This is a genomic window from Flavobacterium sp. 83 (assembly GCF_000744835.1).
Lineage (GTDB): Bacteria > Bacteroidota > Bacteroidia > Flavobacteriales > Flavobacteriaceae > Flavobacterium.
This window is the reverse complement of record NZ_JQMS01000001.1, coordinates 2,018,173-2,133,515: the sequence shown is the minus strand read 5'-3', so window position 1 is coordinate 2,133,515 and position 115,343 is coordinate 2,018,173. Positions and strand designations below refer to the sequence as shown.

General features: G+C 34.1%; 102 protein-coding genes and 1 pseudogene (2 of these 103 only partly in view). 49 read left to right on the top strand and 54 right to left on the bottom strand.

Annotated elements, in window-relative coordinates:
• The 4 genes in view from T410_RS09400 to T410_RS09385 are tightly spaced (at most 49 nt apart) and all read right to left on the bottom strand, a layout consistent with a single transcriptional unit that may run on beyond the window.
• A protein-coding gene (locus T410_RS09400; RefSeq protein ID WP_035670911.1) for a lipopolysaccharide biosynthesis protein crosses the window boundary here: on the bottom strand, positions 1-103 show its start. 1,367 nt of this gene lie to the left of the window's left edge; only the first 103 of its 1,470 coding nucleotides appear in the window; its start codon is at positions 101-103; its stop codon lies off the left edge, out of view.
• A gap of 41 nt (positions 104-144) precedes the next feature.
• The gene (locus tag T410_RS09395; RefSeq protein ID WP_035670908.1) at positions 145-1,428 is read right to left on the bottom strand and encodes a glycosyltransferase family 4 protein; all 1,284 of its coding nucleotides are present in this window, start codon (positions 1,426-1,428) and stop codon (positions 145-147) included.
• Between the two features lie 49 nt (positions 1,429-1,477).
• A complete protein-coding gene (locus T410_RS09390; RefSeq protein ID WP_035670906.1) occupies positions 1,478-3,904 on the bottom strand; it encodes a YfhO family protein in 2,427 nt (808 codons plus the stop codon).
• Between the two features lie 49 nt (positions 3,905-3,953).
• Positions 3,954-4,235 carry a DUF4834 family protein gene (locus tag T410_RS09385; protein WP_035670903.1) on the bottom strand — a complete coding sequence of 94 codons (282 nt, stop codon included), beginning with the start codon at positions 4,233-4,235 and terminating at the stop codon, positions 3,954-3,956.
• 123 nt (positions 4,236-4,358) lie between these two features.
• On the opposite strand from T410_RS09385, the gene T410_RS09380 reads away from it, so the two are divergent.
• Positions 4,359-5,324: a transporter gene (locus tag T410_RS09380; protein ID WP_035670900.1), complete on the top strand. Its 966-nt coding sequence runs from the start codon at positions 4,359-4,361 to the stop codon at positions 5,322-5,324.
• A gap of 8 nt (positions 5,325-5,332) precedes the next feature.
• On the top strand, positions 5,333-6,451 hold the full coding sequence (locus tag T410_RS09375; protein ID WP_035670896.1) for a hypothetical protein: 1,119 nt from the start codon (positions 5,333-5,335) through the stop codon (positions 6,449-6,451).
• Between the two features lie 91 nt (positions 6,452-6,542).
• Here the strand turns inward: T410_RS09375 and T410_RS09370 are convergent, their stop codons facing one another.
• Both T410_RS09370 and T410_RS09365 read right to left on the bottom strand, forming a co-directional pair.
• Positions 6,543-7,010: a hypothetical protein gene (locus tag T410_RS09370; protein WP_035670894.1), complete on the bottom strand. Its 468-nt coding sequence runs from the start codon at positions 7,008-7,010 to the stop codon at positions 6,543-6,545.
• A 121-nt stretch (positions 7,011-7,131) separates the two neighbouring features.
• The gene (locus T410_RS09365) at positions 7,132-8,394 is read right to left on the bottom strand and encodes a pyridoxal phosphate-dependent aminotransferase family protein (protein ID WP_035670891.1); all 1,263 of its coding nucleotides are present in this window, start codon (positions 8,392-8,394) and stop codon (positions 7,132-7,134) included.
• Between the two features lie 251 nt (positions 8,395-8,645).
• On the opposite strand from T410_RS09365, the gene T410_RS09360 reads away from it, so the two are divergent.
• The 6 genes from T410_RS09360 to T410_RS09335 all read left to right on the top strand — a co-directional run bounded on the left by T410_RS09360 (position 8,646) and on the right by T410_RS09335 (position 16,031).
• Positions 8,646-9,431, top strand: coding sequence for an NYN domain-containing protein (locus tag T410_RS09360; protein WP_035670888.1), 786 nt, complete (start codon positions 8,646-8,648; stop codon positions 9,429-9,431).
• 40 nt (positions 9,432-9,471) lie between these two features.
• Positions 9,472-10,980, top strand: a complete 1,509-nt coding sequence (locus T410_RS09355; RefSeq protein WP_035670886.1) for an FMN-binding glutamate synthase family protein — start codon at positions 9,472-9,474, stop codon at positions 10,978-10,980.
• A 1,008-nt stretch (positions 10,981-11,988) separates the two neighbouring features.
• Positions 11,989-12,567 carry a non-canonical purine NTP diphosphatase gene (locus tag T410_RS09350; protein ID WP_035670885.1) on the top strand — a complete coding sequence of 193 codons (579 nt, stop codon included), beginning with the start codon at positions 11,989-11,991 and terminating at the stop codon, positions 12,565-12,567.
• Between the two features lie 204 nt (positions 12,568-12,771).
• Positions 12,772-14,715, top strand: coding sequence for a DEAD/DEAH box helicase (locus tag T410_RS09345; protein ID WP_035670882.1), 1,944 nt, complete (start codon positions 12,772-12,774; stop codon positions 14,713-14,715).
• Between the two features lie 88 nt (positions 14,716-14,803).
• Complete coding sequence (locus tag T410_RS09340; protein ID WP_035670881.1) at positions 14,804-15,571, top strand: carboxypeptidase-like regulatory domain-containing protein; 768 nt, start codon at positions 14,804-14,806, stop codon at positions 15,569-15,571.
• A gap of 121 nt (positions 15,572-15,692) precedes the next feature.
• Positions 15,693-16,031, top strand: a complete 339-nt coding sequence (locus T410_RS09335) for a DHCW motif cupin fold protein (protein WP_035670876.1) — start codon at positions 15,693-15,695, stop codon at positions 16,029-16,031.
• A gap of 278 nt (positions 16,032-16,309) precedes the next feature.
• Here T410_RS09335 and T410_RS09330 read toward each other — a convergent pair whose 3' ends face one another.
• Positions 16,310-17,773, bottom strand: coding sequence for an aminoacyl-histidine dipeptidase (locus T410_RS09330; RefSeq protein WP_035670874.1), 1,464 nt, complete (start codon positions 17,771-17,773; stop codon positions 16,310-16,312).
• A 110-nt stretch (positions 17,774-17,883) separates the two neighbouring features.
• On the opposite strand from T410_RS09330, the gene T410_RS09325 reads away from it, so the two are divergent.
• Positions 17,884-18,948: a DUF3810 domain-containing protein gene (locus T410_RS09325; RefSeq protein WP_035670872.1), complete on the top strand. Its 1,065-nt coding sequence runs from the start codon at positions 17,884-17,886 to the stop codon at positions 18,946-18,948.
• A 37-nt stretch (positions 18,949-18,985) separates the two neighbouring features.
• On the opposite strand, the gene T410_RS09320 is transcribed toward T410_RS09325, so the two are convergent.
• Both T410_RS09320 and T410_RS09315 read right to left on the bottom strand, forming a co-directional pair.
• On the bottom strand, positions 18,986-20,200 hold the full coding sequence (locus T410_RS09320) for a 3-oxoacyl-[acyl-carrier-protein] synthase III C-terminal domain-containing protein (RefSeq protein ID WP_051929382.1): 1,215 nt from the start codon (positions 20,198-20,200) through the stop codon (positions 18,986-18,988).
• 245 nt (positions 20,201-20,445) lie between these two features.
• Positions 20,446-21,750 carry an NAD(P)/FAD-dependent oxidoreductase gene (locus tag T410_RS09315; protein WP_035670869.1) on the bottom strand — a complete coding sequence of 435 codons (1,305 nt, stop codon included), beginning with the start codon at positions 21,748-21,750 and terminating at the stop codon, positions 20,446-20,448.
• Between the two features lie 187 nt (positions 21,751-21,937).
• Between T410_RS09315 and T410_RS09310 the strand changes: the two genes are divergently transcribed.
• The 3 genes from T410_RS09310 (at position 21,938) to T410_RS09300 (ending at position 23,786) form a co-directional block, all read left to right on the top strand.
• Positions 21,938-22,366 carry a hypothetical protein gene (locus T410_RS09310; protein WP_035670866.1) on the top strand — a complete coding sequence of 143 codons (429 nt, stop codon included), beginning with the start codon at positions 21,938-21,940 and terminating at the stop codon, positions 22,364-22,366.
• Between the two features lie 287 nt (positions 22,367-22,653).
• A complete protein-coding gene (locus T410_RS09305; RefSeq protein ID WP_035670864.1) occupies positions 22,654-23,157 on the top strand; it encodes an RNA polymerase sigma factor in 504 nt (167 codons plus the stop codon).
• Positions 23,154-23,786: a hypothetical protein gene (locus T410_RS09300; RefSeq protein ID WP_035670862.1), complete on the top strand. Its 633-nt coding sequence runs from the start codon at positions 23,154-23,156 to the stop codon at positions 23,784-23,786. The genes T410_RS09305 and T410_RS09300 overlap by 4 nt, the downstream gene beginning before the upstream one ends.
• Before the next feature lie 7 nt (positions 23,787-23,793).
• On the opposite strand, the gene T410_RS09295 is transcribed toward T410_RS09300, so the two are convergent.
• A complete protein-coding gene (locus T410_RS09295) occupies positions 23,794-24,603 on the bottom strand; it encodes a 1-acyl-sn-glycerol-3-phosphate acyltransferase (RefSeq protein WP_035670860.1) in 810 nt (269 codons plus the stop codon).
• Positions 24,604-24,720: 117 nt separating this feature from the next.
• Positions 24,721-25,362, bottom strand: a complete 642-nt coding sequence (locus T410_RS09290; RefSeq protein WP_035670858.1) for a CoA pyrophosphatase — start codon at positions 25,360-25,362, stop codon at positions 24,721-24,723.
• Between the two features lie 96 nt (positions 25,363-25,458).
• On the opposite strand from T410_RS09290, the gene T410_RS09285 reads away from it, so the two are divergent.
• The gene (locus tag T410_RS09285) at positions 25,459-25,899 is read left to right on the top strand and encodes a DUF4268 domain-containing protein (protein WP_035670857.1); all 441 of its coding nucleotides are present in this window, start codon (positions 25,459-25,461) and stop codon (positions 25,897-25,899) included.
• A gap of 174 nt (positions 25,900-26,073) precedes the next feature.
• Here the strand turns inward: T410_RS09285 and T410_RS09280 are convergent, their stop codons facing one another.
• The 11 genes from T410_RS09280 to guaA form a co-directional block, all read right to left on the bottom strand.
• Positions 26,074-26,484: a hypothetical protein gene (locus T410_RS09280; RefSeq protein WP_035670856.1), complete on the bottom strand. Its 411-nt coding sequence runs from the start codon at positions 26,482-26,484 to the stop codon at positions 26,074-26,076.
• Positions 26,485-26,493: 9 nt separating this feature from the next.
• The gene (locus tag T410_RS09275; RefSeq protein WP_035670853.1) at positions 26,494-27,438 is read right to left on the bottom strand and encodes a nitronate monooxygenase family protein; all 945 of its coding nucleotides are present in this window, start codon (positions 27,436-27,438) and stop codon (positions 26,494-26,496) included.
• A gap of 15 nt (positions 27,439-27,453) precedes the next feature.
• Positions 27,454-29,067, bottom strand: a complete 1,614-nt coding sequence (locus T410_RS09270; protein WP_035670851.1) for a S8 family serine peptidase — start codon at positions 29,065-29,067, stop codon at positions 27,454-27,456.
• A gap of 131 nt (positions 29,068-29,198) precedes the next feature.
• A complete protein-coding gene (mnmA, locus tag T410_RS09265; protein ID WP_035670849.1) occupies positions 29,199-30,386 on the bottom strand; it encodes a tRNA 2-thiouridine(34) synthase MnmA in 1,188 nt (395 codons plus the stop codon).
• A 77-nt stretch (positions 30,387-30,463) separates the two neighbouring features.
• Positions 30,464-31,174 (bottom strand): toxin-antitoxin system YwqK family antitoxin, encoded by a 711-nt coding sequence (locus T410_RS09260; protein ID WP_035670846.1) that lies wholly within the window; start codon positions 31,172-31,174, stop codon positions 30,464-30,466.
• A gap of 91 nt (positions 31,175-31,265) precedes the next feature.
• Positions 31,266-33,170 (bottom strand): membrane protein insertase YidC, encoded by a 1,905-nt coding sequence (yidC, locus tag T410_RS09255; RefSeq protein ID WP_035670843.1) that lies wholly within the window; start codon positions 33,168-33,170, stop codon positions 31,266-31,268.
• Positions 33,171-33,237: 67 nt separating this feature from the next.
• Positions 33,238-34,851: a CTP synthase gene (locus T410_RS09250; RefSeq protein WP_035670840.1), complete on the bottom strand. Its 1,614-nt coding sequence runs from the start codon at positions 34,849-34,851 to the stop codon at positions 33,238-33,240.
• A gap of 72 nt (positions 34,852-34,923) precedes the next feature.
• Positions 34,924-35,157 carry a DUF3820 family protein gene (locus T410_RS09245; RefSeq protein WP_035670838.1) on the bottom strand — a complete coding sequence of 78 codons (234 nt, stop codon included), beginning with the start codon at positions 35,155-35,157 and terminating at the stop codon, positions 34,924-34,926.
• Positions 35,158-35,244: 87 nt separating this feature from the next.
• Entirely contained in the window at positions 35,245-35,646 is a 402-nt protein-coding gene (locus T410_RS09240; RefSeq protein ID WP_035670836.1) for an OsmC family protein, read from the bottom strand.
• Between the two features lie 54 nt (positions 35,647-35,700).
• A complete protein-coding gene (locus T410_RS09235; RefSeq protein WP_369793023.1) occupies positions 35,701-37,659 on the bottom strand; it encodes a LysM peptidoglycan-binding domain-containing protein in 1,959 nt (652 codons plus the stop codon).
• A gap of 128 nt (positions 37,660-37,787) precedes the next feature.
• Entirely contained in the window at positions 37,788-39,317 is a 1,530-nt protein-coding gene (guaA, locus tag T410_RS09230; protein WP_035670833.1) for a glutamine-hydrolyzing GMP synthase, read from the bottom strand.
• Between the two features lie 229 nt (positions 39,318-39,546).
• Here guaA and T410_RS09225 point away from each other — a divergent pair, with 229 nt between their 5' ends.
• Entirely contained in the window at positions 39,547-40,074 is a 528-nt protein-coding gene (locus T410_RS09225; protein WP_035670831.1) for a hypothetical protein, read from the top strand.
• A gap of 22 nt (positions 40,075-40,096) precedes the next feature.
• On the opposite strand, the gene T410_RS09220 is transcribed toward T410_RS09225, so the two are convergent.
• Together T410_RS09220 and T410_RS09215 are read right to left on the bottom strand one after the other, a co-directional pair.
• Positions 40,097-40,792, bottom strand: a complete 696-nt coding sequence (locus T410_RS09220) for a hypothetical protein (protein ID WP_035670829.1) — start codon at positions 40,790-40,792, stop codon at positions 40,097-40,099.
• A 118-nt stretch (positions 40,793-40,910) separates the two neighbouring features.
• Positions 40,911-41,516, bottom strand: coding sequence for a hypothetical protein (locus tag T410_RS09215; protein WP_035670826.1), 606 nt, complete (start codon positions 41,514-41,516; stop codon positions 40,911-40,913).
• Between the two features lie 282 nt (positions 41,517-41,798).
• Here T410_RS09215 and T410_RS09210 point away from each other — a divergent pair, with 282 nt between their 5' ends.
• The 6 genes from T410_RS09210 (at position 41,799) to T410_RS09185 (ending at position 47,711) form a co-directional block, all read left to right on the top strand.
• Complete coding sequence (locus T410_RS09210) at positions 41,799-42,209, top strand: RidA family protein (RefSeq protein WP_035670823.1); 411 nt, start codon at positions 41,799-41,801, stop codon at positions 42,207-42,209.
• A 31-nt stretch (positions 42,210-42,240) separates the two neighbouring features.
• Positions 42,241-43,539: a voltage-gated chloride channel family protein gene (locus T410_RS09205; RefSeq protein ID WP_035670821.1), complete on the top strand. Its 1,299-nt coding sequence runs from the start codon at positions 42,241-42,243 to the stop codon at positions 43,537-43,539.
• A 69-nt stretch (positions 43,540-43,608) separates the two neighbouring features.
• Positions 43,609-44,613: a bifunctional oligoribonuclease/PAP phosphatase NrnA gene (locus T410_RS09200; RefSeq protein WP_035670818.1), complete on the top strand. Its 1,005-nt coding sequence runs from the start codon at positions 43,609-43,611 to the stop codon at positions 44,611-44,613.
• A gap of 3 nt (positions 44,614-44,616) precedes the next feature.
• Positions 44,617-45,267, top strand: coding sequence for a gliding motility-associated peptidyl-prolyl isomerase GldI (gene gldI / locus T410_RS09195; RefSeq protein ID WP_035670815.1), 651 nt, complete (start codon positions 44,617-44,619; stop codon positions 45,265-45,267).
• Positions 45,268-45,349: 82 nt separating this feature from the next.
• Positions 45,350-46,465: a peptidylprolyl isomerase gene (locus T410_RS09190; protein ID WP_035670812.1), complete on the top strand. Its 1,116-nt coding sequence runs from the start codon at positions 45,350-45,352 to the stop codon at positions 46,463-46,465.
• Between the two features lie 31 nt (positions 46,466-46,496).
• Positions 46,497-47,711: a peptidylprolyl isomerase gene (locus T410_RS09185; RefSeq protein ID WP_035670809.1), complete on the top strand. Its 1,215-nt coding sequence runs from the start codon at positions 46,497-46,499 to the stop codon at positions 47,709-47,711.
• Positions 47,712-48,060: 349 nt separating this feature from the next.
• On the opposite strand, the gene T410_RS09180 is transcribed toward T410_RS09185, so the two are convergent.
• Positions 48,061-48,501 (bottom strand): hypothetical protein, encoded by a 441-nt coding sequence (locus T410_RS09180; RefSeq protein ID WP_035670807.1) that lies wholly within the window; start codon positions 48,499-48,501, stop codon positions 48,061-48,063.
• 462 nt (positions 48,502-48,963) lie between these two features.
• On the opposite strand from T410_RS09180, the gene T410_RS09175 reads away from it, so the two are divergent.
• Positions 48,964-50,007 (top strand): site-specific integrase, encoded by a 1,044-nt coding sequence (locus T410_RS09175; RefSeq protein WP_035670805.1) that lies wholly within the window; start codon positions 48,964-48,966, stop codon positions 50,005-50,007.
• 139 nt (positions 50,008-50,146) lie between these two features.
• Here the strand turns inward: T410_RS09175 and T410_RS09170 are convergent, their stop codons facing one another.
• The 11 genes from T410_RS09170 to T410_RS09120 form a co-directional block, all read right to left on the bottom strand.
• The gene (locus T410_RS09170) at positions 50,147-50,413 is read right to left on the bottom strand and encodes a hypothetical protein (RefSeq protein WP_035670803.1); all 267 of its coding nucleotides are present in this window, start codon (positions 50,411-50,413) and stop codon (positions 50,147-50,149) included.
• Between the two features lie 174 nt (positions 50,414-50,587).
• On the bottom strand, positions 50,588-50,962 hold the full coding sequence (locus T410_RS09165) for a hypothetical protein (RefSeq protein WP_035670801.1): 375 nt from the start codon (positions 50,960-50,962) through the stop codon (positions 50,588-50,590).
• 253 nt (positions 50,963-51,215) lie between these two features.
• On the bottom strand, positions 51,216-52,754 hold the full coding sequence (locus T410_RS09160) for an IS1182 family transposase (protein WP_238567358.1): 1,539 nt from the start codon (positions 52,752-52,754) through the stop codon (positions 51,216-51,218).
• A gap of 339 nt (positions 52,755-53,093) precedes the next feature.
• Positions 53,094-53,276, bottom strand: a complete 183-nt coding sequence (locus T410_RS09155) for a hypothetical protein (protein ID WP_035670798.1) — start codon at positions 53,274-53,276, stop codon at positions 53,094-53,096.
• A 2-nt stretch (positions 53,277-53,278) separates the two neighbouring features.
• Entirely contained in the window at positions 53,279-53,479 is a 201-nt protein-coding gene (locus T410_RS09150) for a hypothetical protein (RefSeq protein ID WP_035670795.1), read from the bottom strand.
• A gap of 209 nt (positions 53,480-53,688) precedes the next feature.
• The gene (locus tag T410_RS09145) at positions 53,689-53,979 is read right to left on the bottom strand and encodes a hypothetical protein (RefSeq protein ID WP_035670792.1); all 291 of its coding nucleotides are present in this window, start codon (positions 53,977-53,979) and stop codon (positions 53,689-53,691) included.
• 187 nt (positions 53,980-54,166) lie between these two features.
• Positions 54,167-54,511, bottom strand: a complete 345-nt coding sequence (locus tag T410_RS09140) for a hypothetical protein (protein WP_035670789.1) — start codon at positions 54,509-54,511, stop codon at positions 54,167-54,169.
• A gap of 311 nt (positions 54,512-54,822) precedes the next feature.
• Positions 54,823-55,017 carry a hypothetical protein gene (locus T410_RS09135; protein ID WP_035670786.1) on the bottom strand — a complete coding sequence of 65 codons (195 nt, stop codon included), beginning with the start codon at positions 55,015-55,017 and terminating at the stop codon, positions 54,823-54,825.
• Between the two features lie 6 nt (positions 55,018-55,023).
• Positions 55,024-55,269 (bottom strand): hypothetical protein, encoded by a 246-nt coding sequence (locus tag T410_RS09130; protein ID WP_035670784.1) that lies wholly within the window; start codon positions 55,267-55,269, stop codon positions 55,024-55,026.
• 162 nt (positions 55,270-55,431) lie between these two features.
• On the bottom strand, positions 55,432-55,791 hold the full coding sequence (locus tag T410_RS09125) for a hypothetical protein (RefSeq protein ID WP_152556947.1): 360 nt from the start codon (positions 55,789-55,791) through the stop codon (positions 55,432-55,434).
• 241 nt (positions 55,792-56,032) lie between these two features.
• Positions 56,033-57,571: an IS1182 family transposase gene (locus T410_RS09120; protein ID WP_238567358.1), complete on the bottom strand. Its 1,539-nt coding sequence runs from the start codon at positions 57,569-57,571 to the stop codon at positions 56,033-56,035.
• A gap of 141 nt (positions 57,572-57,712) precedes the next feature.
• On the opposite strand from T410_RS09120, the gene T410_RS09115 reads away from it, so the two are divergent.
• On the top strand, positions 57,713-58,834 hold the full coding sequence (locus tag T410_RS09115) for a hypothetical protein (RefSeq protein WP_035670779.1): 1,122 nt from the start codon (positions 57,713-57,715) through the stop codon (positions 58,832-58,834).
• A 231-nt stretch (positions 58,835-59,065) separates the two neighbouring features.
• Here the strand turns inward: T410_RS09115 and T410_RS09110 are convergent, their stop codons facing one another.
• The gene (locus T410_RS09110) at positions 59,066-60,604 is read right to left on the bottom strand and encodes an IS1182 family transposase (RefSeq protein WP_238567358.1); all 1,539 of its coding nucleotides are present in this window, start codon (positions 60,602-60,604) and stop codon (positions 59,066-59,068) included.
• 172 nt (positions 60,605-60,776) lie between these two features.
• Here T410_RS09110 and T410_RS09105 point away from each other — a divergent pair, with 172 nt between their 5' ends.
• On the top strand, positions 60,777-61,457 hold the full coding sequence (locus T410_RS09105; protein WP_193743737.1) for a DUF4304 domain-containing protein: 681 nt from the start codon (positions 60,777-60,779) through the stop codon (positions 61,455-61,457).
• Positions 61,458-61,459: 2 nt separating this feature from the next.
• Positions 61,460-61,702, top strand: a complete 243-nt coding sequence (locus T410_RS09100; RefSeq protein ID WP_035670774.1) for a hypothetical protein — start codon at positions 61,460-61,462, stop codon at positions 61,700-61,702.
• A gap of 22 nt (positions 61,703-61,724) precedes the next feature.
• On the opposite strand, the gene T410_RS09095 is transcribed toward T410_RS09100, so the two are convergent.
• Positions 61,725-63,263 carry an IS1182 family transposase gene (locus T410_RS09095; RefSeq protein ID WP_238567344.1) on the bottom strand — a complete coding sequence of 513 codons (1,539 nt, stop codon included), beginning with the start codon at positions 63,261-63,263 and terminating at the stop codon, positions 61,725-61,727.
• Positions 63,264-64,099: 836 nt separating this feature from the next.
• On the opposite strand from T410_RS09095, the pseudogene T410_RS17335 reads away from it, so the two are divergent.
• From T410_RS17335 to T410_RS09060, 7 genes and pseudogenes are all read left to right on the top strand, one after another.
• Positions 64,100-64,192, top strand: a pseudogene (locus T410_RS17335) (AraC family transcriptional regulator); the annotation flags it as partial.
• Between the two features lie 204 nt (positions 64,193-64,396).
• Entirely contained in the window at positions 64,397-64,834 is a 438-nt protein-coding gene (locus tag T410_RS09085) for a VOC family protein (RefSeq protein WP_035670768.1), read from the top strand.
• Positions 64,835-65,057: 223 nt separating this feature from the next.
• Entirely contained in the window at positions 65,058-65,420 is a 363-nt protein-coding gene (locus T410_RS09080) for an iron chaperone (RefSeq protein WP_035670765.1), read from the top strand.
• Between the two features lie 148 nt (positions 65,421-65,568).
• Positions 65,569-66,081, top strand: a complete 513-nt coding sequence (locus T410_RS09075) for a MepB family protein (protein ID WP_202963243.1) — start codon at positions 65,569-65,571, stop codon at positions 66,079-66,081.
• A gap of 428 nt (positions 66,082-66,509) precedes the next feature.
• A complete protein-coding gene (locus tag T410_RS09070) occupies positions 66,510-67,964 on the top strand; it encodes a hypothetical protein (protein ID WP_035670762.1) in 1,455 nt (484 codons plus the stop codon).
• Positions 67,906-68,571 carry a CPBP family intramembrane glutamic endopeptidase gene (locus tag T410_RS09065; protein WP_035670760.1) on the top strand — a complete coding sequence of 222 codons (666 nt, stop codon included), beginning with the start codon at positions 67,906-67,908 and terminating at the stop codon, positions 68,569-68,571. Before T410_RS09070 ends, T410_RS09065 begins: the two co-directional genes overlap by 59 nt.
• 103 nt (positions 68,572-68,674) lie before the next feature.
• Positions 68,675-69,373: a DUF6629 family protein gene (locus T410_RS09060; protein ID WP_035670757.1), complete on the top strand. Its 699-nt coding sequence runs from the start codon at positions 68,675-68,677 to the stop codon at positions 69,371-69,373.
• Between the two features lie 18 nt (positions 69,374-69,391).
• Here T410_RS09060 and T410_RS09055 read toward each other — a convergent pair whose 3' ends face one another.
• From T410_RS09055 to T410_RS09045, 3 genes are all read right to left on the bottom strand, one after another.
• Positions 69,392-69,991 (bottom strand): GNAT family N-acetyltransferase, encoded by a 600-nt coding sequence (locus T410_RS09055; protein WP_035670755.1) that lies wholly within the window; start codon positions 69,989-69,991, stop codon positions 69,392-69,394.
• Positions 69,992-69,994: 3 nt separating this feature from the next.
• Positions 69,995-70,351, bottom strand: coding sequence for a hypothetical protein (locus T410_RS09050; protein ID WP_035670752.1), 357 nt, complete (start codon positions 70,349-70,351; stop codon positions 69,995-69,997).
• 62 nt (positions 70,352-70,413) lie between these two features.
• Positions 70,414-71,592 (bottom strand): AIR synthase related protein, encoded by a 1,179-nt coding sequence (locus T410_RS09045; protein ID WP_035670749.1) that lies wholly within the window; start codon positions 71,590-71,592, stop codon positions 70,414-70,416.
• A gap of 398 nt (positions 71,593-71,990) precedes the next feature.
• Between T410_RS09045 and T410_RS09040 the strand changes: the two genes are divergently transcribed.
• Complete coding sequence (locus T410_RS09040) at positions 71,991-72,272, top strand: DUF4242 domain-containing protein (RefSeq protein WP_035670747.1); 282 nt, start codon at positions 71,991-71,993, stop codon at positions 72,270-72,272.
• A 115-nt stretch (positions 72,273-72,387) separates the two neighbouring features.
• Here the strand turns inward: T410_RS09040 and T410_RS09035 are convergent, their stop codons facing one another.
• The gene (locus tag T410_RS09035; RefSeq protein ID WP_035670744.1) at positions 72,388-74,577 is read right to left on the bottom strand and encodes a glutamine synthetase III; all 2,190 of its coding nucleotides are present in this window, start codon (positions 74,575-74,577) and stop codon (positions 72,388-72,390) included.
• A 366-nt stretch (positions 74,578-74,943) separates the two neighbouring features.
• On the opposite strand from T410_RS09035, the gene T410_RS09030 reads away from it, so the two are divergent.
• Positions 74,944-75,957, top strand: coding sequence for a glutamine synthetase beta-grasp domain-containing protein (locus T410_RS09030; RefSeq protein ID WP_035670741.1), 1,014 nt, complete (start codon positions 74,944-74,946; stop codon positions 75,955-75,957).
• Positions 75,958-76,112: 155 nt separating this feature from the next.
• Positions 76,113-77,072: a TerC family protein gene (locus T410_RS09025; RefSeq protein WP_035670739.1), complete on the top strand. Its 960-nt coding sequence runs from the start codon at positions 76,113-76,115 to the stop codon at positions 77,070-77,072.
• Positions 77,073-77,143: 71 nt separating this feature from the next.
• Here T410_RS09025 and T410_RS09020 read toward each other — a convergent pair whose 3' ends face one another.
• The 3 genes from T410_RS09020 to T410_RS09010 all read right to left on the bottom strand — a co-directional run bounded on the left by T410_RS09020 (position 77,144) and on the right by T410_RS09010 (position 88,535).
• A complete protein-coding gene (locus tag T410_RS09020) occupies positions 77,144-77,644 on the bottom strand; it encodes a hypothetical protein (RefSeq protein WP_035674320.1) in 501 nt (166 codons plus the stop codon).
• Between the two features lie 586 nt (positions 77,645-78,230).
• On the bottom strand, positions 78,231-84,215 hold the full coding sequence (locus tag T410_RS09015; protein ID WP_035670737.1) for a T9SS type A sorting domain-containing protein: 5,985 nt from the start codon (positions 84,213-84,215) through the stop codon (positions 78,231-78,233).
• A gap of 867 nt (positions 84,216-85,082) precedes the next feature.
• Complete coding sequence (locus T410_RS09010; protein WP_035670735.1) at positions 85,083-88,535, bottom strand: methylmalonyl-CoA mutase family protein; 3,453 nt, start codon at positions 88,533-88,535, stop codon at positions 85,083-85,085.
• A 277-nt stretch (positions 88,536-88,812) separates the two neighbouring features.
• Between T410_RS09010 and T410_RS09005 the strand changes: the two genes are divergently transcribed.
• Both T410_RS09005 and purU read left to right on the top strand, forming a co-directional pair.
• Positions 88,813-89,520 carry a DUF4197 domain-containing protein gene (locus T410_RS09005; RefSeq protein ID WP_035674317.1) on the top strand — a complete coding sequence of 236 codons (708 nt, stop codon included), beginning with the start codon at positions 88,813-88,815 and terminating at the stop codon, positions 89,518-89,520.
• A 123-nt stretch (positions 89,521-89,643) separates the two neighbouring features.
• Positions 89,644-90,498, top strand: coding sequence for a formyltetrahydrofolate deformylase (purU, locus tag T410_RS09000; protein WP_035670732.1), 855 nt, complete (start codon positions 89,644-89,646; stop codon positions 90,496-90,498).
• 114 nt (positions 90,499-90,612) lie between these two features.
• Here purU and T410_RS08995 read toward each other — a convergent pair whose 3' ends face one another.
• The gene (locus tag T410_RS08995; protein ID WP_035670730.1) at positions 90,613-92,097 is read right to left on the bottom strand and encodes a catalase; all 1,485 of its coding nucleotides are present in this window, start codon (positions 92,095-92,097) and stop codon (positions 90,613-90,615) included.
• Between the two features lie 354 nt (positions 92,098-92,451).
• Positions 92,452-93,237, bottom strand: coding sequence for an alpha/beta fold hydrolase (locus T410_RS08990; RefSeq protein ID WP_035670728.1), 786 nt, complete (start codon positions 93,235-93,237; stop codon positions 92,452-92,454).
• A gap of 108 nt (positions 93,238-93,345) precedes the next feature.
• Between T410_RS08990 and T410_RS17065 the strand changes: the two genes are divergently transcribed.
• Entirely contained in the window at positions 93,346-93,495 is a 150-nt protein-coding gene (locus T410_RS17065) for a hypothetical protein (protein WP_193743736.1), read from the top strand.
• Here T410_RS17065 and T410_RS08985 read toward each other — a convergent pair.
• The 4 genes from T410_RS08985 to prfA all read right to left on the bottom strand — a co-directional run bounded on the left by T410_RS08985 (position 93,490) and on the right by prfA (position 98,064).
• Positions 93,490-94,296 (bottom strand): ABC transporter substrate-binding protein, encoded by an 807-nt coding sequence (locus T410_RS08985; protein WP_035670726.1) that lies wholly within the window; start codon positions 94,294-94,296, stop codon positions 93,490-93,492. The two genes, T410_RS17065 and T410_RS08985, sit on opposite strands and share 6 nt — an antisense overlap.
• Positions 94,297-94,344: 48 nt before the next feature.
• Positions 94,345-95,172, bottom strand: a complete 828-nt coding sequence (pyrF, locus tag T410_RS08980; RefSeq protein ID WP_035670724.1) for an orotidine-5'-phosphate decarboxylase — start codon at positions 95,170-95,172, stop codon at positions 94,345-94,347.
• 286 nt (positions 95,173-95,458) lie between these two features.
• Complete coding sequence (locus tag T410_RS08975) at positions 95,459-96,793, bottom strand: DUF5723 family protein (RefSeq protein WP_035670721.1); 1,335 nt, start codon at positions 96,791-96,793, stop codon at positions 95,459-95,461.
• Positions 96,794-96,987: 194 nt separating this feature from the next.
• Entirely contained in the window at positions 96,988-98,064 is a 1,077-nt protein-coding gene (gene prfA / locus T410_RS08970; protein WP_035670719.1) for a peptide chain release factor 1, read from the bottom strand.
• A 458-nt stretch (positions 98,065-98,522) separates the two neighbouring features.
• On the opposite strand from prfA, the gene T410_RS08965 reads away from it, so the two are divergent.
• The 5 genes from T410_RS08965 (at position 98,523) to T410_RS08945 (ending at position 102,062) form a co-directional block, all read left to right on the top strand.
• Complete coding sequence (locus T410_RS08965) at positions 98,523-99,422, top strand: Abi family protein (RefSeq protein WP_035670717.1); 900 nt, start codon at positions 98,523-98,525, stop codon at positions 99,420-99,422.
• A gap of 400 nt (positions 99,423-99,822) precedes the next feature.
• Positions 99,823-100,146, top strand: coding sequence for a hypothetical protein (locus T410_RS08960; RefSeq protein ID WP_035670714.1), 324 nt, complete (start codon positions 99,823-99,825; stop codon positions 100,144-100,146).
• A 163-nt stretch (positions 100,147-100,309) separates the two neighbouring features.
• On the top strand, positions 100,310-100,699 hold the full coding sequence (locus T410_RS08955; protein WP_051929381.1) for a toll/interleukin-1 receptor domain-containing protein: 390 nt from the start codon (positions 100,310-100,312) through the stop codon (positions 100,697-100,699).
• A complete protein-coding gene (locus T410_RS08950; protein WP_035670712.1) occupies positions 100,696-101,334 on the top strand; it encodes a hypothetical protein in 639 nt (212 codons plus the stop codon). The genes T410_RS08955 and T410_RS08950 overlap by 4 nt, the downstream gene beginning before the upstream one ends.
• A gap of 380 nt (positions 101,335-101,714) precedes the next feature.
• Positions 101,715-102,062 carry a hypothetical protein gene (locus tag T410_RS08945; RefSeq protein ID WP_152556946.1) on the top strand — a complete coding sequence of 116 codons (348 nt, stop codon included), beginning with the start codon at positions 101,715-101,717 and terminating at the stop codon, positions 102,060-102,062.
• Between the two features lie 349 nt (positions 102,063-102,411).
• On the opposite strand, the gene T410_RS08940 is transcribed toward T410_RS08945, so the two are convergent.
• The gene (locus tag T410_RS08940; RefSeq protein ID WP_152556945.1) at positions 102,412-102,648 is read right to left on the bottom strand and encodes a hypothetical protein; all 237 of its coding nucleotides are present in this window, start codon (positions 102,646-102,648) and stop codon (positions 102,412-102,414) included.
• Positions 102,649-102,912: 264 nt separating this feature from the next.
• Between T410_RS08940 and T410_RS08935 the strand changes: the two genes are divergently transcribed.
• The 7 genes from T410_RS08935 (at position 102,913) to T410_RS08905 (ending at position 112,045) form a co-directional block, all read left to right on the top strand.
• Entirely contained in the window at positions 102,913-103,236 is a 324-nt protein-coding gene (locus T410_RS08935; protein WP_051929380.1) for a hypothetical protein, read from the top strand.
• 86 nt (positions 103,237-103,322) lie between these two features.
• A complete protein-coding gene (locus tag T410_RS08930) occupies positions 103,323-103,973 on the top strand; it encodes a YdeI/OmpD-associated family protein (protein WP_081897823.1) in 651 nt (216 codons plus the stop codon).
• Positions 103,974-104,212: 239 nt separating this feature from the next.
• Positions 104,213-106,519: a DNA topoisomerase 3 gene (locus T410_RS08925; protein WP_035674309.1), complete on the top strand. Its 2,307-nt coding sequence runs from the start codon at positions 104,213-104,215 to the stop codon at positions 106,517-106,519.
• A 497-nt stretch (positions 106,520-107,016) separates the two neighbouring features.
• On the top strand, positions 107,017-107,496 hold the full coding sequence (locus T410_RS08920) for a DUF6265 family protein (RefSeq protein ID WP_035670704.1): 480 nt from the start codon (positions 107,017-107,019) through the stop codon (positions 107,494-107,496).
• Between the two features lie 197 nt (positions 107,497-107,693).
• A complete protein-coding gene (locus tag T410_RS08915) occupies positions 107,694-109,904 on the top strand; it encodes a TonB-dependent siderophore receptor (protein ID WP_035670702.1) in 2,211 nt (736 codons plus the stop codon).
• Between the two features lie 61 nt (positions 109,905-109,965).
• The gene (locus tag T410_RS08910) at positions 109,966-110,514 is read left to right on the top strand and encodes a PepSY-associated TM helix domain-containing protein (protein ID WP_035670701.1); all 549 of its coding nucleotides are present in this window, start codon (positions 109,966-109,968) and stop codon (positions 110,512-110,514) included.
• A 208-nt stretch (positions 110,515-110,722) separates the two neighbouring features.
• On the top strand, positions 110,723-112,045 hold the full coding sequence (locus tag T410_RS08905; RefSeq protein ID WP_035670699.1) for an APC family permease: 1,323 nt from the start codon (positions 110,723-110,725) through the stop codon (positions 112,043-112,045).
• Positions 112,046-112,108: 63 nt separating this feature from the next.
• On the opposite strand, the gene T410_RS08900 is transcribed toward T410_RS08905, so the two are convergent.
• Together T410_RS08900 and T410_RS08895 are read right to left on the bottom strand one after the other, a co-directional pair.
• Entirely contained in the window at positions 112,109-112,486 is a 378-nt protein-coding gene (locus T410_RS08900; RefSeq protein ID WP_035670697.1) for a hypothetical protein, read from the bottom strand.
• Positions 112,487-112,760: 274 nt separating this feature from the next.
• Positions 112,761-115,343, bottom strand: partial view of a valine--tRNA ligase gene (locus tag T410_RS08895; protein WP_035670694.1) — the 3' portion only. 51 nt of this gene lie beyond the right edge of the window; the window shows 2,583 of its 2,634 coding nt (coding positions 52-2,634); its start codon lies off the right edge, out of view; its stop codon occupies positions 112,761-112,763.

The following is a 115,343-nucleotide window of genomic DNA, read 5'->3' as shown; positions in this document are numbered from 1 at the left end:
CAAGAAAAACAGGATATAAATAAAGTGTATTTATCGCCCCAATTCCAAAACCGATATATGTTATTATTGTATTCTTTAAAGACTGATTTAATACGATTCCCATTTTAGGAGTTTAAAGTTTAAAGGTGTAAAAAGACCGCTCTTTTAATTAATCAATTGTGCTAATTCTTTGGTAAGATTCTTTCTGGAATATTTTTGCAAACCCACTCCATTAGATTGTAATTTCCCCATCAAAAATTGATTATAAAAGTCCAAAATTACACTTTTTAGCTTCACTTTATCAGAATAATCAAAAAACACACCTGTATTGGTTTCAGTTATAATTTCGGCAAAATCAGAACCGTTTGGTCCAATCGCTATAATAGGTCTGTTAGAAACCATATATTCGAATAATTTTCCTGGAATAATACTTTTTGTATCTTGAGAATCTATTTCAATAAGCAATAAAACCTGTGATTTTCTTTGATGTGCAATTGCATCGGTATGGGAAACGTAGCCTAAATTATTCAAATATGCATTCAAACCAAATTGGTTGATAGTTTCCAATACTTCCTGACTAACAGCACCAATTAACTTTATTTCTAAATTGGATTTAAAATCTGGAATTTCTTCAAGCAATTCAACCAAACTCTCCCATAGAATCAAAGGATTCCTTTCGGAAAGAAATGAACCTATATGTGCCAGACTAAATTTAGAATCCAAAGTTTGTTTTTCAACATTCTCTGTATCATAACCATTCGTTATAACAGCAATTGGTTTATTTGTAATAGCTTCAAATTCGGTTTTGGTAGTTTTACTGGTTACTATAATTGTATCGGCAGTATTCAAAACCTGATGTTCTAATTTCTTGTGCTTTTTGGCAGCATAATTAGATAATCGTAACGATTTATGATACCCAATTGTGGTCCATGGATCTCTGAAATCAGCAAACCATTTTAAATTTAATTTTTGCTTTAATTCTAATCCTATAAGATGCAAACTATGCGGCGGTCCAGAAGTAATAATGATATCAATATTATTTTCTTGAATATATTTTTCTAAATAAGCAACCGATGGTTTTACCCAAAAAACACGGGCATCCGGAATAAAAAGATTCCCGCGAATCCAAAGGAAAGTTTTATCAAGAAAACTTTGTTTCTTCTTATTAGGAATAATTCCCGAACTGATTTTTTTTGTTTTATTTTTCGAAAAAAACGAAGCCAATTGATAGGGCTCAAAAATGGGTAGTTTTAGAACTATCGCTTTATCCGAAACTTCTTTTACTAAATTTTCATCGACAATTGGATACGTTGGATTCTCTGGAATATACACAATAGGCTGAATTCCAAAATCAGGTAAATATTTAACAAACTTAAGCCAACGTTGCACGCCTGGCCCTCCAGCTGGTGGCCAATAGTAGCTGATTATTAAGATTTTCTTTGGTTCCAAGTGTAAGGCTTAAGGTTATTGTACTAATTAAAATTCTAATCTTAAATTGTTAATCAATACTTTTAAATCCTTTTTTCCTTTCGAAATAAATTCCACCAATTAAAAGGAACAGCATTCCTATTGCGCTAAATAATGCAATTGTACTTCCTGTTTTTATAACTTGTGGTTCGAACTTGAATTCAACAGTATGTTTTCCTGCAGGAATGACAAGTGCACGTAGCGTATAATCAGCTCTTATGTGTGGAGTTACTTTACCATCGATATATGCATTCCAACCTTTTCCATAATAAATTTCAGAGAAAACGGCTAAACCTTCATTACTATTGTTCGAAGTATATTTTAAATCATTGGGTTTGTATGAATCCAAAGTTATTGTTGCCGAACTGTCTTTGGCGAAAGCCTTATTTTTAATTTCAAATTCCTTTTCATTAACAACCGCTACATTTTTAGAATCAAATTTGTCCAATGCTTTCATTTCTTCATCAGTGGAAGGAACTGATTTTACCTGATTCACAAACCAAGCGTTTCCATTAACATTAGGATTTTGAGTTGGGATAGAATTGCCTGTGGTATCTTTTTGAATTACATACTTAACGTTAAGCATATTAAGAATTTCCATGTTGTTTTTGGCAATTTGGTAATCAATTAATTGCTGCATTCTTTGAGGTCTTACAGCACTATAACCACCTATCGATTTATGAAAATAAGAAGTTCTGGCACCTAATAAATCTCCTACTTCAAAAACTCTGTAATTAGTAGTGTCTTTTAGGATTTGGGTATCTGCAGGAGTTTCCTGAAAAGGCACTTCCACCTCTCTTCCGTTGACAAAATCTTTCCCTGAAACATATTTTTTATCGACAAAAAACAAATCGAAAATCATTAAAATCCCCACCAAAATGATAGCCGTATTCTGAGCAAATTTATTTTTTATAAACAACCACAAAACTCCGGCTGAAAGCAAAATAAAGAAAGCAGAACGCAATAAATCTGCTGAATATAAACTTTTCCTGTCTTCTTTGAGTGCGTTTATGAAATCCAGTCCATAATTTTGCAAATAATACTCGTCACTACCACCTGAAAAACTAAACAGACTTTTACACAAGAACAAAATCAAAATCACTCCCAAACTAAAAACACCAGTTTCTAATAATGCTTTTTCCTGCTGTTTTGGAATCGTTTTATCTAATTTGAAAAAAGATTGTAATCCCATAATAGCAAGAACCGGAAAGCATAACTCTAAAACTACTTGTATCGAGGAAACTGCTCTAAACTTATCATACATGGGAACATAATCAATAAAAAAGTCCGTCAAAGCAGGGAAATTTTTACCCCAAGAAAGCACTAATGCCACAAGTGCTCCCGAAAGAAATACATATTTAATTTTTCGTTTGTCTATAAACAAAGCCAAGATTCCTAAAAAGAAAACTACAGCTCCAATATAAGCAGGTGCAGCTACAATAGGTTGATCTCCCCAATACGTAGGCATCCCCGAAACAAAATCGTTAGCCTGAGCTTCCGGTACACCTTTACCAATCATAAAGTTATACATTTCGCTATCTTGACCTAACGCTTCATGATTTGAACCTCCAAAAAGTCTTGGTGCAATAAGATTGAAACTTTCAGCTATTCCATAACTGTATTCTGTGATATAATCGTGCGTCATCGCACTATTGCTGGTCGTTTTAGACCCGTCTGAATTAAAGGTTAATTCGCTTTTACCTCGAATACTAAAATTAGTATACTCGGCTGTAGCCAATAAATTAGTCGCATTGGCACCCAAAGCAAAAATACCGGCAACCGCCAAAACACCAAAAGAATACAGCAGTGATTTATATTCCTTCTCTTTTATTGCCTGATAAATAAAATAACTAGAAAGGATTAATAAGAAAATCAACAAATAATATGTCATTTGAAAGTGGTTGGCATTAATTTCTAATGCCACGGCAAACATCGTCAATAAACCGCCTGAAATGTATTTTTTTCGAAAAACTAAAATAAAACCGGCAACAACGAGCGGCATATAAGCAATTGCATGCGCTTTCGCATTATGTCCAACACCAAGTATAATAATCAAATAAGTAGAAAAACCAAAAGCCAATGCACCGAAAAAGGCTTTCAAAGGATCTATTTTCAATACTAACATTAACCCATAAAAACCAAGAAAGTATAGAAATAAATAATCGGCAGGACGCGGTAAAAACCGTAAGGCATCATCAATTTTTCCAATGTAATCATGAGGATAATTAGCACCAAGCTGATAGGTTGGCATCCCTCCAAAAGCGGAGTTTGTCCAATAAGGTTCCACATGATCTGAGGCTCTAAAATCATTTTGCTCCTTTGCCATTCCGGTGTATTGAGCAATATCCGATTGGGAAATTTGTTTTCCTTGCAATACAGGATAAAAATAGATTAAAGATGTAAGCACAAAACCAAGTATGGCCAGTGCATGCGGATAGAACTTATTTATTATTTTCAATTTTTGAAAGTTTGGTTTAAAGTAATGAGATCTTAGTTTTACGGCAAATTTAATCTATTTCTTCGTAATCGACATAATCTCCTACTTTTTTGGTTTCACGAGGATTTTTGGCATTCGCAGCATTGTAAATCACTTCGTCTTTACTTTGCGTAGTTTTCCAAGAATTATCTTGTGAATATTGTTGTTGTTGCTGAAAATTTTGTCCCGCTTTCTCTACTACTTTCTTAACTAATAAAGGCAAGAATAACTTTGCCAAAAATTTAAAAATGTAATAGAAAGCCAGAATATAAAATATCGTTTCTATAAAACCTGTAAAAGAAGCTGTTTGCATAATCAAATATTTTTTACAAAATTAACAAATCCAACATTCAAAATTAAAATATCATTCTTAAATAAATAATAAAATATAGTACATTTGAAAAGCGTTATTACTTTTTAACCCAAAAAAAATAATATGTTCAAAATCAAAATCTTATTTTTAGGAGTTCTTTTTATGATTCCGATTATTCATTATGGACAGCATACGGATCAAATAAACTCTAACAGACCCGGTGAAACCATGTCGGCTTTTGCAGTTGGAAAATCAGTAATTCAAATAGAAACAGGTATTTACGGCATTAAAGAAAAACATAATTTATTGAATTATGATGCCAATGGTTTTGGGATTGATGCTACATTAAGATGGGGATTGTTCATGGAAAAATTAGAATTGATTGCCGATTTACAATACCAAAACGAAAAATTCACAACACTATTCAATAATACGAATCGATCTGCTTTGAAACAAACGGTTTTGGGAGCTAAATATCTAATTTACGATCCTTTTAAAAATTACGAAAAAAAAATAAATGTGTATAGTTGGAAAGCCAACCATGCTTTCAATTGGCACCAGTTAATACCAGCAGTTTCCGTATTTGCAGGAGCTAATTTTACAATGGCAGATAATCCGTATTCATTTACTCCAAAATCCAGTATATCCCCAAAAATCATGTTGATTACACAAAACCATTTAGGCGACGGAACTTGGGTTTTTGTAACGAATATCATAGCTGATTATATATCGACTGATTATCCTAGTTATGGCTACGTATTAACCTTAACAAAAGGACTCAATGATAAATGGTCTGGTTTTGTAGAAAATCAAGGCTTCAAAAGTGATTTTTACAGTGATGCAATTGTTCGTGGAGGCGCTGCATATTTATTAAACAAAGACATGCAAATTGATGCTTCAATAAGTACTAATTTCAAAGATACGCCGTCAGTCCTTTATGGTGGAGTTGGTTTTTCATGGCGTTATGATGCCAATTATCAGGAAGTGCGAATGAGTATTGATAGCGGAGGCGATAAAAAATCGAAATCAGTAAAAAAAGTAGAAAAGAAAAATAAAAAACGCAAAGACGAAATAGAAAACACGCAATAAAAAGAATAATGATTACAATAAAAGAAGCTACAACAAAAAAGGAGTTAACGGATTATATTAAATTTCCTTTTTCCTTATACAAAAACAATAAATACTGGGTTCCGCCAATCATTGCGGATGAATTAGAAACCTTTGACAAAACTAAAAATCCTGCTTTCGAAAATGCCGAAGCCTACTTTTATATTGCTTACAAAGGCAACGAAATTGTAGGTCGAATAGCTGCCATAATCAATTGGAGCGAAGTAAACGATCAGCAAAAAAAGAAAGTTCGTTTTGGTTGGTTTGATGTAATTGATGATATCGAAGTAACCAAAGCGCTTTTAGAAAAAGTATATGAATTAGGTCGAAAAAACAATTTAGAACACGTTGAAGGCCCGATGGGATTTTCTAATTTAGATAAAGTAGGCGTTTTGACGGAAGGTTTTGACGAAATAGGAACCATGATTACTTGGTATAATCATCCGTATTACGCCAGTCATTTTGAGCAATTGGGATATAGCGTAGAAAAAAAATACCTAGAAAGTAAATTCCCTTTCGAAAACGTAAAACTGGAATTTTTTGAAAAGGCAAATGATTTGGTAAAAAGAAGATACCAGTTAAGTCCGCTTAATTTCAAAACTACTAAAGAAGTTATGCCACATGTAGATAAAATGTTTGATTTATTCAACGAATCTTATGCTTCTTTATCATCTTTTGTAGCTATTTCTGATATTCAAAAAGAGTATTTCAAGAAAAAATACATCAGTTTTATCAATCCAGAATTCATCAAATTTGTAGAAGACAAAGACCATAATATTGTTGCTTTTAGCATTGTGATGCCTTCATTTTCGGAAGCATTGCAAAAATCAAAAGGAAAATTATTCCCATTTGGATTCCTTCATTTGCTGAAAGCCAAAAACCAAAGTAAGGATATGATTTTCTATCTGATTGGTGTACATCCTAATTACCAAAACAAAGCGGTTACAGCAATAATTTTTAACGAATATTACCATACTTTCAAAGAAAAAGGGGTAGTGAATTGCTTCAGAACTCCTGAATTAGCAGATAACCTTGCCATTCATAACTTGTGGAAACATTTTAACCCTGTAGTGCATAAACGTAGATGTACTTTTATAAAGAATTTGTAGTATTTTAGATATTGTACTAAAAACTAAAAAATCCATTAACTTAGGCTAATGGATTTTTTTAGTTTTAAATAGTTTCACTTTAAAAGTGACGCTACATTTTACAATCTACTTTGGACAAAACGATGTTCCCGTCAAATTTTAATTGTTTCGTGTCTTTAAAAGTTACTTTTCCCTTATTATCATCTACAACATCACCAAAGCCTTCCACATACGCATTTCCTTTTTTCAAAAAGACGACTTGACGAACTGTGGCAAGACCTTCGGACATAAAAGCATAATCTGCAAAAAGCGTATCTCCTTTTATTTTTCCAATTAATGTTCCAAAGCTTTTATCTTTTTCATAGAAATTATAACTCAATTTCCCCGAAGTCAATTGTTCTCCCTTTATATTCAAAGTCATTGCAATCGTATCCTTTTTTATAATTGCGCTATAACATTCTTCGGATACAGGTTCTTCAACAGTTATTTTTTCTGATGCAGCCGGAGCCCCTTCTTTTTCTTTTTTACAAGAAATTAGGACACTCATAAAAACGACACCTAATACAATTACTTTTTTCATACACTTTAAATTTTAAGTTGTATAAATATAGTCTTTATTGGTCCGATAGATTTCAAAAAAAAATCCATCAACAAAAGCTAATGGATTTTTTATAAACTGAAAATTATAATAATTTTAATAACTAAGCATCTAAATCTACTGTAGTTTGTGCTGCAATTTCTTTGTAAGTACCGTTTACTAATTTTTCACGAATAGCTTCAAAAGCTGTTAGTGTTTCGTCAATATCTGACAAAGTGTGAGGTGCAGTAGGAATAACACGCAATAAAATCATTCCTTTTGGAATAACTGGATAAATTACTATTGACAAGAAAATACCATAATTCTCTCTTAAGTCATTTACCATTACCATCGCTTCTGGCACGCTTCCTTCCAAATAAACTGGTGTAACGCAAGTATTGGTATCACCAATATTAAATCCTTTGCTTCTCAAACCATTTTGCAAAGCATTTACATTCTCCCAAAGTTTGTCTTTCAATCCTGGGTTATCACGCAACAATTGCAAACGTTTCAAAGAACCAATAGTTTGAATCATTGGCAATGCTTTCGCAAACATTTGAGAACGCAAATTGTATTTTAAATAATCGATAATGTCTTTATCGGCAGCCACAAAAGCACCAATATTCGCCATTGATTTGGCAAAAGTTGAGAAATAAACATCAATTCCATCTTGGCAACCTTGCTCCTCACCTGCTCCAGCTCCTGTTTTACCAAGAGTACCAAAACCGTGAGCATCATCAACCAAAAGACGGAAATTGTATTTCTTTTTCATTTCTACAATCTCCTTCAACTTTCCTTGCTGTCCACGCATCCCAAAAACACCTTCAGTAATAAAAAGGATTCCTCCTCCTTGTTCAGCAGCTAATTTTGTGGCACGTTGCAGGTTTTTCTCCATACTTTCAATGTCGTTGTGCTTATAAGTAAAACGTTTTCCGCTATGCAAACGAACACCGTCAATAATACAAGCATGTCCATCTACATCATACACAATAACGTCATTTCTAGTCACCAAAGCATCAATGATAGAAACCATTCCTTGGTAACCAAAATTCAATAAATAAGCCGATTCTTTCATAACAAAAGCAGCTAATTCATTCTCTAATTGTTCGTGGTATTTAGTGTGACCTGACATCATACGAGCACCCATTGGAGCAGCTGCACCAAATTCTAAAGCTGCATCCGCATCTGCTTTACGCACTTCAGGGTGATTTGCAAGACCTAAATAGTCATTTAAACTCCAGTTCAAAACCTCTTTTCCTTGAAATTTCATTCTTGGGCCTAAATCTCCTTCTAATTTTGGAAATACAAAATATCCTTCTGCTTGTGAAGCCCATTTTCCTAATGGTCCTTTATTGTTTTGAATCCTTTCGAATAAATCTTTTACCATAATATATTAAGTAATAATTTTAATTTTAAGAAGTTGCAAAAATAATTATTTAAATTTTATAATGGTATTGAAAGTAAATTTATTTTTCAGGAGCTATTTCCTGCTCTACACTATATCTTTTGTGCCGCCAAAGAAGATTGCTTAGTTCCTAGCAATGACGGCACAAAAGGATGCCGTTTCGATCAGGGCTAAAAAGCGTATTCATCAATAAACTTTGTATATTTGAATAAATATTTCAACATTAGAAATTTATGTCCCAAGATACAAAAGAATTAAAACTAGCCGTTCTCATTGATGCTGACAACGTCCCATACAGCAATGTAAAAGGAATGATGGAAGAAATAGCCAAATTTGGAACACCAACCACCAAACGTATTTATGCCGATTGGACCAAACCGAATGCCGGAGGATGGAAAAGTGTTTTACTGGAACATGCTATCACGCCTATTCAACAATACAGTTACACCGTAGGTAAAAACTCATCGGATTCAGCGATGATTATTGACGCTATGGATTTATTGTATTCAGATAAAGTGGATGGTTTTTGTATTGTTTCCAGTGATTCTGACTTTACACGTTTAGCAATTCGACTGAGAGAATCCGGAATGAAAGTCATTGGAATTGGCGAACAAAAAACACCCAATTCATTTATTGTCGCCTGTGACCGTTTTATTTATATTGAAGTATTAGATGGAGCCATAAAGAAAAAAGCAAAAAAACGTTCCGCTGACACTAAAAAACCTGTGGAGAAACCCATAGAAAAACCTGTTGAAAAATCATTAAACAAAATAGATGTAGACACCATAGAGCTTATCGAAACCACAATAGAAGACATTTGTGATGATGACGGCTGGGCATTTCTTGGAGATGTAGGTAATCTTATCGTAAAAAGAAAACCTGAATTTGACCCACGAAATTACGGCTTTGCAAAACTAACACCTATGCTAAAATCCCTTACCGATATTCTTGAAATCGACGAAAGAGAATCCGACAAAAAAGGAATCAAACACGTTTATGTGCGATTGCGTTTCAGCTAGTAAATAACTCAAATCATTTACCCTATTTATTATTAAAAAAATGAGACAAAAATTTTTCGTTTTAGGAATTACGGCCCTTATCATTACTTCGATTATCTATTTCTATTTTAATACAGGTCTAATCTTCATAATCCTTATAACAATACTGTTAATTATAGGTATAGCCAATAGCTCTCAACATAAACACGCCATTTTAAGAAATTTTCCTGTTTTAGGTTATTTTAGGTATTTATTTGAAACGATTGCACCCGAAATTCAGCAATATTTTATCGAGCGTTCCACAGACGGAAAACCATTTTCAAGAAATCAGCGAACTCTAGCTTATCAAAGAGCCAAAAACATTGATGCTACAACCCCTTTTGGAACACAATTAAATTTAAATCAATCGAGTTATGAAGGAATTAAACATTCTATTTTTCCTGCAAAAGTCAATGAAGAATTACCGCGAGTTTTAGTTGGAGGACCTGATTGTACGCAGCCCTATTCGGCTTCGTTATTAAACATTTCGGCTATGAGTTTTGGTTCCTTGAGTCAAAATGCTATTATGGCTCTAAATAAGGGAGCTCTCCAAGGTAAATTCTATCACAATACAGGCGAAGGTGGTTTGACTGAGTTTCATCAACAAGGTGGCGACATCACTTGGCAAATAGGAACAGGATATTTTGGTTGTCGCGATGACAGAGGTGGTTTTGACGGAGGCAAATTTGCTGAAAAAGCAAATTTACCAGAAGTAAAAATGATTGAAATTAAATTATCACAAGGAGCCAAACCAGGACATGGCGGCGTTTTGCCAGCTGCAAAAAACACAGTAGAAATAGCTAAAATTAGAGGCGTACAACCACATACAACGATACTTTCTCCACCTGGCCATGCTGCATTTTCAGATACAAAAGGATTAATAGAATTTATTGCAAAATTACGTTTGCTCTCTAATGGAAAACCAATTGGTTTTAAATTGTGTATTGGTGAAACCAGTGAATTTGAAATGATTTGCCAAGAAATGATTACTCAAAATTGTTTTCCTGATTTCATCACCGTTGATGGTGCCGAAGGTGGAACTGGCGCCGCACCACTTGAATTTGCAGATGGTGTAGGAATGCCATTTGAGCCAGCGCTTATTTTTGTAAATAAAACATTAGTGCGTTTTGGTATTAGAGACAAGATACGCATCATTTGCAGTGGTAAAATAATTTCCGGCTATTCCATTCTAAAAGCAGTTGCGCTTGGTGCTGATATGTGCAATAGTGCTCGTGGATTCATGTTCTCTCTGGGATGCATTCAAGCTTTACGATGCAACAACAACACCTGTCCTACCGGAGTTGCTGCACAAGACAAAATGTTAATCAAAGGATTAGTTGTGACTGATAAATCGGAACGGGTTTTTCATTTTCATAAAAACACACTACACGCCGCTAATGAACTCCTAGCTGCTGCCGGCAAAAAAAGTTTTGCCGATGTTGATATCAATATTTTTATGCGCGGCGATGAATTTACTCATCTATCTGATTTGTTTTTCCCAGATAATTTAAAGAATGTAACAAGACACTAAAAATAACAAACAAAAAAGGAGGGCGTTTATAGCCCTCCAATTGTTGATTCTGATTTACCATTATCTAACTTATACTTTAACTCGTATAGCTGACTATTGAATTATCATATCTTATTGCAAAATTGATATATTCAAGTAATTAATCAAAATCATACTCAAAGATACCATTTTATTCCATTATAAAACCTATAAATCAGACTTTTAACTAATCGTTAACGTATTAATTTCAATACTAAAATCATAATTCTTAACCAATTATTGCAGTTAAAATTAGTTTAGTAACTTTTAATAAAAATTGTTTCTAATAAAATTATATTAGAAAAATAGAAAATTACTGTTTTTAATATTTAGCAATAAAAAAGGAGGTCTTATACAGACCTCCTAGTTTAGATTTTGGTTTGTTGTTATCTACTGATACCTTTCGGTAATCGTGACTATCAAATACGCTTCTCTTTGCAGATAGACATATTCAAAAACAAATCAAAATCATACTCAAAGATAAGGTGAATTTTGGCTTAAACAATTCTAAAAAAGGAATTTAACCAATATTTAACGTATTGATTTTTAAAAACTTAAAAACAAATCCTATTCTTCCGCTATAAAAAAAATAGATAAATCAATAAAAAAATCAATCACTATACTTCATTGAAAACCACAAAAAAGGAGGCCTTTTAAAGGGCCTCCGATTGTAGATTTTGATTTACCATTTATCAACTCATACCGTTCAGCATGAAATGACTATTTGAATAAGCTTCTCTTTGCAGATGGTTTTACCCAAGTGATTAATCAAAACCACACTCAAAGATACATCTTATATTACTTAAAAATAATGCTTTAACTATTATTTAACCTATTCTTTTTCAGATAATTAAACTTAATAATAACTTATGATTCTCACATAAAAAATAAATCATTAGTATTAATAAATCAATTGGAACGCCATTGCTACAGACGTTCACAAATATCTAAAAAAATGTATCTTTACAGGATTATTATAAATTCTATAAAATGCAAATCGTTTTCGCTTCCAATAACAAAAATAAAATTCTGGAAATACAAAGTATGCTTCCTGAAACGATAAAAATTCTTAGTTTAGAAAGCATCGGTTGTCATGAAGAAATTCCTGAAACAGCAGAAACTATTGAAGGAAATGCCATTTTAAAAGCTAATTATGTTACCCAGAAATACGGTTTTAATTGTTTTGCAGATGATACTGGATTAGAAGTTACTGCTTTAAACGGTGAACCTGGCGTTTATTCTGCACGGTATGCCGGAGAACAACGTAATGCAGAGGATAATATGAATAAATTGCTGGAAGCCTTATCGGATAAGGATAATAGAAAGGCACAATTTAAAACCGTCATTGCTTTAAATTTAGATGGCAAACAGCATCTATTTACAGGAATTGCCAGAGGTGAAATTACATTAGAAAAATCAGGTAATCAAGGATTTGGTTACGATCCTATTTTCAAACCAGAAGAATATCAGGAAACTTTTGCCCAATTATCATTAGAAATAAAAAATAAAATTAGTCACAGAGGAAAAGCGACACTTCAACTTTTAGACTTCCTGAAAGCAAATAAATAAACTTCCACAATACAACATTTTTATAACAATATTTTCGGTTTTGAGCCATAATTTCACATTGATTTTATATAGAAAAAACTATAATTCGCAAATCAAAAACATAACTTTCTGATAATCAAATTACAATAAATCATTAAATCTTAAAATAGCATTAGTTTATATGAATTATAAACAGTAATTTTGCACCCTATTTTAAAAATACATATGAATAAATTTGAACAATTAGGATTGAGTGAATCGTTACTGAAGGCGATTTTAGATCTAGGATTTGAAAATCCGACCGAAGTACAGGAGAAAGCGATTCCCCTATTATTGGAAAAAGACACAGATATGGTTGCGTTGGCTCAGACAGGGACAGGGAAAACGGCAGCATTTGGTTTTCCAGTTATTCAGAAAATTGATGCCAACAACAGAAACACACAAGCATTAATTTTATCTCCAACACGCGAACTTTGTTTGCAGATTACCAACGAAATTAAAAACTACTCTAAATACGAAAAAGGTATTAATGTAGTAGCAGTTTACGGTGGAGCTAGCATAACAGAACAAGCGAGAGACATAAAGAGAGGCGCGCAAATTATTGTGGCAACTCCAGGAAGAATGCAAGACATGATTAACAGAGGATTGGTTAATATCTCTCAAATTAGTTTTTGTATTCTTGACGAAGCTGACGAAATGTTGAACATGGGTTTCTACGAAGATATCGTAAACATCCTTTCTACTACGCCAGACGAAAAAAACACATGGTTATTCTCTGCAACAATGCCTGCTGAAGTAGCACGTATTGGAAAACAATTCATGAAAGATCCAATTGAAATTACAGTTGGAGCTAAAAACTCAGGTTCTGCAACAGTATCTCACGAATTTTACCTTGTAAATGCTCGTGACCGTTATGAAGCTTTGAAACGTTTAGCGGATGCCAATCCAGACATTTTCTCAGTAGTTTTCTGTCGTACCAAAAGAGATACGCAAGCTGTTGCTGAAAAATTAGTTGAAGATGGATACAGCGCTGCTGCATTGCACGGAGATTTATCTCAAGCGCAACGTGATGGTGTAATGAAATCTTTTAGAGGGAGACAAATTCAAATGCTTGTGGCTACTGACGTTGCTGCTCGTGGAATTGACGTTGATAACATTACTCACGTAGTGAATTATCAATTACCTGACGAAATCGAAACGTACAACCACCGTTCAGGTCGTACAGGTCGTGCTGGTAAATTAGGAACTTCTATTGTAATCGTTACTAAAAGCGAATTGCGCAAGATTTCTTCAATTGAAAGAATCATCAAACAAAAATTTGAAGAGAAAACAATCCCTTCTGGAATTGAAATCTGCGAAATCCAATTATTACACTTAGCTAATAAAATTAAAGATACAGAAGTTGATCACGAAATTGACAACTATCTTCCTGCAATTAACAGTGTACTTGAAGGTTTATCGAAAGAAGAACTAATCAAGAAAATGGTATCGGTTGAATTTAATCGTTTTATCAATTATTACAAGAAAACTAGAGATATTTCTAATCAAGCTTCAGGTTCTGAAAGACGTGAGCGTGATGATAGAGATGGTGCTCCAAGAGAAAATAACAATGGTGGTGCAACAAGATATTTCGTGAACATAGGTTCTAGAGATAACTTCGATTGGATGTCATTGAAAGATTACTTGAAAGAAACATTAGACTTAGGTCGTGATGACGTTTTTAAAGTAGATGTAAAAGAAGGTTTCTCTTTCTTTAATACGGATCCGGAACATACTGACAAAGTAATGGAAGTATTGAACAACGTACAATTAGAAGGACGTAGAATCAATGTTGAAATTTCTAAAAATGATGGCGGCGGAAGACGTGACCATAACGGAAGAAGTTCTGGCGGAAGTTTTGGCGGAGGTCGCTCAGGCGAAAGAAGTTCAGCTCCAAGAAGAGAAGGTAGTTTTGCTCCAAGAAGAGAAGGTTCAGGTGGTGGATTCAGAAGCGATAGAAATTCAGCTCCTAGAGAAGGTGGATTCGGACCAAGAAGCTCATCAGCTCCAAGAAGAGAAGGTGGTTTTTCATCTGACAGACCAAGAACTGAAGGTTCATCTGACAGAGCACCTAGACGTTCAGAAAGCTTTGGTGATTCACCAAGACCAAGAAGACCAAGAAGAGACTAACATCTATTGTTAATTTTCTTATAATTATATACTGGAACTACAAAATATTTAATCCTCTTTTACTACTTTTAAAGTTTTAAATGAGTTTATGAAATATTTTGTAGTTTTCTTTTTTTTAGTACTATCTGCAACTGCATTTGCACAAGTCACAGAACCCTCCCAAAAAGTCAATGGTATCATTATCAACAACAGCACGAAACAGCCTTTGTCTAATGTAAACATTATCAATATCAATAAAGTAAGAGGAGCAACTACTGATTCGAGAGGATATTTCGAAATTGACGTACAACCAAATGACACTTTACACTTTACCAGTTTAGGATTTCAATCTTTAAGAGTCCGTGTTACTAATGACTGGATAAAAAACAAAAGTACCAAAATTCAACTTACCGAAAAAGCAATAGCACTAGAAGAAGTAATCATAAGACCTTTTAATCTAACTGGATATCTTGAAGTTGATTCTAAATTAATTCCAACAAAAGAAAACTACCGTTATAGTATTTCAGGACTGACACAAGGGTACGAGGCAGGTGAATATTCTCCAAATGCTTTTGGAAGAGTACTGGGTTCAATCTTTAACCCTGCAGATATGCTTTATAATTTCTTTGGTAAAAACCCAAAGGAACTCAAGAAGCTAAAAGAAATGAAAAAGGATGATACAGTTCGAAATTTACTTGAGTCTAAATTTGACAGAGAAACGATATCTGTACTTCTTGGCGTGGATAAAAATGAATTATCCGAAATTTTACAGCGTTGCAATTATTCAGAAGCTTTCATACAAACAGCAAATGATTTACAAATTATGGACGCCATAAGTGGTTGTTATGAAGAATATAAGATTCTAAAAAAGAAATAAAACATTCCGTTTTTATATAAATAAATTCAATCCTCAATTACAAAAGTAGTTGGGGATTTTTACTTTAAAATACTTAGATTTGAGTTTTAGCTTAAATTAACTAATCCAATAAACAAAATCCATGTCTAATATACCTTTTCAAGCCATTAATTGGGACAAAATAGAAAGAACAGAACATAAAGGAGAAACGGGAATAGCCTATTGGCAAACGATACAATTAGGAGGATTACGAATTCGAAAAGTTATTTATTCCGACGGTTATTTAGCAGATCATTGGTGCCAAAAAGGACATATTGTACACTGCCTCGAAGGTGATTTTATCAGTGAAATGGAAAACGGAGAACAAAAAAATTTATCTAAAGGAATGACTTATATAGTTTCTGATAATTTAAGTTCCCATCGCTCGATTGCCACTAATGGAGTTGAATTATTAATCATAGATGGTGATTTTTTGAAATAATATTAAAAAATAAATCAAAATATTATCTACATTTACTCACATCTAATTTAAAAAATTAAATAACTATATCATGGCAAAAAGTCAAGACGCTAAGAAAACCGTAAAAAAAGAACCTTTAAAAACGGCTAAAGAAAAGAAAGAAGAAAAAAGAGAAAAGAAAAATAGCCCTAAAAGAGACTAAAAAATTAGTGGTCAGTTATCCGTCGTTTAGTAGTTAGTTTTTACAACTGAACTCTTTTTTAAACTGAATACTGACCACTTTTTTCAATAACTGAATACTATTTTACAGGAATAGTAGCTAAAATTTCCAATACAAACTTCCAAAATTTCTGAGAAGAGGAAATACTTGCTCTTTCATCTGGAGAATGCGCTCCATGAATAGTTGGTCCAAAAGAAATCATGTCCATATCCGGATAATTAGTTCCCAGAATCCCACATTCTAGTCCGGCATGACAAGCCACAACTTTTGGTTTTTCACCGTTTTGTTTTTCGTAGATTGGAACTAAAACATCCAAAATTTCCGATTTAGAATTTGGTGTCCAGCCTGGATATGAACCTGAAAATTCTACTTCACACCCCATTAATTCAAAAGCAGAACGCAAAGCATTAGCCAAATCAAATTTAGATGTTTCCACCGAGGAACGTGTTAAACATTGTACCGAAAGTTGCCCTTCACCAAGTACTACCTTCGCTATATTATTCGAAGTTTCTACTAAGTTATCAAAATCAGCACTCATTCTGTAGACTCCGTTATGTGCAGTATACATCGCTCTCACAAAGTAAAACTGTGCAATTGACGGCATTACTTTAGCGGGAGTTACATCCATTTTTTCAAAAACAACTTCAAGATTTGGTTCTGTTGTTTTTAACTCTGCTTTGATTTCGTTTACAATTTGCTGCATGTCAAAAACAAAAGCTTCATCATAAACTTCAGCAATAATTACTTTCGCCTGACTTTCACGCGGAATCGCATTGCGTAAACTTCCTCCTTTTATTTCAGCAATTTGCAAACCAAAATTATCAAAACCATCAAACAACAATCGGTTCATAATTTTATTGGCATTACCCAATCCTTTATGAATATCCATTCCTGAATGTCCACCATTCAAGCCTTTCACAGTAATCGAGTATCCTACAGAACCTTCAGGAGTTTCCTCTTCATCATACTCAGCTGTAGCAGTCACGTCAATTCCACCTGCACAACCAATATCAACCTCATCGTCTTCCTCTGTATCTAAATTCAAAAGAATTTGCCCTTGCAAAATGCCTCCTTTTAAATTCAAAGCTCCTGTCATTCCAGTTTCTTCATCAATAGTAAACAAAGCTTCAATAGCAGGATGAGGAATATCAGTACTTTCCAAAATTGCCATTATTGCTGCAACACCCAGACCGTTATCAGCGCCAAGAGTTGTTCCTCGAGCACGAACCCAGTCTCCATCCACATACATATCGATTCCTTGCGTATCAAAATCAAAAACAGTATCTGCATTTTTTTGATGTACCATATCCAAATGTCCCTGAAGTACAATCGCTTTGCGATTTTCCATTCCTGGAGTAGCCGGTTTACGGATAATTACATTCCGAATTTCATCTTCAAAAGTTTCTAATCCAAGATTTGTACCGAAGTTCTTCATAAACTCAATGACTCTCTCTTCTTTTTTAGAAGGACGAGGCACGGCATTCAAATCAGCAAACTTATTCCAAAGTACTTTTGGTTCCAGATTTCTTATTTCTTGGCTCATTTATTTTTGTTTGAGGTTTAACATTTACAAGCACCAAAGTTACAAAGTTTAAATTCTTTTTCGATACTAATTGATATTGTAATTACCTTTGCATATTCAAAATTCATACTGTGAAACCAAAATATTTTCTTCCTTCGTTCCTTTTAATCCAAATGTTTTTTTTGCAGATTATTCCTTTTTTCCCAGAACAAGTGGAGCATTTTTACAGTAATGGTTTGTATCCAATTATCGCTAAGTCTTCGAGAATAATTTTTGGTGCGATTCCATTTTCTGTAGGTGATTGCATTTATTTTATTGTCATTTTCCTTATTTTGAAATGGTTTTGGAACAAAAGAAAATCTTGGAAACAAGAATGGAAAAACAACACCTTGGCAGTTCTCAGTTTTATTTCTGTTTTTTATTTTTTATTCCATATTCTATGGGCGCTCAATTACCACCGTGAACCACTTTTTGAAAAAATGGCCATTAAAAAAGACTATTCAGATACTGACTTATTGGTTTTTACCAAAAAACTAATAATCAAAACTAATGCTGTACAAGGTCAAATTACAAAAAACGACACTTTAAAAGTGGTGTTTCCTTACTCGCAAGAACAAGTTTTTAAAATGAATTTGAATGGGTATAAAAACTTATCGAACCAGTACTCCTATTTCACTTACAATCATCTAAGCACAAAGAAATCGATTCTCAGTTTACCATTAACTTATATGGGTTTTGGAGGTTATTTAAATCCGTTTACCAATGAAGCTCAGGTAAATGATCTTGGACCAATGTATAGTTTCCCTATGACTACTAATCATGAAATGGCGCATCAAATGGGATATGCCAGTGAAAGCGAATGTAATTTTATTGGTTTTTTAGCTTCCGTTAAAAATGAAAATTTATACTTTCAATATTCCGGTTACAGTATGGCTTTGCGTTATTGTTTAGCCAATTGGCAAGTTCGAAATGAAAAAATATTTAAACAACTACTAAAAACCGTTCATCCGGGAATTTTGAAAAACTACAAAGAAAGTGATGCCTTTTGGAAGCAATATGAAACCCCAATTGAAACCGGTTTTCATGCTTTTTACGATAATTTCCTGAAATTAAACCAACAAAAAGACGGTATGGAAGGATACAGTAAATTTGTGAATTTGATGGTGAATTATTATAAAAACAACAATAGGCTATAAACGTAAACCGATATAGCCTATTCCTATTTTTTTCTAATTATACTTTTTCAAGCAACAATCCTGTAGCGGTTAATCCAGGACCAAAAGCCATTGCAACAACTTTTGTTCCTGATTTTACATTTGGGTCATTTACAATTTCGTTAAAAATATGTGGGATAGTAGCCGAAGACATGTTTCCTTGGCGGCGTAATATCTCATAAGACCAACTGGCTTGTTCTTTAGACAATCCTATAGCATCGATAACATAGTCAATGATTTTTGGTCCTCCAGGATGTATTGCAAAATGCATGTTGGATTTTTGTTCGTCAAGATCAATATCCACTTTTTTGCAAAGTGCAGTCAAAAAAGGCTTTATATTTTTACGGATAAAAACGGGAACTCGTTTAGAGAGCGTCATCAAAAAATTATATTCCCCTAAATCCCAAGACATATCCTCTAATGAATCTGGTATAATAACCTCATGGGATGCCAAAATCCGAAGTCCTTTTTTCACAGGAAATAAATCATCTTCCATAAACGATTCCTCATCAAATAAGGAATATCCAATAAAACCATCCGCAAAAAGGGAACAAATCATGGTATTAGAATTAGAAAACTCAACTAGATTTAAATGGGCCGACAATAATTCAGTATGAACTATATCTACCCTGCCTTTAGTTTCACTAGCGCATAGTAAACTTCTACCCGTACGAATTGCAGGAAAAGCACCATAACACCCCATGTGATAAGAATGAGTAACCTGAACTGTATTCCAATCTCGCTCGATTACAGCTTCCTGAGCCACACTGGGAGAAGAATAACCGGAACAAGTAACATGAATTAAATTTTCAGGACTTGCAATTGTCTTGGAATAAAACTCGTCAAAAACATATCCCATTTTTCTTTTAAACCATTCCATTCGAACCTCTATTTTTGGTCCGTAAAGATTCCCAGGCTGTATTTCAAAACCTACAGGAAAATGATATTCAGAAGGTAAAGTAACATCCATTTCATTTTCGATAAAATGCTCTACCTCTTCAAAAATTAAGATCTGCCTGCTATTGATACTTTCTGAAGAAACGGAATATTTATCTACATGCTCAGATATAGACTCAAAACTTACCTGCTCAACACCATCACTTCCTGAAACATCCGTTTTTGGCAGGTTTTGAAAATGATAATAGAGAAATTTCGTGTACTGATTGAGCTTTGTTTGGTCTATTAATTTCCCCACTAAAATGGGATGAAAATTGGAAATAATTACATTTTTCATTAACTGTTTAACTTTGTTTAAAACAAAATTAATTCAAAACTCTTTTCAAAAACAATGAATAAAACAATGCTACCGGAATAAAACATTAAAACACTAGTAATCAATGATTTACAAATATTATAATTTTGTTAAAATATTGAAAATCAACACATTGTAAGAATGACTCTACATCAAAAAATAACTAATTATCAGGCCTGTAAGAATGGTATCACAACTTTTAATTATGGATTAATTAATGCATTTTTTTACACTTCATCACTCGTGAATGTTGTAAAACTTTTCTTTTTGTAAGGGCGTATAATCAATCGTCCTTCACGGTCAAAACGAATGTAGTTGTATACCCAATTCAAGAAAACAACAGCTTTGTTTTTGAATCCTATTAAGGAGAATAAATGCACAAACATCCATACAAACCAAGCAAAAACCCCACTAAAATGGTATTTTGGCAAATCGACTACAGCTTTATTCCGTCCTATGGTGGCCATTGCGCCTTTGTCATTGTATTCAAAAGCTTCCATGGGCTGTTTTCTAATTAATTTAATGATGTTTTCACCCAACAATTTTCCCTGTTGCATGGCGGGTTGTGCCATCATGGGATGTCCTTGCGGATAGGCTTCGGTTTCCATTGATGCTATATCACCAATGGCAAAAATATTGTCATAACCTACGACTTGATTGAATTCATTTACTCGAATGCGCTCTACTTTTTCAACAAGCGAATTACCATCTAATCCTGCAACTATAGCTCCTTGTACTCCAGCTGTCCAGATTACTGTAGCAGTTTCAAAAGTCAAATCAGAATTAGTACTTATGGTACGGCCATCATAATTTGTCACCCGAACATTTTTCCAAATTTTAACGCCTAAACTAATTAGAAATTTTTCAGCAGCTTGTGAGGACTCCTCACTCATTGTGTTTAGAATTCTATCACCACTTTGAATAAGATTTATCTCCATTTTGGCAATATCAAGATCGGGGTAATCTTTCTGTAAAATGGCTTTTTTCATTTCGGCCAAAGCACCTGCCAATTCTACTCCCGTGGGTCCACCTCCCACAAGTACAAAATTAATAAGACTATTTTGTTCGGCAATATCAGTGGTTAAAACCGCTTGTTCGAAATTTTCAAGAATAAGACTGCGAATATTGAGCGATTGCGGTATGGTTTTCATGGACATACTATTGCGCTCAATTTCTTTATTACCAAAATAATTGGTTTTGGAACCTGTTGCAATGACTAGATAATCATAAGAAAGCTCCCCAATTTCAGCTTTGATTTTTTGATTTTCGGTGTCAATTTCTTCTACATTAGTCAGTCTAAAATAGACATCATCGTATTCCTGGATTACTTTGCGGATTGGATACGCAATTGAACCTGCTTCAAGCCCACCTGTGGCCACTTGATATAATAAGGGTTGAAAAGTATGGTAGTTGTGTTTGTCTAAAAGAACAACTTGCACTTCCTTATCTTTTAGTTTTCTGGCCAATGCAAGTCCTGCAAAGCCTCCTCCTATAATGACTATTCTGGGTAAAGTTGAATGTGGGATGTTCATATTTATATCATATAATGAAAAACGAAGTTACTAAAGATATAAGAAAAAAGACTTAACTATCTTTAAATAAAAACGAAGTTCAAATAGATTAATACATAGCAAAAATATTAGATTTAATTCTCATTGTATTTTTTTATTACTACTTTAGCTACTTATTTAATCTTAAAAGACAATAAAAATTTACTTTATGAAAAAAAGAATTACAATTGCAGCAGTCACTTTATCAATGTTAATGTTATTAAACAGTTGTGGCGTTATGTTTGGCGGAAGCAGATATGAGGGTACAATCATTGCTAATGGACATCCAAATGCTCAAATTTACGTTGACGGACAAAAGATGGGTAACGGACAAGTAACTGCATTATTCCCAAGAAACAAATCTTTAAATGTAGAATTGAAAGAAGACGGTTGCGATGCTAAAAAGCAAACATTTAATAATGCTTTTAGAACAGGAAATTTTATACTTAGCGTTTTCTCATTTGGAATATTAGGTATTGGAGTAGATTTAGGAACTGGAGCAGCATACAAACCAGATCACAGAAACAATCCTGCAGTTCAAAAAGTTACTGATAAAAAATATACTTTTAATGTAGATTATTCTGATTGCAAAAAATAATCCTTAATTCCTTTAAAAAAGTCCTTTATGAAATTTTCACAAAGGACTTTTTTTTAAAATAAAACAGAATATATTACATTCCATTTTATGAAAAAGTTCTTAAAAAAACTAAACGTGTAAATTAGCCCCGATGGAAATGGAAATCCTTTCTAGTACTGACTTTTTCAGGATTAGAAAGATTGCAATGTACAGCGGGACGAGTAGCTATTGTAAATTGAAAAGTTTGTGCTACCAGAAAAAAAGTGCTACTTTGTAACAAAATCTATTTTTGGATTACTAACGTATGTATGAGTGATAATCTAGAGCATTCTTTTGTAAAGCAATTGCAGGCAAATCAGAATATAATCCACAAAATTTGTAGGTTGTATACTAATGGCGATGATGCACACAAGGATTTGTTTCAGGAAATCACGATACAGTTATGGAAAGCATTTCCAAAATTCAGGGGCGACAGTAAATTTTCTACATGGGCCTATCGAGTCGCCTTGAATACAGCCATTACTTTATACCGAAAAACTAAACGCTCCATAAATACTATTGAATTCGAGGCAAGACAGCATTTTACTCATGATATTGAATATAATTATGAGGAAGAAGAACAGATAAAGCTTATGTATAAGGCGGTTTATCAGCTGAATGATATTGAAAAAGCGTTGGTTTTTATGTACTTGGAAGATAAAGATTATACCGAAATAGCTGAAACATTAGGAATTAGTGAAGTAAATGCAAGGGTGAAAATGAACAGAATAAAAGGGAAATTAAAAAAAATATTAAATCCATTAGGAATATGAAAGAGCTGGATTTATTAAAAAAAGATTGGCAGAAGAATAACGATTCTTTTACGCCTGTTTCAGAAATTGAGATTTACAAAATGATTCATAAAAAGTCCTCTTCAATTGTAAGATGGATATTGATTATCAGCATTTTGGAAATTTTATTATGGACATCGATTAGCTTATTTTTTAATTCGGATGATTATTTAAAAAAGATCAAACACGATGAGCTAATCAAATATTTTGAAGCATTAACCCTTTTTAATTATGGTGTGATATTGGTTTTTATTTACTTATTTTATAAAAACTACATACAGATTTCTACAACTGTTTCTACTAAACAGTTGATGAAAGACATCCTGAAAACAAGAAAAACAGTCCAATGTTATGTAGGGTATAATCTTGGAATGATCGTTTTTAGCTTGATTATAGGTTTTTTAATTGCTTTTAATTACAATCCTGATGTTACTATTTTAAGAGACAAGATTGCCAATGATGGAAAAATTATGGCTATAACTATAGGCATACTACTTTTGACTATTGCTCTATTTTTTGGTATATTCTGGTTGTTTTACAGGTTATTGTATGGAATCCTATTGAGAAGATTGTATGCTAATTATAAGGAATTGAAAAAGATAGATCTTTAAGACAAAGTTAATATTCCCATTGTCTTAAACGGTTCAATTCTTCCTGAGCTTTTAATTCTTCGGCTGGAATTACTTTTAGAAACGAAGGATGTTGTTCAATAGCATATTCAATTTTTTCAACAATTGTATCAATTGTATCATTTTCGTAATCAATATCTAACGGTTCTTTAATAATAAAAGATTGAAGAATTCCTTTCTTCTTCATACGCAGTCCCTTTTTATCAAAAGAACGACGGAAACCATCAATTACTATTGGCACAACTATAGGTCTGTGTTGCTTTATAATATGTGCTGTACCTTTACGAACTGGCTTGAAAGACTTGGTTGTTCCTTGCGGAAAAGTAATTACCCAGCCATCTTTTAGAGCTATTTTAATATTTTCAGTATCATCAGGATTCACATCTTTTTTTCCTTGAACATCAACACCTTTTTCTCTCCAAGTTCGTTCTACAGAAATTGCCCCGGCATAAGCCATAATCCTGGGCAACAATCCGGCTTGCATAGTTTCTTTTGCAGCTACGTAATAAATATTCATCTTTGGCTGCCATAAATAACAAACATTCTTAATGGTGTCGTCACGACCGCTAAGGCTGGCGTTAAAAACATGAAACATCGCCACCACATCGGCAAAATAGGTTTGGTGATTTGAAATAAAAAGCACATTAGTATCCGGTAAATTCCTGATAATCTCAGAACCTTCAATTTGTAATTCATTAAATCCTCTATAGCGTCTATGCGTAATACCTCCGAAAATTCGGATTAACCATTTTTTTATAAATAATATATGTCCAAAAGGATTTCTCTTAAACAATCGCATAAAATTGTGTGTTTTTTTGTGAATTTGGATTACAAACTTACGAAATTTATATTTGAAGTTAGCAGTAGTTTTTTTAGAGGAATTAAATTGAAAAAAATTGGAATGAGAACTGCTTTTTTAACCTATAACCTGATTTAAAACATCTTTTAATTCACTCAACATCATTGCTGTAGCCCCCCAAACAATATATTCTTCAATTTTGAAAGCCGGAACCTTTATTTTACCCGCATAAGAAGTAACCATTTCGGCAGTGGTAATAATTTCATCACTCAAAAAAACAGATAACGGCAACTCGATAATACCTGCTACTTCATTAGGATCTGGAACAAACCGAATCTCATCCCTGCTAATTCCTAAAAAAGGATATACCATAAAATTACTTGGTGGAATATACATTTGAGTAAATGGCTTGATAATTTCTATGTCCCTAGGAAGAATTCCTATTTCCTCATGGGTTTCCCGTAAAGCCGTATTTGCAAAAACTTCATCTTCAGTTTCAAACTTACCACCAGGAAATGCGATTTGGGAAGAATGGGTTCCGTCATACGAACTTCTTACAATCAGCACTAAATGTGTCTGTCCCTTTTTTGGATAAAACAACATCATGACAGCGGCTTTCCTTGATTTTTTAGTATCAAAAGCTCCATTTTTCAAAGCATCAATTCTTTCAAATGGCGCCATTTTAATATGCGCTTCAAATGCAGGAAGTCTTGCTTGAGCAAAATCAGGAACATATTTTAAAAAATCTTGAAAATCCATAATCAAAGTCTATTTTTGCATCTCAAAAAAGATCTTATAAATATAGTTTAGAAAATAATGCTTCGCAAATTTTCTAAATCAAATTCAAATAAATAAATGTACAGTAAAGAAGAAACTCAAAAATTAAAACGAGAATTCTGGGTGACTTTCGCAGAAAAACACCCTCGAAAATGGATGCTATACGACACCAAAATAAAGGATTTCTCATTCAAATTTTACGTAGACAATAAAAAGGCTCAAGTTTTAATCGACATTGAACATCGAAATGATGAAAAACGAATTGCCTATTTTGAAAAAATAGAAGCACTGAAAAACATTCTGGAAGACGAATTCATCAAAGATTTGGTTTACGAAAAAGACTATACCCTTGAAAACGGTAAAACTATCAGTCGCATTTGGGTTGAAAAACTAGGAGTCGGCGTTAGCAATCGCAACTATTGGGATGAAATATTTGACTTCTACTATGAGAAAATGAATGCTCTGGAATTATTCTACATGGAATACGATGAATTCATTAAAGATATTGAGAGAATTTAGGGCGTGACCCGTTGAAAAAACGGGTCGGGCTGTACGTTACAAGTCCTCGCTCTTCCTTTGTCAGGCTGTGGGCTTTTCACTTCCATCCCTCACGCAAAAGAGCAAAATTAGAATTCTATTTTTTTACCAAATTCAAATTGACATAAAAAAATCCGCTTTAAGCGGATTTTTTATTTACATATTAAAGATATTATAAACTACAATTCTGTCATCATAATTGATGTACAATTGCTTCCTATTGTCTTGTTTCTTTCGGGTAATGATTGATAGTGTACAATTATCACCATTATTGTCTTTACACGTAAACGAATAAACAATATCAGTATCGTTTTCTTCAGTGGCTTGATAATCGACAATTTCAAACAATTGAATAATTTGGGAATAAATTACAATTCTGTTTTTATTAGTGTCTAATGTGACTAAAATATTAACCAAATCTAAATCAGACCATTTCCCCCACTTTCCATTTTCCTTTTTTTCTAAAACGCTAAAACCTGAAGTCTTAAACTTATAATTTTGGCTATAGGAATAGTGTAGTCCAAAAACCATAAAAAGCAATATTGTAACTATTTTTGTTTTAGGCATCTTCATAAATTAAAAATCAAAATTCTTTACTTCTTTAATTGCCATTTCAAAATCGGACATCATTTCTTCTACAATAACTGAAACTGGTTTTATCTCGTGAATCAAACCCGCAACTTGACCTATTTCTAATTCTCCTTCGATTAAATCTCCTTCAAACATTCCACGTTTTGCTCTGGCTCTACCTAATAAACCAATTAAATCATCTTTTGTTGCGCATTGTTCATACAAATGCTGAACATCTTGATAAAATTTATTTTTAATTAATCGAACAGGAGCCAGTTCTTTCAATGTCAATTGGGTATCGCCTTCTTTTACATTTACAATTGTTTCTTTGAAGTTTTCATGTGCAGATGATTCCACCGAAGCGGCAAATCTACTACCCACCTGAACTCCATCGGCACCTAAAACCATTACTGCAAGCATCCCACGACCAGTAGCAATACCTCCCGCAGCTATTAACGGAATCTTGATTTTTTCTTTCACCATTGGAACTAATGTAAGTGTTGTCGTTTCCTCTCTGCCGTTATGTCCTCCGGCTTCAAATCCTTCGGCAACAACAGCATCAACACCTGCATCTTGTGCTTTTAATGCAAAAGTGGAACTACTTACTACATGCACTACAGTTATCCCATTTCCTTTCAAATACGAAGTCCAAGTTTTTGGGTTTCCAGCCGATGTAAAAACGATTTTCACACCTTCTTCAATGATAATTTTCATTATTTCTTCAATGTTGGGGTACAACATCGGCACATTTACTCCAAAAGGTTTTGAAGTGGCTTTTTTACATTTTTGAATGTGTTCCCGAAGAACTTCAGGATACATAGAACCCGCACCTATCAAACCTAAACCTCCGGCATTACTAACTGCGCTTGCTAGTTTATAACCGCTGTTCCAAATCATTCCGCCCTGAATAATTGGATATTTAATCTTGAACAGTGCTGTGATTTTATTCATTTAGCATTAGTGGTATTAACGTTTTATAATTTTTCCGCTATTGAAAAAAGAATTTGATTCCACTTTATACAAGTACATTCCTTTACTCAGTGTTTTCAAAGAAATACTGGCCGATTGTACCGTAATTTCCTTATCCAATACTTTTTGACCTGAAATAGAATAGATGCTAACCATAGCTCTATCCTGTCCCACAGGCAATAAAATAGTAATAAAATCAGTCGCCGGATTTGGATAAACTACAAAGTCATCCTTAGAAAAAGTGTTTAATGATAACGCATTAGTCACCGCTAAATTAAAATCTGGAATACCATAACCATATTGATTATTTGGTGTTGCAAATCGATCTGCTGATTTTAATAACAACTGTCTTATTTCGACATTGGTTTTACTTGGATTTGCTTGCCACAAACAAGCAACCATTCCTGCCATAATAGGACTGGAAAAAGAAGTACCATCTGCATATACAGTATTCCCTAATTCATCAGACAAAACTACTGATTTTCCTTGAGCCATAACATCTGGTTTTATTCTCCCGTCAGACGAAGGCCCGATGGAACTGAATGAAGCCAATGACTCAGATGCATTTACTGCTCCTACTGCAATTACAGATGCTGCATCGGCAGGCACAGCGATATATGGATTAGATGTGCCTGCTGAATTACCGGCTGCTGCCACTACAATCATTCCTCGGCTAAATGCAATTTCAGCTCCACGAGATATAAAAGCGGTAGCTCCGTTCATTTCACTATATGTATGACTATACGCAGGATTATCATATTCAAAATAACCTAAAGAAGTATTTATAATATCAACACCCAAACTATCTGCTTTTTCTGCAGCTTCTACCCACAATGATTCTTCAACAGGATTTTCAGAAGTATCATCTTCAGTAATAAATAAATAATAAGAAGCATCAGGTGCTGTTCCTACTAATGAATTTTCTTTATAGCCACCCATTGCCGAAAGTACCGATGTTCCGTGATAAACTCCAGTATAAAAATCGGGATTTCTCAAAACAAAATTATAGCCTCCTAAAATCTGATTATTATCTCTTAATCTTTGAAAAGGCTGTGTTGTATTAACTCCAGGAAATCCTGCATCTAAAACAGCTATTATTTTTCCGGTACCTGTATAATTCTGTTGATGTAATAATTGCCCATTAAGCATCTGGATTTGATTTGCTGATGTCCCGTAAGCGTAATTAATTTTGGTATTCTTGCTTTTAGTAACCTTTTTTATTTTGGATAACTTCGCAATTTTTCCTACTTGATTGAGTGATTTATTTGCAAAATCAACTTTACTGACAAAAGAAAACGCTGTCAATGAATTTATAATTGCCTGATTTCCGCGAACATGAATAGCATTCATCCATTTAGATTTTGCCATAACCGAAATTCCAGCAACCGCTTTAATCTGATTGATGTAAGACGCATCTATGGGAATATCTTTAGCATCCAGTACAATATTTTGAATCGTTCTTCTATCCAATGCCCTTTGGGAAAGCATTTGCAAAGGCGAATCAAAATAAGGCTGAGCACTAGGTTTGGCATTGAAATATACCCAAGCATCTTCTTGAGCAAAGCCAACCGAAGTAATTAATAAAAAAAGGAATAAATAGAATTTTCTCATAGTTAACTTTATTTTTTAAGCCCTAAACACTTCAAGTAATACCAAGATTGATTACCCGTAAAGTTTTTATTGACATTCTTAAATCATACAAATTGTCGTTTTTTAGTTCTTCTTACAAATAAGACACTAAACTAAGAAATTACTCCAGAACCAACTAATTCCTCTCCTAAATACCAAGCAACAAATTGTCCTTCAGTTATTGCTGATTGTGGCTCATCAAAAGCAACATACATTCCGCCTTCAAATTGATGCAAAATTGCTTTTTGCAAAGGTTGTCTGTAACGAATTCTCGCCATAACTTCCATCGATTCTCCATTGGCCAGAGTCATATCTTTACGAATCCAATGTACTTCAGATTTTTCAATAAGTAACGCTTTCTTAAACAATCCGGGATGCTGACTGGTTAATCCGGTATAAATCGTATTAGTTTCCACATTAGTGGCTATAATAAATAATGGATCCGTTGTTCCTCCTACATTGAGTCCTTTTCGTTGTCCAATGGTAAAATAATGGGCTCCTTGATGTTTCCCTACTTTTTTACCCATTTCTGGTGTATAAGGGATTTTTTTTGCTTCGAATGCTAATTCTTCTTCCAGAGTCAAACCTTCCTCTTTTTGAGAATTATAAATTGTATCGTTTTTATCAATTTGGATTATAATTCCGTCTTTTGGCTGCAATTTTTGTTGCAAAAATTCAGGCAAACGTACTTTTCCTATGAAACACAATCCTTGAGAATCTTTCTTTTCGGCTGTAATCAAATCCATTTGAGCTGCAATTTCACGAACTTCAGGCTTAGTTAATTCTCCAATTGGGAATAAAGATTTTGCCAATTGTTGCTGAGACAACTGACATAGAAAATAAGATTGATCTTTATTGCTATCAGCACCAGCTTTCAATTGATAAACTGTTTCGCCATTGACTTCTATTTCGCTTTTTTGACAGTAATGTCCTGTTGCTACATAATCAGCACCAAGGCTCAAAGCAATTTTCATAAAAACATCAAATTTTATTTCGCGGTTACAAAGCACATCAGGGTTTGGAGTACGCCCTTTTTCATATTCGTTGAACATATAATCAACGATTTTCTCTTTGTATTCTTCACTTAAATCTACCGTTTGAAAAGGAATTCCTAATTTTTCAGCAACCAGTAATGCGTCATTACTATCTTCCAGCCAAGGGCAATCATTAGAAATAGTAACCGAATCATCATGCCAATTTTTCATAAAAAGACCTATGACTTCATACCCTTGTTGTTGCAACAAATAAGCCGCAACACTTGAATCTACACCACCCGAAAGTCCTACAACAACACGCTTCATCTTCAAAAAATTATAATTTTATAAGGGTGCAAAGTTACAAAAGATTTACTACAGTAGTTATCTAACAACAAACTTAATTAAGGCTTGGATTTTGTTGCATTTTGAGGATTACTCATATTCACTTCTTTGACTTTTTTCCCTTTTTCAAAAAATTGCCAAGTTCCAGATTTTTTTCCATTTACAAACTGCCCTTTTGAAACCACATTTCCATCCGTATCCTTGAAAATGGCTAAACCATTGTATTCATTATTCTTAAAAATGGATTCTTCCAGTACAATTTCTTTTTCGGTGTATTTTTTGTAAACGCCGTCTTTCAGATTGTTTTTATAAGTGATTTCCTCGGCAATTTTACCACTAGGATAAAAAACACTTCGCAAGCCTTCAAGTTTTCCATTTGTATAATTTTCTAGAGTCATAATAGCTTTTGAGGCTTGATGGTAATACTTCCATTGCCCTTCAAATAATTTATTCACTACTTTTCCTTCACTTACTTTATTCTTATCTTGATCATAAAATATCGTGTAGGCAGAATTATCATTAGAATTAAATTCCCGGGTAGCTATTACCGATTTTGCTTTGGTATCATCATAAAAATTGAAAACTCCAGTTTCCTTGCCATGAACAAAAGTTCCTTCATAACGCGGTCTTTTTGATTCCTCAAAAAAACCTTTCCACAAACCATGCTTTTTTCCTTTTTCATCTAATTTATTAGAATCTGTTTGTGCATGAAGACAAAACAAATTCAAAAAAATCAAGGCACACAATATTTTTTTATAAAATGCTTTCATAATAAATAACCTTTTAATAGTAACGACTTCTGATAGCTTAAATTATCTGTAAACAAAAAAATCTCGAAATATATCGAGATTTTTTAAATTTTTATTTCTTTTTGTCTTTCGCTTTTTGAGCTTCTGCTTGTTCCATAACTTCTTGAAGTTTTTTCTGGAACTTACCTTGTTTCTTAGGCTCTTTCAATTTATTCTCTTGTATTTGAGCGTGAATTTTATCGCTGTCAACAATGTAATTTTTAATAACAAACATAATTCCAATCGTAATCAAATTGGAAATAAAGTTATACAAACTCAATCCTGCACCGTAACTGTTGAAGAAAATCAACATCATGATTGGTGAGATATAAATCATATATTTCATCATTTTTGCCATATCTGGCATTCCCTCTTGCTGTGGAGCAGCCATTTGTTGATCGCCTGAAGTCATTTTCATATAGAAGAAAATCGCTATTGCTGCTAGTATTGGAAACAAACTAATATGATCTCCATACATAGGAACGTGGAAAGGCAACTTTACAACTTGGTCAAAAGAAGATAAATCGTCTGCCCAAAGGAAACTTTTCTGTCTTAACTCAAAAGCTGAAGGAAAAAACTGAAACGAAGCATACATAAAAGGAAGCTGAATCAAGGCTGGAATGCATCCTGCCATTGGGTTTACCCCAGCTTTATTGTACAATTTCATCGTTTCCTGTTGTTTCTTCATGGGGTCTTTTTTGAATTTTTCACCCAATTCCGTAATTTCAGGTCGCAATACTTTCATCTTAGCCTGAGACAAAAATGATTTATATGTAATAGGCGACATGGCAATTTTTACAATAATAGTAAAAATAATTATCGCAATTCCATAAGCAATGTATGAGCTTAAAAATCCAAATAAAGGAATAAACACAAACATGTTAATCCATCCAAAAATACCCCAACCTAAAGGAATAATTTTTTCTAAATTTTTATCGTAGGCTTTTAATGTCTTATAATCTGATGGTCCAAAATACCAATTCATTTTATAATCTACTTCACCATTAGTAAATGCTAATGGGACATTAGCATTAAATTGTTTAATGTATGTTGTATCCACTTTTTCATCTACAACTAATTTATGCGATTTTAATATTGTTTTAGCAAACGGCGTATCAGTCAATAAAATAGTACTAAAAAAATGCTGCTTGAAAGCAATAAACTTAACGTTTTCAGGTATTTCTTCTTGAACATCTTTTCCTGTCCCGGAAACATTATTAAATTTATCATCACCATACTCATAATTCAATAAAGTATAACGGTCTTCATAAGCAATACTTTTTTCTGTTCTGAATGTTTTCAAATCCCATTCTAAATCTAACGGTTTAGCAGTATTCAAAACTTTATTCAATCCTTGTGAACGAATATCAAAACCAACCATGTAATTGTTAGGTTTCAATATGTACTTGTATTCCAGAAACTCATTTGCGCCAGCTTTCAATTTCATAGACAGAATTTGATCCGCTCCTACTTTTGTAAGAGTTGGCTCAAAAAACAAGTCTTTTGTATTTAAAGTACGGTTATCGCTTGTAAGTAATTGAATATTTAAATTCGCATTATTATCTTTAATCAATTCAACTAATTGACCTGAGCCTTTTTTGAATTTTTCAAAATTTTTCAAAGCAGCTTCAATAATATACCCTCCTTTATTAGCGATTTTTAATTTTACAAATTCATTTTCAACGGTAGTAAAACTTTCTTTTGCAGAAGGAAGTGACGCTGAATAAGCAAAATTCCCTAAAGTTTTTTGCAATTGTGCCATTTGAGTTGAATCGCCAGGTACAATAGCTGCTGCAGTAGCAACCGTTTTAGTTGCAGCCGCTTTTGCTAAAGCTTCCTTAGCCACTAACTCTTTTTTAGCTTTATCAGCAGCAATAGTTGCTTCCGAAGGTTTATTTTGAAACATGATCCAAAACAAAATACCAACTATCAATATAAAACCTATAATTGAATTAAGGTCTAATTTTTTTTCTTCCATTATTTTATTTAAAAAAGTTTACTATATATAAGTATAAAGTTTGATGAATTGTTTCAAAAAACAAAAACTATTTTTTCTTTGCTTGAACTGCTGCTGCCACAAAATTTACAAAAATAGGGTGTGGGTTTGCCACGGTACTTTTGTATTCTGGATGGTATTGAACTCCAATGAAAAATGGGTGATCCTCTAACTCTATAATCTCAACCAAACCTGTATCCGGATTTACTCCTGAAGCAATCAAACCTGCATTTTGTAATTGTGCAACATAGTTACTGTTGTACTCATAACGATGACGGTGACGCTCAGAAATAGTTTCTTTCCCGTAGATTTTATACGCCAATGAATCTTGTTTTAAATCACATTTCCATGCTCCAAGACGCATTGTTCCTCCTTTATCAGTAATCGTTTTTTGCTCTTCCATCAAGTTGACAACAGGATGTGAAGTTTGCTCATTCATTTCAGTCGAATTAGCATCAGGATAACCTACAATATTTCTTGCATACTCGATAATTGCCATTTGCATACCCAAACAAATTCCGAAAAACGGAACTTTATTTTCTCTTGCATAACGAACTGCTTCTATTTTTCCTTCAATTCCTCTTTCTCCAAAACCTGGAGCTACAAGAATTGCATCTAAACCTGATAATTTTTCTTCAATATTTGTTGCGTCAATATGCTCAGAATGAATAGAAATCACGTTAACTTTAGTTTCATTTGCAGCACCTGCATGAATAAAAGCTTCCAAGATTGATTTGTAACAATCTTGCATTTCTACATATTTCCCAATCAAACCGATATTTACAACATGTTTAGGATGTTTTAATCTGCGTAAAAAAGTATTCCAGTTTTTTAAATCCGGAGCCGCTTTTTTAGGCAAGTCTAATTTCTTTAAAGCCACAATATCAAGACCTTCTTCCAGCATTAAATTAGGCACTTCATAAATCGTTGAAGCATCAATAGATTGTATAACGGCCTCTCTTTTTACATTACAAAACAAGGCTAATTTATTGCGAATCTCATCTGAAATTTCGTGCTCTGTTCTACAAACTAAAATATCAGCTTTAATACCACTCTCCATCAGTGTTTTAACAGAATGCTGTGTTGGTTTTGTTTTTAATTCTCCGGCTGCAGCCAAATAAGGAACTAAAGTCAAATGAATTACTAAACCATTATGTTCTCCTAATTCCCAAACTAATTGACGAACCGATTCAATATATGGCAAGGATTCAATATCCCCCACTGTTCCACCAATCTCAGTAATAACAATATCAAAATCACCTGATTTACCAAGCAATTGCATTCTATCCTTAATTTCATTGGTAATATGAGGTACAACTTGTACTGTTTTACCAAGAAATTCTCCTCTTCTTTCTTTTTCAATAACCGAAAGATAAATTCTTCCTGTAGTAACATTATTCGCTTGAGATGTAGGAACATTCAAGAAACGCTCATAATGTCCTAAATCTAAATCAGTTTCCGCACCATCATCAGTCACATAACATTCTCCATGCTCGTATGGATTTAAAGTACCTGGATCGACATTAATATAAGGGTCAAACTTTTGGATGGTTGTACGATATCCCCTAGCTTGTAACAATTTTGCCAAAGATGCAGCAATAATTCCTTTTCCTAAAGAAGAAGTCACACCGCCTGTAACAAAAATATATTTCGTTTGATTCATTCTGTTGTTGTTTGTATTGTAGTTATGTAAAAAACTTGGCAAAAGTACAATTATAAATTGTCAATTAGAAAATTAAATCGGTTTAGGATAGCGTTTTTTTATATTTCGAATTAACTCTTCCAATCCGTTCAGTTTTAATTCGTAAATCAATTTCAATTGTTCCCCTAATTCTCCTTTTGGAAATCCTTTATTACTGTACCAAACCACATAATATTCAGGCAAATCGATAAGAAATTTACCCTCATATTTACCAAAAGGCATTTTGGTATGAGCCAGTTTAATCAGTTGTTGTTGGTTTTTATCCATTTTTTTTTCAATAAAAAAGAAGCAAGAGACAAAAACAAGAGGAATTAATTTCTCTTGTTTTTGTCTCTTGCTTCTCGACTTTTTATCTTATTTCCAGTTAAAAGTAATTCTTTTTTCGATTTCAGTATTTAAACTCAAGAAAACAGGACAAGTCATAGCCGTTCGCTCTAGAATCGTTTTATTCTTTTGGTCGTCAGTTCCTGACATATCAAAAGTAATTTCTATTGTTCCTATTCGTCTCGGCTCTGCATTCATAATTTTAGTTACTTCGGCAGTAGATCCTTTTAAATCTAGATTCATATCGCGGGCTTTTATTCCCATTACAGTCATCATACAACTTGCCAAAGCATTCGCTACCGTATCCGTTGGAGAGAAAGCTTCGCCTTTTCCATTATTGTCTAATGGCGCATCTGATATGATTTCATTTCCAGATTGCAAATGTATTGATGATGTTCTTAAATCGCCTAAGTATGTTACTTTTGATGTCATAATTTTATTATTATTTTATTCTACTGCCACTGAACACTAATTACTGAACACTTTTTAATTAGCTTCTTTTATTGTTAAATCGGTGTCATAGTATAAGATGTAAACACCTTTATTAGTATATCCACCCTCTTCTTTTTTATAATATTCAAATTTATTATCTACCTGTTCAGTAGCGATAGTATCAGCCGTTTCTTGATACGTTTTATCTTGTGACAAACGCATCATGGTATCAAAAGTAATATCAAAACCACGAGTTGCGAAAGCGCTAGGGAAAATTTTATTTTTCTTTTTATATTCTTTTTCGAAAATTAAAGCTTCAGGAGATTCATTTTCACGGGTTACGGAAGGATACATTAATTTCAATTTTGTCAGATTCACAAAATTAATTTCATCGGTATCTAGTGTTTCATTAGGTTCTAAAATAACCAACTGTACTTTATACGTTGCCATAGCGCTCAACATAGTAGCCATTGTTGATTTAATCATTCCTGTATTTCCGGTTTCCATAACCACATAGTTTATTTTGTCTTTCACAAATAAACTTTTTAAATTTTCAGGAGCTAAAGCTCCGTTTGCGGCAAGGACAGAAAATTTTACATCTTTATGATTCTCTTTTATAAATTGAACCATTGATTCCTTTTTCTTATCGACTACAGCTATAATATTACCGCCTTTTGCTCTCATATAATCGAACATGGCATTTTTAACTGCGGTAGCCGTTGGAATGGTTTGGTACAAATTACTGAATGAATTCCCAATATCTTTTGATAAAGGAGAAATCACAGGAACTTGATTCAGAGTCAATAATTCAGCCGTTTTCTCCACGTTAGTCAGATAAAAAGGTCCGACAACGGCATCTGAATTTTCCAGATTATTTTCTTTAATTATAGAAGCGACATTAGACGTGTTTTTAGTTTCTTGCGAATCATAAATCTTAACATCGATAGAAAGTCCTATTTGTTTTGCAGAATCAATCGCCATCAAAGCTCCCGAATAAAAATCCAAAGTCATATTCAAAAACTTGTCTTTTTTAAGACGCATTGCAGTGGTATTAAGAGTATCTCCTTCAATATTTGGCATATTAAACGGCAAAAGCAATACTAACTTTTTTCTGTTGCTACTTTTCTTTGATAATCCAGCGTATTCTTTTTTAGTTTCCAGCGGAATAGTCATCGTTCCAGGAACTTTCAAAATCATTCCTTCCACTACACCTTGAGACAAAGCTGGGTTCAGAGTGATTAACTCTTCCTGAGTCATACCAAACATTTTTGATAAACTATAAAGTGTTTCTTTCGGCTTCACTTCATAATTTAGATAATTAATGGCTGCCACAACCTTTACAGGATTCGGTTTTGCAATTTCTTTTTTGGTTTCAACAACTGGAATCGTTTTCTCCACTTTTGGTCCCGAAGTTTCGGGATGGCCCTTGATAATTAATTTATAACCGATAGGTAAATTAGAAACAATTTCAGGATTTTTTTTCTCTAATTCTTGAATGGTAATTCCATATTGTTTAGAGATAGAATATTTAGTTTCTTTTGGAAGTACCTCGTGATACACTACTTTTTCTTGAATTACAGTAGCGGTAGCAGTCTTAGTGCTGTTTTTAGAGGGGATAACAAGGATTTGTCCAATTTTCAGCCCTTCTTTTTCAAGAGTTGGATTGGCTTTCTTCAAATCTTCATCTGAAACACCGTATTTTTTTTCTATACCGTACAGCGTTTCTTTCGGTGCTACTTCATGAGTTGTAGTTTTCACGATTGGCTTAGCTTGCACTATAGTTTTTTGTTTCACTCCACTTTTTGGAATTAACAAAACACTATTAGGCTTTAATCCACTTTGTGCATCAGGGTTTAATTGATAAATATCATACGGAGTAACGTTGTACTTTATTGCAATCTGACTCATCGTTTCTCCTTTCTCCACTTTATGGGTAGTGTTTTTTTCTTGCGAAAAAACATTGTAGTTAAAAAACAAAGCAGTAATACAAATTGCAAAAAAATATTTCATCATTTTTATTTATAAAATTATTCAATCATTAATAACGGAACGGTATCAAATTTTGTTCCAAAACTTGATACCGTTTATATAAAGAACATTAAAAATAATGATGTTCAAAGAAGAAATTAGCAGGGATTATATTATTCCCACTCAATAGTTGCTGGCGGTTTTGAGCTAATATCATACACCACTCTATTTACTCCTTTTACTTTATTAATAATATCATTAGATATTTTCATTAAGAAATCATACGGTAAATGTACCCAATCAGCAGTCATACCATCCGTAGATTCAACGGCACGTAATGCAATTACTTTTTCATAAGTACGCTCATCACCCATTACACCTACACTATTTACAGGAAGTAAAATAGCTCCGGCTTGCCAAACTTTATCATACAATCCCCAAGATTTCAATCCTTCGATAAAAACAGAATCTACTTCTTGCAAAATTCTAACTTTCTCTGGCGTGATATCTCCTAAAATTCTAATTGACAGTCCTGGCCCTGGGAAAGGATGTCTTCCCAATAATTCTGGGTCAATTCCTAACGAAGCTCCTACTCTGCGCACTTCATCTTTGAAAAGCATACGAAGCGGTTCCACAATTTTCAATTTCATGTAATCAGGTAAACCACCTACATTATGGTGTGATTTAATAGTAGCCGAAGGTCCTTTTACTGAAACTGATTCAATAACATCAGGATAAATTGTTCCTTGCGCTAACCATTTTACATCTTCTATAAGGTGTGATTCATCATCAAAAACTTCGATAAATACACGTCCAATAATTTTACGTTTGGTTTCCGGGTCACTTACACCTGCTAATTCAGATAAGAAACGATCTCCTGAATCAACTCCTTTTACGTTCAATCCCATTCCTTTGTATTGATCTAATACATTTTGGAATTCGTTTTTACGAAGCAAGCCATTATTTACAAAAATACAATATAAGTTTTTCCCAATAGCTTGGTGCAATAAAACTGCCGCTACTGTAGAATCTACTCCTCCAGAAAGACCAAGAACTACTTTATCGTCTTGCAATTTCTCTTTCAACTCTGCCACCATTTCGCTAACAAAAGCATTTGGTGTAAAGTTCTGAGGAACTTCCGCTATTTTCACTAAAAAGTTTTCTAACATTTTTGATCCATCGGTAGAGTGAAAAACCTCTGGATGGTATTGAATAGCGTATGTTGTTTCGCCTTCAATTTTATAAGCTGCAAATTCGACATCATGTGTACTTGCCAATTTTACTCCGTTTGTTGGTAAAGCTTTAATACTATCGCTATGACTCATCCAAACCTGGCTATTTTCAGAAACTCCTTCAAAGAAAATTTCATTCTCTTTTATATAAGACAAGTTGGCTCTACCATATTCTCTAGTGTTTGAAGCAGCAACTTCACCACCACTAAAATGGGATAAATATTGCGCACCGTAACAAACAGCCAGCATTGGAAGTTTTCCTCTAATTTGAGATAAATCAGGATGTGGCGCGTCTTCTCCTCTAACAGAAAAAGGGCTACCTCCAAGAATTACTGCTTTATAAGATGATAAATCACTCGGGAAATGATTGTAAGGGAAGATTTCGCAGAATATATTTAATTCGCGAACTCTACGCGCAATAAGTTGAGTATATTGCGATCCGAAATCTAAAATAAGTACGTTGTGTTGCATGCGCAAAAATACTTTTTATATTTTGAATTGAAAAATTGAATTTTGAAAAATATTTATTTTTTTTTCAATAGGCTATTTATCCTATTTATTTATACCTCAGAAACCGTCTTTTTTTGACAAAACGAATGATTTTTAAAATAAAAGCAAAGAATCATTTAAGTACACATGAAATATACAGTACCATTTTGAGTTAACCTTATATAATGAATACATAAAAATTAAAAAACCAATGAAAATTAAAACATACGCAATACTTTCACTTTTTGCTCTTTTTATAGTTTCCTGTAGTGTTGTCGATAAATTATTGACTTTTACAGTATCTAACGAGACTAGCTTTAAAATAGCCAGTGGATTTCCTCTTAACCTCGCCACTGAAATAATCACGCCAGATGTCACTACAAATTCAAGTGCTGAGTTTCAAAATAACAATACAAAAGCTGATTTAGTAAAAGATGTAAAACTGACTGAATTAAAATTGACTATAACTGATCCAACGGACAAAACATTCAGTTTCTTAAAATCAATTCATTTGTATATTTCAACAGATGCTAATGATGAAATCGAATTAGCCTATTTAGACAATATTAATTCCACCGTAAACACAATAAATCTAATTTGTACTCCTGAAAAACTAGATAAATATATCAAAGCTTCGAGTTATAAAATAAGAGCTAAAGCAGTTATCAAGGAAACCGTTACTAAAGACATAACGGTAAAATCTGATATGAAATTTAAAGTAACTGCTGATCCGTTTTAAAAAATCAGCAGTTGATTATTTTTTATTCTTTAATAATTACAAATTTTCCTTTTACCCCGGCATCCCAATTTTCCCAATAATCAGACTTAACCAGTTGTCCTTTGTCATCATAAATTTGAAATTCAGCCGTATTTCCGCCTAAGGCACCTCTATTTAAAGCTTCAATTTCGAATGTATTAATTCCTTCTTTAAGAAATATTTTAAATTCTTGATAATTTGCTTTCATTAATAATCTTTCTTGGACTACATTCCCATTCATAGTAGCTTTGGCTAAATCCCCATCAATCTGTCCAAAATCACGATAACTAATTAAAAAGAATTCTGATTTTGTTCTAATCTCACCAAAATTAACATCAATTTTTACTAAAAGTCTTGAATCTTCTTTCAATCCCTCTTTAACTAATGTTTTGCCTAAATCTTTTTCCATTTTGTCCATATATACATCCCCTGGATTAGCAAAATCATTTTTTGGAGTCATGTTTATAGTGCTTGCTTCTCCAATTTTCAATACAGAACTAGGGGTTTTTATTTCAGGGCTTTTAAAAACATTTGGACTATAAGTTGGCGGAATATCAGTTTCAGGAGGAACTATCTTTTTGAACTTCGGACTTCTATTTATAGGAGGAATTGCCTTAAACTTTTTACTAAATTCAATCTGACTATAGCTTTTTGAAGAAATACCAATACTAATTATTATAAAAAAAAGAATCTGTTTCATAGAAGGTGAATATTGAAAAATCAATATTAATTAAAATTTAAAACTAGAGAAATAGAGTGAACAACAAAAATAGTATAAATTAATTTCATTAATTTATCGAATTAAAAAAACAACTTCCTTATTCTTTCATTAATATTAGTGTTGCTTTATTATCTGTCCCAAGATTCCATTGATTGGCAGAAATAACATTTCCTTTATCATCATACACTTGAAATTCAGCTGTATTAGGAGGTGCAAAGCCTTCGTTCAACGCCTCAAAATCAATTTTATTAATCCCTTTCGCTAATTTTATCTCAAACCCTTTAAAATTGCCATCTAAAATAACCTCGTATTCTATTACTTTATCATTTACGTATACTCTAATCTTATCACCATCTACATAAGCGGCATCCCGATATCTTACTTTAGCAGTAAGAGAACCGGTTTTGAAATTTCCTAAATCTTGATTTTTCTTATAAGTAACCACCTCTAAATTTTGGGCTTTTTTAGTGATTTTTTCAGGATTCACAAAATTAACTTTTGGCATATCAAGAGGAATATCTCGGTTTTTTATCACTTTTGGAGCAGTAATTTTTGGCAAATCTGCTTTTGGAGGAATTGGCTTTTTTATTTTCGGTTTTATATTTTTAGGCGGGATTGCTTTAAATTTAGAACTAAATTCATTTTGTGCATATCCGCTTAGGGACATACCTATGACAATAATTAAAAATAGAATTTTTTTCATAACTTTTTAGATTAACAGAGCTGTGCATGTAAAATTTTTAAAAATAAAAACCAAATCTTAACTAAACACAAAATGTAGTAATTTCACTTTCTTTAATAACATTTAATTTCCAATTTTATTACATTTCATAGCATAAGATTAGCTAAAATTGATTTCTCAAAATTGAACTTTTTAGTTAAAAATCAATGTTTTTTATTTCTCATTTTTTTCTAAATTGCAAAAAATATACCAAAATTTAAATTAGGTTCTAATATTTTAAAAATCAGTTAAAAAACAAACAAAATGAAAAGAGAAAACATATTGACAGGCTCACCATGGGAAGATAAAATGGGATATTGTCGTGCGGTACGTATTGGAAACATCATTGAAGTATCAGGAACAGTAGCTATAATTGACGGTGAAAAAGTAAAAGCTGACGATGCGCATGCACAAACGCTGAACATTCTAGAACGAGTAGAAAAAGTACTGGAAGACTTGAATGTAAGCATGAAAGATGTCATTCGCACCCGAATATTCACAACTGATATAACTACATTTGAAGCTGTTGCTACGGCTCACGCCAAATTTTTTAAAGATATAAAACCTACAACAGGTTTTTACGGAATCAATCAATTAGTTGCTCCAGAATATTTGGTTGAAATCGAATTTACAGCAATTGCTCCAGAAAAACCTTTAGTTCAGGAAGGATTGTAATACTTTAGCAAAAAAATCTGATGATTCAACAATGAATTTAGAGAACGCTAAAAAAATAATGCTTGTCACAGTCAAATGGATTTTCATTTGTGCTTTGACAGGCATTATTTCTGGATCAGCATCTGTATTTTTTTTAGTGGCATTAGAATGGGTAACACAGGTTAGAGAACATAATAACTGGCTCATTTGGCTTTTGCCAATAGGCGGTCTTATTATCGGATTGTGCTACCATTATTACGGAAAGGATGTTGTAAAAGGCAATAATTTATTACTAGAAGAGTACGAAAATCCCCAGAAATTAATTCCTTTAAAAATGGCGCCTTTAGTGCTTATTGGCACCTTAATAACGCATCTTTTTGGAGGTTCTGCAGGTCGCGAAGGAACCGCTGTACAAATGGGAGGAGCCATTGCCGATCAATTTACAAAACTGTTATCCCGAGCACGTCATGCCGAGCGCAGTCGAGGGACGAGCGACAAACATGACAATTCAGATAGAAAGACACTAATCATTCTGGGAATCAGTGCTGGTTTTGCATCGGTTTTTGGTACACCTTTGGCTGGAGCACTTTTTGCTTTAGAAGTTTTATATTTCAGCAAAATCAGTTTCAAAAGCATTCCGCTGTCTTTTATAACTGCTTACGTTGCTTATTTCACCGTTGAATTCTGGGAAGTAAAACACACCCATTATAACATCCCTATTATTCCTGAAATGAATTTAACCAACTTGTTTTGGGTAATTCTTGCGAGTATATTATTTGGTTTGGCCGCTATGTTTTTCTCTCGAAGCACACACTTTTGGGGTACTTTATTTTCGAAAACCATATCCTATCCTCCGCTTCGTCCTTTCATAGGAGGAATAATCATTGCTTTAGCAATCTATTTTATTGGAACCACAAAATACATCGGTTTAGGAGTTCCCATGATTGCTGATGCTTTTTCAAATCCAAATGCATCTTACGATTTTCTGCTCAAAATACTATTCACTGGATTTACGCTGGGCGCAGGTTTCAAAGGTGGCGAAGTAACACCGCTTTTCTTTGTGGGTGCCACTTTAGGAAGTGCTTTATCAATTGTAATTCCGCTGCCCATTGCAATTTTAGCAGGAATGGGATTCGTCGCTGTTTTTTCGGGAGCAACCCACACCCCTATCGCATGCACCGTGATGGGAATGGAACTTTTCGGGGTCGAAAGTGGTGTTTTCATTGGTATCGCCTGCATTATCGCTTACTTTAGTTCCGGTTCTGTGGGGATTTACAAAGCCCAAATTGTAAAAGGGGCAAAATACCATTTGTACCAAAAACTAAAAAGCAAAGACATCGAGCTTTTGTAACATTGTAAAAGTTTGTTAATTATATAAATGATTTCAACATTACATTAAAAAAATGTAATTTCGCACACTATGAAAATACAAGACATTCAAGCGATACAGTTGTTATTATCAACTCCAAAAAAAATTGCCATAATTCCACACCGAGGTCCTGATGGAGATGCTATGGGTTCTACTTTAGGATTATATCATTTTTTATTAAAAAACAACCACCAGCCTATTGTGGTTTCCCCAAATGAATTCCCTGATTTTTTAGCTTGGATGCCAGGTTCTGAAACAGTCAAAATATACGAAAAAGACAAAGAAAACTGCACCAAAATATTGGAAGATGCCGAGGTGATTTTCACTTTAGATTTTAATGCTTTGCATCGTACAGGTGAAATGGAAACTGTTTTAGAAAAACTAACTGCCCCATTTATCATGATTGATCATCATCAAAAACCAGATGATTATGCAGCCGTTACCTATTCAGACACTTCCTATGGTTCCACTTGTGAAATGTTATATAACTTCATTTTATTTCTTGGCAAAAAAGAAGATATTGACAAAACTATTGGAACTTGCATTTACACCGGAATTTTAACCGATTCAGGTTCTTTCCGTTTTCCAAAAACAACTGGAAACACCCATAGAATCGTTGCTGAACTAATTGATTTAGGTGTTGAAAATACGGAGATTCCTACCTTATTATTTGACAATAGTTCTTATGGCCGTTTGCAATTACTAGGAAGAGCGCTTCAAAACATGAAAGTGATAACGGAACATAAAACTGCTTATACCACACTTACACAAGACGAGTTAAACACTTTTGATTACGTAAAAGGAGATACGGAAGGCATTGTAAATTACGGATTAAGCATCAAAGGAATTCTTTTCACTGCTATTTTCATCGAAAATACAGCAGAAAAAATCATCAAGATTTCGTTTCGTTCCCAAGGCGATTTTGATGTCAATCAATTTGCAAGAGACCATTTCCATGGTGGCGGACATCGCAATGCGGCTGGAGGAAAATCAGAAGTATCGATGGAAGAAACGATAAATAAATTTGAGGATTTAGTAACAAAAATAACGATATAACACATGAAAAACAGCAAGTTAACTGCCATTGCATTCTTTTTGTTGGTATTGGTTGCAAGTTGCAAACAACATCAGGAAGCCCGCAGACCTATTTCTCAAACTTCGGGAACTTTCATGAAGAAATCCATTGCGCGAAATAAAAAATTAATTGCCGGCGAGGAAGGGCAAATCGATGCTGTTATCAGAAGAAATCCAAAAGTGAAATTTATTGCCTCAACCAAAGGATATTGGTATTCTTATTCGCTTAAAAACGAAAAAGATACATTAACCCCTAAAAAAGGAGATGTTGCATTCTTTGACTATGAAATAAAAGATATGAAAGGCAATATCATTTATTCTGAAATCGAATTAAGACCACAAGTATATTATGTAGACAAACAAAACATCATGATGGGATTAAGAGACGGAATCAAATTGATGCACAAAAAAGAGAAAGTAAACTTTCTTTTCAACTCACACATGGGATATGGTTACCATGGCGACAACAAAAAAATAGGTACAAATCAGCCCTTACTTTGCATCGTGACTTTACGTGATTTCATGCCAGAAGATGCATATAAAAAACAAAATGCAGTACAACCAGCATCTGCGCCAGTTGTTAAGCAAGAAGAAGTTTCTACCCAAGCCAAATCAAATGATACTATAACGCAATAATTCACAAATGAAATCGCCTTGATTCAAAAAACTTGAACAAGACTAACGATACCAACTTTTAAAAAATAAACATTAACGCCGTATGAAAAAAAGCTTCCTATTCCTTTTGCTGGTACTTACCACATTGTATTCTTGTAAAGAAGAACACAACACGCTTCCTGATGGTTTATATGCTAAAATTGAAACCAATAAAGGAGAAATCATAGTGCAATTAGATTTCGAAAAAGCACCAATAACAGTAGCCAATTATGTGACTTTGGCCGAAGGAAAAAATGAATTTGTCACCAATGAAAATCTGAAAAAAAGACCTTTTTTTGACGGTTTGAAATTTCACAGAGTAATCAAAGAATTTATGATCCAAACGGGAGATCCACTAGGAACAGGATCTGGAGATACCGGTTATAAATTCAAAGACGAGTTTACCGATTTGAAATTTGACAAAGGCGGTGTTTTGGCTATGGCCAATAACGGTCCGGCGACTAACAGCAGCCAGTTTTTCATTACACATCTTGCAACACCTTGGCTAGACGGGAAACACACCATTTTTGGCCATGTTGTCGAAAAAGGAATGGATGTAGTCAACAAGATTGAGCAAAATGACTTCATCAACAAAGTGACTATCATCCGAAATGGCGAAGCTGCCAAAAAGTTTGATGCCGTGAAAATATTCAATGATTATTTTGCTGTCGAATCTCAAAATCAAAAGAAAAAAGCAGCTCTCGACGCTGAAAACAAAAGAATATACGACGAAAAATACAAAGCTGTCAGAGACCAAAAAATAGCTTATTTTGCAACACTAAAAGCCAAAGCAACAACAACACCTTCAGGATTGCGATACATAATCACTAAAAAAAGTGGTGGTAAAAAACCCGCTAACGGAGCAAGTATTTACATTCATTACGCCGGTTTTCTGGAAGACGGAGAACTTTTTGACGCAAGTATAGAAAGTGAAGCTAAGACTTTTGGAAAATACGATGAAAACAGAGCTGCTCAAAACGGCTACCAACCCATTCCTTTTCAAGCAGGAAAAAAAGATGGCATGATTCCTGGTTTCATCGAAGGACTGGAGAAATTATCCCTTGGTGACAAAGCAGTACTTTTCATTCCGTCAAGATTAGCCTATGGACCAGCTGGAGCAGGTGGCGTAATTCCGCCAAATGCCAATATTATTTTTGAAATTGAATTAATCCAACAATAACTAAAAAAGTCAGACCTTAAATTATTACCCGATGAAATTTAAAATCTTAATTTTATTATTCCTAGGAATGGTAACGGTACATTCTCAAACTAAAAAACCAGTTCCTGCTAAAAAGCCCGGAACAGCAGTAAAAACTATTGCAAAAGCTCCTGTAGCAGTTGAAGGTATTTTTGCTACTATTTCAACTACCAAAGGAGATATTACCGTTCAACTGGAATACAAAAAAACGCCAGTAACTGTTGCGAACTTTATTGCACTTAGCGAGGGAACAAACACTTATGTTTTGGACGATAAACTAAAAGGAAAACCATTTTTTGATGGTTTGAAATTTCACCGTGTCATCAAAGATTTCATGATTCAAGGTGGTGATCCATCCGGTAACGGTTCTGGTGGCCCGGGATATGCGTTCAAAGATGAGTTTACCGATTTGAAATTTGATAAAGGCGGAATTTTGGCTATGGCCAATTCAGGTCCAACCACTAATGGAAGCCAATTCTTCATCACGCACAAAGACACGCCTTGGTTAAACGGAAAACACACTATTTTTGGTCACGTTACACAAGGAATGAATGTTGTCAACTTGATTGCTCAAGATGATGTTATTAAAAAAATCACCATTACCAGAAAAGGAGCTTTGGCAAAACAATTTGACGCCCCAAAAGTATTCTCTGATTATTATGGCAACAAAGCCGAGGACGCAAAGAAACAAGCTTTAATTGATGCTGAAAACCAAAAAAAGCAAGCTGCAATTCAAGCCGAAGAGAAAAAAGCGTATTTTGAAAAATACGGTAGCGTTATCTATGCCAAAGCAGATTATTTAAAAACTGCAAAAGCGACTGCTACAACTACAGCTTCAGGTTTAGCCTATAAAATAGTTCAAAAAGGAAGCGGAGTAAAACCTGCTGACGGAACAACTTTCTATTTTCATTATGCCGGTTATTTTGAGGACGGAACCTTATTTGACAGCAGCTATGAAGACATTTGCAAAGCTTATGGAAAATACGATGCAAACAGAGCCGCACAAAACGGATACCAACCTTTCCCTTTTGAAGCAGGTAAAAAAGACGGAATGATTCCTGGATTTTTAGAAGCATTGAATCTAATGACTTATGGAGACAAAGCAGTGATTTTTATTCCATCTAATTTAGCGTATGGACAAAGAGGTGCTGGTGGTGTAATTCCCCCTAATACAAATCTTGTTTTCGAATTGGAAATGTTTGAAAAACAACCGGCTCCAAAACAGTAAATCCCAAAAAGCATTCAATAAACAAACCCGTCTCGTTCCTAATACCAATAACTTTTATAAAAAAGTCCAATTTGTCAGTTCGAGCGCAGTCGAGAACCATTCTTGCATCTCGACTGCGCTCGATGTGACAAAAATAGAATTGGACTATATTATAGCGACTTTTGGCATAAAAACGAGACGGGGTTATTATTTCAATCTATTTCGATGAAGCCATTTAGTCAAAAAATTCAGCAAACGGATTAGACCGATTAAACGGATTTACACTGATTAAAAAAACATTTTAAAAATCCGTTTTTTTCTGTAGCATCCGTGTCATCTGTATGCTATATAACGCCAATCAGAAAGGAGACTATTTCTTTCCAAATTTCCAGTCGAATTCGTCTTTTTGATTGATAATAGCACCAATCTCAAATTTCACCACTTCATCAAATTCCGTTTGAAAAATAATCCAGTTTTCCTCGTTGAAATAGTTTTCGAACGTGTCGAATTCTTCCTGAGTAAATTTAGTTATTCCTTTGGAAGCCAAATCTTTTTTGACCTCACTTATTTTTCTATTGATTATTTTATTCCCAAACAACTCCATTTCCGGGCTAGACGCCACGATATACCCTAATTTAAAATCTTCCTCTACATAGAACGTCAAACGCATTTTTAGTTTATTGTAGGCAAAAATCACATTATCATCTTCGTCCTTGTAATTCCTATCCGGTTTCCCGTAAATAGCGGTAACATCATTTTGTTTCATTCCGAAAATGAGCTTGTCAATTCCGTTTTTTGGATTTATTTTCATATGTAGATACTATTTGTTTTTTAATGCAATATGGTATCGCCAGATCTTCATCGGTGATTGCGACAAATGTTGTCATGGCGATTTCATAGGTAGTTTATATTTTTTTAAGCAATATGTAATTTGCATAGCGCTACAGTTGTTTATTTCAAACTTGCGTTATACTCCTTTCATCTCGTAATATTTGACCGCAAAGTTCGCAAAGTTTTTCGCAAAGTCCACTACCTTTTTATTTAAAAATTAATAGTACACAAATTCTGCTACTGATTCTAAAATTTACAATTTGGGCGTGACCCGCTAAAAAAAGCGGGTCGGGCTATCCGCTTTAATCTCCCGAAGAAAAATCGGGAGGATTTCCGCTTTTATCCCTCACGCAAAAAAGCCTCAGCACCATAAGAACCTTTGGCTAAACAAAACAATAATTGTAAAAAAATTAGTATCTTTCAATCACAAAACCAACACAATATGACTTGGGCAGCAAAACTGATAAAACACAATAGCGAAAATAGAATCGCCGTCTATTTTGAAAAAAATCAAGACCTGATTGCCCGTATCAAACAAATAGAAGGAGCCAGATGGAGCCAGCAAAAAACAGTTTGGCACCTTCCAGATACAGTAGAAAACAGAGAACGTTTCAAAATAGAACCCCAGGCAAATTCGCTCCCATCTCTTGAGGGAATGGAACAAATAGAGAAATTCAAACAATGGCTTCGTTCTAAACGCTATAGCGAAAGCACTATTACTACCTATAGCGAAGCCTTAAAATCTTTCCTGATTTTCTATCGAGAAAAACCCATTGCCGAAATCAATAATGAAGACGTGATTATCTACAACAACGACTATATATTAAAGAATAAGCTTTCGGCTTCATATCAGAACCAAATTACAAACGCCATCAAGCTATATTTTAAAACTATAAAAAACACTAAAATTGAAGTGGATAAAATTCACCGTCCCAAACGAGCCAAGCTATTGCCCAACGTTTTGAGTAAAGAGGAAGTGAAATCTATCTTGAATGCCCACAGCAACATCAAACACAAAACGATGCTGTCCTTAATTTATAGTTGTGGTTTGCGTCGTGGCGAACTTTTAAATTTAAAACCTGCTGATATAGATTCCAAAAGAGGGATTGTAATTATTCGCCAAAGCAAAGGTAAAAAAGACCGAATTGCTCCTTTGTCTCCAAAAATATTAGAAATGCTCCGAGAATATTATATAGGATATAAACCAAAAACTTGGCTATTTGAGGGACAAAACAACAATACAAAATACGATGAACGCAGTTTATCTAATGTACTAAAACAGGCATTAACAAAATCAAGAATAAGCAAACCCGTAAGTTTACATTGGCTACGACATAGTTATGCCACGCACCTACTCGAAAGCGGAACTGATTTGAGATACATTCAGGAATTATTAGGGCATAGCAGCAGTAAAACTACTGAGATTTACACCCACGTTAGTACGAAAAGTTTGCAACAAATAAAAAGTCCTTTTGATGATTTGTAATATTTATTTTATACATTTAGCTAAATAAATACCAGAGTCTTTTATGGCACAAAGCCAACCCTTTATAGGTAGATTGGAGCCATTTTATGGCTGGTATAAACGAGTTAGCAGGAATACTACAATTCCGTTTCATAAGACCTTATAGTTTGATGTTTTTGGCTAATTGAATTTTATACTTTTCAATTACTTCTGAAAATTCTTCAGGCTCTCCAACTTCAATATCGTTAAGGTTTTTAAATTCTGATGGTCGTAAATCTAATTTTACAACAAATTTTTGTCTATAATCTTGTAGTCTTTTCAATAAACTACCACAACCTCCATCACTATAAGAGCCGCTATAACGAGCATCTTCTTTTAATTGGTTTGCTCTTTTAGTTACTATTTCTGTTAAAAAAGAAAGTTTCATAATAAGTTTAGTTTTTAATTGCCGTACTCCTGATAACAGTGGTTTTGCGAGATTTTCGGCACTTGGTTTAATTTAATTATTCGTTTGTATTTGTTGTTTTCTATCATCAACCGAAGCACAAGGATTTATCTTGCCAAAAATCCTCGCAAAGCCACGATACGTTAGGGTGCATTGCTATATTAAGTTTTCAATTGACAATTCCTCGCACATTCTGAAATAGAAAATATTTTGTAAGTGATGCAATCCAGTGATTTCAACCTGACTTACATATTCAATCCACATTCCTCTTACATAATTAATTTGCATTCCTTTATAATTAAAGCAAGGGAACGTTTTAAAGTCTAATTTTACAGCTCCTAATTTCAATAAAAGTTCTTCTGATAACTTTATAGGTTTTAATGAAAGTGAAGTTATTGGAGTCCATTCTAAAATAAAATGCCCTTTTTCAGATTCATTTTGAACTTTAATTTTATCTTTTTTAATTGCGACTACTTCTCTAATTCCAAAGCATTCAACTAAATTTCCAATTCTTAATTCTGTGTTTTTCATAATTACTTTTAGTTTTAAATTACCCACAACGCACCCTAACACACGTTTGCAGTTATGGCTTACATCGTTTTTTCCTGCGGAAAAACCTCTGATAATCTTAATTTGGGTTTGTACTTGTTATTTTTAGTCCTTAATTTCGCCACATCTGCAAGCGTGGGAACGTCAGGCTGTGAAAAAACCTCCTTTTCCCATTAAAAACCTTGAATTTTCCTGTTCTACAATTGAAATAAAGCCTTTTAAGAAGGCTCTTTTTTTAGGCTACTAATTTCATTAGATAAAAATCAAGGGCATTAGTTAGCTTTAAATGGTTCGTTTTTAGCAAAAACAAGACTTTTGCCTTGTAGGGTGAGTTCCATTTGTGGAGTTTGGCTATCAAATCAGGAACGCCCAGTATATTGATGCTCCGCTTGATGTTATACACCAGCATAATCAGGCTGTGTTCTCCATTTACTTTTTCTAATCCCGTTAAGTTGGTGTGGTTGTAACCCCATTGTCGTTTGATAGTCCCAAAGATGTGCTCGTTAATCTCTTGTCGCTTGCGATACAATTGGGGATTCTCTCGATAGCGTTTGTTGTTTTCTTCTACAGCATCAGCATATTGACCTCGATCAATTTCTCGGCCTCCTGACCGACTCGTACAAAGATGTTTCACCGCGCATTCTTTGCATTTTGACGTTCGGTATTTTTTAAAATTATATCCGTCTTTTGAACTGCTTTTCTTGTGCCAATTCCCTGTGGTATGCAATGTTTCGCCTTGTGGACAAGTATAGGTATCGGTATTTTTATCATATTGAAAATTGGCTACCAAATAATCCGGCTGGGTGCCGTTTTCGTTGCTTTTCCCTTGATTGGGCTGGGCTACAATGGTCGTAATATTAGCTTGCTGACAGATCTCGATTTGTTTTCCGTTGTGATAGCCTTTGTCCACCAAAGCGCTGTACGTTGCAATCCCTAGATTCTCTTTGGCTTCCAAAGCTATTGCTGACAAGGCATTCCTGTCGTTACGGTTGATCGTGTGCGTGGCTACTACCAGATTGTGCTTAGCATCCACGGCAGCTTGGATATTAAACGATATCTCAACTACTTGTCCTTGTACTAATAAAGCCCTAGCATCACTATCGGTAGTACTTATTTGCGGTTCGCCGCTGGCCTTTAGTTTTTCTTCCAAGAGTTCATATCGCAGTTTATTCCCTTTTAAGCGTTCTATTTTTTCTTGGATATTTTGAATTATAACAGGATTTTCTTGTACATCATTTTCCTGTAATGCAGTCAGGTACTCTTGGGTTTTATTCTCGATATATTCTAGGTGTTTATCGATTTTCTTTTGATTGAAATTCGCTTTCTTACTATTATGCGCCCGGCTTTTTGTACCATCAATCGCGATGGTTTCTGCTCCTATCAAATCGATATCTTTCAAGAAGCAAACAAAGAGTTTGAATAAGTTCTTTAGGGCTACAGGATTGTTTTTTCTGAAATCAGAAATGCTATGGTAGTTCGGACAAATCCCCTCTAAAAGCCATTGCATCTCTAGGTTTCTAAAACATTCTTTTTCTAATTTCCGACTACTTCTTATTCCATTAAGATAGCCATACAAATAGATTTTTAAAAATACCGGCGTTTGGTAACTCGGGCGTCCTTCTTTTTTAAGGGTTTGCAGACTAAATCCAAGTCTTAAAATGGAGATGGTATTTACAAAAGCATCGATAAAGCGAACTTGATTGTCGCTGGAAATTGCGTCTTCTAAACTAGAAATGCGCAGCTGATTACGTGAAATTCCTTGAATATGTTGCATTACTAAAAATACGAAAAATCTTCTTTTTGTACAAGCTAATCCCTATATTTGTTATCAACCAAACCGAAGTTTTTTCACAGACTGACGTTATATTCCAGCTTCGTGGGAGTCGCCAAAAGTGGAATAATAATATTTATTCCCATTGTAGGGGGCGTATTTCTCCAGCAGTATAAGCATCAATGATTTGTTCTTTTTCTTGTTGCATTCGTTCTTTTGCTAAAACAATTGCATCTACATAAACACCTCTCATCCTTCTTTCTGTTATGTTGCCGTCAACTTTTCACAAATCTCTTTTTTGTTCTAATTTTTTAATTAATTCTTGCATTGCTGTTTTCATAATTATAATCTGTCATAAATTTCTTCTGGAGTTTCTAAAACACTTAGTGTGTTATCATTTCCAAAATCTATTATTGTTGTTTTTATTTCATTCACTTGAAAAACGTTTCTGTAAAAATTTAAAGCCGAAGCTATATTTACATATATTTTTTCTTTACTTGGTAGTGTTAATACAAGATATTTCATAATTATTCTATTTTTTTAATTTCAATTCGTGCAGTTGGTACATCTAAAAAATGATAATACGCTGGATTTAATTTCGCAGCATCTAAATGTCTTTGCAAATCTCTTTTTGAAGATTCTGCATAATCTTTGTGAACATATTCTTTAAACATTTCACATCCATTTTTGTCGGTTATAAAAACAACGACTGTATTACTCACATCCATAATATATAATTTTTACGTTTTTTTGTATATAATTTTAATCAAAAGTTGTATTTAAAAAAAGCCGAGAATATAACAATTTCTTTGCGATGATTTTCGGCATTTGGTTTAATTTAATTATTCGTGTGTACTTGGTATGTTTGGTTTCAACTCTGAAAATTTCGGGCTTACCACTCCGAAAAACCTCGCAAAGAATCAACGTTAGGAAACAGCTATTCAAATCTGTCGTTAAATTCCTCGTTTGAAATTTCAATTGCTCTTATATATGCTTTTTCTAAATTTTCGTGAAAAAGAGAATCAATATTCCCTTCGTTAAACGTAATTCTCGCTGAATAATCGCATCCGATATAATTTGACTTTACTGATATGCAGTAATTTTTAATTTTGAACCATTCACACAATAAAAATATTTGAGTGTAAATTGGTTTATCTTCAAAACCCGTCATTAATTTTTCTTCTTTAAACCATTTTAAAAACAGTTCTCTTGCTTTTCCTGTTATCATAACTTTGTAAAAATGTAGCCGATTCCCTAACATCTAGTACAACTCACTAGGGCATCGGTCTTTTGGTTAATATTTTTTTGCATTTGTTGTTAATTGTCGCATCGGAAGGCAATTCGCTTACTTATTCCCTAGCGTGATGTACTAGCATGACGTTATATTCCAGCTTCGAGCAACTTTGTAACCAAAGCTACTCTTGCTTTTTTAATTGTAAATAAATAATTCTTTTTTCTTCATCAGTAAATTTTTTAGTACAAAACCATTGTTCAATAGTTTGCCTTTCTATTTCAGCTTTTACAGTTACAAGTATTTCATTAGTCTGTAAATACCATTTATTATATCTTTCTCCATATTCAGCAAAACAATCTTTTTTACACCAATCTCTTGTAGGTTCGTTTATTATTTTTCTGCCTTTTGATAAAATGGCTTGCGTTTTTGTAAGCCTTATAACTTCATCAAGAACATAATTTACTCTTTTTGACCATTTTAATGATTCTGCGATATAAACTTTGTCGCCAATTTTTAATTTTTCCATTTGTTTAATTTAATTTGTTAGTGTTATAAAGCCGATTCCCTAACAGCTAGTACAACCTACTAGGGCATTCGGCTTAGGTTAATATTGTTTTGTGTTTGTTTTAATCTGTTACATCAGAAAGCACTACGCTTGCTTATCCCTAGTGTGGCGTACTAGCGAAACGTTATCTTCAATTGCTACGATTCGTTTTCACAACTCATTCACATTGTAAATTATAAACATTCCCATTTTTGTTTTAAATTTACATTTAGGCATTATTTTATAAGCTATATTTATAAGTTTTATCGCTATTATTTTTTTTATATTTTCTTTCATTTTATTTGTTCTTTAACTTCGTTTAGTAAATTCATCATTGCAAAATCATAAGTAGAATGATGCCAAGCACAATCTAATCCAGCACTTTTTACAAATGGTTTCCATTCTTTTTTTAATCCAAATAAAGTCCATTTTGAGACTAAGACTTCAACAACAAATTTTTTCTCTGATACTTTTCTTATTCTAAACATAGTTTTTTATTGATTAAAAATAGATTTAATAGCTTTTTTAAGCTCACTAATTGCAATTCCTTTTATTTGTCCAGTTCCTTTATATGAATTGATTACTCTTATTATATTTTTTTCCTTAGTAAAATAATTATTAACGTCTTTTACTCGTATTTCTGCAAACTCTTCCATCCATAATTCAACTTGTTTTGGAGTTGGTTGTTTGTATTGTATTTCTCTTACTTTATTTAATAAAAAATTTTCCGCTGTTATCATATGTTTAGTGTTATAAAGCCGAGAATATAACAGCTAGTACAACCTACTAGGGCATTCGGCTTAGGTTAATATTGTTTTGTGTTTGTTTTAATCTATTACATCAGAAAGCACTACGCTTGCTTATCCCTAGTGTGGCGTACTAGCGAAACGTTATCAGGAATACTACGTTAACGTTTCTTTAATTACATTTCTATAATCGAAAAGAAATCCTTTACCAACTCCACAAACTTTAAAAGTATAAGTTTTGTCTTTTTTTAAGTGCCAAAAAACATTTGAATTATCAAATTTGCCGTTTAACATAGAACTTTCACAAATAAAAGTTTCTTTGTCTGTAATTACCAAATAGCGTATTTCTGTACGCATATTGTCTTTTCCACCAGTAATTAATTGTTGTTGTTGTAACTCAATTACTTTGCAATTTTTTACGATTGAAATTTTAGTGTCATTATAAACACCAATTGAAATTGCTCCTACGATTATTAATGCAAATAATCCGAAATAAAGATAAATTTTTGTTCTCATTTTTGTTGATTTTAAAAACACAGCTACTAACATCGGTTTTAAGAAATAGCGGTTTAAGGCTTAATTTGATGTTATTTTTGTGTTTGGTTAATTTGTGTTTAATTAATAATTTTTGTGTACTTTTCCGCTACTTCTTAAAGCCGAGAACCGTCAGGCTGTGAAAAAACCTCCTTTTCCCATTAAAAACCTTGAATTTTCCTGTTCTACAATTGAAATAAAGCCTTTTAAGAAGGCTCTTTTTTTAGGCTACTAATTTCATTAGATAAAAATCAAGGGCATTAGTTAGCTTTAAATGGTTCGTTTTTAGCAAAAACAAGACTTTTGCCTTGTAGGGTGAGTTCCATTTGTGGAGTTTGGCTATCAAATCAGGAACGCCCAGTATATTGATGCTCCGCTTGATGTTATACACCAGCATAATCAGGCTGTGTTCTCCATTTACTTTTTCTAATCCCGTTAAGTTGGTGTGGTTGTAACCCCATTGTCGTTTGATAGTCCCAAAGATGTGCTCGTTAATCTCTTGTCGCTTGCGATACAATTGGGGATTCTCTCGATAGCGTTTGTTGTTTTCTTCTACAGCATCAGCATATTGACCTCGATCAATTTCTCGGCCTCCTGACCGACTCGTACAAAGATGTTTCACCGCGCATTCTTTGCATTTTGACGTTCGGTATTTTTTAAAATTATATCCGTCTTTTGAACTGCTTTTCTTGTGCCAATTCCCTGTGGTATGCAATGTTTCGCCTTGTGGACAAGTATAGGTATCGGTATTTTTATCATATTGAAAATTGGCTACCAAATAATCCGGCTGGGTGCCGTTTTCGTTGCTTTTCCCTTGATTGGGCTGGGCTACAATGGTCGTAATATTAGCTTGCTGACAGATCTCGATTTGTTTTCCGTTGTGATAGCCTTTGTCCACCAAAGCGCTGTACGTTGCAATCCCTAGATTCTCTTTGGCTTCCAAAGCTATTGCTGACAAGGCATTCCTGTCGTTACGGTTGATCGTGTGCGTGGCTACTACCAGATTGTGCTTAGCATCCACGGCAGCTTGGATATTAAACGATATCTCAACTACTTGTCCTTGTACTAATAAAGCCCTAGCATCACTATCGGTAGTACTTATTTGCGGTTCGCCGCTGGCCTTTAGTTTTTCTTCCAAGAGTTCATATCGCAGTTTATTCCCTTTTAAGCGTTCTATTTTTTCTTGGATATTTTGAATTATAACAGGATTTTCTTGTACATCATTTTCCTGTAATGCAGTCAGGTACTCTTGGGTTTTATTCTCGATATATTCTAGGTGTTTATCGATTTTCTTTTGATTGAAATTCGCTTTCTTACTATTATGCGCCCGGCTTTTTGTACCATCAATCGCGATGGTTTCTGCTCCTATCAAATCGATATCTTTCAAGAAGCAAACAAAGAGTTTGAATAAGTTCTTTAGGGCTACAGGATTGTTTTTTCTGAAATCAGAAATGCTATGGTAGTTCGGACAAATCCCCTCTAAAAGCCATTGCATCTCTAGGTTTCTAAAACATTCTTTTTCTAATTTCCGACTACTTCTTATTCCATTAAGATAGCCATACAAATAGATTTTTAAAAATACCGGCGTTTGGTAACTCGGGCGTCCTTCTTTTTTAAGGGTTTGCAGACTAAATCCAAGTCTTAAAATGGAGATGGTATTTACAAAAGCATCGATAAAGCGAACTTGATTGTCGCTGGAAATTGCGTCTTCTAAACTAGAAATGCGCAGCTGATTACGTGAAATTCCTTGAATATGTTGCATTACTAAAAATACGAAAAATCTTCTTTTTGTACAAGCTAATCCCTATATTTGTTATCAACCAAACCGAAGTTTTTTCACAGACTGCCGTTAGGCGTCATTTTACTCGAGCAGAAACCGAAAAATATTAATTAAAATAAATCTATGAATTCAAGTGAAGCGATAAATAACACAAAATGGTTTTCGAAATTTTCATTATGTTTTTTAGCAATTGTTGGTGCTATAAATACTGCTCTTTTTATAATCTTACCACTTTTACCTTATAAACTTTCACAGTTTGTACTTCCTACAGGATTTTTGACTTTAGGATTGGCAATACTATTCTCAATTGGATTTTCTATTTATTGGCACAATAAAGAGAAAAATGGAACTTTTAATTCAACAAAATATATTTCTTGGCTTACAACATTGTTACGTTATTGGATTGCATTTTTACTATTGGATTTTGGATTTCAAAAAATATTTGAAGTCAATTTTAATTATTCATATCATATAAATGATTCCTTATCAAGCGCATTAACGGGTCCAGAACTAACTTGGAAATATTATGGATTTTCTTATGGACTTGCTATAATTTTGGCGTTTTTTCAAATAATTGGTAGCATTCTTTTGTTATTTAAACGTACCATTTTATTAGGTATAACAATACTTTTACCTTTAATGCTGAATATTGTTTTGATTAATATTTTTTATAGTATTGGACCAATTACACTATTTACATCTATCTTAATATCATTAGGTTTAGTTAATCTATTTCTACAGCAAAAAGTTAACATAATAAACTTCTTTAATCAATACAAAAATACACTACCATCAATTGGTAATAATTTTTCACGCTCAATTGCGCGTGTGTTCTGTATTATGATTCCTTGTTTGTTTGTTATTTACTATAATTATGACGTTCATCTTTCAAAAAAATATTTTGGAAAATGGAAAGTCGAATCGATGACTCGTAATGGAAGATTGATTCTTGAAAATGAATGGCAAAACGATACTTTAGCTTGGAAAACAATCTATATAGAAGAAAGAGGAAAAATGTATTATTGTCCAAATCCATATATGTATGTGGATAGTACTTCTCTATTTATGAAGTATCATTACAATGATAAAGAACAAAATTTTAAGGTTATATCTTACGAAAAAAATCCGAATAAACCTGATACAATTCCTGTTCAGATTAACAATTTTAGAAATAAATCAATGCAGTGGAAAATGATTTTATACAAAGACACTATTCAAATGGAATTGAAAAAAGTGAATCCATAAGAAAAAACGAACGCCTAACACAGGTTTGGCAAGATTTGGGTTTTATGCTTAATTTAAAGTTGGTTTTGCATTTGAATAATTAGTCCTTAACCGCAAAATATATCTTAATTTAGTCCCAAACCTCGCCAAGCCTGAGAACGTCAGGCTGTGAAAAAACCTCCTTTTCCCATTAAAAACCTTGAATTTTCCTGTTCTACAATTGAAATAAAGCCTTTTAAGAAGGCTCTTTTTTTAGGCTACTAATTTCATTAGATAAAAATCAAGGGCATTAGTTAGCTTTAAATGGTTCGTTTTTAGCAAAAACAAGACTTTTGCCTTGTAGGGTGAGTTCCATTTGTGGAGTTTGGCTATCAAATCAGGAACGCCCAGTATATTGATGCTCCGCTTGATGTTATACACCAGCATAATCAGGCTGTGTTCTCCATTTACTTTTTCTAATCCCGTTAAGTTGGTGTGGTTGTAACCCCATTGTCGTTTGATAGTCCCAAAGATGTGCTCGTTAATCTCTTGTCGCTTGCGATACAATTGGGGATTCTCTCGATAGCGTTTGTTGTTTTCTTCTACAGCATCAGCATATTGACCTCGATCAATTTCTCGGCCTCCTGACCGACTCGTACAAAGATGTTTCACCGCGCATTCTTTGCATTTTGACGTTCGGTATTTTTTAAAATTATATCCGTCTTTTGAACTGCTTTTCTTGTGCCAATTCCCTGTGGTATGCAATGTTTCGCCTTGTGGACAAGTATAGGTATCGGTATTTTTATCATATTGAAAATTGGCTACCAAATAATCCGGCTGGGTGCCGTTTTCGTTGCTTTTCCCTTGATTGGGCTGGGCTACAATGGTCGTAATATTAGCTTGCTGACAGATCTCGATTTGTTTTCCGTTGTGATAGCCTTTGTCCACCAAAGCGCTGTACGTTGCAATCCCTAGATTCTCTTTGGCTTCCAAAGCTATTGCTGACAAGGCATTCCTGTCGTTACGGTTGATCGTGTGCGTGGCTACTACCAGATTGTGCTTAGCATCCACGGCAGCTTGGATATTAAACGATATCTCAACTACTTGTCCTTGTACTAATAAAGCCCTAGCATCACTATCGGTAGTACTTATTTGCGGTTCGCCGCTGGCCTTTAGTTTTTCTTCCAAGAGTTCATATCGCAGTTTATTCCCTTTTAAGCGTTCTATTTTTTCTTGGATATTTTGAATTATAACAGGATTTTCTTGTACATCATTTTCCTGTAATGCAGTCAGGTACTCTTGGGTTTTATTCTCGATATATTCTAGGTGTTTATCGATTTTCTTTTGATTGAAATTCGCTTTCTTACTATTATGCGCCCGGCTTTTTGTACCATCAATCGCGATGGTTTCTGCTCCTATCAAATCGATATCTTTCAAGAAGCAAACAAAGAGTTTGAATAAGTTCTTTAGGGCTACAGGATTGTTTTTTCTGAAATCAGAAATGCTATGGTAGTTCGGACAAATCCCCTCTAAAAGCCATTGCATCTCTAGGTTTCTAAAACATTCTTTTTCTAATTTCCGACTACTTCTTATTCCATTAAGATAGCCATACAAATAGATTTTTAAAAATACCGGCGTTTGGTAACTCGGGCGTCCTTCTTTTTTAAGGGTTTGCAGACTAAATCCAAGTCTTAAAATGGAGATGGTATTTACAAAAGCATCGATAAAGCGAACTTGATTGTCGCTGGAAATTGCGTCTTCTAAACTAGAAATGCGCAGCTGATTACGTGAAATTCCTTGAATATGTTGCATTACTAAAAATACGAAAAATCTTCTTTTTGTACAAGCTAATCCCTATATTTGTTATCAACCAAACCGAAGTTTTTTCACAGACTGACGTTAGCGGTCAGGCTAAAAGGCGACACAGCAAAAGAAAAACAGTTGACAAATGGGAATTTTTGACTTTTTAAAAAACAAACCAAAAATGGCTGACGAAAAATCAGACAACCAAAATTTGACAAATAAGGTCGAGCTAAAAACTCATTTGGACAGCATACAAAAAGAAATTTATCTATTCTTGAAGCCATTAGGGTTTAAGAAAAAAGGACGGACATTTAACAAACAAACAGAAGACGGAATTTATCAAGTAATCAACATTCAAAGTGGTAGATACGAATTTGGCGACAAGTATGTAATCCCGGGATTTAGGGAAAACTTGTATGGAAAATTTACAGTCAATTTAGGAGTAATGGTAAAAGAAATTTATGAACTTGAAAATCATAACAAACCCAAAGACATTTATCAAGACTATGACTGCCAAATTAGAGAACGACTACCACATTTGACTATTAAACAAGACCATTGGTGGACAATTTCAGACGACAACAATAAAACAGCGAAGGAAGTTATTGACGGACTGAGTTCACACGGACTTGATTGGCTTGACAACTTCGAGAATAGAGATAAGATTTGCAAAAACTTAGGAACTTCTGAAGTTGGTTCGCCTAGAGCAAAATTAGACGTGGCACTTATTGAACTTCTTCGGAACAGAACAAAAGCAGAGAAATTATTTCAAGAGTACTATGACAACATTGAAATTAAAAACGGACATAAAGAATACGTTAAAGGACTTGCCAACAGACTTGGAGTAAATTTAACAGACTGAATATGAATATACAGAAAGTGAATTTGACGACCGAAGAAGAAGCCCGAACCGCTAACAGGCGTTTGGCAAAAAAGCGGGTTCAGTGCTTAAATGAAGCCTTCTCCTTCGTATCAAGTTCAGTGCTGGCAGAAAGTTTAGGGCTTCGAAATCCGCTTCTTCGCCAAGCGCCGGAACGTCAGGCTGTGAAAAAACCTCCTTTTCCCTTTAAAATTTCTCTATTTTTCTATTGCTACGACCCAAATTAAGTCTTTTACAGCAGACTAGTTTTTACGCTATCAATTTAGTGTGGCAGAAAACAAAGTCTAATTTCAGCTTTAAATGCTCCGTTTTTAGCAAAAACAAGACTTTTGCCTTGTAGGGTGAGTTCCATTTGTGGAGTTTGGCTATCAAATCAGGAACGCCCAGTATATTGATGCTCCGCTTGATGTTATACACCAGCATAATCAGGCTGTGTTCTCCATTTACTTTTTCTAGTCCCGTTAAGTTGGTGTGGTTGTAACCCCATTGTCGCTTGATGGTCCCAAAGATGTGCTCGTTAATCTCTTGTCGCTTGCGATACAATTGGGGATTCTCTCGATAGCGTTTGTTGTTTTCTTCTACAGCATCAGCATATTGACCTCGATCAATTTCTCGGCCTCCTGACCGACTCGTACAAAGATGTTTCACCGCGCATTCTTTGCATTTTGACGTTCGGTATTTTTTAAAATTATATCCGTCTTTTGAACTGCTTTTCTTGTGCCAATTCCCTGTGGTATGCAATGTTTCGCCTTGTGGACAAGTATAGGTATCGGTATTTTTATCATATTGAAAATTGGCTACCAAATAATCCGGCTGGGTGCCGTTTTCGTTGCTTTTCCCTTGATTGGGCTGGGCTACAATGGTCGTAATATTAGCTTGCTGACAGATCTCGATTTGTTTTCCGTTGTGATAGCCTTTGTCCACCAAAGCGCTGTACGTTGCAATCCCTAGATTCTCTTTGGCTTCCAAAGCTATTGCTGACAAGGCATTCCTGTCGTTACGGTTGATCGTGTGCGTGGCTACTACCAGATTGTGCTTAGCATCCACGGCAGCTTGGATATTAAACGATATCTCAACTACTTGTCCTTGTACTAATAAAGCCCTAGCATCACTATCGGTAGTACTTATTTGCGGTTCGCCGCTGGCCTTTAGTTTTTCTTCCAAGAGTTCATATCGCAGTTTATTCCCTTTTAAGCGTTCTATTTTTTCTTGGATATTTTGAATTATAACAGGATTTTCTTGTACATCATTTTCCTGTAATGCAGTCAGGTACTCTTGGGTTTTATTCTCGATATATTCTAGGTGTTTATCGATTTTCTTTTGATTGAAATTCGCTTTCTTACTATTATGCGCCCGGCTTTTTGTACCATCAATCGCGATGGTTTCTGCTCCTATCAAATCGATATCTTTCAAGAAGCAAACAAAGAGTTTGAATAAGTTCTTTAGGGCTACAGGATTGTTTTTTCTGAAATCAGAAATGCTATGGTAGTTCGGACAAATCCCCTCTAAAAGCCATTGCATCTCTAGGTTTCTAAAACATTCTTTTTCTAATTTCCGACTACTTCTTATTCCATTAAGATAGCCATACAAATAGATTTTTAAAAATACCGGCGTTTGGTAACTCGGGCGTCCTTCTTTTTTAAGGGTTTGCAGACTAAATCCAAGTCTTAAAATGGAGATGGTATTTACAAAAGCATCGATAAAGCGAACTTGATTGTCGCTGGAAATTGCGTCTTCTAAACTAGAAATGCGCAGCTGATTACGTGAAATTCCTTGAATATGTTGCATTACTAAAAATACGAAAAATCTTCTTTTTGTACAAGCTAATCCCTATATTTGTTATCAACCAAACCGAAGTTTTTTCACATACTGACGTTGGTGGCAATGTTACCGCAGAAGACAAAAAAACCAGAAATGTAGTCAAAAATAGATATAACTGAATTTAGAAATAGATTAAAGGACAACACGAAAATTGGCTCTCCAAAACTAAAAATATATTGGGGAATACTGTCAATTTTTTCTAATGATAATTCGAAATTCTTTTATGGAAAATTTGACAATTTGACTTTTGAATTAATAAAAAATTCTAATTTTTTTCCGAGTTTATATTTTCTGAAAGGAACATATAAGAATACTGAAAAAAATTTCACAGTGAATTATAGTTTAGAACCTGTTGGCAAATTAAGAGTTGCATGGGTAAAATACTTTCCAATTATTGCGCTAATTATGTTTAATTCCATTTTTTATTTTCAAGCAAAACCACCAATTGAAATATATGTTATATTTAATTTATTCATAGTTTTTATTTCCATCGTTTCGAAACTGCACATAAAATGTCAAAATAGAAACCTGAAAAGAAAATTCGATAAAATATTTGAAATAACTGAATGAAAAAACACAGCCACCAACAGCTAGATTTTCGTTGCCTGCGTAGCACGAACAATGAAACTCCTGTTGAACGGAACCGGTCACTGGCAGGTACTATGGAGTTATCGTAAAGTTTTAAGAAAGAATTATTAGAGGATTTAGTGTCCTCTTTTTTTGGAGTGGTTTTAGCTTGTTTTTTGAGTGTTTTTCTTCACTTTTACATAAGTGCCCTTACCCGTAAAATTAGCTTTTAGAGGGAATTGTGTTTTGAATATCCACAGTCTTTTAGTAAACTGTTTAAAAGTAAAACCAATTTAACACCAATTGAATACAGACTTAGTTACAATTGAAAACTATTATCGCTAACAACCGTTTCTAATAATGGTGGATTATGGTTTTATCAGAAAAGAATTCACTAATGAAAATTTTGATTATATTTGAAATAGTTGGTGATTCAATAACGCCGCTATCACAAGTTGCTAAACGTTTAGAATAATCTTATCCTATTATTAATCAAATATTTAAATAAAAAAAACAACTTAAAAATATGAATTATGGCACTTATCAATCCACACATTAATTTCAACGGAAACGCCGAAGAAGCATTCAATTTTTACAAATCAGTTTTTGGCGGAGAGTTTGCAAATATTTTGCGTTTCAAAGACATGCCAAGTCCTGAATATCCATTTGCAGAAAAAGAAGCAAATAAAATAATGCATATTGCTTTGCCTATTGGCAAAAACGTTTTAATGGCCAATGACGTTCCAGAAAGTATGGGACGAGTAAATGAAAACGAAAACAGGTCTAAAATATCAATTAGTGCCGAAAGCCGAGAAGAAGCAGACAAATTATTTAACGGACTTTCCGAAGGTGGAAGCATTGAAATGCCTATTAGCGACAGTCCATGGGGATCCTATTTTGGGATGTTTAGAGACAAATTTGGTATTGAATGGATGGTTGACTTTGACCCTAAATATAACGGAAAAATATAATTCAAAAACAGCGAACCTCTAACTGCAGTTTAGCAAAAAATGAGAGATTCACTTCTATGACACTTTTGTTGTTAAACCAGCTTTTGTGTATCTAATTAGCACTTGTACTAACAATTCGCTACTTGAACAATATGGCGGAACGTTAACCAATCTTCAGCAAAATCCTTAACACCAACTAATCAGAAATCCATTAACAGTAAGTACGAACAGGATCGAGAAAAATATGAATATTGATTATAAATCTGTTGACGCATACATTAAATCATTCCCAAAAGAGACTCAATCCCTTTTGGGGAAAGTTCGCGAAGTTATTCTCGAAAATGCTCCAAAAGCGGTAGAAAGTATTGCTTATGGCATGCCTGCATACAAAACAAATGGAAAACCTTTAGTTTATTTTTCAGGATTCAAAAATCACATTGGATTTTATGCAACACCAACAGGACATACTGCGTTTAGTGTTGAACTTTCAAATTATAAACAAGGAAAAGGTTCTGTTCAATTTCCTCTTGACAAACCAATCCCGTTTGACTTGATTCAGAAAATTGTTGCATTCAGGGTAAAGGAAAATGAACTAAAATACAAATAAGAATATCCCAACCCAGATCACGCTGATATACCATAATAGTTAGCACCTCTTTGCAAATTGCATCCTCAAAAGTGAGCAAATAGTACTAAAAGCTATGCGTAATTCGTACCTTTTTATTATTTCTAAAAAAACTAAATTTACAAAAGTAATGTCCGAAACTTCAACTCCTACCGTTCTTCTAGAAACCAAAACCTTTGTTTTTGATCCCTGCAGTTTTGAACTTACAAACCCAGTACTGGAAAAAGAAAGTAAGGATTATGGTGCGTATCAATTTGAACTTAATGGATTAAAAACACTATTTCGTGTGGCAAAAACTACACCTACAAAAGTGGGTCAATTTGTCACGGTATGGAAAAGAATAACAAAAGGGCCTATTCAACCTTTTGACCTTTCAGATGACATCGATTTATTTATTATCAATACTCGAAACGGGGATCATTTTGGTCAGTTTGTATTTCCTAAATCAGTACTTATCCAACAAGGAATCCTTACTACTGATTTGAAAGAAGGGAAACGAGCCATCAGGGTATATCCACCTTGGGACATCACAACAAGCAAGCAGGCTCAAAAAACCCAGAAATGGCAATTGGACTATTTTCTGGAAATCCCTTTGAACAAACCCATAGATTTAAACCGGGTAAAATTACTGTATTCTCAGTAAATTAAATCACATCTAAAACCAATCCTGTTTAAGCAATTCAAAATGACATTTGCTTCAAGATAAACGCATTTCTATATTTTATTTTATAATATACTGATTTTCAGTTGTTAAAATCAAAAATTATTTTTACTTTAGCTTCAGTTAAGGATTTCACAATTTTAATATCCTATACTATCCCCATAATCTTATTATTATTTACGAGTTAGACAACATTATAAATCCGACTAACTTGTGGTTTAAATCAATTATGTAAAAAATAATAGGTATTAATACTTCATTGTTTTTTGTCACTCATTTTTAAGCAATACCAATTTCAGTAGCCCAGTTTTATTTTATTCCGTTTTTGCAGTAATTACCAAAAGAAAATAAGGAACAATACCTGTTTTCTATGTTGCTAACCAAACTATAAATGATTAAACCACTACGTTATGGATAACTTTAAAAGTCGTGTAAGTAATGAACCAAAACAGTTTAGCGGGATAGCCATTGTGCTGCTAATATTGCTGTTGTCATTATTATTTTGGGTTATCTACGAATTTAAAGATGAAAATCGATTTGCTGTAGTAAAGTTTAATGGCAAAGGATCTACTAGCAACCTTTCAAAAAATTATAGTCTCGTTCAATTTCCTTCCAATGAAAAAAATTACGGTGCTGTGCTTGCCGAAAAAGGAGATGTATTGGGATTTAACGATCTTACTATTTCTTTTAGCAACGTTACAAATGACTCTTTACAAATTGATGATTCCGGAGATTCCCTTGTTTTTGTAAACGGTAAAGTAAATACCATCATTCTAACAGAAAAAGCAAATCTTATTCCTTGGTTTCAAAAAATGAAATGTAGAACTATAGATAACTTGGAAACGCTCTATTTCAAATCTAAAATTCCTAGAAACTATATTCCGTATTTAAAAAAAATAGCCGAATTAAAACCCAATATCGCATTGACATTTGAAGAAAATGATTCGCTAATTCTAATTGAAAATTATTTCAAAACCGCTGATTTTTTTAAACCCCAGTTTATAAGAGCATCTTTAAAACAAAATCAATTATCACTCTTATCACATTGGAAAACTACCGAATGTTTGCATTTGACTATCTCGGATTCTATAGTTACAGCTACTTTACCCGCTATGCCTGCCCTAAAGCAATGCATCATCAATGGTGGTGACATCAAATCTATGAATGTTGCTTTCTTTAAGAATAATCCGCAATTGGAAAAAATAAGTTTATTTGCCTGCTTAACTAATTATTCCGTTTTGCAGCCACTCAAAAACCTAAAGCAGTTAGTCATTACTAATTTTGGATGTACAGGAGATTTGGCAACATTAAAAAACAAATTTCCTAAGCTTTCTGTATTGATTGCCTCGGGTATTTTTACCAATATTGATGCACTTAGCACCTGTCAAAACATCAAATGGCTGGGACTCCCTGAAAACACCTCTCAAAAACAATTTGACACTATATGCACCAAATTATCAAGTTTACAAATCCTGGAAATAAAAGGAAATGATGCTGTAAAAAAGGTATCTGTATTGCAAAAATTACCCAATCTCAGGGGACTCGTAATAACAGATACGGTAACAGACAGACAATCGCTTCATGCCTTAAAACAATTACGATACTTATCCATACCAGAAAAAAACAAGGTAGACAGCACCTATGTACAAACGCTGAAAAAGAGTTTACCCGGCTGCATAATTGTTCCCAATACTGGAGCATGTATGGGTTCTGGCTGGCTGCTTTTATTAGTTCCTACTGTATTTTTATTCAGTTTAGTTTTTCCAAGAAAATTATTGAAAAAATCTTTTAAAAGAAACAAGAAAAATGGAACATTCAGAACAAACAAGAACGATTCCCAAACGAACCAAAAAAGTAGTGCTTGATGCAATTGTTTGTAGTGCTGAGTTGATGGTATTTGCCTATTTAATTACCTATCCTTTTCCGTTGAAAGCAATAGCATTTATTCCGCTGGTAATGGTTGGTTTTATTATAAGCCGGGATATTGATTCTCCTTCGATTACAATCAGGCTTTTATTTAGGGATCTTTTTTCTCTAAAAATGCTTGTACAAATTGTTATTGGACTTGAATTGGGTATCATTGCGGCAATTTATTACCGAGGTAATTTGGGAATGATAATTTTACCTATGATAATCAGGCAATTTGTAATAGTGGCAATAAGTATTGCCATCATCGAAGAATTGGTTTTTCGCGGCTTCATACAAGGTCAAATCAGTAAGTTAAATACTGATTTTGCCATATTTTTTGCTGCCTTTGCGCATGCATCGTACAAAGCTTGTCTCTTTCTTTCACCCGTAGCAATACATCAGCAACATCTTATATCCTATTTTGTATGGTCCTTTGGGGCTTATATTGTGCTCGGTTTTTTAAAACATTACTCAAAAAGTATGGTACCGGTTATTATGGCTCACGTCATTTTTGATTTGGCAGTTTATGCTGAAGTTCTACAAGCGCCTTTGTGGGTGTGGTAATCTATACAGTAAACCTAAAATTAACAACACGATTAAGATTGAGAAATCGATTTATCATGTCTAACGACATCCTAAAAGTCTTAATTCATACAAACTAAAGCTTATGTGTTTTTCAGCCAGTGCCAGTTTTGGAGCAGGGATTGTCCTTGCAGCAATAAGTGTTGCGTCTATAAAAAAAGTACAAAAACCATCCCAAATTTATTTTGCCTGTATCCCCATTATTTTTTGTGTGCAACAAATTGCCGAGGGCTTTTTATGGCTAGCATTAACCAAACCTTATTTCGCACCTTTACAACAGTTCACGACCTATACCTTTTTGTTTTTTGCCCAAGTTGTTTGGCCTTTATGGATTCCTTTTGCATCATTAAAACTTAAAAAAGAAGAAGAAAATGTTCTTTTTCAGTGGATATTGGTTGTGATTGGCCTTTCAGTAGCTTTATACCTTGGGTATTGCTTAATCACTTATTCTGTTGAAGCTAAGATCATTGGCCTTCACATCTCTTATATACAAGGGTATCCAATACTTTTTGGCAGTTATGGCGATTTGCTCTACATCATTGCTACTATTACTCCTCCACTATTCTCAGAAATCAAAAAAATGTGGCTTTTAAGCATTACCATCATCATTTCGTATATCATCACAACTGTTTTGTATGTTGATTACATCGTTTCGGTTTGGTGTTTCTTTTCTTCGATTATTAGCATCTCCGTACTAATCGTTATGGATGAAATAAAGAACCCCAGTAAAAAACAATCTAAATATTACTATAGGATTGAACACACCAAAAAAACAAGTGTTTAAAATGCTGACTTTTAGTTTTTATTCTATTTTTTTCTTTAAATTTTCTTTCACACTATTAAACCATTCCTCTCTGAGAATACTCAAAATAATACTATCTCTACGAACGTCACTCCCTAAAGTAGGCATATGATTACGCATTACTCCTTCTATTGTGCATCCAATACTTTTCATGGCTGCAATGCTTCGCTGGTTGTTATTATCTGCACGAAATTCTACGCGTTCCATTCCAAGGGTTTCAAAAGCAAACTCTAACAACAAAAATTTACAACGTTTGTTAAGTCCAGTGCCACGAAAATCTTTGCCGTACCAAGTATAACCCAACTGCAGGGTTTTGAATGGCAAATTAATATCATAAAAACGAGTGCTTCCAGCATATTTCCCAGACTTTTTATCGAAAACTATAAAAGGAAATTCGGTTTCATTTTCTTTGTATTTTAAAGCTAGTTTGATGTAGTTTTCAAGATTATCTTTACCGTTTGCGCGCACTAGAGAATATTCCCAGGTTTCCGGTTCGTTGAGTGATATTTCCAATAAATTTTCGACGTCTGTTTCCTGTAAAGGACGTAATAAAATTGATTCGTCTTCGAGGATTGTATTTTGAGGGAAATTTGTTGTCATAATTTATTCGTTCATTTCGTCGTAACGTACGGGAATTTGCGGATCATAGAGTGGGCATTTGAATTCTTCCAAAGTATCTGCTAGCAAATTCATTGTTTTTCCTTCGGTGCCGTAGCAATCAATTTGTATGCTTTGAGGTGTAGTTTTGACATGAAAAGCGCCTTTTCCGCTGGTGTTTTTCCAACTATTTTCATCTACTTTTTCCCAGCTTGAAAACACCGAATTAATACGATTCAGGATTACTTGAACGGGAAGTATTTCTAATCCTTCGACTTCTTGTTGTTCGACCAAGGCTTCGTAAACCAAATGATGGTTTAAATAGATTCCTTCTTGATATTGCCAAAAAAGTAGTTCGTACATTTAAAAAAAATTAAAAGATTGAAAAATTAAAAGATTGAAAAACTCGTGTCAATTAATTTTTTTTAATATTCGAAAGTACCGTATTCGCTGGTAATAGTGAGTTTTTTAGCATCGGCTGCCTCTACTCTACCTACGATTTGTGCGTCCACATTAAACGATTTTGAAATTGCGATAATGTCTTGGGCAATAGCTTCGGGAACATAAATTTCCATTCGGTGTCCACAATTGAAAACTTGGTACATTTCTTTCCAATCGGTTTTGGATTGTTCTTGAATTAATTGAAACAAAGGTGGAACCGGAAATAAATTATCTTTAATAATGTGTAGATTTTGTACAAAATGTAAAATCTTAGTTTGCGCTCCTCCGCTGCAATGCACCATTCCGTGAATTTCATCAGATGAATATTGATCTAAAATTTTCTTGATAATGGGTGCATACGTTCTGGTTGGTGAAAGTACTAATTGACCTGCGTCTATTGGTGAATTCTCAACTGAATCAGTAAGATTTACTTGTCCGGAATAGATTAATTCTGAAGGAACTGCAGCATCAAAACTCTCAGGATATTTCGTTGCCAAATATTTTCCGAATACATCATGGCGCGCCGATGTTAATCCGTTACTTCCCATTCCGCCGTTATAGCTTTTTTCATAAGTGGCCTGACCAAAAGAAGCCAATCCCACAATTACGTCACCCGCTTTAATATTAGCATTGTCAATTACTTTAGAACGTTTCATACGAGCTGTTACGGTAGAATCTACAATAATAGTTCGAACGATATCACCTACGTCAGCCGTTTCACCTCCAGTGGAATGAATAGTCACCCCAAAAGAATCCAGTTCTTTGATTAATTCTTCGGTTCCATTGATGATTGCTGAAATTACTTCGGCAGGAATCAGGTTTTTGTTTCTTCCAATGGTGGATGAAAGTAAAATATTATCCGTTGCCCCTACACATAGTAAATCATCGATATTCATAATCAATGCATCTTGCGCAATACCTTTCCAAACAGAAATGTTTCCTGTTTCTTTCCAATACATGTACGCCAGAGAAGATTTAGTTCCCGCTCCGTCAGCATGCATAATCAGACAATAGTCTTCGTCTTGGGTTAAATAATCCGGGACGATTTTACAAAATGCTTGAGGAAACAATCCTTTATCAATGTTTTTTATAGCGTTATGCACGTCTTCTTTGGATGCCGAAACACCGCGAAGCGCATATCTTTTTGAAGTATCTGAACTCATGTAGTCTAGTTGTGTAACCTGCTTTATGCAGATGTGTTTTGCGGCAAAGATAATTATTTTTTTGGGTTTTGCCTATCGGGTTTTCAAGTGTTTCGTTAAATCTATAATCTACAAACCGAATGTGGATTTATTTTATTAAATTTACCATACCATTTTGTTTACCAGCATTTTAAAAAATAAATACAAAAAATAACCAGTAAACAAAACCTGTCTATCATAATGAACATCATGCTGAATTTGTATTGATTTTAATTAAAATTAAAGCTAAAAACCTTTAAACGTTTAAGAAATTCAAAACCTAGAAATAAAACCAAAAAAAAGTGGAAACCAGCAACCACATAAAAAAACGGGGCCTTACCGAAAAGCCATAAGAGTAGGAAACTAAATACCATAATACCATGCCTAAATATGTAATTGAAAGAGAAATTCCTGGTGCCGGCAAACTTACTGCCGATCAGCTAAGAGCCATTTCACAAACTTCCTGTGGAGTACTGGGTAAGATGGGCCCACAAATTCAATGGGTCAACAGTCAAGTAACAGCTAACAAAATCTATTGTACGTATATTGCCCCTAACGAGGAGATGGTTCGCGAACATGCAAAACTAGGTGGTTTTCCAGCAAACTCGGTTAATCAAGTATTTACAACCATTGACCCAACAACTGCAGAACAAACAGTTTAGTAAAAAAAATCAACTTAAAAAAAAGCCTATCCAAAATTGCACTGCCCCCAAATAGTGTCTAACTTTTTGGGTTCAGTCTAAATGGATAGGCTTTTTTACAAAATAGTGTTTGTTCCTATTTAGTAAACAACAACTCTCTGTATTTAGTCAATGTCCAGATTTCATTATCTACCAACAACTCCAGTTTATCACAGTGGTTTCTGATAATTTCAAAATATGGTTTTACTTTATTACAATACGCTTCAGCCATTTCTTGAGCATCGGCTAAATTGTTTGCTGTTTTTCTTTCATTAGTCATCTCTTCTACTTTGGAATTGATTCCTTCAATATGACCTGAAATTTCTTTGATTAAAATAATTTGCTCCTTAGCAATTGTTTTAAACTCATCACCAAAAATTTCTTTTAATCCTTTTACATTTTCAATCAACATATTTTGGTAACGAATTGCTGTAGGAATAACATGGTTTTTTGAAATATCACCTAAAACTCTACCTTCAATTTGAATTTTTTTAGTGTATTCTTCCAATTCAATTTCGTAGCGGGCTTCTACCTCAATGTTGTTCATAATTCCCATTTCCGAGAATAAATCCAAAGCTTGTTTTGAAGCTCTTGCTTTCAATGCTTCAGGAGTCGTTTTAAAGTTACTCAAACCTCTTTTAGCCGCTTCAATTTCCCACTCTTCGCTATATCCGTCACCTTCAAAAAGAACTTTTTTAGAAACTTTGATATATTCTCTCAAAACATTGAAAATCGCATCGTCTTTCTTCATGTCTTTTGATTCAATCAAAGCATCTACCTCAATTTTAAAATCTCTTAATTGTTTAGCTACAATCGTATTCAAAGTAGTCATAGCATTGGCGCAATTTGCTGAAGACCCTACTGCTCTGAACTCAAATTTATTTCCTGTGAAAGCAAATGGTGAGGTTCTGTTTCTATCCGTATTATCCAAAAGTACATCTGGAATTTTACCTACTACATTCAATTTTAAATCGGTCTTCTCTTCTGGAGATAATTTTCCGGTAGTCACCCCTTCTAACTCCGCTAAGACTTTTGTCAATTGCTCTCCAATAAACACAGAGATAATTGCCGGTGGCGCTTCATTTGCACCTAATCGATGATCATTACTTGCAGTTGCGATTGCACCTCTTAATAATGATTCATAATCATTTACAGCTTTTATAGTATTGATAAAGAAAGTCAAAAACTGTAAATTACTCATTGGCGTTTTACTAGGACTTAACAAGTTTACTCCAGTATCAGTTGCTAATGACCAGTTGTTGTGTTTCCCTGAACCATTAACGCCCTTAAATGGTTTTTCATGAAACAATACTCTCAAATCATGGCGCTCTGCTACTTTTTGCATTACATCCATTAATAAACAGTTATGATCTACAGCTAAGTTTGTCTCCTCAAAAATAGGTGCTAGCTCAAATTGATTTGGAGCCACTTCATTATGACGTGTTTTAACAGGAATTCCTAACAACATACACTCTTGCTCCAAATCTCTCATATAAGTCAAAGCACGAGTTGGAATCGAACCAAAATAATGGTCATCCAATTGCTGTCCTTTTGCAGAGGTATGCCCCAACAGTGTTCTTCCTGTCATAACAAGATCAGGTCGAGAATCAGCTAAAGATTTATCGATTAAGAAATATTCTTGCTCCCATCCTAAGGTTGCAGTAACTTTCTTTACATTCTTATCAAAATATTTACATACTTCCGTAGCCGCTTCATCCATCGCTGACAAAGCTCTCAATAAAGGGATTTTATTATCTAGTGCTTCTCCTGTATAGGATATAAAAACGGTAGGAATACATAATGTAGTTCCAAAAATAAAAGCTGGAGAAGTTGGATCCCAAGCTGTATATCCTCTTGCTTCAAATGTATTTCTAATTCCTCCATTTGGGAAACTGGAAGCATCTGGTTCTTGTTGTACTAATTGCGCTCCGCCAAATTTCTCTACGGGATCACTGCCATCGTAAGATGTTTCAAAAAAAGCATCATGTTTCTCAGCTGTTGTTCCAGTAAGGGGCTGAAACCAGTGTGTATAATGGGTTACTCCTTTTGACAGGGCCCATTCTTTCATTCCCATTGCGATATAATCCGCTAATTTTCTATCTATTTTAGTTCCGTGTTGAATAGCCCCCTGAACGGCTTTAAAAGCATCTGAAGTCAAATATTGCTTCATCGCTTTATCATTAAAAACATTAGAACCATAAATAATTGATTTTCTATCTATTTCTTCAAAATGGACAGGCTTTCTATTTGAAGCTTCTCTTAATGCTTGAAAACGAATTGATGACATAAGTATTAATTTAAAATATTAATCGTAATTTAAAACACATACAAATATAATTCATTCCAGTAATATTTAATCCTCTCATTAACATATCTTAACTTTCTTTTTTGAGACGATAATAAAAAATCATCCCTTTTTACATCTCAAGTAATAAAAATCTTAACTATTTATTAATGACTAAAAAATTCGTATTATGAATTTAATTTTTATACCCAACTAAAATTACATTTCTTTAATTATACCCCTCAAAAAATGCAGTAATGCTAAAAATTATACCTCATTAAATAAAAATTACCCCCTGATTTTACGAGATTGACAAATTAATTTATATTTGCACAAGAAAATCATCAAAAAAAATAAATTTATATTATTATGGCGAAAATAAAGTTAGAATACATTTGGTTAGATGGATACGAACCAACTCAAAACTTAAGAAGTAAAACTAAAGTTGAAGAACACGAAAATTTTCAAGGAACATTAGAAGAAATAGGAAACTGGTCTTTTGATGGTTCATCTACTAAACAAGCAGAAGGTGGTTCATCTGATTGTTTATTAGTACCAGTTGCAATTTATCCAGATCCTACTCGTATCAATGGATATTTAGTAATGACAGAAGTTATGAATGCTGATGGTACTGCTCACTCTTCAAACGGTAGAGCTACTATTGATGATGATGGTGATTTCTGGTTTGGTTTTGAACAAGAATATTTCATTATGGATACCCGCACTTTATTACCTTTAGGATTCCCTATAGGTGGATATCCTGCTCCACAAGGTATGTACTACTGTTCAGTAGGTGGAAAAAACACACACGGAAGAAGCTTAGTAGAAGAGCATGCAGATTTATGTATCGCTGCAGGAATTAACTTTGAAGGTATCAACCAAGAAGTTGCTTGTGGTCAATGGGAATTCCAATTATTCGCACAAGGAGCTAAAAAGGCTGGTGACGAAATATGGATTGCTAGATACTTACTAGATCGTTTGACTGAAAAGCATGGTTATTATATTGAATACCACCCAAAACCTTTAGGTGATACAGATTGGAATGGATCAGGAATGCACGCTAACTTCTCTAATGAAGTTTTAAGAACATGTGGAGATCAAGCAACATACGAAAAAATATGTGAAGCTTTCCGTCCAGTTGTTGAAGAGCATATTGCAGTTTACGGAGCTTACAATGAGCAACGTTTAACTGGTAAACATGAAACTGCATCTATCCATGATTTCTCTTATGGTATTTCTGATAGAGGTGCTTCAATCAGAATCCCATTAATTACTGTTCAAAAAGGATGGAAAGGATGGTTAGAAGACAGAAGACCAGCATCTAACGGTGACCCATACAAAATTGCTGCAAGAATTATCAAAACTGTAAAATCAGCTTTGTAAATCTTACTTAATTTATACTTGAAAAGTGCCTTCAGTAACGGAGGCACTTTTTTTATTCTATAAATTAATGACAAAATGAGTTTATTGAATAATAAGTTTAGAATTTAAGCAATCAAAAAGTATATTTGTTCAACCTATAATAAACAATTTGATTTATGCTTGTCTGGATATCATTTTTAGCTGCTGTATTACTATTTCTCTCTCTTGATTTAGGTGTTTTTAACAAAACACCACATATTATCAGCTCTAAAGAAGCGGGTAAATGGACCGCTATTTGGGTAACATTATCTTTTCTGTTTTCTGGAGTAATCTATTGGCTATACGGTAATAATTACATTTCAAATCCGGATGGATTAAAACCAATAGCTGCATCGATGAAATTCATAACGGGATATTTGATTGAATTATCCCTTAGTGTTGACAATATATTTGTAATAGCCATAATTTTTTCTGCCTTTAAAATACCTAAAAAATACCAACATCGGGTTTTGTTTTGGGGAATATTAGGAGCGATTCTTTTTAGAGGCCTAATGATTTATTTTGGAGTTTTACTTATCAATAAATTTTCTTGGACTACGTATCTATTTGGAGCATTCTTGGTTTATACAGCAATTCAAATGTTATTCACCGGAGAAGATGATAAATTTGAACCAAAAAAATCTTTCGTTTACAAAAGTCTGAAGAAACTGATGCCTATCTCCAATCATATGGACGATGAACATTTCTTTGTAAAAAGAAGGCATATTACTGCAGCAACTCCGCTATTTGTCGCATTGGTAGTTATTGAGGTCATGGATGTTGTCTTTGCACTCGATAGCGTACCAGCGATTTTAGCAATCACTAACGATCCTTTTCTAGTTTTTAGTTCTAATATTTTTGCTATATTAGGCTTACGCTCCATGTATTTCTTTTTGGCCAATATGCTAGAAAAATTTGCCCATTTAGAATATAGCCTTATTGCTATTTTAACTTTTGTGGGACTCAAAATGTTACTACACGATTTTATCGAAATGCCTGAATGGGTATCATTAGCTTTTATTGCAGTATCACTTTTAATTGGAATAATTATCTCTATAAAAATGAGTCCAAAAGAAGTTGTTGAAGATGAGATTTAACTGCGTTTTTTTTAACAGCACATAAAAAAAGGGAATCAAAACGATTCCCTTTTTTATTTAAAATTCTAAAATTACATTTGAATTTTTTGAATTTGACTTTCATTTAATTTTAAAGTGGCCATCACCGCTTCAAAACTATTTTTATTTATCGAAGTTGCATAACCTCCCGGCACAATAACGACTCTTAAGACTTGATTCAATCTATAATCAGCGGAAACAGTTTGCAAATTGTTACCAATCATAAATACATTTACATCTCTTGTTGTATAATCTTGATCATAACCAAAATCAAGTGTTCCGTCACTAAAATAATGCGTTTCAGGCAATAATTTCCATATATCACTACCTTGAGCAGTCGTGCCAGATAATCGGTACACTAAAACGACATCCGAAGAATAAATTGGATAATTAAAAGTGATTAATTTACTGTAATCATTAGTTGAATTAAATGAAGCATTAACTTCAAATACTTCGCTAGTCGTATTATCGATTATAGGTCCGTTATCAGTTACAGTACAACTTTGCAAAGTAAATAATCCTGCAAGGGCTAAAAGGGTAAGTATTTTTTTCATGATTTTAAATTTTAATGGTTTCTTTTTTTTATCTATCCATGAATTGTGCCAAAGTTTTTTTTTATAAAAAATTGTGTATTTGAATAGAAAAGAAAAACTTAAATTATACATGATAATACTAGGCTGCAAGCCAGAAAAAAGGTTTACGGAACAACATAATATTTTTTTTTGGGTTTGATATTCTTTAAAAAATTTAATTCCGCAGCAGAACTTTTTTGGCTTGAAGCCAATAGCCTAATTCATATTGAAGCCTGAAAAATAATTTGCTGTAGTTTATCTTTATTGCGTTGAAATTATTGCCAAAGATGAAGTTACAAACACTACCTATAAAAAAATATTCTTCATCAATCCAGGTGATTCTAAAGAAAAAAAGAATACCATTGTAAATTACTTTCGGTTGCTGAAAATTTAATATTATCCTCCAAAAAACTAAAACTATATTTTTTTATAAAAATTGCAATTTTAAAGAAGCAACTTCAGATATTAGGTATCAGAAAATCTGATAAAATAACCGACTGATATTCGTAGTAACAATAAAAAAGCATCCGTAAAACGGATGCTTTTTAGTTAGAATTAGTTTTTGAAGCTATTTAGAAGACATTACTTTCTTAACACTACTTCCTTGATTAGTAGTCACTTTAACAACATAAACTTGCTCCTGCCCTTTTTTCACATTAAGATTCAAAGTAACTTCTTTGTTTAAATAACTATTGGAATCTGCTTTTGAAAGTATTGAAATACCTTGTGCATTAAAAACATCAATTTTTACATCAGATACATAATCAAATTTATATTTAATAGTAAGTTGATCTTTAAATGGCACAGGATAAGCATCAAAACCTACTTTTGAAGTTGTAGATTCCATCGGTGCAATTGAAGATACGGTTGTTGAACTTGGACATTTTGGAACATCATAGCCCATAAATATTTTACAACCATCAAAAGCATTATTGATTTTATCAACAACGTCAGCAATACTAGTAAGTGACAATCCATTTACATCTCCTCCGCCCAAAGCTTTATTAGCTAATTCAAATAATCCTTGAACTGTTGGATTACCATTTAAGGCAGCAACAACATTGGCATCGATAGAATTGTATTGATATTCATTAATCACATTGGTAAGATTACCATATTGATCATAAATACATTTCCGCTCTTTTGGAATATCTGAACCACATCCTCCTTCTGGAGCAGCAGTTACCAACATTCCTCCTTGCAATACAAAATTACTCAAGGCACCGTTTATACCTATATTAAGACCTAAAGTTATGGTTTGAGCCAATAAAGTATTATTGATTCTTCCATTTTTCAAATAACTGCTAGGTAATGCACTTATGGAATAATTACCTGTTAATACATAACTGCTACCACCTCCAGGAAGAATGTCTATTATAGCGTTTATATCAGTTACTGTATTAGTAATTATCACAGAATGTCCAGTTAAACCTATAGTCATAGTTCCTCCATAGGACGCTAAAGCTCTTTGTATAAGATCGATAGTAGTGTATTTCCCAAAATTACCATCCATATCAGGTGCACATGACATGCCTCCTAGATTTCCATAATACCCTTGAGTATAAGTACATAAAGCTTTTGCACAAATTTGCGTTGTAACAAGAACCACATCAGTAGCAGTACAACCATTAGTCAAACTTGTCACAGTCAATGTGTAAGTACCATCATGATCTACTACTGGAGTAGCTGTGTCAGCTCCGGAAACGATGTGACCACCATTACTGGCTAACCAAGAAAAACTAACATTTGGAGTACTTGAAGATCCTGAAAGTGTTGCATTAGTTTTACCACACGCAATCTGAACATCATCTCCTGCAGCAGCATTTGGGGGTGTATTATTTAAAGTCACCAAAGCCACGTCAGTTGCAGTACAACCATTGGCAGGATTAGTAACCGTTAATGTATACGTTCCTGAATGACTTACTGTTGGTGTTGCTGTTGTAGCACCAGAATCAATAACTCCGCCATTTGAGGCAATCCAAGCAAATGTTGCTCCAGCTGTTGTGGAACTTCCGCTTAAAGCGATTGAAGTTGTGGTACAAGTCAACACTTTATCGGCTCCAGCATCTACATTTGGTGGCGTATTGTTTAAAGTCACCAAAGCCACATCAGTTGCTGTACAACCATTGGCAGGATTAGTAACCGTTAATGTATACGTTCCTGAATGACTTACTGTTGGTGTTGCTGTTGTAGCACCAGAATCAATAACTCCGCCATTTGAGGCGACCCAAGCAAATGTTGCTCCAGCTGTTGTGGAACTTCCGCTTAAAGCAATTGAAGTTGTGGTACAAGTCAACACTTTATCGGCTCCGGCATTTACATTTGGTGGCGTATTGTTTAAAGTCACCAAAGCCACATCAGTTGCAGTACAACCATTGGCAGGATTAGTAACCGTTAATGTATACGTTCCTGAATGACTTACTGTTGGTGTTGCTGTTGTAGCACCAGAATCAATAACTCCGCCATTAGAGGCAATCCAAGCAAATGTTGCTCCAGCTGTTGTGGAACTTCCGCTTAAAGCAATTGAAGTTGTGGTACAAGTCAAGACTTTATCGGCTCCTGCATCTACATTTGGTGGCGTATTGTTTAAAGTCACCAAAGCCACATCAGTTGCTGTACAACCATTGGCAGGATTAGTAACCGTTAATGTATACGTTCCTGAATGACTTACTGTTGGTGTTGCTGTTGTAGCACCAGAATCAATAACTCCGCCATTAGACGCAATCCAAGCAAATGTTGCTCCAGCTGTTGTGGAACTTCCGCTTAAAGCAATTGAAGTTGTGGTACAAGTCAAGACTTTATCGGCTCCGGCATTTACATTTGGTGGCGTATTGTTTAAAGTCACCAAAGCCACATCAGTTGCAGTACAACCATTGGCAGGATTAGTAACCGTTAATGTATACGTTCCTGAATGACTTACTGTTGGTGTTGCTGTTGTAGCACCAGAATCAATAACTCCGCCATTAGAGGCAATCCAAGCAAATGTTGCTCCAGCTGTTGTGGAACTTCCGCTTAAAGCAATTGAAGTTGTGGTACAAGTCAAGACTTTATCGGCTCCTGCATCTACATTTGGTGGCGTATTGTTTAAAGTCACCAAAGCCACATCAGTTGCTGTACAACCATTGGCAGGATTAGTAACCGTTAATGTATACGTTCCTGAATGACTTACTGTTGGTGTTGCTGTTGTAGCACCAGAATCAATAACTCCGCCATTAGACGCAATCCAAGCAAATGTTGCTCCAGCTGTTGTGGAACTTCCGCTTAAAGCAATTGAAGTTGTGGTACAAGTCAAGACTTTATCGGCTCCAGCATCTACATTTGGTGGCGTATTGTTTAAAGTCACCAAAGCCACATCAGTTGCAGTACAACCATTGGCAGGATTAGTAACCGTTAATGTATACGTTCCTGAATGACTTACTGTTGGTGTTGCTGTTGTAGCACCAGAATCAATAACTCCGCCATTTGAGGCAATCCAAGCAAATGTTGCTCCAGCTGTTGTGGAACTTCCGCTTAAAGCAATTGAAGTTGTGGTACAAGTCAACACTTTATCGGCTCCAGCATCTACATTTGGTGGCGTATTGTTTAAAGTCACCAAAGCCACATCAGTTGCAGTACAACCATTGGCAGGATTAGTAACCGTTAATGTATACGTTCCTGAATGACTTACTGTTGGTGTTGCTGTTGTAGCACCAGAATCAATAACTCCGCCATTTGAGGCGACCCAAGCAAATGTTGCTCCAGCTGTTGTGGAACTTCCGCTTAAAGCAATTGAAGTTGTGGTACAAGTCAACACTTTATCGGCTCCGGCATTTACATTTGGTGGCGTATTGTTTAAAGTTACCAAAGCCACATCAGTTGCAGTACAACCATTGGCAGGATTAGTAACCGTTAATGTATACGTTCCTGAATGACTTACTGTTGGTGTTGCTGTTGTAGCACCAGAATCAATAACTCCGCCATTAGAGGCAATCCAAGCAAATGTTGCTCCAGCTGTTGTGGAACTTCCGCTTAAAGCAATTGAAGTTGTGGTACAAGTCAAGACTTTATCGGCTCCAGCATCTACATTTGGTGGCGTATTGTTTAAAGTCACCAAAGCCACATCAGTTGCTGTACAACCATTGGCAGGATTAGTAACCGTTAATGTATACGTTCCTGAATGACTTACTGTTGGTGTTGCTGTTGTAGCACCAGAATCAATAACTCCGCCATTAGACGCAATCCAAGCAAATGTTGCTCCAGCTGTTGTGGAACTTCCGCTTAAAGCAATTGAAGTTGTGGTACAAGTCAAGACTTTATCGGCTCCAGCATCTACATTTGGTGGCGTATTGTTTAAAGTCACCAAAGCCACATCAGTTGCTGTACAACCATTGGCAGGATTAGTAACCGTTAATGTATACGTTCCTGAATGACTTACTGTTGGTGTTGCTGTTGTAGCACCAGAATCAATAACTCCGCCATTTGAGGCAATCCAAGCAAATGTTGCTCCAGCTGTTGTGGAACTTCCGCTTAAAGCGATTGAAGTTGTGGTACAAGTCAACACTTTATCGGCTCCTGCAGCAGCATTTGGTAAAGAAGCGTCAAGTGTAACCAAAGCTACGTCAGTTGCAGTGCAACCATTGGCAGGATTAGTAACCGTTAATGTATACGTTCCTGAATGACTTACTGTTGGTGTTGCTGTTGTAGCACCAGAATCAATAACTCCGCCATTTGAGGCGACCCAAGCAAATGTTGCTCCAGCTGTTGTGGAACTTCCGCTTAAAGCGATTGAAGTTGTGGTACAAGTCAACACTTTATCGGCTCCGGCATTTACATTTGGTGACGTATTGTTTAAAGTCACCAAAGCCACATCAGTTGCAGTACAACCATTAGCAGGATTAGTAACCGTTAATGTATACGTTCCTGAATGACTTACTGTTGGTGTTGCTGTTGTAGCACCAGAATCAATAACTCCGCCATTAGAGGCAATCCAAGCAAATGTTGCTCCAGCTGTTGTGGAACTTCCGCTTAAAGCGATTGAAGTTGTGGTACAAGTCAACACTTTATCGGCTCCAGCATCTACATTTGGTGGCGTATTGTTTAAGGTTACTAAGACTACATCTGTCCCTGAACATAAAGGATTAGCGGAACTGGTAACTGTTAAAGTATATGTACCAGCGGTATCCACCGTTGGGGTAGCTGTATTAGCTCCCGAAACGATATGACCTCCATTGCTGGCTACCCAAGCAAATGTAGCACCTGCGGTTGTAGAAGAACCGCTTAGAGCAATTGAAGTTGTGGTACAAGTCAATTCTTTATCAGCACCCGCATTTGCATTTGGAGTCAAATCCAAATTCAATTGAATAGGAGCCCCGGGAAAATCTTTCAACTCCGATTGTTCTGAATTTCCAGAGGAACGTGTTCTTATAAATAAGGTACTAAGTACTAAACAAGGATTATTAGTAGCTTTGAAAACTTGTGATAGATTGATAGCTCCTTCTGCCCATTGGTTAGGAACATAAGTACCCGGATTAGTTCCGTAAGCATCAAAGGGAACTGTAGTCGTTACGTTGTTATTAGTACAATAGATATTACCAATAATACCAACACCATCGTTTGGAACCACTACGTATTGATACACCCCTATGCTTATTTCTGTCCATTTTTGAATCACAACATTAGCAGCTCCTCCACCTTGTGTGAATTCTATAGTGACCAAAATATCACCTACTGTACGACCTCCTTGAGTTCCTTCAGTAGTAAATCCTCCGCTACCACCAGTAATTGGGGCTGTACCAGTTGCGGGATCTAAAGGACCAAAAGTAGCACCGGTAATTTTTAAGGATTTTTGCAAAAATTCGAAATCAATATAACTGCTACCATTAGTCACCTGACGGTCACCCGCAAAAAGACACCACAAATCGTTGGGATCTCCAGCTTTACTAGTACCAGCAACAAAATTTCCATCTGCACCAATTACACCACCTATAACGGAAGCATCTCCATAACTAAAATGAGCACCTGCATTTTGAATTTCATTTTTGTTAGGTGAAGATCCTGCGCCCCAAGTATAGGTATTAGGATTATCATTTATCTTATTGGAGAGTGTAAAAATTGTTAAATCATTTACATAACGATCCTGCAAGAAAAAGGTTTCGCCAGGATAAAGAAGCTGACCATTTGATAAATTAAGCACGCCATGATTAATAGCATGTGTAGTACCATTATACAGCTTATCAAACAAATCACCTATATTTTCATATTTAGTACCGATAGGTTCATGAGCCCAAGCATCGCCGTCAACACCAGAACCAGTAATGGGATGTTGCACCGGAATAATACCTTGAATATTCTGGGCATTAACCGTATAACCCGTCATCAAAATTATTATCAAAATAAAGGGCAAAAAGAACCAATGTCGCCAACGGTTTTTTTGCGATTTTGACAAACAATCAATTGAACCTCTTTCATTAAATTTTATAAAATTTAATTCAGAAACAATGTTTTTCGTTATAAAGCAACTAATTATTTTGCTGGTTAGAACATCGAAAAACTCGAAAATTGTACTCTTTTTCATAATAATAGTATTTTTACATCATAAATTAGACAAAAAGGAAGTTTACAGACTTAGGGGAAAAAAAACTTGCAGAAACAAAAATCGCCTTCATAAATAGCATTATGAAGTAATCCATCAGCCAAAAGAGTTTTATTGTGGGGAACAATAACTAAATTCTTTTAATAACCAGATAATCGCCAAAAGCAACATAAACTCTAATCTAAAACAATTAGCATTGAAATTAATAAAATAGGTGTTAAACAAAAGTTTTCAGACTTGGGCAGAAAACTTGCAGAAAAACGAAACATCTTCAAAATTAATTTGAAGTAGTCGATCATCTAAAGGAATTTTTATTTTTGGATACAAAAAATCCTTTTATCAATTTGAAAGTTGCCTGACAAGCAACCTAAATCAAATAAATTTTTGTTAAACCAAAGTTAGCTATTACATCAAAAAAAGGAAAAAAAACAGCACTTAACAAGACAACATTCTGTTATTCCCGACAAGGAACACAGTTCGCTAAGAAAAGCTTTACGGAAATAAAATATTAGCACTAAATTACTCGTTAACTAATTGATTATCAATTAATTAATAATTATATTACATAAATTATGTTAATACTAAAATTGTGTTAAAAGCATCAATTCACTCTTGCATTTTATTCATTTAATTGAAGTTTTATTGATTTTTTCTGATGCAATTTGTAAAATTATTAAGAATCCCAAATTATAAAAACCAGCACCTTTTTTGAGTCTGAAAAAACATCATAAAGATTTTATAATACAACCATTTATTCTTTTGAAGTATTAGCAACAAAATTAAAAGACAATAAAAAAGACCCTTCATCTCTGAAGAGTCTTTATATAAAATCTAAAAATGATATTCTATTTACATATTTCTTCTATACTGCCCCCCTACTTCAAATAAAGCGGATGTTATTTGACCTAAAGAACAAACTTTTGTCGCTTCCATTAAATGTTCAAATAAGTTTTCGTTTTTAATGGCTGCCTCCTGAATTGCATCCAATTGCTCCTTAACTTTATCTTGATTCGACTGGTGCAAATGACCCAACATATCAATTTGGTATTGTTTTTCTTCTTCGGTGGCACGAATAACTTCGGCTGGAATTACCGTTGGAGAACCCTTGGAACTCAAGAATGTATTCACACCAATAATTGGGAATTCACCTGTATGTTTCAATGTTTCATAATACAAGCTTTCTTCTTGAATTTTAGAACGTTGGTACATGGTTTCCATAGCACCAAGCACGCCACCACGTTCGGTAATTCTGTCAAATTCCTGTAAAACCGCTGCTTCCACTAAATCTGTCAATTCTTCGATAATGAAAGCTCCCTGAATTGGATTTTCATTTTTGGCAAGACCTAATTCTTTATTGATAATCAACTGAATTGCCATTGCACGACGCACTGACTCTTCCGTAGGTGTTGTGATTGCTTCATCATACGCATTGGTATGCAATGAATTACAGTTGTCATAAATCGCATACAAAGCTTGCAAAGTCGTACGAATATCATTGAAATCAATTTCCTGTGCGTGCAAAGAACGCCCTGAAGTTTGAATGTGGTATTTCAACATTTGCGCACGTTCGTTAGCTCCATATTTATTTTTCATGGCTTTCGCCCAGATTTTACGCGCTACACGACCAATAACGGCATATTCCGGATCCACTCCATTCGAAAAGAAAAACGATAAATTGGGTCCAAAATCATTAATGTTCATTCCTCGACTCAAATAATATTCCACATACGTGAAACCATTCGAAAGTGTGAAAGCCAATTGTGTAATTGGATTCGCACCCGCTTCAGCAATGTGATATCCTGAAATAGAAACCGAATAGAAATTTCTAACACTCTTAGTAATGAAATATTCCTGTACGTCACCCATCAATCGTAGGGCAAATTCAGTAGAGAAAATACAAGTGTTTTGTGCTTGGTCTTCTTTGAGAATATCTGCCTGAACAGTTCCACGAACTTGAGACAACGTTCTTGCTTTAATTTCGTCATACACTTCCAAAGGTAAAACCTGGTCTCCAGTAACACCCAAAAGCATCAAACCTAAGCCGTTATTTCCTTCTGGCAAATCGCCTTGATAATGTGGTCTTTCGACTCCTTTAGCTGCATATATTTTGTTGATTTTGGCTTCAACTTCTTTTTCAAGACCATTTTCTTTAATGTAAAACTCACATTGTTGATCAATCGCCGCATTCATGAAAAATCCTAATAACATTGGTGCCGGACCATTGATAGTCATACTTACCGAAGTCATCGCATGAACCAAATCGAAACCAGAATATAGTTTTTTAGCATCATCTAAACAGCAAATAGAAACTCCGGCATTACCAATTTTTCCATAAATATCAGGACGTACGTGTGGATTGTTTCCGTATAAAGTGACGCTGTCAAAAGCAGTCGACAATCGTTTTGCAGGTAATCCTGCACTTACATAATGAAAACGTTTGTTCGTTCTTTCCGGTCCACCTTCACCTGCAAACATGCGAGAAGGATCTTCTCCTTCGCGTTTGAAAGGATACAATCCTGCGGTAAAAGGAAATTCTCCAGGAACATTTTCCTGCAAACACCAGCGTAAAATATCTCCCCAAGCTTTGTACTTTGGCAACGCAATTTTCGGGATTTGAGAATGCGAAAGTGACTCTGTATGCGTAGCCATTTTTATTTCTCTGTCACGAACTTTAAACGTATAAACTGGATTCTTGTACTTGTTTACTTTTTCGTCCCAAGTCAAAATGATTTCCCAATTGTATGGATCCAAATCCATTTTTACTTTATCAAACTGATTCAGTAAAAGATTCAAAAAGATTTTGTCCTCAGCAACACCTGGTTTCTCCGATTCTAAAGCACTTGGCAAAACGGAATCATCATTAATTCCTGCTTTGTTTAACTCAGGAGTTTTTTTAGCTACGGTTTCAATCGTTTTGAAAATTCCGTATAATTTTTGGGCAACTTGTTCTTGGCTTACCGCAGTAACATCATATTTACGGTTGCTTTCAGCAATTTCAGATAAATAACGGGTTCTGTGTGGTGGAATAACGAAAATCTTCTCGCTCATTTCACGCGTGATTTGGAACGTTGATTTCAAATCAGAATTTGTTTTTTCATGGACTTTATCCATGATCGCTTTGTACAACGTATTCATTCCTGGGTCATTGAACTGCGAAGCAATTGTCCCAAAAACCGGAAGTGTATCTAAATCAGCATCCCACAGATTGTGGTTGCGTTGGTATTGTTTTTTCACGTCTCTCAATGCATCCAGAGAACCGCGTTTGTCGAATTTGTTTATCGCTACCAAATCAGCAAAATCAAGCATGTCGATTTTTTCCAATTGGGTTGCAGCACCAAATTCCGGTGTCATTACATATAAAGATACATCAGAATGATCCATAATTTCTGTATCTGATTGCCCGATTCCAGAAGTTTCCAGAATTATAATATCATAATTTGCCGCTTTAATTACTTGAATTGCATCGGCAACATATTTAGATAAAGCCAAATTGGATTGTCTTGTTGCCAATGAACGCATGTAAACACGAGGATTATTAATAGCGTTCATTCGGATTCTATCTCCTAATAATGCGCCACCCGTTTTGCGTTTGGATGGATCTACAGATATTAATCCGATTGTTTTTTCGGGGAAATCAATTAGAAAACGACGTACTAATTCATCCACCAAAGATGATTTTCCTGCTCCGCCTGTTCCTGTAATTCCAAGAACCGGAATCGTACTGTTTTCATTCTTTTTTTGGATGGCTTCCAAAGTTTTAGACGCTACATCTGGAAAATTTTCTGCAGACGAGATGATTCTTGCAATTGCCTTTGGATTTTTTTCTTCGAGATGATTGATTTCGTCCGTCAGTTTATCTCCAATAGCATAATCAGATTGTTGTACTAAATCGTTTATCATTCCCTGCAATCCCATAGCACGACCGTCATCAGGAGCATAAATTCTAGTGATTCCGTACGCTTGCAATTCAGCAATTTCTGAAGGAAGAATTACACCGCCTCCTCCTCCAAATATTTTAATTTGTCCAGCTCCTTTTTCCTGAAGCAAGTCGTACATGTATTTGAAATATTCGTTGTGTCCTCCTTGATAGGAAGTTATTGCAATAGCATTAGCATCTTCTTGAATCGCTGTGTTGACCACTTCTTCCACACTTCTATCGTGACCTAAATGGATTACCTCAACACCAGTAGACTGAATAATTCTACGCATGATGTTGATTGCGGCATCGTGACCGTCAAAAAGAGCTGCTGCAGTTACAATTCTTACTTTATTGTTAGGGATATATGGTTTTTGTTGTTCCATTTTGTGAATATCATAATTTAAGACTGCAATTTACGATTTTATTTTAAAAATTATTTGATACTAGCGCTTGTTATTAATAAATAAGAAAGATTTTTGTTATTTAGCCCCGATTGCAGCGGCATCCCTCGCTTTTTTTGGCGAGGATACAGCGTAAAGCGGGACAAATCGTGATTAATAAACCTAAAGTTTATGCTCCTAAAAAATAGTTGGCTTTATTTTTGAATAAGTAGTATTTTTACAAATGCTGAAAGGCGAATTAATCAATAATGAATTTACGATGAAGAAAATTTTAATTTTAGCGGTAGCAATTTCGCTTTCCAGTTGTGCAGAAATGCAACAAGTTTTGAACCAATTACCGCAAACACAAGGAATAGGCGGGGTTGATATTGCAGGCGGATTAAAAGAAGCGCTGAATAATGGAATTTCGAAACAAGTGACAAAATTGACTGCCGTAGATGGTTTTTATAGAAATGAAGCTGTTAAAATTTTACTTCCCGCAGAATTAAGAAAAGTAGATGCCGGTTTACGAAAAATTGGACTGAGTTCATTGGCTGATGAAGGCTTGAAAGTGTTGAATCGTGCTGCCGAAGATGCCGTTAAGGAAGCAACTCCTATATTTGTCGATGCCGTAAGAAACATGACTTTTATGGATGCCAAATCAATTTTGATGGGCAATCAAAGTTCGGCTACTACTTATTTACAAAACAGTACCTCAACGGCTTTATACGGGAAATTCAACCCTGTGATTAAAAACTCATTCACTAAAGTAGGTGCTGATAAAGTTTGGACCAACATTATTACAAAATACAACAGCATTCCATTAGTAAATAAAGTAAATCCTGACTTGACTGATTATGTAACTAATCAAGCAATGATTGGCGTTTTCAAGATGGTTGCCGTTGAAGAAAAAAACATCCGAACGAATTTGAGTACCAGAACTTCTGTGTTATTACAAAAGGTTTTTGCAATGCAGGACAAAATATAAATTAAAACCGGGCTGTTTTTTCAAACATAAAACAGACAAATTAAACTTTTTTATAAAAAGAAATACGTTTAGTTTTGAAAACACGATTCAATACTAATCAGTAAAGCCGAAAAGAGACATCTAATGCAAAAAATTACCATACTTATACATTGCGAGGACCAAAAAGCAATTATTGCCTCGGTTACTAATTATATTGCCTCAATTGATGGAAACATTATTTATTTGGACCAACATGTGGATGCCGATGAAAATGTTTTTTTCATGCGTTTGGAATGTGAGTTTAGTGCTGAAAATTGGGATATTGAAGCAATCAAAATTCATTTCCAGGCAAATTTAGCAACTCCATTTAATATGTCCTGGGAAATGTACACCCAGAATGAGAAACCAAAAATGGCTTTATTTGTATCTAAATACGATCATTGTTTGTATGACATTTTAGGACGCTACAGCGCTGGAGAACTACCCTTGGAAATTCCTTTAATCATCAGCAATCATGAAGATTTAAAATCAGTGGCAGAACGTTTTTCTATTCCATTTCATTATGTTCCTTTCACAAAAGATATTAAGGCCGAAGGGGAACAAATGCAACTTGATTTACTGAATCAGTACCATATTGACTTTATTGTTTTGGCTCGCTACATGCAGATTATCACACCTAATTTGATTGCGCAATACAGAAATCAAATTATCAATATTCATCATTCCTTTCTTCCGGCATTTCCTGGAGCAAAACCGTATCATTCTGCTTTTAAACGCGGCGTGAAAATTATTGGTGCCACCAGCCATTATGTAACCGAAGGATTAGATGAAGGTCCAATCATCGAGCAAGACATTGCCCGAGTTTCACACAGCCATTCTATAGAAGATTTTATTATGAAAGGCCGAGATCTGGAACGCATGGTTTTGGCACGGGCCATAAAATTGCATGCCGAGAGAAAAACAATGGTTTACAATAATAAAACGGTGGTATTTTCTTAGAATTCTACCAACCCTCTCCAAAGAAGAGAGCCGAAACCCATAGAAATAATTAAATCTATTATATACAAAATGCTCACTTTTAGCGAGCATTTTTTTTTTGATATTTTAAAATTTTTACCTTTCTAACAAGTCAACGTCAACACCTAATCCAGCAGCAACTCCTGCCCCTATGCGACCGTCAGCTCTATACCAATGATTCAATTGACGGTTTACTATTTCTTCTTTTTTAGGACCTTCGATGCCAGACATATGAGCAATAATATTGTTAATCGTATTTTGCTGTTGCTCCAGAGTCATGATTTTAAATAAATTGCCCGGTTGGGTATAATGGTCATTCTCCCCTTCACAATTTCTATCGTACCAGTCGGCAAAATCACTGAATACTTCCAATGGCGGTTCTTTATAAGCTTGGTCTATTTCCATAGCATCAAAACTATTGGGAAAATAATTTGGATAGCTCCCTCCATTCCCATCTACACGCATTTGTCCATCCCGCTGGTAATTATTAGTTGCAAATGGGCAACGGTTTACCGGGATTTGCTCATAATTAGTCCCCAAGCGATACCGCTGCGCATCAGGATAGGATAACAATCGCCCTTGCAACATTTTATCCGGTGAATAGCCAATTCCATCCACAATATGTGCCGGTGCAAATCCCACTTGTTCTATATCCTGAAAGTAATTATGTGGATTTTGATTTAATTCTAAAACACCAACATCAATCAAAGGGAAATCGCCATGAGGCCAAACTTTAGTCAAATCAAAGGGATTTAAATAATAGTCCTGTGAATTGGCTTGCTCTTCCGTCATTACTTGAATTTTCAAATTCCATTGCGGAAAATTTCCTTTATCGATATTTTCAAACAAATCTCTTTGCGCAAAATCCATATCACGTGATTTCATTTCAGCCGCTTCTTCATTTGTAAAATTTTTAATTCCTTGCGCTGTTATGAAATGAAATTTCACATAAACACGTTCATTACCAGCATTTATCATCGAATACGTATGACTCCCAAAACCATGCATGTGCCGATAGCCAAAAGGAGTTCCCCGATCTGACATCAATATTAATACCTGATGCAAACTCTCGGGATTAAGCGACCAATAATCCCACATCATCGTAGGCGATTTCATATTAGTGTACGGATCTCGTTTTTGGGTATGTATAAAGTCTCCGAATTTTTTAGGATCTTTAACAAAGAATACGGGAGTATTATTACCCACTAAATCCCAATTCCCGTCTTCGGTGTAAAATTTCATAGCAAAACCTCGCGGATCTCTTTCTGTATCAGCCGAGCCTCTTTCACCTCCCACGGTTGAAAATCGAAGCACTAATTTAGTTTCTTTTCCAATTTCAGAAAAGATTTTCGCTTTTGTATATTTAGTAATATCGTGTGTTACGGTAAATGTCCCAAATGCTCCTGAACCTTTTGCATGTACTACTCGTTCAGGAATGCGCTCTCTGTTAAAATGAGCCATTTTTTCGTGAAGAATATAATCCTGCAATAATAATGGTCCTCGTGAACCTACCGATTGCGAATTTTCATTTTCAGCAAATGGTCTTCCGGACGCTGTTGTAAGTTTTTCATGTGATTTCATATTAATACAATTTAATAGTTTTCATCAAACAATAACAAAACTTAAAAAACACAAAAAATTGAAGTGTCTCTAAAAACACTAGCAAAAAATCAAGTTGCATTTTTCAACAAAAGAGAATCAAAGTTGGCAGGTAAAATGGGGTAGTTTCAAAGTTGATTCTGAAACAGAATCAATAACAAGGAATTGATAGATTAAAGTTAAAAAAACTTAACGTATGTACAACAAAGTAATAACAAAATCTTAACAGCATAACATCCGTATATATATGATCTTTGCAGAGTAATAAACTGGTTATTTATTATTTTGGTTTTGGTTAGTTAAAGAATTGCCTGCATTTTTAAATGCAGGCATTTTTTATTTAGCTGTATTTATAAAAGAAAGTACAGCATCATTGAAAGCATTAGGCTGCTCCACATTTACTACATGTCCACATTTCTTTATCACAAAAAGTTTTGACGATTTATAATGGTTCTCTACAACTTTACGAACAGACGGTAAAAACATATAATCCTCTTCCCCCATAACATAAAGCGTAGGAATATTCAATTCGACCTGACGAAACCATTTGAGAACCGGATTAATTTCGGCAGTGAGCTTAAACCATTTAATAAATTCTTTCTGGTATAATTTTTTGGCCTCGTTTATAAAAAGCACACGCGATTGCTTGTGACTTTTTTTAGGCATAATGACAAAGGCAAAAAATTGATATAAAACCAAATAAGGCAATACATACTTAAACATATTCCCCAAACGCATCAATACTTGAGAACGGAAATTCATTTTCAATATCGCACCTCCAAGAATCATGCTTTGAACCCGTTCCGGATACATTTCTGCTAATTGTCTGATGAGTATGGTACCCAATGAAATCCCAACAAAATGTGATTTTTTTATTTTAAGAAAGTCTAAGACTTCCAGAATATCATTGGCCAAAGCCGAAAAAGTATAGTGCTGTTTGAAAGCCGTTTTTAAGGTCGGTTTTGATTCCCCGTGACCACGTAAATCCAATAACAATATATTATACTGCTTTTTGAAATCGCGTATTTGTTTGAACCAAATAGAAGAACTTCCGCCAGCACCATGCACAAAAGTTACCCATTGATTGGTATTTTTATTTTCGTAAATGGTATAATTAATCACGTCTTTATTTTTTGTAAAAATAGAACTTTAATTTTAAATCTCAATCTTAACAAAAAATAATACTAATTTAACAATTGTAAAACGTAAATTTGCAAAAAATTTACACCGATGATTGGATTGTTGAAAGAGAAAAGTGAAATAGAAAAGCTTAAAAGAGAATATCAAATACTTGCCGAAAAAAATTTCGAAACCCAAAAAAACACCCAAAAACCTACTGTTGCTATAGAAGAATTAGTTTTGGAAGAATGTGAGCTATAATTTTTGATGTATTTTTTTAAAATAATCAAACGCTTTTAGCAAGCGACTTCCATACCAAGAAAACATTTCACCATCCACAAAAATAGTTTTTGCATGATGCGTAAAACGTCCTATTTCAAAAGCATCTTCTTCCTGGAAAGGATAGGGTTCTGAGGATAGAAAAACCAAATCCGGATCACCTTCCAAACGCATTTTTTTGAGTTCGATTTCTGGATAACGCCCCAAAGTCTCGGGATTTTTATCGTAGATATTCTGAAAGTGGTTCAATTTTAGTAATTCATTGATGAAATTATTCGAACCAGCAACCATAAAAGGGTTTTTCCAAATAAAATAGGCTGCTTTTTTAACGGGCTTATCTTGGATGAAATTTTTAAAATCGCTCAAGGCAAAAGCCAATTTGTCGTTCCATTTCTGGGCCTCAATTCTGCAATTGAAAAGCTGCCCAAAATTAGTTATCATTTGAAAATTATCTTCAATCGTGATGATGTCCGTCACCCAAACCGGACAAATTTTACGAAGTTCATCAACAATTTCTTGCGTATTTTCCTCTTTATTACAAATGATAATATCCGGTTTTAACAATCTGATTTTCTCAAAATGCACTTTTTTGGTACCGCCAACTATTTTCTTGGTTGCTTTAAAATGATACGGATGCACACAGAATTTAGTAATCCCAACAATTCGGTCTTCCAAGCCTAAATCATACAATAATTCCGTTTGTGAAGGAACTAACGAAATAATACGTTTAGGTGATGTTTCAAAAGAATGGGAAGTCCCGAGTTGATCAGTAAGAGTTTTCATTTTTTTTGTTTAAAGTTTAAAACGTTCAAAGCGGAGTAACCTAAAACTTTAAAATTCAAACTTCAAACTAATAATTGCTTCCATTTCTTGTTGCATACTTAACGCTTCGGCTCTTGCTTTTTCAACAAAATCAGTTCCGTTTGAAGCATAAATAATGGCTCTTGAAGAATTAATCAATAATCCAACAGTGTCGTTCATACCGTATTTGCAAACTTCAGACAAACTTCCGCCTTGTGCTCCTACTCCAGGAACCAATAAGAAACTATCAGGAACAATTTTACGAATTTCAGTAAAATATTCGGCTTTGGTGGCACCAACTACATACATCAAATTTTCACTATTTTTCCAGAATTTAGACGTTTCCAATACTTGTTTGTACAATTCTTTTCCGTCTACATTCAATGTCTGAAAATCGAACGCACCTTCATTCGAAGTCAAAGCTAGCATAATAGTATGTTTATTTTCAAACGCTAAAAATGGCTCCACTGAATCTTTCCCCATATAAGGAGCAACGGTAACGCTATCGAAATTCAAATCTTCAAAAAAAGCTTTGGCATACATCGAAGATGTATTCCCAATATCTCCTCTTTTTGCATCGGCGATGGTGAAGATATCCGGATAGTTTTCGTTGATGTAATTGATTGTTTTCTGCAACGACATCCAACCTTTTATTCCGTATGCTTCGTAAAAAGCAGTATTTGGTTTGTAAGCCACGGCTAAATCATGAGTTGCATCGATTATCGCCTTATTGAATTCAAAAATGGGATCTTCCAGTTTTAATAAGTGCTGTGGGATTTTATTTAAATCGACATCTAGTCCTACTGCTAAAAAAGATTTTTTAATTTTAATTTGGTCTATTAGTTGTTCTGTTGTCATTAGTATGAAATGATGAAGTATTTTTTAAGACGATTAGATTTACCATCTTTTCTGCAAATTTATAAAAAATAATCGCTTTCATTATTTTTGAAATAACAAAAGCGATTATTTATAAAATAAAAACATTTCTTTAGAAGCGTTTTTGAAAATTTATTGAACTATTATGATTTCTACATTTCAGTTTTGAGCACCAACTTGTACTGTTATATTAGTATGAATTCGTCTCGTTATACCGTGTTTTTCCTCTTTATCTAAAATCTTATCACCAGCTGTAGGGTGCCTTTTGCTATTTATATACAGGAATTTTAAACCCTAAATAAAAATCTGTAGCTCTTGAATCACTTGAAACCACATTAGACAAAATAGAACCTGAACCAATAAAAAATACTCCTGTACGCAAACCAACACCTACCTGAGTTTGTTTATTGACATCCATATAAGAAATAGGCATAAAGAAACTAAACCATTTAGACTCATAACGAGGAGTCAAACTCACTCGATTAGCAATACTACTTTGATTTAATTTTACTTTAGAAACAACACTAAAATCTCCATTTAAGTTTGCATAAAACTTGTTGTGAATATTCCAATCAACATCAGCATGAACGGCTGTAGGTAATTTTGATTTTATGGCACTATTCACCACTGTAGCACTATAATTATCTTTTAAAAACTGATCTAAATTATCTGCGTTATCAAAATCATCTTGAGTAATTCTATTATTTAAATTATAATTATTACGCATCCCTTTGTCATATTTCATAGAACCAAGATCCGTAAGCGCTAATCCAAAACGAAATTTATATTTATTTAAATCATTATTATCTTTTACGGAAGCATTATAATCCGGCCTCCACTCGTAAACTAGCCCTAAATCAATACCAAAACCATTAGATTTAGAATCAATGTCTATTTTTGAATTTGTTGCAAAATCTTGGCTAGTACCATAAATTGCAGTCCCAGAACTTATATATTGACTCTGATTAGGAAATAATGTATTTTCCTCATATTTCAATTGTATACTATTCCCTTGAAAGTGATAATTAGCAACTCCTTGTAAATATTTTGCAGTAATACCACCTTTCAAAAAATGTTCCCCACTTTGATATAAAACAGCCGCATAAGCTATTCCTACCTCTCCCCATGAATTTCCAACTGCATTAGGACTTCCTAAACTATAATCAAAATTATTTTTATTGTCCTTAGACAGTTCATTAACAAGATTACCATTGATATCTATAATATTAACAATCGATCTTGCTCTTGTAAAAATAGCCAAAGACTGTTTTGGAGTAATATTGAACATAAATGAAGGTCCCATTACATCCACATTCATATTTACTTTGTTCGCATTAGTAAATGATTTTTTTGACTGAGTATCAAAATCATAACCGTTTTTTAAAGCATCAAATAATTTCACACCATACATATCGTTACTTATAGAAGAACTAAATGACAGTAAATTAACATCTGTTTTAAAATGCGAATCAACTATAGATGCCGGATTAAATAAAACTCCTTGTACACCCGCATAATTGTCATGATAATACCCCAAATAAGATTGTGCTTTTGCTGTTGCTAAACTTGCCAAAAAAGCAATTACTAAAACTGTTTTTTTCATTTTAATTAAATTTAAACATTATCTATTCATTCCATAATTCCAGCAAAAATAACAATTTTTACAAAGCAATTTTAAGAAAATTTAGGAAACCTTTTCCTATAGTTTAGGTAATATAAACGTAACATTATACAAAAAAAAGCCATACTAAACTCATTTTAGTATGGCTTTTAAGCTATAGTCTTTGCTTTGTTTTCTTAGAAAACCTCGCTTGCTTCTTTCAATTTCTCCATGTTGTTAACCAAAGCTAACTCGTCAACAATTTTCTGGATATCACCATTCATGATATTTCCCAAATCATACAACGTCAATCCTACACGGTGATCTGTTACACGACCTTGTGCGTAATTGTAAGTACGAATTTTTGCAGAACGGTCACCTGAACTGACTTGAGATGTACGTGTAGTCGCATCTTCGGCTTGTTTTTTGGCTAATTCTTGTTCGTATAAACGAGAACGCAATACGCCAAAAGCTTTATCTTTATTCTTATGTTGTGATTTTTGATCTTGACATTGTGCCACTAATCCAGTTGGAATATGTGTCAAACGAACCGCTGATTTGGTTGTATTTACTGATTGTCCACCAGGTCCTGAAGAACAAAAGAAATCCACACGTACATCATTCATATCAATTTGTACATCAAATTCCTCTGCTTCAGGCAATACCATAACAGTCGCTGCTGATGTATGAACACGTCCTTGCGTTTCTGTTTGCGGTACACGTTGCACGCGGTGAACTCCCGCTTCAAACTTCAAGGTTCCGTAAACATCCTCACCGGTAACTTCAAAAATCACCTCTTTAAATCCACCCGAAGTTCCTTCATTCATATCCACAACAGATGTTCTCCAACCGCGGTTCTCACAATATTTCGTGTACATACGGAATAAATCCCCTGCAAAAATACTCGCTTCATCCCCACCCGTTCCGGCTCGAATCTCCACCATAACATTTTTAGCATCTTCGGGATCTTTAGGAATCAACATAAATTTGATTTCATCCTCCAGTTCCGGTAATCTTTCCTTTGCTTCTTCCAGTTGCATCTTGGCCATTTCGGTCATATCCGCATCACTGTTATCGGCTATTATTTCGTTTGCTTCTTCAATATTTGCCATAATCAGCACGTATTCATCGCGCTTTTCAGCCAAAGCTTTTAAACTTTTGTACTCTTGATTCAATTGCACATAACGCTTCTGATCCGAGATCACATCCGGCTGAATAATCAAATCCGAAATCTCATCGAAACGTTGTTTTACTATTTGAAGTCTATCTAACATTTTCTTAGTCCTTTTATTGGAGTGCAAAAATACGAAAAAAGTATTCAGTTTGCAAGGTTCGCAATTGAGATTGTCATTGCGAACAATGAAGAATGAATTGTGTGGCAATCAGGAGCTATTTACTGCTATTCGCTATATCTTTTCCTGGCAAAAAAAGCCAGAAAAAGGATGCCGCTACAAACGAAGTTCACTGAACTCCAATTAAAATAAAAGTTAAGTGAAGTAATCAGGGCTAGGGCATTTGTGCTAAAAAAGATAGCATTTACGGTTTCCCATTAAATCTCATTTACATTGATAATTCAAGCATTTGTTAAATTACAAACCCTTGATATTGTTGACAAATCCTAATAAATGTTAAAAAAATTTGCACAATAATACAAATGTATATACATTTGTTCTAATCGTACCAGTAGCGCTTCCCGTCAGAACAGCCTTCTGGTCTTTTTTTTTATACCAATATGGCGAACAAAGCACCTAAAACTGTAGAGGAACAAATTGCACTCTTAAAAGAAAGAGGAATGCTATTCCGTAACGAAGCCAATGCACCACATTTCCTGAAAAACATTAGTTATTATCGCCTAAAAGGATATTGGTGGGAAATGCAATCTGACAAAGTAGAGCATCTATTTAACGACTACAGTTACTTTGAAGAGGTCATAAATTTATACAATTTCGATAGACATTTAAGACTATTAATGTTTGATACAATAGAAAGAATTGAAGTGGCTTTAAGAACCAAATTAATTTACCAGCTTTCGCTTTCTTATGGACCGTTATGCTATATAGATTATACTATTTTTTCAGATAAAACAAAACAAAAATCAATTACAGATCATTTAAATATAGAGATCTCCAGAAGTAAAGAACAGTTTATTTTAGAACACAATAAAAATCATAAAAACGAACTTCCGGAAGCGTGGAAGGCTTTAGAAGTAGCATCGCTCGGCACACTTTCAAAGCTATACAAAAACTTGGCTCATCAATTACCTGAAAAATCTAAGATTGCAATAGAATTTGGTTTTAATTCACACAAAGATTTTTCTAGTTTTCTTGAAGCGACAACAGTAATCAGAAATGTAATAGCACATCATTCCAGATTATGGAATAATAATATTACAACAAAATATTCATGGCCTAAAAACCTAAAAAATCAACCGATAACCTACATTCCGAACGAAAATCAAAGAGCAAAACTATTCTCTTTACTTTCTCTTACATTATATACGATTGATTGTATAAGTCCGGGGAATTCCATAAAAGACAAATTCTTCAAATTGGTAAATGAATATCCAAACGTTCCGGTACACAAAATGGGGTTCCCTGTAAATTGGCGAACGCAACCAATATGGGTGCAATAGTCATTATTTCATTAAACCACCCCATTTGACACTCGTTTGCAACGAGCACCAATTTTTATTTATAGTATTATAATAGTTTCAACTTAAAGAATTAACGCTATCAAAGGCTTTATACTGCTACTAGGTTTAAGAAATTATGTTAAAAAACAGCGCTTACGGTTTACCGTAAAATCCCTGATGCAAAAGAACTTATTTTTGAAAACAAAAGATAACTTAATGTGCTTTTATAAGTATTTTCGGAAGAAAGTTATATATTTGAAAATAGATAAAAATAATGTTTATTAAAATTTATTTTAAATTGGATGTATAATAGTAATCACATCATCTCTACAAACAAGTTAGCGGTAATATCTGGGAAAACTTAAAATAATCTATCTATAAATTTACAAAAAACTTATTTATGAAACTACATTTTAAAACTACAAATCCGAGCAAATTAGAATCTGATATTTTGAAATCAATTGAAGACGAAGATTTAAAAACGTGGAAGATTCAAGAATCAGATAGGGTAAAGTATATAAAGCACACCAAACAGTGGGGCGATAAAGGAGTCATAAAAATGGTAGTTGACACTAAAAATAATCAATTAACTGTAGAAGTTCTAAAATTTAAAAACACAACTGAAGAGGTTAAGGACTTTGAAGGTTATTATTTTGGTAGATTTTGTGAAATTATTTTTGTAAACTTTCATAAAAATTTCAGTTCGATAGTTAAAGAAATTTGATGTTATCCCGTAAGCACCTGAATAAAATGAGTTGCTTTTTAAAAAGATATAAAAGGAAATAAATAAACGCTGATGTTTATTGGACAAAACGACCTGGTTTATTGGCGATAAGTCTGAAATCGTCAAATCTACATACAAGTTAAAGGCAATTTATAATCAAAAAATGACAGAAAATAGAAGAAAAGTATTTATATCGTATTCTTGGGATAATTCTGAACACCAAGAATGGGTTTTAAGTCTAGCCAAAGATTTAATGAACAAGTTTGGAATACAAGTAATTTTAGACCAGTTTGAACTTAGTGCTGGTAAAGACTTGACATATTTTATGGAAAGTTCTATTGAAAATGCTGATAAAGTCTTAATTATACTAACACCAAATTATAAAATAAAAGCTGAAGATAGAAAAAGTGGAGTTGGTTACGAAACTTCAATGATAACGCAAGAAATTTTTGAATCATCAATTACAAAAATTAAATTCATTCCGATTCTTAGGGTTGGTGATTCTAAAAGTAGTTCACCAAAATTTCTTAAATCAAAGTTTACCATCCTATGATTGATGATGATTTCTACGTTAACAAATTATATGAACTGTCCAGAATAATTTATGATAAGCCAATTATTGAAAAACCAACGTTGGGTCATATTCCAAATTTTGAAGATTCATCTTTAGATCCGATACTTGATATTGCAAAATCATTATTGAACGAAGAAAAATTGAATCTTGAATTAAATCAAATCATTAGTTCGAATTTAGGTTCTGAAATTTTCAGAAATGAGATTGATCTTCTAAATACTCAACTAAAAGAAAAAGTTGAACTATATAAGAACTCTACAGGTTTACATTTTCATTATGAAAGTGACGGTAGAGATTCTACATTGATACAATGTGAAGAATTTTGTGTAAGTTTTTATTGGGACTTAAAATATTCAAATACAGCTGAAAACGCTTCATTGATTGTTCGACAATGGAAGGGTTATCTAAGACTTGATAATAGAGCTTTTTATTTCCCTAGTGAAGAACCAAAAAAGCTTAAAGAAATTAAATACAAGTTTGATTTAAACTACTCGAAAGAAGTTATATGGGGTTCTTTGAAAGAAAAAGCATTAACTACTGAAATTATCCAAGATACATTTGTCTTTTTAATAAATGAAGTCAAAAAAGTTAAATCCAAAAACTTTAGAAAATAAACTGGCTACAACAAAGACTTCTCTTCTTTTTTAGAATTAATTAGAAAAAGATTAAAACAAAAATAAATATTATGAAAAACACTTTTTCAATTTTCAACATAATAAAATTCTCATTTCATTTTATTCTAACTTTTATTGTATTTTACTATTCTTATTTATTAGCATTGAAATTTATTCTAATAATAAATCCAAATGAAAATCTATTATTGACGATTATTTATTCCTTAATAATACTTGCTATTATAAATTATATATTTTTAAAATTTATAGTTATGACAATAATTGCAGGTATATTTAACTATTATGATTTTGAAAATTTAAATAAAATTAAATACATAACTTACATTAGTTGTTTAATTAGTGTAATTTTCGTGTTAAAAATGAAATATGAAATATGTCAAACTTATTTACACAAAGAAGTTATTTTTATTTCATTTTCCATTTTAGTCATTTCTACTCTAAAATTCATTACTGAAGTTTATACAGCAACTTTAAATCTAAAACTAATAACTACAGAGAATTATATAAAGATCATTGATAATGGACTAATTACTCCTTATGAAGCTATTGAACAAATCAAAAATAATGAAAATATAACAAATCAAAAACGATTTGAAATTATTGAAGTTCTTGAAAATAAATACAAAGACATATTAGAAGAAGGAGATAGAAATCACGAAATGCTTATGCAATATTATCGCAAAAATAAAGATCAATACAAATTATAATATTATTATCCAGCTCTGCGAAGTATGAATAAGTCGTATCAACAAAATATAATCGGGATTGCTCTTCGAAGTCTCTGACTTCGTAGCCATCCCAATAATCAATTAACACAGGGAAAGTTAGAGCGGCATATAGCAATGGGTGCGAGGTCAGGAGACTTCGTACAGCATTCTATTAATACTATTTTCGTTTTTAGAGAAGACAGCATATCCAAGTGATGCTTGTTTACAACAAATACTAATTTTAATTTAGAGCACCATTGTAGCGTTTGCAACGCGGTTACAACACTGCTACTATTTTCGTTTTCGAGAAGACTTTTGGGAGCTTTTCTATTTGTCTATATACTTTTTGTCAGTTGCATAAAACACATCCCCTATCTGAATATCCATTTTTTTTAGCCCAATCTAAACATTCTGCCTGAGTAGAGAAACAAGGGTTAAAATCTAAACTATCAACTGTCCATCGTCCTGTATGCGCACATTTACCACAAAATTTAAGGTCAATATCATCAACGAAAGTATCACTGCAACTGCTATTCAATAGAGTAACAATGAAAAATAGAATCATAATATATCTGTTACTTTTCATAACTAAAAAATTACACAATATACTGTTAATCAGTATATTAAATTTAATTAAAAAAATTAATATACACAAGAGAAAAGAGATTTTTATCAACGATCAATAATAGATTTCCCAGCTAACGCAAGCGTGCCACTCTTGACTACAAACAAAAGCAACTAAAAAACACCGCAACAACAGCTACAGAAATTATTTTTTGAAGCTATTTTGCATTTACAAACAGAAAACAGCAATCTTTGTAGGCATTCTAGGAAACACAAATAAAAGCAAATGATAGTATCCATCACTAAAATCGAGTTAAATTCGTATCTAAAAATAATTACCTTTTTTAAGTTCAATGGGCAAATCATAGCAGAGCTGCAACAAGCCAACTGCAAAAAACACAAAGTAGCCGGCAGTTGGAACGGGAGAGTTTGGTACACCATGACTTTATGGGAAAATGAAAATGACCTTAACGCTTTTTATCGCAATGGTACCCATCTGTCAGCGATGAAACAATCCGGAAAATTCTCTTCCAAAATTGAATCCCGTCGCATCCAGAACGAAGATTTGATACCTTGGAAAGAAGCAAAGAAATTGTTTGGTACTAATTAATCTCAAACCTACATTTGCTTCTAATGCGTTTATTTTAATACTTTTATAAAACTAAAAACCTTTTTTATTTTTTAAAATCCACTAAAATGAATCCCAAAGTTGATGACTTTATAGGCAATGCCACAAAATGGCAGACAGAAATAATCCAACTGAGAACGCTGCTTCTAGATTGTGGACTAACCGAAGAATTCAAGTGGCGTATGCCTTGTTACTGTTTTGAGAGAAATAATATTGTACTTATGGGCAGTTTTAAGGAATACTGCACACTTAGCTTTTTTAAAGGAATTTTACTCCAAGACAGTCGCGGTCTCCTAAGTAAGCCTGGAGAAAACAGTCAGTCCATGCGTTTTTTTAAGTTTATTAATCTAGAAGAAATCATAGAACAGCAATCGATAATCAAAGCCTATATTTATGAAGCCATTGAAATTGAAAAAGCGGGGCTGAAAGTAATTTTTAAAAGCAATACGGAACTTGAACTGGTGGAAGAATTGCAAATTGCTTTGGACAAAAACCCTGCTTTAAAAACCGCTTTCAATACCTTAACACCCGGCCGACAACGCGCATACAATCTATACTTTTCGGAGGCTAAACAATCCAAAACACGCGAAACCCGAATAGAAAAATACACGCAACGTATTCTTAACGGAAAAGGAATCAACGACTGCACCTGTGGATTGTCTAAAAAATTGCCCAACTGTGACGGTTCACACAAATACATTCGAGCAGAAAATAAATGACAAGCTACAGCATCTTTTGCCTTGGTTATTATGAAAATAAAACGAAATCTTTAGCCCTGATGGAAGCGGCATCCTCGCAGCGTAGCGCAGAGATACAGCGGACAGCAGGACCGTTCGTCCTTGAAAAAAACAGTTGTTCTGCTCCTAAAAAATAACACAACCGTTCATAACTCCTTCAGATTTCTTTTTAAAACCAATTTCTAAATTCCTAATTTGCGCCCTTAAATTAGATGGAGAAAATGAAGGTCTGTATTGCCGAGAAACCCAGTGTAGCAAGAGAAATCGCATCCGTTTTGGGAGCCAATACCAAGCATGATGGCTATTTTGAAGGCAATGGTTATCAGGTAACGTACACTTTTGGGCATTTATGCACCTTGAAAGAACCGAATGATTACAAACCGCACTGGAAAAGTTGGGACCTCAACAACTTACCTATGCTTCCTGAGAAATTTGAGACCAAAGTGGTGGAGAATTCAGGGATCCAAAAGCAATTCAGAATCATAAAAAGCTTGTTTGACAAAGCCGATTTGGTCATCAACTGCGGGGATGCCGGGCAAGAGGGGGAACTCATTCAGCGGTGGGTGATGAACGAAGCCAATTATAAAGGCGAGGTAAAACGCTTGTGGATTTCGTCCTTGACCACCGAAGCTATCAAAGAAGGTTTTGAGAACTTGAAACCATCTACCAACTACGATAATTTATACTACGCCGGATTTTCCAGAGCTATTGGCGACTGGTTACTCGGTATGAATGCCACGCGTTTGTACACTGTAAAACATGGGGGATACAAACAAGTTTTGTCTATTGGAAGGGTGCAAACCCCAACATTGGCAATGGTCGTGGACCGATTCAAAGAAATTGAGAATTTTAAACCGCAACCGTATTGGGAGTTGCAAACTTTATATCGAGAAACGCTTTTCAGCTATGAGGAAGGGCGCTTTTTGAAAAAGGAAGATGGTGAACTATTGGCCAATAAAGTCAAGGAAAGTGAGTTCGAAATTGTTTCTGTCGAAAAAAAGAATGGCAATGAGTTTGCACCAAAACTGTTTGATTTAACAGGATTACAAGTGTATTGCAATACCAAATTTGGTTTTACGGCAGATGAAACGCTTAAAATCGTTCAGACTTTATACGAGCAAAAAGTAGTTACGTATCCGAGAGTTGACACCACGTTTTTACCCAATGATATTTATCCAAAAGTACCGGGAATCCTGAAAAATCTGACCAATTATGCGGCTTTGACACAACCGCTTTTGGAAAAAAAGATAAAAAAATCGCCTAAAGTTTTCAACGATAAAAAAGTAACGGATCACCACGCCATAATTCCAACGGGGATTCAAAGCAATTTGCAATACAATCAGCAACAAGTGTATGATATTATTACAAAGCGGTTTATTGCGGTGTTTTATGATGATTGTTTGGTTGCCAATACTACCGTAGTCGGTAAAGCTGCCGATGTTTTATTTAAAACCACCGGAAAAGAGATTTTAAAAAAAGGATTTCGAGTTGTTTTTGATGCTTCGACTGCGCTCAGCACAAACGCTAAAGAAAAAGAAGCCGATATCTTACCGAGTTTTGTTGTAGGCGAAAAAGGACCGCACGAACCTTCGTTTTTGGAAAAGGAAACCAAACCGCCGAATCAGTTTACCGAAGCGACTTTATTACGTGCTATGGAAACCGCCGGCAAACAAGTCGATGATGAAGATTTACGCGAATTGATGAAAGAAAACGGTATTGGTCGCCCGTCAACGCGAGCCAACATTATTGAAACGCTTTTTAGACGCCAATACATCGTAAGAAACAAAAAACAGGTTTTACCAACGCCAACGGGAATTCAACTGATTGATACGATACAGAATGATTTGGTGAAGTCGGCAGAATTGACCGGTTCTTGGGAAAAGCAGTTGAAAGATATTGAAAAAGGGACTTTTACCGCGGGTTCTTTCATCAAGAATATGAAACACATGGTCGAAACTTTGGTGTACGAAGTCCGTAGCGAAACGAGACGCGCCAATATTTCGCATGCAGGAAGTGTTCAAAAAGAAGTAGCTAAGGTAGAGAAAAAGAAAGCAGCTGGAATTTTGGCGGAAGCCTGTCCGAAATGTAAAAAAGGAACACTCATCAAGGGAAAATCTGCTTATGGTTGTGCCGATTATAAAGCAGGTTGCACATTTCTCTTACCCTATACTTTTGAAGAGAAAAAAATATCCGAAAACCAATACCTTCGATTGCTCCAAAAAGGATCTACGGTAAATTTAAAAGACTTTAAAACCGATGCGGGTATTGTCGAAGGTTTATTGCGTTTTGATGAAAATTTCAAACTCAAGCTGGAACCTAAGAAAACCTTGGTGAAAGCTGTGCCTGACGAATTAAGCTGCCCAAAATGTAAAAAAGGAACCGTTCTCAAGGGAAACACAGCTTATGGTTGCAGCAATTACAAATCAGGATGTGATTTCAAAGTCACTTTTGAAATGGTCAGAGCAAAACTAAAAGATCAAAAACCTACGAAAGAACTGGTTTATTCTATTTTGAAAGAAAGTATTTAATACTGATAGGCTCAATGTAATCAAATTAAGCGATTTTTAATTGGCGATTACTGATTTCTGATTTGGTGTTAGTAAATATGAGATTATTGATTTTATGTGTTCTATCTGATCTGAAATATTTCTCCAGTTTGCTATCTGTGTCATTAAGTTAAGCTGTTTCAAGCGTCACTTCGAGTGATTTTCAACATTAATGCGAAAGCTTTAATGTTCAAAATTGTATCGAGAAGCCTTCAAAACTTAAGGGCTCTCAATACTTTGCACAAATTTTTTATCGCAAATTTCTACTCAATTCGAACTGACGAATCCTTAACTTCTCTCGGGTCAAAAATCGTTAATCAGCAATCATTTTATCAATTTTCTCTTAATTAATGACATTGACCGATAAGAAGCAGCGCAAAATTTTAAAAGTGTTTGCACTGATACTAAAACTAAAAAAGAGACACTATTCATTTTTTTTATATTTTAGCATTTCAAAATAACACCAAATTTTTACACAAATGTTTCAAAAAACAATTTTTATACTGCTTTTGCTAGTCATTGTTTCCTGTAAAAAATCGGATGCAAATGAAAAAGATAAAATCAAAGCAGCACGCTGGCTGCTAGGCAACTGGGAAAGTAATTCAGCCGATGGAAATCTTTCCGAAACTTGGAAAAAAGTAAATGACAGCACCTTTCAAGCAGAGTCGTATTTTATAAAAGAAAAAGACACCTTGCATTTTGAAAACATAACATTAAAACAAAAAGGAGAAGAATTGACTTATAATGCAGCCGTTAAGGGACAAAATGAAGACAAGCCGGTTACTTTCAAATTAACAACGGCAACCGAGAAACAATTGGTTTTTGAAAATCCAAAACATGATTATCCTCAAAAAATAATTTATACTCTAATTACTCCAGACAGTTTAGTGGCAAAAATTTCGGGAATCCAACAGGGAAAACCGAGCTCTGAACAGTTTTCTATGAAGAAAATCAAATAAAATTTTAACATTTCGTATGTAAATCAAAACCTTGCTCTAGAAAAGCAAGGTTTTTTTATGCTACTAAAATACTGAAATTCAAGAGCGTGAAAAGTATTTTTAAATCCTTATTCATATTTAATCTAAATAAGTTTTGTTAAATCAAAAGTGGGTTATATATTTGCATCGTTATTTTTAATTATTCCAAATAAACAATTATGAAATATATTTTGCTTCCTACATTAACCTTATTATTTAGCTTGTCTTGTTATGCACAAGAAACAGCAAATGCATCTGATGAAAAAAATTATAATCAAACAATATCATCAGAATCTGACACCATAAAAAATAAAAAAGGAGGAATACTTAAAGAAGTCATCGTCACTCAGAATCAGCAAAAAAAACCAGTTTCTGCTTTAAGATCAGGTTTAAAGCCAATGGATACTCCACAAAGTGTACAAATAATAGGTGCTGAAATTATAGAACAACAACAAAGCATTCGATTGAGCGATGTAATAAAAAATGTAAATGGCGTTTACGTTGGTTCAGCGCGTGGAGGAGCACAAGAAACATTTTGGTCCAGAGGATATGATATGTCTGCAAACAATATGTTTAAAAATAGTTTTCGTTTAAATGCCGGTTCAATTCCTGAAGTTTCTTCATTAGAAAAAGTAGAAATATTAAAAGGTAGTGCAGCTTTATTATTTGGTAATGTAGCTCCTGGAGGAATATTGAATATGGTGACCAAAACACCTTCTTTTAAGAAAGGCGGAGAAATAGCAATGCAAATAGGAAGCTATTCCTATTACAAACCCTCAATTGATATTTATGGTCCTTTGAATAAATTTATCGCCTACCGTTTTAATGGTTCTTATGAAAATTCGGAAAGTTTTAGAGATGTAGTGAAAAAAGAACGCTTTTATATCAATCCCTCTTTTCTTTTCAAAGTCAGTAATAAAACAGAAATTACCTTACAAGGAGATTATTTAAAAGACAATTGGACACCTGATTTTGGAACAGCTATCATTGGTAGAGAAATTGTAGATCTTCCGCGTAACCTATATTTAGGTGCAACCTGGTCAAACGGTCAAACCAGACAGACAACCGTTTCTGGATTAGTTAATCATGATTTCAATAAAAATTGGAGATTAAATTTCAATTCATCTTTTCAAAACTACGATAGAACTTCTAAAGGAACAGAACGTATTGTTCCAGCTGCAAATGGTGATTGGAGCAGACCACTTGGGCAAAATAAAAATTTAGAACAAATCATTGGTGAACAAGTTAGTTTACAAGGAATTTTTACAACTGGTAAAATAAAACACCAGTTTTTTACTGGTATTGATTTAGAAAATTCCTTTCTACAAGCCTATACCTTTACTTTCAGCCCAACAACTTATGGTAGTGGCAACATTTTTGACTTCGAAAATTTCAATCAAGGAGGAGCGATACCAAATAGTACTAACACCAAAATAGTAAAAACAGAGACCAACCGTTTTGGAGTTTACGCACAAGATTTAATTTCATTGACAGAAAAATTTAAAGTGCTAGCAGGAATTCGTTGGTCTTGGCAAGAAGGACAAGCAGAAACAACTGACCTGATTAAAAATACAATTACAGAAGATAAAAAACGTATTGATGAGGCTTTTACGCCAAAAATGGGATTTGTATATCAGCCTACAAAAAACACCTCGCTATTTGCTAGTTATTCGAAATCATTTACACCAAATACAGGATTTACAGTTTACAATGAAGTAATAAAACCTTCGCTTATCGATCAATATGAGGTGGGTGTTAAAAAGGATTTTTGGAGAGGAATATTAAGTACCAACGTAACTTTATACCAAATCACAAATAGTAATTTAGCTCAAACTGCTGAATTTAAAGCTGATGGTGTTACACAAAATACGGACACTACAGTAAAAGTTTTAAGCGGAGCCACTAAAAGTAAAGGAATAGAAATAGACATTATTGCAAAACCAATAGAAGGCTTGAATATCATGGCAGGTTACAGTTACAATGATATGCGTTATACTAAAACTTCAGGATTAAACGGTAGTAATATTGAAGGTGATCGTTTAGTAAGAACCCCTGCAAACACTGCAAACTTTAGTTTATTTTATAAATTACCTACTGGTGTATTAAAGGGAATATCTATAGGAACTATGGCAAATTACATTGGGAAAAGATCTGGCGGATGGAACAATCAAATTGATACTACATTACCATCAGGAATTAATATACGAGAAATTCCATTAGATGCCTACACAACTATTGATGTATCAGCAGGGTACGAATGGAAACAATTTTCAATCTTATGCAAATTATCTAACCTTACGAATGAATTAAATTATACTGTTCATGAGAATTATAGCGTGAACCCCATTGCACCTCGCCAAATAATGACCAGTTTAAAATATAAATTCTAATTAAAAATTTAAGTGAAATACTAATCTTATTTTTTAAAAACTATTTGCACAAACGTACCACATGAAAAAAATTAACTTCCGAAATTTACACCGCGATTTAGGCTATTTCTATATCGGATTGATTATTTCCTTTGCCTTTTCAGGACTTATGATGAACCACCGAGAATCTTGGCATCCTGAAAAATATACTACAGAGACAAAATCTATTGAAGTACAATTACCCGAAGAAAGCAAAATCAACGAAAAATATGCTGAAGATTTAGGAAAAAAATTAGGCATTGATGACAAATTGAGACGCCATATGATAAAAAAAGGAACGTTAAAAATTTCTTTTGAAAAACACGATATGGAGATTGATATGAAAACAGGAAAAGGTGAAATCGTAACTTTTTTTAAAACCCCTATCATTAGTCAATCGATGACATTACATAAAAACACTTCGAATTTCTGGATTTACTATTCTGATATTTTTGCGATAAGTCTTATCATTATTGCATTAACAGGAACCATAATGATAAAAGCTGGGAAATTCAGTTGGAAAAACAGAGGCTGGAAACTGGCCGTGGCTGGAGTTGTATTTCCTCTACTCTTCTTGTTTTTGTTGAGTTAATTTTATCTTTTTTTTTAATAAAGTAACCCCGTTTAGAAATAGACGGGGTTTTTCCTTTTAAGAATGAAAAATTTTTTTTTACTATATTTGATAGAATTTATATTACAAATTCAATTTTGTAAAATTCAATTAATATGAAGTATCCTAAACTATTTTACTCTAAAAATAGTTACATTCAAACGCCAATACGAACTAAAAATAAATTGCTATGCCAAAATCAAAAAACAACCAATTGAAAAAAAGTTTAGGCTTAAGTTTTGGTATTGCAATATTAATTGGAGGAACAATAGGAGTTGGAATATTACGTACACCGGGCGTTATTGCCAGTATGTTGGACAATTACTGGCTTATAATCATTTGCTGGCTTTTAGGAGGGCTTTACATCTTAATTGGTGCAAATTCCTATGCAGAATTAGCCACTATGCTTCCCAAAGCCGGAGGTTCATATAATTATATAAAAAGAGCTTTTGGTGATTATGCCGGTTTTCTGTCAGGATGGTTTGATTATATTGCAAATGCTGTTCCACCTGCTTTTTATTGTATCGTTATCAGCGAATATATTGTTATTTTATTTCCAGATCTAGAAAGCCAATCAACAGTTATTGCCATATCGTTTTTAGCTGCCTTCACACTACTTCACGTCAGTGGTGTAAAAAATGGCAGTTTCATTCAACAACTCACAAGTATAATTAAAGTCCTCTTTTTTGTGGCTTTAATTGTTGCTTGTTTTATACATTCCGGACTAAAATTTTATCCTATCGAAAAAGATACTTCTTTTTTTGAAATGGGAATTGTATTTGGCTTTTTTAAATCGCTCCAATTAATTATTGGAACTTATGACGGTTGGTATGCCGTTTGTTTTTTTGCCGAAGAAGATGAGAACCCAAGTAAAAACATTCCTAAATCATTATATACGGGAGCCATAATTGTCATTGTAATTTATGTATTGATAAATATCGCATTTTTCCAGGTATTACCTGTCTCAGCATTGGCTAATTCTCCTTTGGTGGCTTCAGATGTTGCTAAAGTTGTTTTTGGAAATAAGGGTTCCATTATAGTTACCATTATTGCCATTTTTTCATTAATTAGCATTCTCAATGCCTATATGATGATACCGGCTCGCATATTATTCGGCTTAAGTCGCGATAGATTTTTCATTCAACATGGAAGTAGAATAAACAAAGGGGGGACGCCAATTGTAGCGCTTTTAATCTCTTCTTTATTTAGTTTATTCTTGATTAGCATTGGTTCATTTGAAATATTATTTTCATTTGGAACGTTTATGACTGTAATTGTTTGGGGATTGGCATATTGCTCTCTGATAAAATTAAGAACAAAAGAACCCAATTTACCAAGACCTTATCTATCATGGGGATATCCATGGACCTCAATCTTGATGATTCTAGCAACCTTAACTTTGTTAACGGGCTTTGCGTATAGCGACACTAAAAACTTCGTTATTATCATAATTATTACTATAATTTCATACCCAACCTACTTAATTATAGATCGTAGAAATAAAAAAAAGTAATTTCTAACGTCAAAAAACACAAACTTTTATACAGCTCAAAAAATCAGACCTGTTTTGAGCAGTTTAATTTATTACGATTCCGTTTTCCTCCAGTAATTCCAAAAGATTAATATATTGATTAGGATCGTATTTCTCAATCCCACTTTGATACCATTTTGAAATTATCTTAATTTGATAACACGTGTAGTCATCATCATCTATAGCCATGCCTAGCATACCAGCAATAAGAAAATCTTCCAAAACTTTATCAGTCACAATACGTTCAGGAATTCCATCACTAATATTCCCATTCATTCGCTCATAATCAGATCGCCCGGAATTAAATCCAATTATAAAAGCTTCTTTTTTCATTGAGTTATTAAATTCCAGAAATGGGTTGAAACCAATAGAATACCCTTTAAAATAATCTTGTCTATAAGCGGTGCTAAATGTTTTTTTCATTTTTATTAATGTGGTATTTAATAATTATACCCAAACATATTAACAATATATCAATAAATATATAAAAATCGTTTAAAGGAAAAAATACTCTTTAAATCACAATCGCAAAGACATTCGTCGATAAAATAATATTATACAACTACCTGAAATTATCGTTTTGAGCAAGCATTTTGTTCGTGACTAAAAACAAAACATTTAATTTTATATCCAAAAAATCCCAATGCTGAAATTTCAGCATTGGGATTTTAAATTTTACAAATTGACTTACTTAACCTTATTTCAGTCCAGCCAAACTGTGTTCGATCGTTTCAATTTTAGATAAAGCATCTGCTTCTTTTTGTCTTTCGTTTGCCAAAACTTTCTCCGGTGCACCAGCCACAAATTTCTCATTTGCCAGTTTATTTTGAACCGATTTCAAGAAACCTTGCGTATACACTAACTCAGCGGTTAGTTTAGCAATTTCCTCTTCTACATTGATATTTCCAGTTATTGGGATGAAATACTCATTCGATTTTACACGGAAAGACAATGCTCCTTCTACTTTATCCGAAACATATTCTAATGAAGTGATGTTTCCTAATTTAGTTATAACCGTATCAAAATAAGTAGAAACTTTATCATTGTTTATTATTTTCAATTCGATGGTGTCTTTAAACGGAATATTCTTGTCTTTACGAATCGTTCTAATTCCTGAAATCACTTCAATTGTATTTTCGAAATCAGTAATTAAACCCGTATTAAAAGATTTCATTTCTGGCCAAGTCGAAACAATCAACGCTTCCTCACTAGTTCTTTCAGCAAGAATCTGCCAAATTTCCTCTGTCAGGAACGGCATAAACGGATGCAATAATTTCAAGTTATTTTCCAGCATTTCTATAGCTTTCGCAAAAGTTACGCTGTCGATTGGCTGCTGGTAAGCCGGTTTTATCATTTCGAGGAACCAAGAACAGAAATCGTCCCAAACCAATTTGTAAATTGCCATCAACGCATCGGAAATTCTGTATTTTTCGAAATTATCTTCGATTTCCAAAAGCGTTTGTTGCAATTTGGCTTCGTACCATTCAATAGCTACTTTTGAAGATTCTGGTTGCGGTATTGCATCCGAAACTTCCCAACCTTTTATCAGTTTGAAAGCATTCCAAATTTTATTGGTAAACGCTTTTCCTTGGTTACACAATTCTTCATCAAACATGATGTCATTTCCTGCAGAAGCACTTAAAAGCAATCCCACACGAACACCATCGGCACCAAATTTCTCAATCAAATCTAAAGGATCCGGTGAATTACCTAATGATTTAGACATTTTACGTCTTTGTTTGTCACGAACCAAACCAGTCAAATACACATTTGTAAATGGTTTTTTACCGGTGTATTCATATCCTGCAATAATCATTCTCGCTACCCAGAAAAACAAAATATCCGGACCAGTTACTAAATCATTCGTAGGATAATAGTATTTAAAATCTTCACTTTCAGGATCCATTATTCCTCCAAAAACCGACATTGGCCACAGCCAAGAAGAAAACCAAGTATCTAAGGCATCAACATCCTGAGTTAAGTCTGAAGTTGTAAGTTGTAAGTTGTTGGTTCTTTCTTTGGCTAAAACTAGAGCTTCTTCGATAGATTCAGCAACTACAAAATCTTCTTTCCCATCACCATAGAAATACGCAGGAATTTGTTGTCCCCACCACAATTGACGGGAAATATTCCAGTCGCGGATATTATTTAACCAATGTGCGTAGGTATTATTAAAACGTGCAGGATGCAATTTAATTTCGCCGTCTACTAAAACGGACTTAATTGCTGGTTTTACCAAATCTTCCATTTTCAAGAACCATTGATCCGATAATCTAGGCTCAATAACGGCTTTTGTTCTTTCAGAAGTTCCTACTTTATTCAAGTGTATTTCAGTTTTGGCTAAAGCACCAATTGTTTCTAATTCTTTGGCAATTGCCTCGCGAACCACAAAACGATCTTGTCCTTGGTAGTGCAATCCAAAACTATTGAGTGTGGCATCTTCGTTGAAAATATCAATAATTTCCAAATTGTGTTTCTCTCCCAATGCCTTGTCATTCATATCGTGCGCCGGAGTCACTTTTAAACAACCAGTACCAAATTCGATATCTACATATTCATCTTCAATAATAGGAATTACTCTTCCGCAAATAGGCACAATCGCTTTTTTGCCTTTCAAATGAGCAAAACGCTCGTCATTTGGATTAATACAAATTGCAGTGTCTCCAAAGATAGTTTCCGGGCGAGTAGTAGCAATCGTCAAGAAGTCTTCACTTCCTTCGATTTTATATTTTAAGAAATATAATTTTCCTTGTTGTTCTTCGTAAATTACTTCTTCGTCTGATAACGTAGTTTTCGCTTCAGGATCCCAGTTTACCATGCGGTATCCTCTATAAATCAAACCTTTGTTGTATAAATCCACAAAAGAACGAATTACCGAAGCTGACATATCAGGATCCATTGTAAACTTGGTTCTTTCCCAATCACAAGAAGCACCCAGCTTTTTCAATTGGTCTAGAATTACGCCTCCGTATTTATCTGTCCATTCCCAAGCGTGAGCCAAAAATTCTTCGCGTGTTAAATCGTTTTTGTTGATTCCTTCCGCTTTTAATTTAGCAACTACTTTAGCCTCAGTGGCTATCGAAGCATGATCCGTTCCTGGAACCCAACAGGCATTGAAGCCTTTAAGACGCGCTCTTCGTATTAATACATCTTGAATAGTATTGTTCAACATGTGTCCCATATGTAAAACACCAGTCACATTAGGTGGTGGAATTACAATAGTATATGGTGTTCTATGATCAGGCTCCGAATGAAAATAATTATTTTTCATCCAGTAGTC

Excerpts from the sequence above, each read along its gene's own strand:
- T410_RS09385 (WP_035670903.1), bottom strand. The coding sequence starts at position 4,235 with ATGCAAACAGCTTCTTTTACAGGTTTTATAGAAACGATATTTTATATT.
- T410_RS09380 (WP_035670900.1), top strand. The coding sequence starts at position 4,359 with ATGTTCAAAATCAAAATCTTATTTTTAGGAGTTCTTTTTATGATTCCG.
- T410_RS09375 (WP_035670896.1), top strand. The coding sequence starts at position 5,333 with ATGATTACAATAAAAGAAGCTACAACAAAAAAGGAGTTAACGGATTAT.
- T410_RS09370 (WP_035670894.1), bottom strand. The coding sequence starts at position 7,010 with ATGAAAAAAGTAATTGTATTAGGTGTCGTTTTTATGAGTGTCCTAATT.
- T410_RS09365 (WP_035670891.1), bottom strand. The coding sequence starts at position 8,394 with ATGGTAAAAGATTTATTCGAAAGGATTCAAAACAATAAAGGACCATTA.
- T410_RS09360 (WP_035670888.1), top strand. The coding sequence starts at position 8,646 with ATGTCCCAAGATACAAAAGAATTAAAACTAGCCGTTCTCATTGATGCT.
- T410_RS09355 (WP_035670886.1), top strand. The coding sequence starts at position 9,472 with ATGAGACAAAAATTTTTCGTTTTAGGAATTACGGCCCTTATCATTACT.
- T410_RS09350 (WP_035670885.1), top strand. The coding sequence starts at position 11,989 with ATGCAAATCGTTTTCGCTTCCAATAACAAAAATAAAATTCTGGAAATA.
- T410_RS09345 (WP_035670882.1), top strand. The coding sequence starts at position 12,772 with ATGAATAAATTTGAACAATTAGGATTGAGTGAATCGTTACTGAAGGCG.
- T410_RS09340 (WP_035670881.1), top strand. The coding sequence starts at position 14,804 with ATGAAATATTTTGTAGTTTTCTTTTTTTTAGTACTATCTGCAACTGCA.
- T410_RS09335 (WP_035670876.1), top strand. The coding sequence starts at position 15,693 with ATGTCTAATATACCTTTTCAAGCCATTAATTGGGACAAAATAGAAAGA.
- T410_RS09330 (WP_035670874.1), bottom strand. The coding sequence starts at position 17,773 with ATGAGCCAAGAAATAAGAAATCTGGAACCAAAAGTACTTTGGAATAAG.
- T410_RS09320 (WP_051929382.1), bottom strand. The coding sequence starts at position 20,200 with ATGAAAAATGTAATTATTTCCAATTTTCATCCCATTTTAGTGGGGAAA.
- T410_RS09315 (WP_035670869.1), bottom strand. The coding sequence starts at position 21,750 with ATGAACATCCCACATTCAACTTTACCCAGAATAGTCATTATAGGAGGA.
- T410_RS09310 (WP_035670866.1), top strand. The coding sequence starts at position 21,938 with ATGAAAAAAAGAATTACAATTGCAGCAGTCACTTTATCAATGTTAATG.
- T410_RS09305 (WP_035670864.1), top strand. The coding sequence starts at position 22,654 with ATGAGTGATAATCTAGAGCATTCTTTTGTAAAGCAATTGCAGGCAAAT.
- T410_RS09300 (WP_035670862.1), top strand. The coding sequence starts at position 23,154 with ATGAAAGAGCTGGATTTATTAAAAAAAGATTGGCAGAAGAATAACGAT.
- T410_RS09295 (WP_035670860.1), bottom strand. The coding sequence starts at position 24,603 with ATGCGATTGTTTAAGAGAAATCCTTTTGGACATATATTATTTATAAAA.
- T410_RS09290 (WP_035670858.1), bottom strand. The coding sequence starts at position 25,362 with ATGGATTTTCAAGATTTTTTAAAATATGTTCCTGATTTTGCTCAAGCA.
- T410_RS09285 (WP_035670857.1), top strand. The coding sequence starts at position 25,459 with ATGTACAGTAAAGAAGAAACTCAAAAATTAAAACGAGAATTCTGGGTG.
- T410_RS09280 (WP_035670856.1), bottom strand. The coding sequence starts at position 26,484 with ATGCCTAAAACAAAAATAGTTACAATATTGCTTTTTATGGTTTTTGGA.
- T410_RS09275 (WP_035670853.1), bottom strand. The coding sequence starts at position 27,438 with ATGAATAAAATCACAGCACTGTTCAAGATTAAATATCCAATTATTCAG.
- T410_RS09270 (WP_035670851.1), bottom strand. The coding sequence starts at position 29,067 with ATGAGAAAATTCTATTTATTCCTTTTTTTATTAATTACTTCGGTTGGC.
- mnmA (WP_035670849.1), bottom strand. The coding sequence starts at position 30,386 with ATGAAGCGTGTTGTTGTAGGACTTTCGGGTGGTGTAGATTCAAGTGTT.
- T410_RS09260 (WP_035670846.1), bottom strand. The coding sequence starts at position 31,174 with ATGAAAGCATTTTATAAAAAAATATTGTGTGCCTTGATTTTTTTGAAT.
- yidC (WP_035670843.1), bottom strand. The coding sequence starts at position 33,170 with ATGGAAGAAAAAAAATTAGACCTTAATTCAATTATAGGTTTTATATTG.
- T410_RS09250 (WP_035670840.1), bottom strand. The coding sequence starts at position 34,851 with ATGAATCAAACGAAATATATTTTTGTTACAGGCGGTGTGACTTCTTCT.
- T410_RS09245 (WP_035670838.1), bottom strand. The coding sequence starts at position 35,157 with ATGGATAAAAACCAACAACAACTGATTAAACTGGCTCATACCAAAATG.
- T410_RS09240 (WP_035670836.1), bottom strand. The coding sequence starts at position 35,646 with ATGACATCAAAAGTAACATACTTAGGCGATTTAAGAACATCATCAATA.
- T410_RS09235 (WP_369793023.1), bottom strand. The coding sequence starts at position 37,659 with ATGATGAAATATTTTTTTGCAATTTGTATTACTGCTTTGTTTTTTAAC.
- guaA (WP_035670833.1), bottom strand. The coding sequence starts at position 39,317 with ATGCAACACAACGTACTTATTTTAGATTTCGGATCGCAATATACTCAA.
- T410_RS09225 (WP_035670831.1), top strand. The coding sequence starts at position 39,547 with ATGAAAATTAAAACATACGCAATACTTTCACTTTTTGCTCTTTTTATA.
- T410_RS09220 (WP_035670829.1), bottom strand. The coding sequence starts at position 40,792 with ATGAAACAGATTCTTTTTTTTATAATAATTAGTATTGGTATTTCTTCA.
- T410_RS09215 (WP_035670826.1), bottom strand. The coding sequence starts at position 41,516 with ATGAAAAAAATTCTATTTTTAATTATTGTCATAGGTATGTCCCTAAGC.
- T410_RS09210 (WP_035670823.1), top strand. The coding sequence starts at position 41,799 with ATGAAAAGAGAAAACATATTGACAGGCTCACCATGGGAAGATAAAATG.
- T410_RS09205 (WP_035670821.1), top strand. The coding sequence starts at position 42,241 with ATGAATTTAGAGAACGCTAAAAAAATAATGCTTGTCACAGTCAAATGG.
- T410_RS09200 (WP_035670818.1), top strand. The coding sequence starts at position 43,609 with ATGAAAATACAAGACATTCAAGCGATACAGTTGTTATTATCAACTCCA.
- gldI (WP_035670815.1), top strand. The coding sequence starts at position 44,617 with ATGAAAAACAGCAAGTTAACTGCCATTGCATTCTTTTTGTTGGTATTG.
- T410_RS09190 (WP_035670812.1), top strand. The coding sequence starts at position 45,350 with ATGAAAAAAAGCTTCCTATTCCTTTTGCTGGTACTTACCACATTGTAT.
- T410_RS09185 (WP_035670809.1), top strand. The coding sequence starts at position 46,497 with ATGAAATTTAAAATCTTAATTTTATTATTCCTAGGAATGGTAACGGTA.
- T410_RS09180 (WP_035670807.1), bottom strand. The coding sequence starts at position 48,501 with ATGAAAATAAATCCAAAAAACGGAATTGACAAGCTCATTTTCGGAATG.
- T410_RS09175 (WP_035670805.1), top strand. The coding sequence starts at position 48,964 with ATGACTTGGGCAGCAAAACTGATAAAACACAATAGCGAAAATAGAATC.
- T410_RS09170 (WP_035670803.1), bottom strand. The coding sequence starts at position 50,413 with ATGAAACTTTCTTTTTTAACAGAAATAGTAACTAAAAGAGCAAACCAA.
- T410_RS09165 (WP_035670801.1), bottom strand. The coding sequence starts at position 50,962 with ATGAAAAACACAGAATTAAGAATTGGAAATTTAGTTGAATGCTTTGGA.
- T410_RS09160 (WP_238567358.1), bottom strand. The coding sequence starts at position 52,754 with ATGCAACATATTCAAGGAATTTCACGTAATCAGCTGCGCATTTCTAGT.
- T410_RS09155 (WP_035670798.1), bottom strand. The coding sequence starts at position 53,276 with ATGAAATATCTTGTATTAACACTACCAAGTAAAGAAAAAATATATGTA.
- T410_RS09150 (WP_035670795.1), bottom strand. The coding sequence starts at position 53,479 with ATGGATGTGAGTAATACAGTCGTTGTTTTTATAACCGACAAAAATGGA.
- T410_RS09145 (WP_035670792.1), bottom strand. The coding sequence starts at position 53,979 with ATGATAACAGGAAAAGCAAGAGAACTGTTTTTAAAATGGTTTAAAGAA.
- T410_RS09140 (WP_035670789.1), bottom strand. The coding sequence starts at position 54,511 with ATGGAAAAATTAAAAATTGGCGACAAAGTTTATATCGCAGAATCATTA.
- T410_RS09135 (WP_035670786.1), bottom strand. The coding sequence starts at position 55,017 with ATGTTTAGAATAAGAAAAGTATCAGAGAAAAAATTTGTTGTTGAAGTC.
- T410_RS09130 (WP_035670784.1), bottom strand. The coding sequence starts at position 55,269 with ATGATAACAGCGGAAAATTTTTTATTAAATAAAGTAAGAGAAATACAA.
- T410_RS09125 (WP_152556947.1), bottom strand. The coding sequence starts at position 55,791 with ATGAGAACAAAAATTTATCTTTATTTCGGATTATTTGCATTAATAATC.
- T410_RS09120 (WP_238567358.1), bottom strand. The coding sequence starts at position 57,571 with ATGCAACATATTCAAGGAATTTCACGTAATCAGCTGCGCATTTCTAGT.
- T410_RS09115 (WP_035670779.1), top strand. The coding sequence starts at position 57,713 with ATGAATTCAAGTGAAGCGATAAATAACACAAAATGGTTTTCGAAATTT.
- T410_RS09110 (WP_238567358.1), bottom strand. The coding sequence starts at position 60,604 with ATGCAACATATTCAAGGAATTTCACGTAATCAGCTGCGCATTTCTAGT.
- T410_RS09105 (WP_193743737.1), top strand. The coding sequence starts at position 60,777 with ATGGCTGACGAAAAATCAGACAACCAAAATTTGACAAATAAGGTCGAG.
- T410_RS09100 (WP_035670774.1), top strand. The coding sequence starts at position 61,460 with ATGAATATACAGAAAGTGAATTTGACGACCGAAGAAGAAGCCCGAACC.
- T410_RS09095 (WP_238567344.1), bottom strand. The coding sequence starts at position 63,263 with ATGCAACATATTCAAGGAATTTCACGTAATCAGCTGCGCATTTCTAGT.
- T410_RS09085 (WP_035670768.1), top strand. The coding sequence starts at position 64,397 with ATGGCACTTATCAATCCACACATTAATTTCAACGGAAACGCCGAAGAA.
- T410_RS09080 (WP_035670765.1), top strand. The coding sequence starts at position 65,058 with ATGAATATTGATTATAAATCTGTTGACGCATACATTAAATCATTCCCA.
- T410_RS09075 (WP_202963243.1), top strand. The coding sequence starts at position 65,569 with ATGTCCGAAACTTCAACTCCTACCGTTCTTCTAGAAACCAAAACCTTT.
- T410_RS09070 (WP_035670762.1), top strand. The coding sequence starts at position 66,510 with ATGGATAACTTTAAAAGTCGTGTAAGTAATGAACCAAAACAGTTTAGC.
- T410_RS09065 (WP_035670760.1), top strand. The coding sequence starts at position 67,906 with ATGGAACATTCAGAACAAACAAGAACGATTCCCAAACGAACCAAAAAA.
- T410_RS09060 (WP_035670757.1), top strand. The coding sequence starts at position 68,675 with ATGTGTTTTTCAGCCAGTGCCAGTTTTGGAGCAGGGATTGTCCTTGCA.
- T410_RS09055 (WP_035670755.1), bottom strand. The coding sequence starts at position 69,991 with ATGACAACAAATTTCCCTCAAAATACAATCCTCGAAGACGAATCAATT.
- T410_RS09050 (WP_035670752.1), bottom strand. The coding sequence starts at position 70,351 with ATGTACGAACTACTTTTTTGGCAATATCAAGAAGGAATCTATTTAAAC.
- T410_RS09045 (WP_035670749.1), bottom strand. The coding sequence starts at position 71,592 with ATGAGTTCAGATACTTCAAAAAGATATGCGCTTCGCGGTGTTTCGGCA.
- T410_RS09040 (WP_035670747.1), top strand. The coding sequence starts at position 71,991 with ATGCCTAAATATGTAATTGAAAGAGAAATTCCTGGTGCCGGCAAACTT.
- T410_RS09035 (WP_035670744.1), bottom strand. The coding sequence starts at position 74,577 with ATGTCATCAATTCGTTTTCAAGCATTAAGAGAAGCTTCAAATAGAAAG.
- T410_RS09030 (WP_035670741.1), top strand. The coding sequence starts at position 74,944 with ATGGCGAAAATAAAGTTAGAATACATTTGGTTAGATGGATACGAACCA.
- T410_RS09025 (WP_035670739.1), top strand. The coding sequence starts at position 76,113 with ATGCTTGTCTGGATATCATTTTTAGCTGCTGTATTACTATTTCTCTCT.
- T410_RS09020 (WP_035674320.1), bottom strand. The coding sequence starts at position 77,644 with ATGAAAAAAATACTTACCCTTTTAGCCCTTGCAGGATTATTTACTTTG.
- T410_RS09015 (WP_035670737.1), bottom strand. The coding sequence starts at position 84,215 with ATGAAAAAGAGTACAATTTTCGAGTTTTTCGATGTTCTAACCAGCAAA.
- T410_RS09010 (WP_035670735.1), bottom strand. The coding sequence starts at position 88,535 with ATGGAACAACAAAAACCATATATCCCTAACAATAAAGTAAGAATTGTA.
- T410_RS09005 (WP_035674317.1), top strand. The coding sequence starts at position 88,813 with ATGAAGAAAATTTTAATTTTAGCGGTAGCAATTTCGCTTTCCAGTTGT.
- purU (WP_035670732.1), top strand. The coding sequence starts at position 89,644 with ATGCAAAAAATTACCATACTTATACATTGCGAGGACCAAAAAGCAATT.
- T410_RS08995 (WP_035670730.1), bottom strand. The coding sequence starts at position 92,097 with ATGAAATCACATGAAAAACTTACAACAGCGTCCGGAAGACCATTTGCT.
- T410_RS17065 (WP_193743736.1), top strand. The coding sequence starts at position 93,346 with ATGATTGGATTGTTGAAAGAGAAAAGTGAAATAGAAAAGCTTAAAAGA.
- T410_RS08985 (WP_035670726.1), bottom strand. The coding sequence starts at position 94,296 with ATGAAAACTCTTACTGATCAACTCGGGACTTCCCATTCTTTTGAAACA.
- pyrF (WP_035670724.1), bottom strand. The coding sequence starts at position 95,172 with ATGACAACAGAACAACTAATAGACCAAATTAAAATTAAAAAATCTTTT.
- T410_RS08975 (WP_035670721.1), bottom strand. The coding sequence starts at position 96,793 with ATGAAAAAAACAGTTTTAGTAATTGCTTTTTTGGCAAGTTTAGCAACA.
- prfA (WP_035670719.1), bottom strand. The coding sequence starts at position 98,064 with ATGTTAGATAGACTTCAAATAGTAAAACAACGTTTCGATGAGATTTCG.
- T410_RS08965 (WP_035670717.1), top strand. The coding sequence starts at position 98,523 with ATGGCGAACAAAGCACCTAAAACTGTAGAGGAACAAATTGCACTCTTA.
- T410_RS08960 (WP_035670714.1), top strand. The coding sequence starts at position 99,823 with ATGAAACTACATTTTAAAACTACAAATCCGAGCAAATTAGAATCTGAT.
- T410_RS08955 (WP_051929381.1), top strand. The coding sequence starts at position 100,310 with ATGACAGAAAATAGAAGAAAAGTATTTATATCGTATTCTTGGGATAAT.
- T410_RS08950 (WP_035670712.1), top strand. The coding sequence starts at position 100,696 with ATGATTGATGATGATTTCTACGTTAACAAATTATATGAACTGTCCAGA.
- T410_RS08945 (WP_152556946.1), top strand. The coding sequence starts at position 101,715 with ATGAAATATGAAATATGTCAAACTTATTTACACAAAGAAGTTATTTTT.
- T410_RS08940 (WP_152556945.1), bottom strand. The coding sequence starts at position 102,648 with ATGAAAAGTAACAGATATATTATGATTCTATTTTTCATTGTTACTCTA.
- T410_RS08935 (WP_051929380.1), top strand. The coding sequence starts at position 102,913 with ATGATAGTATCCATCACTAAAATCGAGTTAAATTCGTATCTAAAAATA.
- T410_RS08930 (WP_081897823.1), top strand. The coding sequence starts at position 103,323 with ATGAATCCCAAAGTTGATGACTTTATAGGCAATGCCACAAAATGGCAG.
- T410_RS08925 (WP_035674309.1), top strand. The coding sequence starts at position 104,213 with ATGAAGGTCTGTATTGCCGAGAAACCCAGTGTAGCAAGAGAAATCGCA.
- T410_RS08920 (WP_035670704.1), top strand. The coding sequence starts at position 107,017 with ATGTTTCAAAAAACAATTTTTATACTGCTTTTGCTAGTCATTGTTTCC.
- T410_RS08915 (WP_035670702.1), top strand. The coding sequence starts at position 107,694 with ATGAAATATATTTTGCTTCCTACATTAACCTTATTATTTAGCTTGTCT.
- T410_RS08910 (WP_035670701.1), top strand. The coding sequence starts at position 109,966 with ATGAAAAAAATTAACTTCCGAAATTTACACCGCGATTTAGGCTATTTC.
- T410_RS08905 (WP_035670699.1), top strand. The coding sequence starts at position 110,723 with ATGCCAAAATCAAAAAACAACCAATTGAAAAAAAGTTTAGGCTTAAGT.
- T410_RS08900 (WP_035670697.1), bottom strand. The coding sequence starts at position 112,486 with ATGAAAAAAACATTTAGCACCGCTTATAGACAAGATTATTTTAAAGGG.